Source organism: Streptomyces aureoversilis (assembly GCF_042657885.1).
GTDB lineage: Bacteria > Actinomycetota > Actinomycetes > Streptomycetales > Streptomycetaceae > Streptomyces > Streptomyces aureoversilis.
The window spans coordinates 170,521-283,548 of the sequence record NZ_JBHSKJ010000010.1 but is presented as its reverse complement, the minus strand read 5'-3'; the positions used below and the strand labels follow the sequence as shown (position 1 = coordinate 283,548).

Below are 113,028 nucleotides of genomic sequence, written 5' to 3'. Positions count from 1 at the left end.
ACGACTCTTCGGGGCTGCTCTCGGTGGTCACGTGGCTGCTGGGCGGCCTGGTGCACACGGTCGGCGGGGTCGTCGGCGGGCTGGTGGGCCTGGTCGGCGGGGTGCTGCAGGGCATCCTGAGCTGAGCGCCTGCGGAACCGGCACGGCGGTGCGGGCCCGGCGGGCCCGCACCGCCGTGATGCACCGGCCTGGCGCACCGCCCTGCCGCACCGGCCTCCTGAGCGCGCCTCAGCCGCACACCGGTCCGTCGCACCGGCCCCGTCCCGGGTTCCGCATCCCTTGACACCAGGGATTGTCATGGACATTCTCATTGCTTGGACCGGACCAACTACCGTGCCGCCGCCCCCGGCGGCACCGTGCTCCCACCCCCCACCGCACTCCCCTGCGCCCTGCCCGGAGGAGCCATGAAGAGATCCCCTTCCCGCCGCCCGCACACCCGCACCGCCGCGGCCCTGCTGTCCGTCCTGGCGGCGGTGGCCGCCCTCGGCAGCACGGCGCCCGCGGCCTCCCACCCCCGGCCGGCGGAGCCCGCGGCACGCGCCGCCCTCGCGCCCGCCCCCTCGCCCGACGCCCCGCACCGGGGCACGGTCACCGGCGCGCGCACCTCCGGCCACTCCGCCGCCCGCGAACGGGCCGCCCGCATCTTCGCGGAGGGCCGCCGGGCCGCCACCTCGGCCGGTTCGCTGAGCAACCACGCGCGCACGACCGGCGGCGGGACCGCGACACCCGAGGCCGGCCTCACGCACAACTGGTGGGGCGTCTTCCCGCAGCCCGGAACCCACGACGGCATCATGGCCACCCACAGCGTCGACGCCTCCTACCGGGTCTCGGACGGCGAGAACTTCACCTACTCCCCCACCACCAAGGCACAGAACTCGTGCATGGAAGTGGTCACGGCCTACTGGAGCAGCGGCAACGAGATCTGGGCCTGGGACTGGTGCTCCGACCCCGGAGGCCCCGCGAAGACCGTGGCCGTCGACGCCTCGTTCCTCGCCACGTACACGAACGGCGCGACCGGGCGGCCCGCCTACAGCGTGCAGATGGTCCAGGACGACGCCTCGGCCAACCGGTGGTCCGCGTACCTCTACAACTACCGCACGGCCGGCTGGGACCTGCTCTTCCGGAACGCGGGGCAGGACCGGAGCGGGCTCTCGCACGGCTGGGACATGTTCGAGATCTACGCAAGCGTCAACCCTGCGACCGGCACCGGCTACTACTGCAGCGAGGCGAGGAACACCGTCTTCGACTCCAGCTCCGTCGCGCTGCGCAGCCGCGGGGCGTGGAAGCCCGCCCGGCCGGCCGACTCGCCGTGGACCGAGACCGGCCCTCAGGGCCGTGACTTCCTCTGCCCGCCGCTGAAGTTCCTCCAGGCCGGCGCCAACGACCACTGGACGGTCCGTCAGTAGCCGCACGTGCCGCGGACCCCGCCGCCGGGCCCGCCGGGCGGCACGGCCCGCGACCGGTCCGCCTACGCACAGTAATCAGCCCGCCAGAACTCATGAGCGGACGGCGGCGAAATCCGAAGGTGTGCCAGGGGAAGAGGACTACCCGGCCCCGGCCGCCGTCACACGCTGCGTCACCGGAGCGGGGGAGAGATCCGCGGATCCGGCCTCCTCCGCCCGGTGGATCCCCCGAGAGTTGCACCCATGAGCCTCACCACTGCAGGCAAAACTCCCGGACCCGTCCGCTTCTACCTGGCGTGCGACCACCACGGCTGCACCACCCACACCACCTTCGACCTCGTCATCCCCGACCCCGGCCCCTCGCGCGACGACGACCTGTGGGGGCACCTCCTGCACCACACGCACACGGCCACGCCCCACATCAAGGAGCTCGGCTGGAGCTACATCCACGGCAACGGCTACACCTGCCCGACCCATCAAGTGCCGGCCCTGCCCAGCGCCTCCTGACGTCCCGTCGAGGCGCCTCCCGGCTCCGGCCCCTGTCAGGGGGCCGGGCCCGGGCCGGCGGACGACCACCCACGCCCCGGCCCGCCCGGCAGCCGCCACCCGGCACCCGGCAGCGCCCCCGCGAGTGGCATGCTGACGGCGTGAGCAGACCGGAAATCCATGTCACCGTCGCCCCTGAGCTGCAGCTCTTCGTCAACTCCGAGCTGCGGCGGAAGCGGGCGCCCGTCGCGATCGACGCGTCGTCGTCGCTGGGCCACGTCATCGAGTCACTGGGCGTCCCGCTCACCGAGGCCGGCCGGCTGCTCGTCGACAGACGGCCCGCGCCCGCGGCCCACGTCCCCGCGGCGGGGGAATCGGTGGAGGTGTGCGCGGTCGAGCGCCCGCAGCAGGTGCCCGGCGCGCCGCTGCGCTTCCTCCTCGACGTGCATCTCGGGACGCTCGCACGCCGGTTGCGCCTCCTGGGCGTGGACGCGGCCTACGAGAGCGAGGACATCGGCGACCCCGCCCTCGCGGCGCTCTCCGCTGCGGAACGCCGGGTGCTGCTCAGCCGCGACCGCGGGCTGCTGCGGCGGCGCGAGATATGGGCCGGCGCCTACGTCTACAGCGACCGGCCCGACGAGCAACTGCGCGACGTCCTGAGCCGCTTCATGCCGGTGCTGGCGCCGTGGACGCGGTGCACCGCCTGCAACGGGCGGCTCGCGGAGGCCGCGAAGGACACCGTGGCGGAGCGGCTGGAGCACGGGACGCGGCGCACGTACGACGTCTTCGCGCAGTGCACGGCCTGCGAGCGCGTGTACTGGCGCGGGGCGCACCACGAGCGGCTGGAGGCCATCGTCGGGGATGCCGTGCGGGAATTCGGCGGACCGGCGGTGTGAGCCGCCCGCCGGGGCGTGCCGTACCGCTGAGGGCGGTGTGACGGAATGTAGCGTGCTGTCCGGATTCCGCAAGCCGGTTCCGACTCCGGGAACCGGTCGTGCGCGGGAGCCGGTCGCGTCCGGAGGACGGTCATGCTCAAAGGTTTCAAGGGTTTCGTCATGCGCGGTGACATCGTCACCATCGCCGTGGGCCTGATCATCGCGCTGGCCCTCAGCACGCTCATCAAGGCGTTCACCGACTTCATCATCAACCCGATCATCGCCCGGGCCCAGGGCGGGCACTCGATGGGGCTGGGCTGGCAGCTCGGCCGGGCCGGCAACAAGAACACGTACCTGGACCTCGGCTCGTTCCTCTCCGCGGCCGTCTACTTCCTCATCTTCATGGCCGTGGTGTACTTCTTCATCGTCGTGCCGTACAAGCACGTGCAGGCGCGGCGCGGGGTCGTGGTCTTCGCGGACCCGGGCCCGCTCAAGACCTGCCCGGCCTGCCTGTCGGAGGACCTCCCCGCGGCGGCGCTCAAGTGCCGCTACTGCGGCAGCGAACAGCCCCCGTCGGCCGCGCCGGGCGGGAGGCCCGCGCCCGGGGCGCGCTGAGGCCACGGGCGCGCCGGGGCACGGGGTGCGTCGAGGTCCTGCGCCGTCCGGGGCGTCGTACGGGGCTCCGGCCGGCGGCGACCGGCCCCGCCCTCCGGGGTCAGGGCCAGGTGCGGTTGCGGGCTTCGGCCCGGGCACGCCGTTCCTCCGTCCGGATGCGGCGCTCCTCGGCGGCCCGCCGCACCCCCTCGGCCCGTCGCTCCGCGTAGCCGTTGGGCTCCACGACGTGGAAGCACTGGCCGCAGACGTAACCGCCCTCGGGGCCCTCGATGACCGGGTTCAGACAGTCCTTACACAGCATCACGACAGCATTCGGCCGGGAAACAAGACACCACCATTATTCCGCCCGCCTCCCGCAGCGGCAGCACAATCCGTTGCCATCAGCCACCCGGAGTAACCGACCCCGCGCGCGATATCACTCCCCTATATACGTCCTATAAGGCATTGTGAGGCCGCGCGGGCGCACCGGGAGCTGCTGGGCGATGAAAGATACGGCGAAGAGGGCCGCGGGCAGGCGTTGCGCGGTCACGGCAGGCGTAGTCGCCGCACTCGCGGGGGTGACGGGGTGTCCGGGACCGGACCACCCGGCCGGTCCGCTCCTGGAACGGGCGGCGGAAGGGAGCGGGAGGCACACCGGCCCGCGGCCCGGGGCGCGCACGGCACCGCCGCCCGGGCCCACCCGCACCGGATTCACCCTGGTGGCCTCCGGCGACGTCCTGCCGCACGACGAGATCATCCGGCAGGCGCAGCAGGACGGCGCCCGGTCCCGGCGGCAGGGCGGCAGGGGCGAAGGCGCCCGCAAGGAACCCGACTTCGGCCCCATGTTCGCCGGCGTCAAAGGGACGGTGTCCGCCGCGGACCTGGCGATCTGCCACATGGAGACGGTCTACGGCAAGGAGGAGGGGCCGTTCCGCGGCTATCCGTCGTTCGTCTCACCGCCGCAGGTCGCCCGCGCGCTGAAGGAGACCGGGTACGACTCGTGCTCGACGGCGTCCAACCACACGACGGACGCGGGGAGTGCGGGGGTCGCCCGTACGCTCGCGGCCATGGACAAGGCGGGCCTGCGGCACGCGGGTTCGGCGCGCTCGGAGGCCGAGGCGCGGCAGGTCACGCTCCTGCGGGCGGGGCCCGCCCGGGTGGCTCAGCTCGCCTACACCTACGCGACCAACGCTCCGGTGCCGAAGGAGCGCCCGTGGATGGTCAGCCTCACCGACCCGGCGCGGATCCTGTCCGACGCGCGGGCCGCCCGGGCGGCGGGGGCGGACGTCGTCGTGGTGAGCATGCACTGGGGCACCGAGTGGCAGAGCGAGCCGGACGAGGAGCAGCTGTCCCTGGCCCGCCAGCTGACGCGGGCGGGCGGCAGGCGTCGGCCGGACGTCGATCTGGTCCTCGGCACGCACAACCATGTGCCGCAGGCCTACGAGAAGGTCAACGGCACGTGGGTCGTCTACGGGATGGGCGATCAGCTCGCGGGGAGGATGATCAACCCGCAGGGCGAGCCGGACCTGCGGGGCAACGAGAGCAGCATCGCCCGCTTCACGTTCGCCCCGCCCGCCCGGGCGGGCTCGCGCTGGCGGGTCGTCAAGGCCGAGTTCATCCCGCAGGTCACGGACCACGGGCCGCCGTGGCGCGTCCTGGAGCTCCCTCCTTCGCTGCGCGCCCGGCCGGGCGGGCGGGCCGTCCTGGGCCGGGCGCGCAAGGAGATCACCGAGGCCGTGCTGTCCCGGGGCGCCGCCGAGGACGGTCTGACACCCGCACGCTGACGGGGGTCCGGCACCGTGCGGGCGGTTCGTGCGGGGGCTACGGCTCGTGACGGCGGCTCAGCCCATCGCGGCCCGGGTGGCGGGAGAGTCCTCCACGGTGCCGCGGTTGACGTCCTTGCACAGCGGGACGGCGCTGACGTTGCCGACGTAGGCCGCCGCGACCCAGGTGGGGCGGTTGCGCAGCATGTACCAGACGTCGTTCCCGCCGACGCTCTGGGCGTGGACCTTGCAGCGCAGCCCGACCTTGGCGCCGCGGCCGAAGGTTCCCCGTACGGCCGAGTCCGTGCTGGGGTACATCCGCTCGTTGACGCCCGTGGGGCTGGTGATGGTGCCTGCGGGGCGTTGCGGCACCGGCGGGACGCCGGGGCCCGAGGCCGCCTGGGCGGATCCGGCGGCCAGCAGCGAGCCGGCCAGGGCGGCCACCACGATGGCGTCCGTCGAGATCTTCTTGCTGCGGGCTGCGAGGGTCCTGGGCATGGGGGCTCCCTGTGTGAGGGGTTGATGAAGCAATGCCGACGTACCACGCCGCAATCTCGATTAAACCTGGACAAAGCACTCTCAGCCGGACGGGGGTGGGTCCTTGCGGGCCCGGCTGGGCTGCACGCGCTTGGGCTCGCCCTTCATCTTCGGGTGCTCCGGCGGATAGGGCAGGTCGCCCAGCCCGTGCTCGCGCTCGTCCCGGTCGGCCAGTTCCAGGGCCGCCTCCAGCCCGCACGGCCGGTCCTCCATGCCCGCGTGCAGATCGCCCACGGCCTCGAACCGGGCGGGCATGGTGGCCAGGTCGAAGTCCTCGGGCACCGCGTCGCCGGCCACCTCGTCCCACGTCAGCGGTGCGGAGACCGGAGCGTGCGGGCGGGGCCGCACCGAGTAGGCGCTGGCGATGGTGCGGTCGCGGGCGGTCTGGTTGTAGTCGACGAAGACCTTGGCCCCGCGCTCCTCCTTCCACCACGCCGTGGTGACCTCCTGCGGCGACCGCCGCTCCAGCTCCCGCGCGACGGCGATGGCCGCCCTGCGCACCTGGACGAACGTCCACCGCGGCGCGATGGGCACGAACACGTGCAGCCCGCGCCCGCCGGAGGTCTTGGGCCAGCCGGTCAGGCCCAGGCCGTCGAGGACCTCCCGGAGTCCGAGAGCGGCACGGACGGCGTCCGCATAGCCGGTGCCCGGCTGCGGGTCGAGGTCGATGCGCAGCTCGTCGGGGTGCTCGGTGTCCGTCCGGCGCACGGGCCAGGGGTGGAAGGTCAGGCAGCCCAGGTTCGCGGCCCACAGCACGGCCGCGGGCTCGTTGGGGCAGATCTCGTCGGCGTAGCGGCCGCTGGGGAAGGCGATCCGGCCGGTCGGGATCCACTCGGGCAGGTTCTTCGGCGCCCGCTTCTGGAAGAAGGACTCCCCCTCGACCCCGTCCGGGTAGCGCTCCATCGTGGTCGGGCGGTCCTTGAGCGCCCGGACGATGCCGTCGGCGACGGCGAGGTAGTAGCAGGCCAGGTCGTACTTGGTGAAGCCGCGCTCGGGAAAGTAGACCTTGTCCGGGTGCGACAGCCGTACGGTCCGCTCCCCGGCGGTGAGCTCCAGCGCCTCCTCTGCCATACCCCTCACGCTAGAGGCCCCCGCCGCACGGCGCCTGCGGGCGGCGCCGTGCGGGAGCGCGGGCGCGCGAAGAGGCGGCCGGGGCCCGGGGCCCGCACAATCGCGGTCATGGATCTCCCCGTGATGCCCCCGCTGCAGCCGATGCTCGCCAAGTCCGTGGCGAAGATCCCGCCCGGCATGCTGTACGAGGCGAAGTGGGACGGCTTCCGGGCCATCGTCTTCCGCGACGGCGACGACGTCGAGCTGGGCAGCCGCTCCAGCAAACCCCTCACCCGCTACTTCCCGGAGCTCGTCGAGGTCTTCCGCGAGCAGCTCCCGCCCCGCTGCGTGCTCGACGGGGAGATCGTCATCAGCCGCGGCGGGCGACTGGACTTCGACGCCCTGCTCGAACGCATCCACCCCGCCGACTCCCGCGTCCGCCATCTGGCCGAGGTCACCCCGGCGAGCTTCATCGCCTTCGACCTGCTCGCCCTCGGGGAGCAATCCCTGCTGACGACCCCGCAGCGGGACCGGCGGGACGCACTGACCTCGGCGCTGCAGGGCGTACGGGCCCCGGTCTACATCGCACCCGCCACCTACGACCTCGAGACGGCCCACGCGTGGTTCGAGCAGTTCGAAGGGGCCGGGCTCGACGGGGTCGTCGCGAAGCCGCCCGCCTCCCCCTACCGGCCCGGCGAGCGGGCCATGGCCAAGATCAAGCACGAGCGGACCGCCGACTGCGTCGTCGCCGGGCTGCGCCACCACAAGAGCGGGCCCGTCGTGGGCTCCCTGCTGCTCGGCCTCTACGACCCGGCCGGGCGGCTGCAGCACGTCGGGGTCTGCGCCTCCTTCCCCATGCGCCGCCGGCAGGAGCTGATGGAGGAGCTCGAACCTCTGCGGATGCCCACGGTGGAGGGGCACCCGTGGCAGGAGTGGGCCGCCGAGGAGGCGCAGGCAGCCGGCCGGATGCCCGGCGGGCCCAGCCGGTGGACCGGCACCAAGGACCTGTCCTGGGTGCCCCTGCGGCCCGAGCGGGTCTGCGAGGTCGCCTACGACCACCTCCAGGGCGACCGCTTCCGGCACACCACTCAGTTCCGCCGCTGGCGCCCCGACCGTGAGCCGCACCAGTGCACGTACGCCCAGCTGGAGGAACCGGCGGCCTACAAGCTGGCCGACATCCTCCAGTTGTGAGGGGTGCGGCGGGCGCCGCCCGCGGCGCGCACGCTCAGAGCGTGCGCAGGGCGGGGAGCAGCTCCCTCTTGGCCCAGTCCAGGTACGGGGCCTGCTGGTCGCCGCCGATCTGGACGAGGGCGACCTCGGTGAACCCCGCCTCCGTGTAGGCCCGCACCGCCTCGACGAAGCGGTCCGTATTGGATCCGCAGGGGATCGCCTTCGCGACGTCGTCCTTGGTGACGGAAGCGGACGCGGAGGCGAAGGCCGCGTCGTGCGGCAGCTCGGAGTTGACCGGCCAGCCGAGCCCGAACCAGCGGAACTGCTCGTGGGCCCGCTCGACCGCCGCGTCGTGGTCGGTGTCGTAGCAGACGGGCAGCTGTCCGATGCGGGGCTTGCCGGCGCCTCCGTGGCGGTCGAACGCCTCCAGCAGTTCCCTCCGGGGCTCGGTCGCGACGACCACATCGGCCAGATGGCCTGCCAGGCGGCAGGAGTGCTCCCCCGAGACGGCGATGCCGATGGGCGGGGCGGGCCGGGGAACGTCCCACAGCTTGGCGTGTTCGACGTCGTAGTGGGTGCCGTGGTGGGTGACGAGCTCCCCGTCCAGGAGCGCCCGGATGATGAAGACCGCCTCTTCGAGCATCTCGTGCCGGACGCTGATGCCCGGCCAGCCGCGTCCGACCACATGCTCGTTGAGGTTCTCGCCCGACCCCAGCCCGAGGCGGAAGCGCCCCTGCGAGAGCAGCTGCACCGTGGCCGCCTGCTGGGCGACGACAACGGGGTGGTAGCGCGTGGTGGGACAGGTCACGAACGTCATGAGCGGAATCCGCGAGGTCGCCTGCGCCGCGGCACCCAGGACGGCCCACGCGTTGGGCGAATGGCCCTGGGACGCGAGCCAGGGGAAGTAGTGGTCGGACGTGACGGAAAAGTCGAATCCCGCTTCCTCCGCACCCACCACGTGCGCGACGAGTTCACGGGGGCCTGCCTGCTCGGTCATCATCGTGTATCCGATGCGCACCATCGCGCCTCTCCTCCGATTTCCCCTTTTTTCAAACCCCGTCCGGCGTAATCCGACGTGTCTGACGGGTCGACACCTGTCACTCTGTCTGGAATGGACAGATCGGCCGATATGAAATATTGGGGGATCGATGTCACACAAGTCCCGGCGACACACGGCCCGGCCCCGCAAGGCCCGGGTGTCCACGACGAGAACGACGAGTACGACGAGACCGGCGGGAGCGAAGAAGAAGGCGAGGAACCGGGCCCTGCGCTGCGGTGCGGTCGTCCTGGTGTGCGCAGGGGCGCTGTCGCTGGCCGGACCGGCCAGCGAGGCACTGACGGAGGACGACGACAACCTCGATGCCACGTCCCCTTTCTGGGTCGAGCCGCGGGGCCCGGCGGCCCGTCAGGTGCGGGTCTGGCAGGAGCAGGGGCGCGAGGACGACGCCGTCGTCCTGCAGCGCATCGCGAAGGAACCCATGGCGGTCTGGCTGACCGGTGACGATCCGAAGGCGCAGGCCGAGAGCGTCACCCGGCAGGCCGAGCGCAGCGGGGTCATTCCCGTGCTGGTCGCCTACAACATCCCCCAGCGCGACTGCGGTCAGTACTCGTCGGGCGGCGCTCCCGACGCCGCCCACTACCGCGCCTGGGCCGCGCGGGCCGCGGCCGGCATCGGCGCGCGCCGGGCCTGGATCGTCCTCGAACCGGACGCGCTCGCCCAGTGGGCGTCGGGCTGCGTCCCCGCAGCGGCCGCCAAGCAGCGCCTGGCCCTTATCGCGCAGGCCGTGCGGACCTTCAAGTCCAAGCCCGGCGTCTCCGTCTACATCGACGCCGGGAACCCCGGCTGGATCCAGGACCACAACATGATGGTGACGGCGCTCACCGAAGCGGGGATCGCCGAGGCCGACGGGTTCGCGCTGAACGTCTCCAATTTCCACACGACGCCCGTCACCCGCGCTTACGGCGACCGTCTCTCCGCCCTGCTCGGCGGTGCCCATTACGTCATCGACACGAGCCGCAACGGCAACGGCCCGCTTCCGGCGCCGCCGGAGGGCGCGAAAAAGAAGGACGAACACAAGAAGGAGAAAGAAAAGGAGAAGGAGAAGCTGCCCGTGCCGGCGGCCACCGAGGCCAGGAGGGCCGTGGGCACGCGGGGCCCCGGGGAGGAAGCGGAACCGGAGGACGGGGAGGAGGAGCACGAGCCCGAGTCCTGGTGCAACCCGCCCGGGCGGGCCCTCGGTGCCCCGCCCAGCACCGCCACGGGGAACCCGCGCGTCGACGCATTCCTGTGGATCAAGCGGCCCGGCGAGTCCGACGGCGCCTGCCGCGGTGCGCCGCCCGCGGGCCGCTGGTGGGCCGAGTACGCGCTCGACCTCGCCCGCGCCACGCCGGCGCACCTCATGCCGCCCTCCCTGGAGCCCGGGCAACCGGAAGTCCCCCTCCTGCCGTCCGTGCTCCCCGCCCATCCGCCGGGCGGCGCGCCGGCCGGCGGCGCTCAGGCGCCCGCCGCTTCCGCCCCCGCGTCCGCTCCCGGGCACGCGCCCGTACCCGCGCCCGCCGCCCCGGTCCCCGCACCCGCCACGGCGCCGACGGCCGGATCGGCCCAGGGGCCCGCGCCCACCGCTCCGCCCGCGGCGCCGCCTGCCGGGCCGCCCACGGACCCGCCCGGCGACAAGCCGGTTCCGCACCTTCCCGGCACGGGCGCGGCGGAACCGGGGCATCATGGGTGAACGACCGACCGGGCGGGTCCGGCGCTGACGCGGAGGGCTGCGATGAACCCCGACGGACGGGTCAACCGAAGGGTGGCGTTCATCGCCGGCGCGGGGCACTCCGGTACGACGCTCCTCGGCTTGCTGCTGGGTGCGCACGCGTCCATCTTCTACGCAGGTGAGGCGTGGAACAGCACGCGCCTGGGTGCCGTGACGGACGACGGGTGGACGGTCCGGTGCACCTATTGCGGAGCCGGTTGCTCCGTGTGGGCCGGCCTGCGCCCGGGCAGCGACGGCCTGGGGCTCGCGGGCTCACCGGACCTGTACGAAACCCTGTCCGTGCGGTCCGGGCGCCCCGTCGTCGTCGAATCGACCAAGGCGGTCGGCTGGATCGAGATGCAGGCGGCAGCGGTGCGGGACGTCGTCCCGGCCCATCTCCTCCTCCTGGGCCGGGACGGACGGGCCGTCGTGAATTCGCAGCTGCGCAAGTACCCCCACATCCCGGCGCGTGAGCACGTCGGCAAGTGGGCGGCGCAGATCCGCGCCTCGGAAGAACTCGCCGCGCGCTGGCCGGGCCCGGTGTCCCGCCTCCACTACGAGGACCTGGCCACGAGCACCGAAAGCACGCTGCGCCGGCTGACCGCCTCGCTCGGTCTCGCCTACGAGCCCGCGATGCTCGATCCGTGGAACAGCGAGCAGCATCCGCTCGGCGGCAACAGCGGCACCCATTTCCTCCTCGCCCGTTCGCGGGGCTCCCGCGCGAACGGTACGGCGCCGGCGGACTTCCCCGTCGACGCGGCCAAGCGCGAGCACTACTCCCGGCATCCGCCCGCCGTGGTGCTCGATCTGCGGTGGCATCAGGAGATGCCGGAGGACGCCCTGGCGGTGTTCGAGGAGGTCGCAGGCGAGGTCAACGCCCCCTACGCGCGATAGTCCCGCGTACCGGCCGCTCTGCGGCGGCCGGTACGGAGGGCGGTACGGAGCGCGGTACGGAGGGACGGCGCGCGGCCTCTACGTCCCGGGGCCGTCAGTAGTGCCAGCGCGGCTTGCCGCTGTCGCTGCCGCAGATGATGACCCGGCCCTGGGCGTCGTGCGTGCGCGCCCCGGCGTCGGACGAACGGCAGAACTGGCCCGCCTTGTAGCAGTTGCCGGCGTTGGAGCGGATCTCGCACGTCGTACCGGCGTTGCCCGGCGCGGGCGTACGGGCCGCGGAGCCGGCTGCACCGGTCTGCTCGGCAGCGGGCGGGGTGGCTGTCCTGCGCGGCGGCTTCGGCAGGACCGGCGAGGGTGCTGCGCTGCGGGAAGGCGCGGTGGTCGGAGCGTCCGACGGCGGCGTCGAGGGCGAGGGGGACGGGGACGGGGTCGCGGACACCGAAGCGGAGACGGCGGGCGAGGGCTTCTTGCCCGGCGACGTGTCCTCGTCGCCCCCGGTGCAGCCGGCCAGCGTGAGCACGCCGGCCAGGGCTATGCCGCAGGCGGCAACCCAGCGACGGCGAAGGGCGGAGGAGGAAGGAGATTCCGGGGAAGCCGGGGAAGTTCTGAAGGAAGACATGGCCAGGGGACTCCACGAGCGGAACGGGCAGGGGAAAAGCCGCACTTCGAAATCCGCGATTCCGCTTTGCTGCGGACACGGGAAATCGCTGCCGACACGTGGGGGGAACCAACTTGGCTCACCCACATTAGCGGTATCGCGCCACGCAGGTGAACCAAGATCTCGGGGAAATGCGCGTTCGACCGGACCGGCGTTGTGCCGCGTGCGGGAGGGGAGTTGACCGGGCGGCTCCTGCCCGCACCCGGCCCGCTCGGCGCACTCGGCGATCCGCGCGGTCTGGAATGATGGCACCGTGGACGAAGAAGCCATCCCCGTGCTTTATGTCGAGAACGCGCGCACAGCGGTCGCGTGGTACGCCCGGCTCGGTTTCACCGAGCAGTGGGAACACCGCTTCGAGCCGGGCCTCCCGGCGTTCGTCGAGGTGGCGCGCGGGCCGGTGCGGCTGTTCCTGTCGGAGCATCAGGGGGACGCCCGGCCCGGCACGCTGATTTATCTGCGGGTCCGCGATATCGACGCCGTCGCCGCCGAGTTCGGCGTCCCACCCGTTTCCGCCCCCTGGGCACGCGAGATCGAGTTGCAGGACCCCGACGGAAACCGGCTGCGCGTGGGGACTCCGGTCAATTGACGGACGGGGCGCGGACCGGGCGGCCGAGTGGACGGCCGCCCGGCACCCTTGTCACCGCGCTCCTCCCCCCTGTTGACCGAATATCGACGTTTCGGTCGCGTGAAGCGCGGCTGCGGCGCCTGCCGACTTGGAGCTGTTGATCGCTGGCATTACCATCCAACTGGTTGCCTAAGTCAACTGCCGGCAATCGTACTGCCGCATCAGGAGGAATCACCCATGACCGCCACGGCGCAGCAGTTCCGCACATATGTGGAGCGGAACCTCGACGTCCTGGGAGCCGAACCCACCAGGACGGCCGTCGTTCACCACGACCGCCGCGTCACCGCCGGCGAACTGCGCGACCTCGTCCACCGCATGGCCCGCGCGCTGCTCGCCCAGGGCATCGGGCGAGGGGACACCGTCACGCTGCTCAGCGGAAACCTGCCGGAGACGATCGCCGCCCGCTACGCCGCCAACCTGATCGGCTGCTCGGTCAACCACCTCTACAACAAGCTGGCGGCCGACGTTCAGGCCAACATCATCCGCGACGTCGAGACGCGCGCCCTGATAGCCGACCCCGCCTACGCGTCGCGCGCCGCCGAACTGGCCGGGCTGACGGAGGTCCGCACCGTCCTCTCGCTGGGCCCGGCCGAGGTGGGCGCGGACCTGCTGGAGCTGTCCGCCGGCGAGTCCGCCGAACCGCTCGGCGGCCTCGCCCGCCCCGAGGACATCTGCATGATCCGCCACACCGGCGGCACCACGGGCCACCCCAAGGCCATCTGCACCGCCTTCGAGCGGCTGCCCGGCTTCCAGGACGACGTCGACGAGATCCTGGAGCCGGAGGGCACGAACGAGGACGGGATGCGGCAGCTGGTCTGCACGACGCTCGCCCACGCCGCCGGCCTGCTCGCCGACGTCACCCTCCGCACCAGCGGCGGCACGGTCGTCCTGCTCGACGACTTCGATCCCGTGGAGGCCCTGGCGGCGATCGAGCGCGAGCGCATCACCCACATGTTCCTGCTGCCGCCCCTGCTGTACCAGCTCATGGACCAGCCGGAGGTGGAGCGCACCGACACCTCCAGCCTCCGCAACATCACCTACGGCGGCTGCCAGTCCTCCCCCGCCCGGCTCGCCTCCGCCGTCCGGCGCTTCGGCTCCGTGCTGACGCAGTTCTACGGGCAGAACGAGGCGGGCGGCATCAGCGTCCTCGGCCCCGAGGACCACGACCCCGGGAACCCGGACCGGCTGCGCACCGCCGGCAAGGCCATGAAGGGCGTCGAGATCGCGATACGCGACGAGTCCGGCCGCGACCTGCCCACCGGTGAGCACGGCGAGGTCTGCGTGCGTTCCGAGCACATCATGCAGGGGTACTGGAAGCAGCCCGAGCTCACCGCCGAGGTCCTGCGGGACGGCTGGCTGCACACCGGCGACATCGGATTCCTGGACGACGAGGGCTACCTGACCATCGTCGACCGGATCAAGGACATGATCGTGGTGGTCGGCGGCCACGTGTACACCACCGAGCTCGAGGACCTGCTCAACACCCACCCGCAGGTCCTGCAGAGCGCCGTCTTCGGCGTCCCGGACGCCAACCGCATGGAGCAGGTGTACGCGGCGGTGGTGGCCGCCCCCGGCAGCGAGCTCGACGAGAAGGAGCTGCGCGAGATGGTGAACCGCGAGCGCGGCGCCATGTACGAGCCGGCCCGCATCTCCTTCATCGACGCCCTCCCGCTGACGGACGCGGGCAAGCCGGACAAGAAGCTCCTCCGGCGCGAGGCGGAAGCGAAGGCCGCAGCCTCCGTGTGACCCGCAGGGCCGGCCGCCGCCCCGCGGCCGGCCCTCGGCGAAACAATCCGGCCATCGCACGCCGGCCCCGGGCCCGCAGCGCAGGCCCGGGGCCGGTGCACGTCAGGGGGTGTCGAGCGCCCTCTGTTCCGTGGCCTGTTCGGCCCGGAGCTGGGCGGCCACCGTGTCCGTGCGGGCCCGCAGGGCGAGGACGCGTTCGCCGGTCTTGGTGCCGTGCAGCGGGGGTTCCGCGGGGAGCACGGGGATGCCCTTGGCCTGGGCCGTGAGCACCAGGCTGTGCATGACCTCGGCCTGCTGGGCCAGCAGGGCCGTGCTGAACATGTTGGCCCGCAGGGTCTTCTTCATTCCCAGCGCGCCGCGGTAGGTGATTTCACAGGCGACGTTCACCGTCTCCAGCCGCTGCTCGCCCGCCTGCTCGAGCGCGGCGAGCATGACCGAGGCGAGGCCCTCGACCACCTTGGTGACGACCCACTTCCGCCCGGGGAGCGGGGGCAGGAGGTCCCGGATCCGGTCGATCTCGGCGTCCAGCGCCTCCGTGGTCATGGCGCTGAAGGCGTCGTGCAGCTGGAGGTGGACGACCTTGTCCCAGGGGATGTCCTCGCCGTCGAAGCCGACCGACTCGGGTCCGAAGCGCAGCGCGCCGATGCCGTCCAGCGGGCGCAGAGCCTTGGCGGTGATGGCGGGGACCTTGGGGTGGCGGCAGATCAGGGCGCCGAGGGAGAACTCCCACTCCACGGGCGTGGGCGCGGCGGGGGCGGGCAGCGAGCGCAGGACGGAGAGGGCCCAGTCGCCGGAGGCGTTGGTGCCGGCGCGCCCGGCGTCGACGCCGCGCTGTACGGCGTTGGCGACGTCCTTGCCGAAGGAGGTGGCCGCCGTTCCCACCTGGTCGCCCAGGTTCTTCACCCGGTTGAGTATGCCCATGCCCTGACCCCGTTTCACCTGCGTTGTTCGTGTGGCGGCGACACTTTACCCAGTGATCGGGACGGGCGGTGCGGCGCTCACTCCGCGGCGGGGGGCGGGAGGGTCCGGTCCACGAGGCCGGCGATCAGGTCGTCGAGGGGGAACGGGGCGAGGACGTCGGGGACGGTGAGGTCGTCCACGATGAAGCCGCTCATGGCGAGGTAGAGCAGGAGCACGGTGGTCCGGTCGCCGGGCAGGCCGGCGCCGAGGTGGAAGCGGATGCCTTCCTGGACGTTGTTGCTGAAGACCTCGGTGAGCATGGCCTGCAGTTCGGGCCGCCGGGTGCCTTCCAGGCGGAGCTCCATCATGGCCAGGTAGCTGCTGCGGTCCTCGCGCATGCGCCCGACGAGGTCGTGGAGGAGGCGTACCACCAGGTCCCGCGAGGGGGGTGCCTCCATGGTGCCGGCGAGCGCCGAGGCGTCGGGCGACAGGCGTTCGCGGGTGCGGCGGGCCACCTGGTTCAGGAGGTCGTCGCGGTTCGTGAAGTAGTTGGAGGCGGTGCCGTTGGGGACGGCGGCCTCGGTGTCCACGGCGCGGAACGTGAGCCCGCGCGAGCCCTGGCGGGCCAGGACCTCGATGGCGGCGTCGACGAGCGCGGCACGGCGCTCCGGGTTCTGTCGCATCGGTCTTCTCTTCTTCCCTCTCGCGCTTCCTCTTCCGCTTCCCACATCAAACCACTCCAGGCGTAGTACTACGGATGGAGTCGAACCGAGGGAACGGACACCCGTATGCGCAAGCTGACCCACTACGTCGCCACCACCATCGACGGCTTCATCGCCGGCCCCGACGGCGGCTCCGACTCCTTCCCCCACTCCGAGGAGATGGCCACGTACCTGGACTCCCGGCACCCGAGACGATCCGGTCGCCTTCGTCCGCGAGCTCAAGCGGCAGGACGGCATGGGCATCTGGCTGTGCGGCGGCGGAGAGCTCGCGGGTACGCTCCTGCCCGAGATCGACGAACTGATCGTCAAGTGCTACCCGGTGGCCGTCGGCGCCGGCATCCCGCTCTTCAGCGCCGCGTTCCGGCCCCGCCGGTTCGGCCTCGTCGACAGCCGTTCGTTCGCCGGCGGAGCGGCCGTGCTCACCTACACCGCGGGTCTCGACTAGCCTGAGGGCACAATGAACCGTTTGATGACGCCATGGGGCGAGCTGGGCCTGACTCGTTTCCCCGAGGACCCCCGCGACCAGCTCCGAGCCTGGGACGCCGCCGATGAATACCTCCTCAGCCATCTGGCGGGGAGCGCGGAGACCGCGGACGGCCCCACGGACCTGTCCGGCACGGTGGTCGTGCTGGGCGACCGGTGGGGCGCGCTGACCACCGCCCTCGCCGGGCAGGGCCACAGCCCGGTGCAGATCACCGACTCGTTCCTCGCCCAGCAGGCCACCCGCCTGAACCTCGAGCGCAACGGCGTCGCACCCGGCGCCGCCACCCTGCTGTCGACGCAGGACGCCCCGCCGGACCGCATCGACGTCCTGCTGGTCCGCGTGCCCAAGAGCCTCGCGCTCCTGGAGGACCAGCTGCACCGGCTCGCCCCCCGGCTGCACGCGGGGACCGTCGTCGTCGGCACGGGCAAGGTGACCGAGATCCACACCTCGACGCTGAAGCTGTTCGAGCGGATCGCCGGCCCCACCCGGACCTCGCTGGCCGTGAAGAAGGCCCGGCTCATCTTCTGCTCGCCGGACCCCGCCCTCCCCCGGGCCGCGAGCCCCTGGCCCCACAGCTACTCGCTGCCGCTGGGCATCGGCCCGGCCTCCGGGCTGACGGTCACCAACCACGCCGGCATCTTCTGCGCCGAGCGGCTCGACATCGGCACCCGCTTCTTCCTGCGCAACCTTCCGCAGCGGCACGGCCGGGAGCGCATCGTGGACCTCGGCTGCGGCAACGGCATCGTCGGGACGGCCGCGGCCCTGGCCAACCCGCAGGCCGAGGTGGTGTTCGTCGACGAGTCGTACCAGGCGGTGGCGTCCGCGGAGGCCACGTTCCGGGAGAACGCGGGCGCGCGGGCCGCGGCCGAGTTCCGGGTGGGCGACGGGCTGTCGGGGATGCCCGCCGACTCCGTGGACCTGGTGCTCAACAACCCGCCCTTCCACTCCCACCAGTCGACCACCGACGCGACGGCCTGGCGCATGTTCACCGGCTCGCGTGCCGCGCTGCGGCCCGGCGGGGAGCTGTGGGTCATCGGCAACCGCCACCTCGGGTACCACGTGAAGCTGCGCCGCCTCTTCGGCAACTGCGAGATCGTGGCGAGCGACCCGAAGTTCGTCGTTCTGCGCTCGGTCAAAAACTGAACTTTCCACGCCGGGCGACCCCACTGGCGGGCAGTGATCCAGATCACTGCCCGCCAGTGGTTTAAGGCTTCTGAGGGCACGCGCGCCCATGGCATGATCATGCCGTTACCGGCGGGTAGCCGTCCGGTTCACCCGTCCATGCCGTGTGATGCGGGCCGGAGTGCGAACTCCTCCGACCTGCCCCCACCTCACGCTCCCGAGGATCGAATTTGCGCAAGCCCGCACGATTCATAGCTTTACCCGCCATCACCGCTGCCTCCCTGCTCGCCACCGGATGCTCCGCGGCCTCCGGGCCGTCCGGCAGTGACACCGGCGCCGGCACCGAGAAGGCCGCAGCGGCCCGTCCGCCCGCCGCGGAACCCCAGCTCGCCGTCCGGGCCGCGCCCGAGGGCGCGGGCGCCCCGACCGCCGTGGCCCGCCCGTCCGGCTCCGGCAAGGCGGCGCAGAAGTCCTCTCTGAAGGTCGCCTCGTTCGACCGCAAGAGCGGACGCGCCGTCATCTCCGGCGCGGCGAAGCCCCCGAAGGGCCTGGCCCCCGGCCGCACCCCCACGCCCTCCGGCTCGGCGAGCGCCGGAAGCAGCGCGGCCCCCGAGAAGAACAACCAGGTGGACGTCGGCGACATCATCGCCAGCGCCCCCGCCCCCGGCGCCCCCGACGGTGTCCTCGCCAAGGTCACCAAGGTGCTCGGCAAGACCGAGAAGGGCACCGAGGTCAACACCGCACCGGCGACGATGGGCGCCCTGCTGGGCGACGCCAAGGCCGGCGGATCGGTCCCCGTGGACCCGTCCACGGTCGGCGTGGAGCCGCTCGTCAAGGGCGTCAAGGTCTCCTGGGCGAAGACCGGCAACCTCCACTTCGGGCCCAAGGGCGCGAAGCTTCCGCTGGGCAACCTGCGGATCGACGTCGGCACGTCCATCGCCACCGCCAAGGACGCCCCCGCGTCCGCCTCCGCGTCGGCCTCGGGCTACGTCCAGCTGGCTCCGGAGGTGAACTTCGCCTACGACGGCGGCGGTTCCGGCTTCGGCGGGGCGCCCGCCGGCGCCTCGGTGTCCCTGTCGGGCGACTGGTCCTCCCAGTGGGAGCTCAAGGGCCAGGCCGCCGCCTCGACGGAGGGCAAGCCGCTGCGGCTGCCGTTCGCCAAGCTGCACGCCTCGCCGGTCATCCAGGTCGGCGCGGTGCCCGTCGTGGTCAACCTCGGCCTCACCTGCTACCTGCAGGTGGACGCCGACGGCCACGTCAACGTCGACGTCAAGGAGGACCTCAAGGGAGGCTTCCGCGTCGGCGGCGAGTACACCAAGGGCAAGGGCTGGTCGCCGGTCAACACCTCCGACATCACGGCCACTTCGCCGCAGGCGTCGGTGGCGGCGGCCGGCAAGGTGAAGGCCACGCTCGGCGCCGAGGCGTCCGTCGGCCTGTACGGCGCGGTCGGCGTCACGGCCGACGTCGCCCCGTACCTGCGGGCCGAGGTCGAGGGGCGGGCCGCCGCGGCCGCCGACGGCTCGGCTTCGGCCACCGGCAAGTGGGCCGCGTACGGCGGGCTGGACCTGGCCGGAGCCCTCCAGCTCCAGCTGAAGATCTTCGGCACGCCGATCTTCCAGAAGCCCATTCCGCTGGGCTCGCTCCACAAGGAGTGGAAGCTCGCGGGCGGAGAGGGAACCGTCTCGACGGCGGGCCGGCGCAAGTAGGCCCCGCACGGGCGGGCAAGGGCACCGGTACGCGCTCCCGCAGCGCGTACCGGTGCCCTTCCCTTTCTTCTCCCGTGCTCTAGTCCTTGGACGCGCGCAGCGAGTAGACCATCGGCACGCGCGGACGGCCCTCCGGGAGGCGGTAGACCGTGCCCCCGCCTCCCCGGCTGCCGCTGGTGTCCCGCCCCCGGACCATGTCGTCGAGGAACTCGAACAGCGTGAAGTCGTACTCGTGCAGGAACTCCAGCCGCAGCCCCGCGGCGCTCACCGCGCTCACCACGTCGCCCATCGTGTGCAGCCACTCCACCGAGCGGTTGTGCCGCGTCGGGGCGCTCATGTCGGCGTACGAGCCCGCCTCGTCGTAGGTGAGCGGTCCGCGGGCGAAGTAGTCCTCGGCGAAGGCCCTGCCGTCCTCGCCCAGGCACATGGCCACGGGGTGGAACTCCGCCAGGTACAGGAAGCCGCCCGGCGCGATCAGCGAGGCGGCCGTACGGGCCCAGCGCGCCAGGTCGGGCAGCCAGCACAGGGCCCCGAAGCCCGTGTAGACGATGTCGAAGGTCTCGCCCCGCAGCGCGGCGGGCGCGTCGTAGACGTCCGCCTCGACGAACCGGGCCCGCTCCTCCCCCACTTCCGCCGCCAGGTTCCGCGCCGCCTCCACCGCCGCGCCGGAGAAGTCCAGGCCGGTCACGTCCGCGCCCTTGCGGGCCCAGGACAGCGTATCGGTGCCGATGTGGCACTGCAGGTGCAGAAGGCGCTTGCCGGTGACGTCCCCGACCTCGTCCGGCTCGAACCCGCGCAGGTCGTTGCGGCCGGCCCTGAACCCCGCGAGGTCGTAGAAGGCGCTGCCCGTGTGGAGGGGAACCCGCTCGTCCCACATCGCGCGGTTGGTCTCGCGCCAGTCCTCCGCCCGGCCGGTCCGCCCGCTGTCCGTCTGCCCACTGGTCGTCGTCACCTGCGTGACGCTAGCGGGAGCGCTCGTGGACGGGCCAACGGTTTTCCCGACGGGCCGCCGGCCCCGGGCGCGGGCGCACCCCCAAGTGCGGGCGCCCGGAGGCCGTGCCGTGGCGCGGCCCCGGGCCCGGCTCCGTGTCCACGCCCGCGTGCGGATCAGGCGGGCGTGGACAGGCTCGCCGGGTGGTCGGGCCGGCGGCACCGTTCCCCCGTGAACCGGCGCGGTGCAGCGCCGGTGGGACCACGTTAGGTCCCGGCGGGTGGGCGCGGACACGTCATGGGTGCACGGTTGTGCGCCGGTTTCTGTCACGGGTGCACGGTGCGGAGGCCTGAACTTTCCTCCTGTGTGCCGCCTCACGCGGCGCACAGGACACAGCCCGGCCGGGAGCCGAGGTCCACTTCCTCCAGGGCCGCGCACGCGAGGACCACTTCGTAGAGGTCGCCGCCGCCCGGGACGAGCCGGCGGCCCAGCAGCTGCTCGGCGCCGCGCAGGTGGTCGCGCACGGTGCGGGGGTGTACGCCCAGGCGGGCCGCCGTCTCCTCGACCGCCGTGTTCCCGGCGATCCACGTCCGCAGGGTGCGGCGCAGGTCGCGGTCGGCGGCCGCGAGGCGCCCGAGAAGTTCCTGCGCCCAGTCGCGGACGGGGCCCGCCGCCAGCAGGCGTTCCAGGCCTGCCGGCCGGGAGCCGTCGTCCGCCGCCGTGCCGGGTGCGGTGGGGGGCATCTGCAGCGCCAGGTGGAGTGCGGCGCGGGCGCGTACGTCCGCGAGGTCGGCGCCGAGCAGCGCGGCCGCCCTGTCCATCCGGGCGCGGACGGTGTTGCGGCTGATACCGAGGATCTTGGCCGCGTTGACCGCCGTGAACTCCAGCCCCAGGCCGACGGTGGCGAGCAGGGGGCCGCGCCCGTGGTACGGCAGCGAGTCCAGCGGCTGCAGGACACGGGCGGCCCAGGCGCCCGAGGCGGCCGGGTCGAGGAGGGCGGTCAGCCGGGTCTGGGGCAGGTGTTCGGCCACCCTGGCGGGCCGGTACCGGGCCACGGCCAGGGCGCGGGCGGCCTCGCCGTACGCGTCGGCCACCTGCGCGAGCGGGTGGAGGCCGCCGGAGCCGAGGAGGACGCCGGGGCGCTCTTCGACGAAGCGGTGCAGTGCAGCGGCGACGTCGCGGTCGCCGGCGTCGTGCGCGGCACCGTCCTCCGGGCCGCCCCGCCGCGTCGTGGGGGCGACGACGATGAGCTGGCTGTCGTACGCGGCGCAGCGCACGGCCAGGGCGCGGTCCCCGGTGGCCTCTTCGCATGCGCGGACGAGGAGGTCGCGCCGGTGGCCGGGGAGTTCGAGGACGTGGACGCGGGCCGTGTCGGCGTCCAGCAGGCCCGGGCTGAGGCCGGCGGCGGTGCGCTGGGCCAGGGCGACTTCCCCGCCCATGAGCAGCTGGAAGACGGCGAGCCGCAGGCATTCCGTGGCCCGTTCCGCGTTCCGGCGGTGTTCCTCGGCCTCGCGGGCCTTGAGCAGCAGGGCCAGGACGGCGGCGGCCCGGCCGAGGAGGGCGGCGTCCTGTTCGTCGAACGGCCGGGGCAGGGCGGCGGCGAGGACGGGGTGCGGGGTGCGGCGTCCGAGGGCGACGAGCCGCAGCTGTCCGTGGTGGTCGTCCACGGCCGCCGCATGGAGCCGGCCGCCGGCGACCTGGCCGAGCAGTTCGCCGGCGCGTGCGGCGAGTTCCCGGTGGGCGGCGGCTTCGGCGCGGGAGGCCGGGCCGGTCAGGGGTGCTCCGTCCCCTCCGGTCAGCGTGACGGTGCCGCCGAGGGCTCCGGCGAGCCAGTGGACCAGGCGGCGTACGGACGCGTCGTCGCCGCTCTCCCCCGTCTGCGCGAAGTCCAGCAGCCGGGCCAGCCGGGCCGCGTGGTCATGTGGCTGCCCCCGGAGTTGTCCGCCGCCGCTTTCTGTGACCACCGGGCCACCCCTTTCCCACCCTTTTCACCCTTTCCCCCAGGCTACTTGAGGGGTGCCGGCGCGCTCGCCCCGTTGCGCGGAGGTGCGTTGGCGCGTGCACGCCGGGGGGCGCGTGCCGTGGCGCGGCAGGCCGGTCGCACTGCTGGTGGGGCGTACGCAGAGGCGGTTCGCGCGTTGTGCTGGGTAGGGAGGAGCCAGGCGTCACGGATGAGCACGTGCGTGACGGGACGAGACGCACGGGAGGAAGTCACCTTGATCCGTCTGGCGCGGGGGGCTACGGGTTTCCGGGGGCCGCACGAGGCCCCTCTGCCGCGGACCGAGGCGGCGCTGTTCCGGGCCGCCTGCTTCACCGCGGCCATGGAGGCCCGGGGGCGGGCCGGTGAGATGGTCCCCGGCGAGATGCACACGTTCCGCCATGCGACCCTCACCGACGGGTACGGCCGTGCGTTCACCGCCCTGGGCCACGTCCACCTGCCCGTGGTCGCCTTCACCACCGACGCGGTCAGCGAGGGCAAGCCGGTTCCCGGCTTCGCGGACCCGCCGCTGTGGGCGCAGGCCTTCGAGACGGCGGGGCTGCGGGTGATGGGCGTCAAGGAGCTGATGACGCCCTTGGAGGAGGTCGACGTCACGGACCTGTCTCCGGCCGAGCTCACCGAGATCCGCTACTGGAGGCCCGCGTGCCTGGGGGACGTCCTGTTCAACTGGTGGGACTGACCGGCGGGCGGGTCCGGATCCCCGCTCGTCCGGGCGCGGGCACGGCGGTGTACGGTCTGGTGTCCGTCGGCCGGAGGACGGTGAAGGCCGCAGAGCGAGAAAGGCGGAGGTGGCGTCGCGATGACCCCTCGCCGCAGTGCCGGTCCCGGCGCGCCGACCTTCACGGAGCGGGCGCGCCGGCAGCAGATCATCGAGAGCACCATCGACCTGATCTCCACCCGGGGCTATCCGGCGACGTCGCTGTCGGCGATCGCGGAGCGGGCCGGTATCTCCAAGGCCGCGGTCCTCTACCACTTCTCGTCGAAGGACAACCTCACGCGCGCGACGTTCGCGCAGGTGCTGGAGGAGTTCGGCGCGTACGTCACCGAGCGCGTGGAACGCGAGGCCGACCCGCTGGACGCGCTCGTCGCCTACGTCCGGGCGATGGTCGGCTACCAGCAGGCCAACCGGCGGCACGTGCGGGTCATCACCGAGATGCTCCTCGACGACGAGGGCGGCACGCAGCTGAAGACGCCGGGCCGTCACGACACCGGCGGCCGCTGGCAGGCCCTGGCGGAGCTGCTGGCGGCCGGGCAGGCGGCGGGCCGGCTGCGGGCGTTCGACACGCGGGCGGTGGCGCTCGCGATCGGCGGGGCGATCGACGGGGTGGTCGCGCACTGGCTCGCCGACCCGGACGTCGACCTCGGCGCGGCGGCCGAGGAGCTGGTGACGTTCACGCTCCACGCTGTCCGGTCCCCGGCCTCCTGAACCGGGTGCCCGGCGCGGTGCGCGCCTAGGCCCTCACGAAGGCGGCGCGCTAGACCCTCGCGAACGCGGGGGCGCGCTCGGGCCGGATCCCGACGCCGCCCAGGTAGGCGGTGACCGTGCGCAGGGGCGCCGCGCGGCGCAGCAGGCGCACCGGCAGGGGCAGGGCGGCGGCGTCGAGGGTGCCGTCGAGGGCGCTCCGGATCAGCTGGTGCTCGCCCAGCTGCGACTGCTGCACCAGGGCCGTCGGCAGCCGCCGGCGCTTCTGCACCCGGGCCAGGTCGTGCAGGCTCACCCTTCCCTCGCGCAGCGGGCCGGCGAGGATGCGGGCGGCCGCCACGGCGTCCTGGATCGCGAGGTTGACGCCGACGCCGCCGACGGGCGACATGGTGTGGGCCGCGTCGCCGATGCAGAGCAGGCCGCCCGCGTACCAGCGCGGCAGCCGGCCCATCGTCACGTCGAGCAGCTTCACGTCGTCCCAGGAGCGGATCGCGCCGGTGACGCCGGCGTCCCAGCCGAAGAGGCCGCCGAGCCGGTCGCGGAACCACTGGATGTCGCGCGTGCGCAGCTCGGCGTCGCGGCCCTTGGCGATGAGGTAGGAGGTCTGGAAGTACGCGCCCCGGTCCATGGTGACCGCGGCCTGGCCGCCGCCGAAGCGGGCGAAGACACGGCCGTCCTTGATGCCGCCGCGGGGCGCGTCCACGCGGACCTGCCAGACGTCCATGGGGACGTCGAATTCGTCCTGGACGAGGCCGGCTTCCCTGCGGACGACGGAACGGCGGCCGTCGCAGCCGACGGTCAGGGCGGCCGCGATCTCGCCGGGCGTGCCGTCCTCGGCGGTGTAGCGCACGCCGGTGACGCGGCCGCCCTCCTTGCGCAGGCCCGTGACCTCGGTGCACATGCGCAGGGTGAAGGAGGGTTCGGCGGCGGCCGCGCTCGCCAGCAGGTCGAGGAAGTCCCACTGCGGGACCATGGCGATGTACTTGTGGCGGCCGGGGATGCGGCGGAAGTCGGCCGCGACGACGGTGGTGCCGCCGATCTCCATCCGCATCTCCTCCAGCTTGGGGAAGGGCAGTTCCGCGAACCGCTCCCCCAGGCCGAGCTCGTCCAGCAGCCGCAGGGTGGAGGGGTGGACGGTGTCGCCGCGGAAGTCGCGCAGGAAGTCGCGGTGCTTCTCCAGAACGGTGACCCTGACCCCGGCCCTGGCCAGCAGCAGCCCCAGCATCATGCCCGCAGGTCCGCCGCCCACCACGCAGCACGTCGTGCTTTCCATGCTTCCCGCCTCTCGTCGCGCATGACTCCGCGCATGACTCTGACCGATCGGTCAGCAATCTAACCGATCGGTCAGTCGATGCTTGCGGGAGGGCCCGAGAAGCCGTCAGGAGCGGGGCCCGGCCCTCGCCTTCACGCCGTCAGCGCTTCCCCCTCCGCGGCGTCGGCGCCTGCCGCGGCGGCGGCCGCCAGCTGTTCCATGGACAGGTTCAGCACGGAGGCCAGCGCCACGATCGTGAAGAAGGCGGGCGTCGGCGCGCGGCCGGTCTCGATCTTGCGGAGCGTCTCCGCGGACAGCCCGGAGGCGGCAGCGATCTCCACCATGCTCCGCTCGCCGCGCGCCTCGCGGAGCAGGGCGCCGAGCATCTCGCCGCGGCGCCGCTCCCAGGGGGTCAAAGGGGTCCTCACCATGCCCCCGATACTAGACCGTGATACTAATACCGGTATAAGAATGCCGGTATAAAAATTGGCAGTACGTCGAGGGGGTTCGGAACCATGGTGGAGATCAAGACCGACGGTGAACTGGAGGCCATGCGCGCGGCGGGCCGGGTCGTCGCCCATGCGCTGGCTGCGGCACATGACGCCGCGAGGACCGGAGTGCGGCTGCGGGAGCTGGACGAGGCGGCGCGCGCCGTGCTGAGCGAGGCGGGGGCGAGCTCCCCCTTCCTGGGCTACCGGCCCTCCTTCGCCCCCACCCCCTTCCCGGCGGTGATCTGCGCCTCGGTCAACGACGCGGTCGTGCACGGCATCCCGGACGACTACGCGCTGCGCGACGGCGACCTGGTCAGCATCGACTGCGGCGCGCGGCTCGACGGGTGGACGGGCGACTCCGCGGTGAGCTTCATCGTCGGCGAGCCCCGGCCGGCCGACACGGCCCTCGTCGACGCCACCCAGCGGGCCCTGGACGCCGCCATCGCCGCGGCCGTCGTCGGCAACCGCATCGGGGACATCTCCCACGCCGTCACGGCGGTCGCCCGCGCCGGGCGCTACGGCATGCCCGAGGACTTCGGCGGCCACGGCATCGGGCGGCAGATGCACGAGGACCCGCACGTCCCCAACTGGGGCCGCCCGCGCAGGGGCCTGCCGCTGCGGCACGGCCTGGTCCTCGCGATAGAGCCGATGCTCATGGCGGGCGGGCGCAACGACTACCGCACGGACCCCGACGGGTGGACGCTGCGCACCGCCGACGGCAGCCGCGCCGCGCACATCGAGCACACGGTCGCCATCACGGACGACGGTCCGCGGGTCCTCACGCTGCCGTGAGGCTGCTGTGAGCCTGCCTCAGGCCCGCAGCCGACCGCTCAGGCGGAGAACTGCCGCATCAGCCGCACTCCTTGGGCCGGCGTCATGTGCGGCAGGTACGCCTTGCCGATGGCGCGGGTGATGGCGGGGAGGGCTGCCGGGTCCGGATAGGTCATGTACATGGGGTGGTACTGCGGCTGGAATTTCGCCTTGAAGTTCAGCAGCGACCGGAAGCCGTAGACCGGTTCGAGGACCTTGCCCCCGTAGTCGAGGATCCGCTGGAGCGCCGCCGGCGGATCCTCCGTGGCCTTGCGGGCGAGCGGGGCGCCCGAGAGGCTGAGGAAGCGGGCGCCCTCCTCCTGGAAGCCGAGCGCGGCCGAGGCGATGAGGAATTCCATCGAGCCGCGGAACCCGGCGGCCCGGCGCCGCATGAAGTCCAGCGTCCAGCCGACCGGCCGGCCCGCTTCGTAGACCGGCATCCAGCTGGTGATGCCGTGCACCGTGCGGTCGGCGTCCACGGCGATCAGGCAGCGCACGGCCGGGTCGTCGAGCTCGTCCAGGCCGCCCAGGGTGAAGCCCATCTCCGGCAGTCCCTTGTCGGCGACCCACTCCTCGGAGATCGAGCGCACCTGGTCGGTGATGGCGACCGGGGCATCGGGGTAGGACCACCACTCGGCGGTGATGCCCTCCTTCTTGGCCTTGTTGAGGGCGGTGCGCACGTCCTGCCACTTCTTGCCGGTGAAGGCCAGGCCGGGCAGGGGCACGACGGTGTCCTCGGCGACCTGCACCGAGCGCCAGCCCAGGGCCTCGGCCGCGGCGCGCGACTCCTCGCCGACGCTGTAGAAGCACGGCGTCCAGCCGCGCTCGTCGCAGTGGCGCGAGAAGCCCGCCACGGCGGCGGCCCGCGCGTCCGGCGCGCCGAAGGGCTCGCCGGTGGTCAGGGCCACGGTGGCGACCACCCGGTAGGCCACGGCGGCCCGGCCCTTCGCGTCGAACCAGTAGTAGTTGCCGTCCCACGTGGTGAGGTAGCTGAGCGTCGAGCCGCCGTGCGCGACGAGGATTCCGCGGGCGCGCACGGCGGCGTCGGCGTCGGTGTGCAGGCGCGGGCGACGGAAGGTGACCAGCAGCGCGATCAGGGTGGCGAGCCAGAAGACGAGCCCGCAGTAGTGGAAGAGGGCCTGCGCGGTCCCGCCGACGGGGACCGGCCAGTCGGTGAAGGTGGCGAGCAGCGTCGGCGGCAGGAACTCCGAGGCCAGCCCGGAGAAGAGCACCGACGGCGTGGCCTCGGGGTCGTACTGGTCGCGCACCGCGTAGCCGATCCCGACGTACGCGGCGCAGGCCAGGACGAGCGCGCCGCCGACGACGGCGGCGAGCCCGCGCGTGGCGGAGCGCGGCAGCCGCAGGTCGAAGCGGGCGCGGGTGACGATCAGGAGGACGACGATCAGGACGGGCAGCAGCATCTGCTCCGCGAAGGCCTGGGCGTACGTGGAGCGTTCGGCGGGCTCGGCCCATCCGGCGGGGTGGCTGAGGAAGTCGTGCAGCCACCAGGAGAAGAGGGCGACCCAGGCGAGGTGGACGAGCACGGCCAGCGCCCAGGCGAGCCGCAGCCCGCGGCGCAGCCCCTCGGCGAGGACGAGCATGAGGGCGGGGACGAGCACGGCCATGACGGTGGCCGGGGAGTCGTAGAAGTTCCGCAGGGCGTGGACGAAGTGGCAGTCCTCCTTCGAGGCGGCGCAGGCGTCGGCGACCTCCTCGGCCGTGGGCTGCACGGAGACGTAGATCTGAAAGGAGTCGAGGGGCCCGTAGGCGTCCCGGTAGAGGATCGCGACCATGGGACCGATGGCGGCGGCGACCACGACGAGCGCGACGAGGACGCGGGCCTCGGTGTGGGAGGAGTGCCGCAGGCGCCAGGGCCCGGTCCGGTGGTGGAGCAGGGCGCCGATGGCGAGGCCGACGACGGCTCCGCCGAGGCGCAGGACGCCCTGGAGGTGGCCGACGTAAAGGGCCATGACGAGGGCGAAGGCGACGATGCCGAGGCGGGTGCGGCGCCGCCACAGGGCGGTGAGCCGGTAGCTGAGGACGCCGCCGACGGCGAGGGCGCCGACGGTCGGGGTCACCGCGAGGTAGCCGGCGAGCTCTTCCAGCCACCACTCCCCCGCGACGTTGCCGAGCTGGACGGCGCCCAGGCCGAGGAGCGTGCCGAGGATCTGGCCGCCGAGGAGGACCGCTGCGGTGCGGGCCACGCCCAGGCGCCGCTCGGAGGGGGTGACCAGCAGCAGGATGACGACGGTGGCGCCGATGTAGCCGCCGAGTCCGGGGCACCACAGCAGGGAGCTGGCGGGGGTCCACCAGCGGCCTTCGGCGAGTGCGGGGACGCCGACGCCGACGTGTTCCATGCGGTGCGGGCCCGGTCCGCTGCCGAGGCTGCCGGTGGCCGCTCCGACGATCCACAGCACCGCGAGGAAGGCGAGGGTGAAGGGTGCGTGCCGGACGGGGGCGAGCAGCCGGTCGAGGGTGACGCGCCAGGGGTGGGTGCTGTCGCCGGTGGTGGGCGCGGGTGGCGGGGCGGTGGTCCCGCTCATCGGATGAGCCCCGTCTCGCGGGAGATCCAGGGCAGTTGCCTCTCCAGGCCGGGACGCCAGACCTGCCAGCTGTGGCCGCCGGGGAGCAGGACCCATTCGGCCCGCATCCCGGCCTTGACGGCCGCGTCGTACACCTTGCGCTGCTGGGGCCGGTAGGTGCTGTCGCCGCTGCCGGCGACGAAGGCGGCCTTGGTGCCGGGGAAGCGCTGCCGTGCCATGACGTCGAGGGGGTTGACCGCGGTGAAGGCCGCCTCGTCGCCGCCGAAGGCCTTGTCGACGGTCTTCTGACGGCTGCCGAGCGTGGGCGCCTCCTGGCCGGAGATGTCGTTGACGACCCCGTAGACCTGGGGGGCGTTGACGCCGAGCTGGATCGAGCAGGTGCCGCCGAAGGAGATGCCGGAGACGACCCAGGAGGTGCGGGCGGTGGCGACCTGGAGGTGGGTGCGGATCCAGTCGGGGACGTCGGTGGCGAGGTAGGTCTGGACGTTGCCGAGGCGGGAGTCGAGGCAGAGGGTGTTGGCGAACTGGGAGCCGAGCGGGTCCACGACGACGATGACGGGCGCGAGTCCGCGGTGTTCGCCGGCGAAGGCGTTCATCATGTCGACGAGCCGCCCGGAGTTGATCCAGTCGTCGGGGGAGCCGGGCTGGCCGGCCATGAGGACGACGACGGGGAGCAGGGGGCGCGGGGTGGCCCGGTAGGCGGGCGGCAGGTAGACGTAGGCGCTGCGGGCGTCGAAGCCGGACCGGGTGCCGGGGATGGACGACTTGGAGAGGGTGCCGTTCGCGGCCATGCCCGGGGGCGGCTGCCAGACCTCGGCGATGGTCCTGCCCGCGGGGACGCGCAGGGCGGGCTCGGTGCGGCCGGTGGCGTCGGTGATGCTCGTGGTCTTCGTGAGCCAGGAGTTGAGGGCGGAGCGCGCGGTGGGGTACTGGTCGAAGTGCCGGTTGATCTCGGAGGCTCCCAGGAGCACGGCCAGGAGGGCGGCGAGGGCAGCGCCGGCCCAGTGGCGGGGGCGCAGCAGCGGGATGCGGAAGGCGGCGAGACAGATGCCGAGGACGGCGATCCCGGCCCAGATCACGACGTTGAGGGGCAGGGGGTCGGGGAAGGGCTGCCACCAGTCGTCGACGGCGGTCCGCAGGAGCCAGGTGAGGACGGCGGCCAGCAGGACGGCGAGCGGGGCCCACCGGGTCCACCAGGTGCGGCGGCGGGAGACGAGGAGCACCGCCAGGGCGCACAGGCCCACGGCCAGCAGGGCGACCGGAATCCATCCGCTCACCAGGGACCAGTCCAGCGGTCCTGCCGCGATCCGCATCCGACGCACCTCCCTGAAAATGCTACATATCCCCATAAAGGCAGCAACTCGGGAACGCGCGTCGCAGCCCTTGCCAGTGGAGGGGTGCGGTGGGAGATTCTCGGTGGCCCCGTCCGGCCGTTCAGCCGAAAGCGTTCTCCCCCATAGGAGATGCCTCGTGCCCACGACGTCGACAGGGAGCGGCAGAGCCGGCGCACTCGCCCTGCCCCAGGCCCCCGACGGATTCCGCAAGGCCCTCAAGGCGCTGCGCGCCCGGGCGCCCCTGCGCAGTGCCCGGCTCCCCGCGGAGCCGCCCTGGCGGAGCCGGTTCGTGTCGCCGGACCCCGCCGGGCCGGTGACCTCCCTGCGGGAGTTCGGCTACCGCGAGGAAGAGCTGTGGCGCTGGAAGGGGCGGGTCGACGACGCGGCCCTCGCCGGGCCGTGGCGCATCCTGACGGAGGAGGGGCTGGACCACCTGGCCACGGTGTGCCGGCAGCTCGAAGCGGCGGCGCAGGACGCCGGGTTCACCGCGACGCGGCGGCTGCGCGCCGCCGACCTGCTCTCGCCGTTCATCGCGAACATGATCCGCGACCGCGGCTTCCTCCTCACCTGTTCCCGGCTGGTCGGCATCCCGCTGATCCCCCATCCGCTGCGGCTGCCCACGGCCCAGGTCAATTACGGCGAGGGCCGGGGCCGGCAGGGCGGCGTCCGCTGGCACCGCGACGGCATGGATTACGTCTTCACCATTCAGCTGAGCGGCTACGACGACTACGACGGCGGCCGTTTCACGTACTTCCAGGGACGCACGGACGAATTCCCCGGCCCGGGGCGGGAGGATTCCCGGTTCCGCGCGGCGGACTGCGGGGAGCGCGGTGCCACGCTGTTCCTGCACGGCAGCCGTATCTTCCACGCGGTCACCCCCGTGACGAAGGGCCACCGGGTGACTTTGGTGATCTCCCTCTTCTGCCCTTATTTCGCACGGCGGGATTCGAATACGTTCTGGCACCTGGCGGCCGACGACGGCATTCCCGCCACCGTCCCCGGCTGGCTGCGCCTGAAGTGGCCCGCGCGGAATCCCGCCGTGGATTACAGCCTGCGCGCCGGCAGCCCGGTCGTCACGTGGGACGACCTCCGCTAGGCCCGGGGCGCGCCGGGCGGCACGCGCAGCGTCCGCCCGGCGCACACGCGGAATCCGCCGTGCTCCCCCGCGTACGCGCACGGCCGCGATGGCGCGGGCAAGGAAGAGCGCCGGGCGGCGCAGGAAAAGAGCGGGCCACAGATCATTCCCCTTCCCGGCGCCGATTCCCTCCCGCTCCGTAACGGCCCGTAAGGCGCTGGCATTTGATCCATGCCATGCACATGCATACCCGGCACGGCGAGCAGAAGGACCGTTTTTCGCATGATGCCTGGTGAGCCCGGATCCTCGCCCTCAGCCTGCCGGCACCTTCGCCCTTCTCGAACAGGAATCCATGGCATTCGTATGGTCATCGCATCGCCCTCGATCAAGTAATACGCTCCGAAAAAAGTGGCCGGAACAAATATCCCCCGGCCCAACCCGGCCATGATTCGCTGACCGCGTATGTACGCATACCGCCCGACCACGGCGAGGAGAGACTGATGGCCGAAGTCAAGAAAATGATCACGCCGACGCCCACGGCGTCGTCGCGCCCCTGCGGGTTCGTCTCGCCCGACAAGGGCAACGCACCGACGATCACGCCGGTGCCGAAGGCGGAGTCCGTCACGGAGGCCTCCGGGGCGAAGGCGCCGGCCACGCCCGCCTGATCGTCCCGGCGCACCGGTTCCGACGGGCCCGCCGCCTCACGCCCGCGGCGGGCCCGTTCCACGAGCGCGCTCCCCCGGCCCGTCCCGGCCGGTCCCGGCCCGTCCTGGCCGTTCGATCTCGCACCGTTTCCAGGAGGAAGTCCACCGATGTCGGCTCCGGTTTACCAGTCCTCCCGCTACGTCCGTACGATGCGCACCGCCAAGGACCGTGACTTCGCCCGGTTCGGCGGCCGGCTCGACGCCTACGACGGCACCGAGCGCACGGTGGCCTTCCACTCCCTCTTCGGCAACGCCCGCCTGGTGGACCGCGACACGGTCGAACTGCTCCGCGAAGCCGCCGGCGGCATCCCCCTGGACCTGCTGCGGGAGCGGGCGGGCAGCGAGGCCGTCGACAGCCTGATCGAGGCGCAGTACCTCGTGGAGGCCGGACACGACGAGGCCTCGCAGATCGACGAACTCCTCGCCGCCCGGGGCGAGGCGCTCAGCAGCGGCGTCTTCCACTCCTCCATCCAGCTGGTGCTGACCAACGCGTGCAACTTCTCCTGTCAGGGCTGTTTCGCCTACAACTTCGACGGCGGCGTGGAGGAGCGCAACACGTCCGGGGAGTCCGTCAAGCCGGGCCCGGTCCTCGTCCAGCTGCGCACCGCGCGCGGCGACAGCGGCCCGACGCTCGCCCGCGGCGACTGGAACGAGGGCACCGACGGCGCCCGCAATCCCTCGATGCACATGTCCCCGCAGGTGGCGGAGAAGACGCTGCGGGAAGCGGTGGCGCTGCGCAAGGCCAACGGCGGCGGCGAGCTCACCGTGTCCTTCTTCGGCGGCGAGCCGACGCTCGCCCGCAATACGATCCTGCACATCCTGCGCACCTTCGGGCACTTCCACGACGGCGTCTCGCTGTCCTACGACATGACGAGCAACGGCTCGCGCATCGACGCCGAGCTGCTGCAGGCCCTGGCCGACCACCGGGTCTCCACCACCGTCTCGATCGACTACCTCGTCCCCGAGACCGGCGAGTTCCGCGGCGGGCAGCAGCAGCGCACGCCGTGGCCGGTGGTGCGCAAGGCCATCCTCGACATGAAGGCCGCGGGCGTGCCCGTCAGCATCACCACCGTCCTGTCGCAGTACACGTGGGACAAGTGGGGCACGCCGCTGATCGACTTCGTCGCCGAGGCCGGCCTGGACTCCCTGGACGTGATCGTCTCCTTCCAGGCCCGCGAGTTCTTCGAGCAGCACAGCCCGCACGACGTGGCGCAGAAGCTGCTGTCCGCCGTCGACTACGGGCGCGAGCGCGGGGTCCAGCTCAGCGGCTACTGGTACCAGACGTTCCAGATGATCGCCGACGAGGCGAAGTGGGCCGCGCAGGCGGACTACAAGACGTGCCCCGCCGTGGGCCGGCAGCTGTCCATCGAGCCCAACGGCAGCGTGTTCGCCTGCAAGGCGACGGCGCGCAGGCTCGGCACCATCGACGACTGGCGGGGCGTGTTCAACTCCTCTGCCTACCGGGACTACGGCATGCGCGCCTACACCAACGGGCCCGGCTGCCAGGGCTGCGAGCTCCAGGGCACGTGCTCGGGCGGCTCGGCGGGCGCCCTCGAGGAGGAGAACGGATCCATCCAGGTCATGTCCCCGGGCTACTGCGCGTACATGCGCGAAGTCGTCCAAGGGCTGCTGGAGCGCCACCACGCCCAGTTCTGCGCGGGCGTCTGAGGAGCCCGGCAGATGCCGACGATCGGACTCAACTTCGGGCACGACGGGGGCGCGGCACTGGTCCGGCCCGGCGGGCTCCACCTCATCGAGGGCGAGCGGCAGGTGGGGCTGCGGCACGTGTGCGGCGGCAACGCCCGGTTCGCCGGCGAGATCGGCGACTGGGTGAACCGGCTGCACGCGCTCGCCGGCGGCCCGGTCGGCGCGCTCGCCGTCGCCGACTGGTACACCCCCGCGTGCCGGATCCTGCCCGAGGGGCTCGTCGAGCTCGTCTGCGAGGACATCACCTGGAGCCGCCCGGGCGACGCCCTGGCCACGTCCGTGCTGCGCCCGGTCAAGTCCGTGGACTGGCCGCTCGCCGACGGCCCCGCGGGCCCCCTGCCCGTCGTGGCCGTCCGCCACCACTACGCGCACGCGGCCCTGGCCTACTACACCTCCGGGGCGGCCAAGGCCCTCACGCTCGTCCTCGACGGCACCGGCAACTACGCCGAGTGCGGCATGGTGTGCCTGGGCGACGGCCCGTCGCTCACCCCCGTCCTGTCCTTCAACAACCGCACCGGCCCCCGCTTCGGGCTGCTCTACGAGGCGCTGGCCCGCAGGGTGCACGGCGGGCAGTTCGACACGGGCAAGCTGCTGGGCCTGGCCGCCACCGGCGCCACCGACCCGGACCTGCTGCCCGTGCTGCGCACGATGCTCGCCGGGGAGCGCGCCCGGCGCACCACGCCCGACCTCCTCGCACCCCTGGGCGGCCGGGCGCCCGCCGGCAGCGCCCTGCGGTACGAGGACACCTGGTACCCGTACGACGAGGACGCGGGCGGCTACCTCGACGGGCTGCTGGCCGACGCCACCGACGACGACGTCGTGCACTCCTACGGCGGGGTGTTCCCCGACGAGATCCGCACCCCGCGCGGGCACCGCCACCTAGTGGGCCACAGCCCGGGCGACCCGGTCTGCCGCACCCTGGCGGCGACGCTCCAGACCGCCGTGGAGGAGGACCTCGCCCACCTCGTCACCGGGCTGCACGAGCGCTGGCCCGGCTATCCGGCGCTCTGCTACGCCGGGGGCTGCGCCCTGAACATCACGGCGAACACGCGCATCGCGGAGAGCCGTCTGTTCACCCGGGTCTCCATCCCCACCTGCTGCGACGACTCCGGGATCGCGCTGGGCGCGGCGCTGGCCGTGGCCGCGCCGGAGGACCGGCCGGCGCCGGCGGCCGGCGGGAGCCGCCCCGGGCCGGCGCTGGCCTACTGCGGCCCCCGGCTCACGGCGCGCGACCCCCTGCGCACCGGGCGGACCCGCCTGACCCTCGCGAGCGACACCGCCCTCGTCGACCACGTGGCCGCCCTGCTCGCCGGGCGCAAGTGCGTGGCCTGGCTCGGCGGCGGCATGGAGACCGGGCCGCGCGCCCTGGGGCACCGGTCGCTGCTCGTCTCGCCGCACTGGACCGGCGCCCGGCGCCACGTCTCGCAGACCATCAAGCGCCGCGAGTGGTTCCGCCCGGTGGCCCCGCTGTGCCCCGCCGAAGTGGCCGACGCGTACTTCACCGGCCCGCTCGACCACACCGGCACGATGCTGTTCGCCGTGCGCGTCCGCGAGGAGATGGCGGAGCGGCTCGCCGAGGTGCGGCACATCGACGGCACCGCGCGGCTGCAGACCGTGTACGCCGCGGAGCACCCGCTGCTGCACCGCCTGTGCCACGCGCTGGCCGGCCGCACCGGCCTGCCGATCCTCATCAACACCAGCGCCAACGGCGGCGGACGGCCCATCCTCAACGACCTCGGGGACGCGCTGGAGCTGCTGGACACCACGGCGCTCGACGCCGTCGTCCTGGCCGACGAGCGGGCCGTCATCACCTGAACGGGCCGGGTGACCGCCCGGCCCGCCCGCCCGTCCGTCCGTCCGTCCGTCCGCGGAGCACGAGTCACAAGGAGCACCGAACATGGCGAGGACCCAGCTCAGGGACATCCGCAAGGAGCTGCCCCTGCGTGTGCTGTCCCCCGAGGACTGGGAGCACTGGATCACCCGCGGCTACGTCGTCGTCCGCCAGGCCGTGCCCGCCGGCAACGTGGAGCGGCTGGAGAGGGCCCTGTGGGAATTCGAGGACATGACCCCCGGCGACCCCTCCACCTGGTACGCGGGCCGCACGGACAACCAGCGGCTGCCCGGCCACAGCGGGCTGGTGGAGATCTACAACCACCAGGCCATGTGGGACAACCGGCAGACGCAGCGGGTGTACGACGCGTTCGTCGACATCTGGGACACCACCGGCCTGTGGGTCGTGATCGACTTCGCCAACGTCAACCCGCCCAACCGCGGCAGCCGTGAGTTCGGCGGGTTCGTCCACTGGGACGTCGACACCTCCCGGCGGCCGCTGCCCATCAGCTGCCAGGGCGTGCTCTCGGTCAGCGAGGGCAACGAGGAGATCGGCGGCTTCCAGTGCGTGCCCGGCATCTTCGAGAAGCTGGACGGCTGGCTGGAGGAACAGCCACCGGACCGCGACCCGATGACGCCGGACATCACCGGCCACGAGATCGAGACGCTGCGGGTGGACCCGGGCGACCTGATCATCTTCAACAGCCTGCTGCCGCACGGAGTGCGCCCGAACCGCTCCGCGGACCGGGTGCGTATGGCACAGTACATCTCCATGGCGCCCGCCCTGGAGGACGACGCCGCGCTGCGGGACAGCCGCGTACGGTTCTGGCGGGACCGGATCCCGCCGCACGAGCACGAGCACCACGGAAGCCCTCGCAAGAAGGAGCGCGAGCTCTACGGGCGCGCCGAGCTCACTCCGCTGGGCGAGCGGCTCCTGGGGCTCACGAGTTGGTCGTGACCGCGCCGGGCGGCGGGGCCGCGGGGCACGGCCGGACGCGGAGTGAGATCCCTTGACCGAGACCGGTGCACCGGCCCGCAAGCCCGTGCTGGGCAGCCGCTTCCGCTGGCTGTGGTCGTCGTCCGTGGCGTCCAACGCCGGGGACGGAGTCACCCGCACCCTGCTCCCCCTGCTGGTGGTCGCGAGCCACCCGCAGCCGATGGTGGTGGCCGGGCTCACGGCCGTCAACATGCTGCCGTGGCTGCTGTTCGCGCTGCCCGCGGGTGTCCTGGCGGACCGTCACGACCGGCGGCGCATCCTGCTGGTCAGCAACGTCACGCGCGCGGCCGCGCTGCTGGCGGCCGTCGCGGCGTTCGCGGCGGGCACGTCGCTGGCCGTGCTGTACGTGCTGTCGTTCGTCCTCGGGATCGCCGAGACCCTGGCGGAGACCGCGGCGCCCGCGATGCTGCCCGACATCGTGGAACCGGAGCACCTGGAGCACGCCAACGGCAGGCTGTTCGCCCCGCAGATCATCCTCAACGAGATGGCGGGCCCGCCGCTGGCCGGTCTCCTGGTCGGGGTCGGCGCGACCCTGGCGCTGGCGACGGGCGGGGCGCTCTACGGGCTCGCCGCCGTCCTGCTGCTGGGCCTGGCCGGCGTCAAGGCGGCCCCGCGCACGGCGCCCCCGCCCGGCACGTCCGCGGCCCGGTCCCTGTGGCAGGACCTGCGCACGGGGGTCGCCTTCGTGCTCACGCGGGCGGCGCTCACCCGCACGCTGGCCGCCAGCGCCCTCTACGGCCTGGTGTACTCCGCGACGTTCTCGATGCTGGTGCTGCTCGCCCACCGCACCCTGCACCTGCACGCCACCGGCTACGGGCTGCTGCTGACCGTCGGCTCCGTCGGCTCGATCGCCGGGACGTGGCTCGCGCCCCGGCTGGCGCGGCGGCTGCCCACGCTCGTCCTGGCGCAGTGGTCGCTGATCCTGTCGGGCGCGGCCTACGTGGGCCTGGGGCTGGCGGGCAACACGGTCCTCGCGGGTGCCGCGATCTTCTGCAACGGTCTCTTCATGATGAGCTGGAACATCCCGGTCCTGTCCCTGCGCCAGCGGTTCGCGCCGCCGGAGCTGCAGGGCCGCGTGATGAGCGTGTCGCGGCTGTGCTCGTGGGGAACGATGCCGATCGGAGCGGCCCTCGGCGGCCTGCTCGCCCGCACCACGTCCGTGACCACCGTCTTCGTCTCGTCCGGGGCCGTCCTGATCCTGGGATCCGTCGCCCTGCTCGCGCCGCTGCGCCAGGACATGCTCACCGGAGAACAGCCGGAGTCCTCCCGCGTACCGCACCAGCACCAGCAGCAGCAGCACACCGACACCGAAAGAGGAGAGCATGACCGCGGAAGCGTATGACACCGTGATCGTCGGCGGCGGCCCGGCGGGCCTCAACGCGGCGCTGTACCTGGGCAGGTCGCGCAGGCGCGTCGCACTCGTCGACTCCGGCGACGCCCGGAACATGGCGGCGGGCGTCATGCACAACATGCTCACCAACGACGGGGTGACCATCGCGGACTTCCGCGCCCGCGCCCGCGCCGAGATCTCCCGCTACGGCGTGGAGTTCCTCGACGACGAGGTGATCACCGTGGCGCCCGAGGGCGACCGCCTGGTGACGACCGCCAAGGAGGCCGGGGCGCTCACGAGCCGCACGGTGCTCTACGCGGCCGGCGTGCGCTCGAAGCTCCCCGACGTGCCGGGCCTCGCCGCGCTGTGGGGCAAGGGCGTCTTCGAGTGCCCGTACTGCCACGCCTACGAAGTGCGCGACGGCTCCTTCGGCGTGTACGGCGGTGCGGTGCCCGGCGAGTGCCTCGCCGCGACCCTGACGGCCTGGACGTCCTCGCTGACCTATCTGTCGGACCGGCGGGAGCTGCCCGAGGAGGAGCGCGGATTCCTGGCCGCCTCGGGGGTGGAGACCGTGCCCGACGAGGTCACCGGCGTCTCGGCCCACCCCGACGGGGTGGCCGTCGAACTGGCCGGCGGGCGCTCGCTGTCCTTCACGGCCCTGTTCCTGCACATGGACACCGAGCCGCGCGTGGAGCCGCTGCGCCCCTGGCTGCAGGCCGCCGACCTCACCTCGGTGCAGACCGACGAGCGCGGCCGGACCTCGCTCCCCCGCCTGTACGTGGCCGGCGACCTCGGCAAGAACATGCAGCAGGCGGCCATGGCCGCGGCCAGCGGCGGTCTCGCCGCCATGGCCATCAACGCCGACCTGGTCCGCGAGGACCGGCCCGGCGCGCTCTACGACCTGCCGCCCGCCGCCCACTGACACCGCGGCCCCGCCGCCCGGACACCCGAGGAGAGCCCTGCCCCATGAAGTCCCCGCGCGCCGAACTCGTCCCCCACATGGAGCACTACACCTTCGTCCTGGAGGACCAGCCCTACATCGGCTTCTTCCAGTACGGCAACGAGCGGACCCCGGTGTACTCCACCGACTCCTGCGGATTCCGGGTCACCCACACGGCGGACGGCCCGGCGACCGTGGCCGACGGCCGCCCGCCGGGCCCCGTCCGGCTGCTGGCCGGCAGCTCCGCGGTCTTCGGCGTGGGGGCGAGCGGGGACCACGCGACCGTCTCCTCGCGGCTGGGCAGCCACTACGCGCCCGGCCTGCCCTGGCTCAACTTCGCGGGCCAGAGCCTGAATTCGGCGCAGGAGCTGATGCTGCTGACCCTCTTCCAGCACCTGCTGCTGCCCGAAGTGGCGGAGATCGTCCTCTTCTCCGGCGTCAACAACCTCGTGCTCAGCCGGCTGCCCGCGGCGCAGCACGGCCGGCATGGCGCCTTCTTCGAGTGCGGGCCCGCTCCGGACGCGGCCGCGGTGCCGGGTCCGGCCGAGCGGATCGCGCACGCCACCGCTCTGACGATCCGCCACCTCGGCGGGTGGAAGCTGCTGGCCGGGGCGCTCGGGGCGCGGCTGACGTTCGTCCTGCAGCCGCTCGCGCCCTGGGTGCGGGAGGAGCCCGCGGCCCAGGAGAAGGCGCTGTTCGACGAGCTGGACGACGTCTCCAACTGGCGCCGGCTGCACAACGACATCGCCTCGATGGACGTCGGCCGCGCCTACGCGGCGGCCCTGCGCGAGGGCTGCGCGGGGCTGGGGGTGCCGTTCCTCGACATGAACGAGGCCCTCGGGGCGGCGACGGGGCCCGCGGACTGGCTGTTCGTGGACCGGGTGCACTGCGTCGACGCGGGGTACGACGCGGTCGCCCGCGTCCTCGCCGACCGCCTCGGCACGTCGTCCTGAGGGGAGGGACAGCATGGCACTGCTCCGCAGGATCCTGGCGCGGCTGCTGCGCCGCAAGCGGGCGCTGAAGCCGCAGCCGGCGGACGACGCGTCCATCTATCCCATGTTCTGATCCGGGGTTCGGATTCGGGTTCGGGGTTCTGATGCGGGAAGGGACGCCGCGTGAGGCAGCTGGTTCTCGGCCTGTCGGCCTTCTATCACGACAGCGCGGCCGCGCTGGTCGCCGACGGCGTCCCGGTAGCGGCCGCGCAGGAGGAGCGGTTCAGCCGCAGGCGGCACGACCCGTCCTTCCCGCACGAGGCGGTCGGCTACTGCCTGCGGGAGGCGGGGGCGGAGCTCGGTGACGTCTCCGCGGTCGCCTACTACGAGGATCCGGCGCTGAAGTTCCGGCGGGTGCTCGCGACGTACGCGGGGGCCGCGCCGCACGGCCTCCCCTCGTTCCTGGACGGGATGCCGGCGTGGCTCGGCTGGAAGCGGCACGCCACGCGGGCGGTGCGCGACCACCTCGCCGGGCCGCGGGGCCGGGCGGTTCCGGAGGTCGTGGCGCGGCGCCACCACGAGTCCCACGCCGCGTCCGCGTTCTTCGCCAGCCCCTACCCCTCGGCCGCCGTGCTGTGCGTCGACGGGGTCGGCGAGTGGGCGACGACCACCGTGTGGCAGGGCGCGGGCACCCGGCTGCGGCACCTCGCCGAGCTGCGGTTCCCGCACTCGCTGGGGCTGCTGTACTCGGCGTTCACCTACTTCTGCGGGTTCAAGGTCGACTCGGGCGAGTACAAGCTGATGGGCCTCGCGCCGTACGGGACGCCGCGCTTCGCGCCGCTGATCCGGGAGCGGCTGATCGACGTCAAGCCGGACGGATCGTTCCGGCTGGACCTGCGCTGGTTCGAGTTCCTGCGGGGGCGGGTGATGACCGGCCCCGGCTTCGAGCAGCTCTTCGGCGGCCCGCGGCGCCGGGCGGAAGGGCCGCTGACCGAGCGGGAGTTCGACCTGGCGGCGTCGGTGCAGCAGGTGACGGAGGAGGTGGTGGTCCGGCTGGCCCGCACCGCGCGGCGGCTGACCGGTGAGCCGCGGCTGTGCCTGGCCGGCGGAGTCGCGCTCAACTGCGTGGCCAACGGCAGGCTGCTGGAGGACGCGGGCCTGACGGAGCTGTGGGTGCAGCCCGCGGCCGGGGACGCCGGGGGCTCGCTGGGGGCGGCGCTCGCGGAGGCCCACGAGCGGGGGGCGCCGCGGGCGCACCTCGGCTCCGGGCACGACGCGATGGCGGGCGCGCTGCTGGGCCCGGCGTATTCGGACGAGGAGATCGGCGCGTACCTGGACGCCCACGGCATCCCGTACGAGCGCCCGGGCTTCGACGGCGTGGCGCAGCAGGTGGCCGGTGCGCTGGCGGGCGGCGCGATCGTGGGCTGGTTCCAGGGCCGGATGGAGTTCGGGCCGCGGGCACTGGGCTCGCGCTCCATCCTGGCCGACCCTCGTGACCCGGGCATGCAGTCGGCGCTCAACCTGCGGACGAAGTTCCGCGAGTCGTTCCGGCCGTTCGCGCCGGCCGTGCTCGCCGAGGACGCGAAGGACTGGTTCGACCTGCGCCAGGAGAGCCCGTACATGCTGATCGTGGGCCGGGTGGCGGCCGCGCAGCGGCTGGCCGCCGAGGTGCCGGAGGGGGTGCGCGGCCTGGATCTGCTGCACGTGCCGAGGTCGACCGTCCCGGCGGTGACGCACGTGGACGGCTCGGCGCGGGTGCAGACCGTGGACGGGCGCCACCCGCGGCTGCGCAGGCTGCTGCTGGCGTTCAAGGAGCGCACCGGCTGTCCGGTGCTGGTGAACACGTCGTTCAACGTGCGCGGCGAGCCGATCGTCCGCACGCCGCGGGAGGCTTACGCGTGTTTCATGCGGACCAACATCGACCTGCTGGCGCTGGGCGGCTTCCTGCTGCGCAAGGAGGAGCAGCCGCCGTGGCAGGAGGAGCGGGACTGGCGTGACGGGATCCCGATGGACTGACTGCCGGGGAAGGAGGTGTGACGCCGTGCGGACGGTGCTGCTGACCGCGGTGTACTACCTGGTGGTCACCCCGTGGGGCTGGTGCCGGCGGAGGGTGCGCGACCCCTTGGCGCGGCGCCGGCGACCGCGGGCGCAGACGTACTGGCACTTCACCCCGGGGAGCGGCCCCGGGGAGCGCTGACGGCGGGGCGGGCGGGGCCGGGACGGGTTGCGGCCGGGGCGGGTGTGCCTAATGGTGGAAATCAATCATGACGCACGTCACCGGCCCGGACGGTCAGCCCCGGGCGCCGCGCCTGCCGCACCGCGCGCGCCTCCTCGTCGTGGCGGCGTACGTGCTGCTGGGCACGGCCGTCGTGATGGACCTCGCGTCGGACCCGCGGTGGACGGTCTCCCCCGTCCTGGCCACCGCGCCGGTCCTCGCCAGCATCGGCTCCCGGAAGGCCATGGTGCCGATGCTGGTCGGCCTGGGGGCGCTCGCCCTGGTCGCCCCGCTGGCGCTCGCCGACGACGAGGTGCCGATGCTCGTCCACCTGACGTCGGGCTTCACGGTGCTGGCCATCACGTGCGTCAGCACCGCGAACGTGCTGCTGGTGGCCACGCGGGAGCGGGAGCTGCTGCAGTCGCGGTCGGTGGCGGAGGCCGCGCAGCAGACGCTGCTGCGGCCGCCGCCCGAGCGGCTGGACGGGCTGCGGATGGCGGTGCGCTATCTGGCGGCCGCCGCGGAGGCCCGCGTCGGCGGCGACCTGTACGAGACGCTGGCGACGCCGTTCGGGACGCGGCTGCTGCTGGGGGACGTGCGCGGCAAGGGGCTCTCCGCGATCGACACGGCTGCGGCCGTGCTGGGGACGTTCCGGGAGGCCGCGCAGGTCGAGCCCTCCCTCGCGGCCGTGGCGGGGCGCCTGGACGCCGCGATGTGCCGTCGGCAGCCCGGCGAGGAGTTCGTGACCGCGGTCCTGGTGCAGGTCGCCGAGCCGGGCCGGGCGGAGCTGGTGAACTGCGGCCATCTGCCGCCGCTGCTGTGCCGGGCGGGCCGGGTCCGGGAGGTGCCGGTCCCGGTCCCCCAGCCGCCGCTGGCGCTGCTGGGCATGGCGGACGACACCTACCGCGGGCAGGCCTTCGTGTTCGAGCGGGGTGACCTGCTGCTGCTGTACACCGACGGGGTGACGGAGGCGCGGGACGCGGCGGGCCGCTTCTATCCGCTGGCGGAGCGCCTGGCCGGCATGCCGGAGTCGGCCCCGGCGGCGCTGCTGGACCGGGTCGTCGCGGATCTGCTGGCCTACGCGGGCGGCGAGCTGTCGGACGACGCGGCGCTCCTCGCGGTGCGGCGCGAACAGTAAAGCTGCTCAGCACAACGGTGATATCTGCCTCTTGGCGGTTCCGCCTGTGGTGCATAGCGTCGTTGGCATGCAGACGATCACCTTGGGTGGAGTGGACATCACCCGCATCGTGGAATGGCACTCGCCGGTCGCGCCCGTTCCCGCCATCTTTCCCTCCAGCACTCCGCGGATGTGGAAGGAGAACGAGTCGTGGCTGGCGCCGGACTTCTGGCGTCCGGCCACCGACCAGCTGGTGTGCAACGTGCAGACGTGGGTGCTGCGCAGCGAGGGCCGTACGGTGCTCGTGGACACGGGGCTGGGCGACGACAAGGACCGGCCGCACATGCCGGACTGGTCGCACCTGAAGACCGGCTACCTGGAGCGGCTGGCTGCCGCCGGGGTCCGTCCCGAGGACGTGGACGTCGTCGTCAACACCCATCTGCACTCGGACCACATCGGCTGGAACACCCGGTTGCAGGACGGCGTGTGGGTGCCGACGTTCCCCAACGCGACGTACCTCGTCGCCAGGGCGGACTTCGACTACTGGAACCCGGACGGCCCGCACACGCCCCGGGGCGTCCTCGGGGACCTGAGCCTCGCCGAGGGCGTCGCCGAGGTGTTCGAGGACAGTGTGCTCCCGGTGCAGCGGGCCGGGCAGATGGTGCTCTGGGAGGGTGACGGCCACCGCATCGACGCGGGGCTGAGCCTGGAGGCCGCTCCCGGGCACACGCCGGGTTCGGCCGTGGTGCGGCTGGAATCGGGCACGGAGCGCGCCCTGTTCATCGGCGACCTGGTGCACAGCCCGCTGCAGATAGGCGAGCCCGACTGCGACACGTGCCTGAGCGAGGACCAGGCGCAGGCCACCCGCTCGCGGCGGCGGTTCCTGGAGGAGGCCGCCGACACGCGGGCCCTGGTCTTCCCTGCGCACTTTCCGGGTCACGGGGCAGCCGAAGTGCGCCGGGAGGGCGGGAAGTTCGCGCTCGCCCGGTGGGCGGCGTTCGACCGGACGGAGGACGGGGACCCGGGCCCGGCCTGACGCCACGCCGGGCCGCGGAACGCCGACGGGCCGGCCCTTCCGGAAGGGCCGGCCCGCGGTGTCACTGCGCAGGTGCTGCTACTTGCCCGGGGCCTTGCCCGCCCGGACCGTGAAGGGCAGGTCCCGGTGGAAGAAGGACGAGTCGCCGTTGCCCACCGTCAGGCCCGCGTCGACCTTGGTCACGTCGCGCGGGGCGGACCCGGCGACGGCGACCCGCAGCCGGTAGGTGGCGGTGGCGCCCGGCACCAGCGGGCCCTTGGTGACCGGCAGCAGCGCGGCGCTCATGCCGGGGTCGCAGCCGCCGGCGACGAGCTGCACGCGCTCCCAGCCGTGGCCGGGCCGGTACTGCTGCAGGACGAGGTCCTTGGGGGCCAGGGCGTGGCCGGTGCCGGCGCCGTAGGCGAAGTAGGAGGCGTACAGGGAGGGGTAGGGGCGGTCGGTGGTGTTCTTCACCGTGAGGGTGAAGGGGGCGCTCGCCGCGCCGCCGCGGGTCAGCGCGGTGCCGCTCTTCCAGCCGCCGGCCGAGACGTCCGGCCGGGTGGCCTTGGCGGTGCGGGCCGGGGCGCGGTGGGTGCGGCCCTTGCCGTCCTCGACGGAGGTGGTGACGCTGACGGTGCCCGGGCGGTCGAGATCCTGGAGGCGCAGGGCCACGCTGTGCGGGCGGGACGCGCTCGCGTCCGCGGTGAGGGGGAAGGTGAAGACGCCGTGCGTGCCCGAGCCGGACGGACGGGTCTTCAGGTCCGTCCAGGTGTGGGTCCTGGGCACGTAGCGCTGGATCACGAGGGAGTCGGTGCTGAAGCCGCGGCTGCGGACGTCGAGCCGGACGGTGCCCTTGGAGACGGGTGTGCGCAGCGTGACGCCGGCACGCGACCACATGCCGATGGGCAGCTGGGAGGGCAGGCTGAAGGAGACCTTCTCCGCAGCGGTGCCGACCGCGGCCGCCGGCGGCTCCGCCGTGGCGGCGCCCGCCGCGGCGGCCCCGGCGGCGGAGGGCCGGCGCGTCTCCTGGTCGCCGCCGCAGTCCGGTGCCGTCCGCGAGCTGCCTGCGGCCGGTATGGCCGCGGCCGTCCCGGGCGTCCCCGCGACGAGGATCAGCCCGGCCGCGAGCGCGGCCACCGATCCCATGGCGCCCCGCACCGCCGACAACCGCCGCTGCGCGACTCTTCGTGACATGTACCGCCCCCTGCTTCCGGGTCGTACGCACACTCGTGCGTCTCTGACGTACGAGATTGTCTTCCGTACCTGATGGTTCCCTGTGCCACCGGAAATACCGCGGAATCTCGTAGTTGTGCCGCGCATCGGTCCGGCGCGACACCCCGGATGCCGCAAGCCCGGGGACGGCAGCGCGCCCCGGCGCGGTGTGCACCGGGGCGACTGCACGGCGGTTCGGGCCATGTGAGTGCGGGTCAGGTGGCGCCCTGCGCCTGGATCCGCATGAGCGCGGCGGCCAGCTGGTCCACCTCTTCGGCGGTGTTGTACAGGGCCAGCGAGGCCCGGGTCGCGGCCTCCAGCCCGTAGTGGCGCAGCGAGGGCTGGGCGCAGTGGTGGCCGGCGCGGACGGCGATGCCGTCCTGGTCCAGGCTGCGGGCCACCTCCATCGGGTCCCGGCCCGCGAGCGTGAAGGTCAGCACCGCGATCTTCTCGGGCGCGCTGCCCAGGACGGTGAGGCCCGGTACCGCGGCCAGGGCCTGCTGGGCGTGGCCGAGCAGCGCGGTCTCGTACGCGGCGACCGCGTCGCGGCCGAAGGAGGTCAGCCAGTCGATGGCGGCCTTGAGGCCGACGACGCCGGAGATGTGCCCGGTGCCGGCTTCGAAGCAGTGCGGCGCGGGGGCGTAGGTGACGCGGCCGAACTCCACCTGGTCGATCATGTTGCCGCCGCCCTGCCAGGGCGGCATGGCGGACAGGATCTCCGGCTTGGCGTACATCGCCCCGATGCCCGTGGGGGCGTACAGCTTGTGTCCGGAGAAGACGTAGAAGTCGCTGTCCAGGTCCTGGACGTCCACGGGGAAGTGGGCGACGGCCTGGGCGCCGTCCACGAGCACCTTGGCGCTGTAGCGGTGGGCCAGTGCCGTCATCTCCTTCACCGGCGGCACCGTGCCCAGCACGTTGGAGGCGTGGCTGATCGCGACGAGCTGGGTGCGGAAGGAGAGCAGGTCCGCGTAGGCGTCCTGGTCGATGCTGCCGTCGGGCAGCAGGGGGATCGGCACGACCCGGGCCCGCCGCTCCTTGGCGATCATCAGCCAGGGGACGATGTTGGAGTGGTGCTCCAGGGTGGAGACGAGGATCTCGTCGCCGGGGCCGAGGTTGGCGCGCCCCCAGCTCTGCGCGACGAGGTTGACGGCCTCGGTGGTGCCCCGGGTGAAGACGATGGTGTCGGGTGACGGGGCGCCCAGGAAGCCGGCGACCGCGGCCCGTCCGCCCTCGTACATCTCGGTGGCCTCGCGGGCCAGGGTGTGCGCACCGCGGTGGATGTTGGAGTTGGCGGTGGCGTAGTAGGCGGCCAGGGTCTCGATGACCTGGCGGGGCTTCTGGGTGGTCGCGCCGTTGTCGAGCCAGACGACGGGGCGCCCGTTGACGGGCCGCTGCAGGACGGGGACGTCCTGCCGGGCGGCCTCGGGGGTGAACCCGCCGCTGCGGGTGGCCGCGCTGCCCGCGGTGGGCCGCTGGGGCGCGGCCGGCGCCCACGGGAGGTTCGGGGCCATGCCCGGGGCGTGCGCGCCCCACGACATGTCAGGAGTAGTCATGGTACTTCGACACCTCGACGTTCCGGAGCACGGCGAGGGCGTCCTCGACCAGCACCGCGGCGTTGAAGTAGGCCGTCATCAGGTACTGGGTGATGCCCTTCCGGTCCATGCCCATGTTGCGCATCGACAGGCCCGGCTCGACCTCGTCGGGCACCTTCGCGGGGCGCAGGCCCACCACGCCCTGCTCGGCCTCGCCGACGCGCATCAGCAGGATCTCGGTGGTGCCGGCGCCGTTCGGGCCGGTGATGCGCACCTTGTCGGAGGGCAGCAGCGGGACGCCGCGCCAGGTGAGCAGGGGGCTGCCGAAGCGGTTCTCGATGACCGGGGGCACGCCGCGGCGCGTGCACTCGCGGCCGAAGGCGGCGATGGCGCGCGGGTGGGCGAGGAAGTAGGAGGGCTGCTTCCAGACCCTGCTGAGCAGCTCGTCCATGTCGTCGGGGGTCGGGGCGCCGGTGCGGGTCTGCACCCGCTGGCCCGGGGCGACGTTGTTGAACAGGCCGAACTCGGGGTGGTTGAGCATCGACCGCTCCTGGCGCTCGCGCAGCGCCTGGACGGTCAGGTCGGCCTGGGCCCGGGTCTGGTCGATGGGCTCGTTGTAGAGGTCGGCGACGCGGGAGTGGACGCGCAGCACGGTCTGGGCGAGCGTCATGTGGTACTCGCGGGGCACGTCCTCGTAGTCGACGAAGGTGCCCGGCAGGTCGGGCTCGCCGACGTGCCCGGCGGTGAGGTCCACCGGCACCTCGGAGCCGGGGGCGGTCCGCTCGCCGGCGTTGAAGGCGGCGAGGGCGGCGCTCAGCGCCTCGTCGCGCCCGGCGAGCCGGGCCAGCTGGTCGCGGTCGGCGCAGAGCGCGGTACCGGGGGTCAGGGCCTGGACGCGGTAGGGCGCGGGGCGGCCGTGGGACCAGGAGTCGAGGTCGAAGTACTGGCCGTCGCCGACGACTTCGAGGAGGGCGTCCTCGCCGTAGCGGCCGGTGGCCCGCTTCTCCGCCCGGCCCTGGACGAGGACCCACAGTCTGCCCGTGGTGCCGCCCTCCTCGATCAGGGTCTGCCCGGCCTCGAAGGTGACCTCGGTGAAGGAGGAGGCCAGTTCGCGCAGGAGGTCCTCGTCCGCTTCGCGCAGGTAGGGGATCTCCCGCAGGTCCTCCGGGACGATGTGGTGGGCGTCGTCGTTCCGGTACGTGGTGATCCGGTCGTCGCCGAGTACGAAGGTCCGCCGGCGGTTGACGCGGTAGGTGCCGGACTCGACGTCCACCCACGGCAGGGCGCGGAGCAGGTAGCGGGGCGTGATGCCGCGCATCTGCGGGGCGGTCTTGGTGGTGGTCGCGAGCTGCCGTGCCGCGTCCGGGCTGAGACTCAGCCGGTCGTTCATGATGACCTCCTCGTGTGGGCAACGAGGATGATCGTCTTGTTGGAAACATTGCGTTCACAAGACTGCAGCAATACGTCATGGCTTTAAAACACTGCCCGTTGACGAAGCGACAGATTCGTGCAGAAGTGAACTCGCCCTGTCCGGTGGGTTCCTGATCAGGTTCGATTTCCGGACGGACTCCGGAGCGTCCGAGCGGTCCGGACCTCCGGAGCCCTTCGCTCTCCTGCACAATCGACCAGATTCGATCGTCACGTACTCCTGTGACGACCGGTTCTCGCCACCCCTCCGAACGAGGCGGCCAGCAGGGCGAGCCACACCCCGACGAGCACCAGGTGCGCGCGCTGCGGGACGCCGTGCCAGCCCGGCCGGCCGAGGAGCGGTCCGACCGTGAGCAGCGCGGTCGTCAGGGCCGCGGCCAGGACCCACGGCCCCCAGCGGCGGACCAGCGGCCACCGGGTGCCGCCCGCCGCGGCCGCCGCCATCAGCGCCATCGAGGCGAACAGCGCCGCGTGGGCCAGCGCGCTGGTGGCCGTGTGCAAGGGGTTGACCACCTCGCAGGCGCTGTTGACCGAGGGGGCGCAGCGCATCGGCACGATGACGTCCGCCACGGAGGACGCCGCGAAGGCGACCAGCGACCAGCGGCTCGCGAGGACGCAGCGGCTGCTGCCGGGCCGGCGCGGAAGGGGAACGGCCCCCGCGGCCACGAGCAGGGCGGTGACGATCTCGATCGCGCCGAAGAGCCCGTGGAAGCGCTGGTCGGCGGCGTAGAGCTCGCTGACGTAGGAGTGCCGGGCGTCCAGGCCCGTGGGCAGGAGGAACTCCAGCAGCCAGGCGTTGTAGGCCACCGCCGCCGCGGCCAGCAGCCACGCCGGGCGCGGCTCGCGCGCGGCCGCCCGCGCCCCGGCGGCGGCCGGGGCCGGGCGGGTCCCGGCCTCCTGCGGCCGGGGCGCGAGCGGCGCGTCGGGCATCGGAGGCGGTCTCAGATCCGCCGCCGGGCGGTCCGGCTCACGGCGCTCCCCCGGATCCGGCGTTCCGGTTCTGCGGGCCGTACGCGGGCCCGGGCTCGGTCGGCGGCGGGGGCGGGGCCGTGGGGGGCGACGGCGGCGGGGACGAGTACGGCGTCGACGGCTCGATGCTGCTCGGCTCCTCCGACGACGGCGTGGCCGGGCCGGACGTCACGCCGCCCTTGGGCGGCGGGATGGGGCGGTCCTTGCTGCCGTCGGTGCCCACCGGCCGTTCGAACCACTGGCCGGTGCGCGGGTCGTAGATGATGATCACGACGATGACGGTGCGGGCCGGGGCGACGGCGACTGTCCGGTTCGGCTTGTACGTGCTCCAGCTCTGGCCCCGGGTCTTCTGGCTGCCCTTGATCGCGACGGGCGGGCCGAGCGGGTTGCCGCAGGCGCAGCGCACCCGGGGCACGCCCCGGTTGTCGGTCAGGACGGCGGTTCCGGCCTGCAGGACGGCCTGGTAGGGGGTGGCCGAGCCGTTCTTGTAGCCGTGGTTGGTGACGCGGGTGTCGGAGCGCAGCTGTACGGGGGTCAGGCCGCGCAAGTAGCTGGGAATCTCACCCTGCTGGATGCCCGCCGCGCTCGCGAAGGCCCGGCCCTTTGTCTGATTCTCCGTCAGGTATTTGATCTGGCGCTCCACGTCGCAGCTCGACTCGTTCTCGCTGCCGCCGTAGAGACCGGGGCTGGAGCCCTCGATGGTGCGGGTGCCGCCCGGGGCCGGGGAGACGGGGGCCGCGGTCGCCTCCTTCGTGCCCTTCTCCTTGGCCGTCGACGGGGTGAAGGGGTCCCTGCCCTCGGCCGAGGCGGCCTGCAGGAAGACCTCGCCGCCGCCCTCCGGCCGGAGGAAGTAGACCGCGAGCGCCGCCACGACCACCGCGAGGCCCCCGACGAGGGCCACCCTGGGACCGGACCGCCACCAGGGGCGCGGCGGTTCCCCGCCGGGCGGCGGCGCGGCGTGGTCGCCGGCCGGCGGTGCGGGAGGACCCGGCGGCCCGGGCGGCTCCGGGCCCGAGGGCACGCTCCGGTCGCCGCCGGACGAGGGCCAGTCCGCCCGGGTCGGCTCCGGCGGCTCGGCCGGGGTGGGCGGACCGGCCCGGCCGGATCCGCTTCCCCCACCGGAGAGGGGGCCGGACGGCGGGCCGGTGGGGCGGTCTTCTGACGGTGGTTCGGACGACACGGGCCCTGCTCCTCCGTTTGGTCCTCTGATGGGTCCTGCGCTGGGATGTCACCGCCCCCCGTGATCATTGTGTGCCGCAGACCGGCACGGGCCGCAAGCGGGGTTCGCCCGGGGAGGGGTGGCCCGGCAGGCGGATCCCCGACAGGTGGAGCGGGCCGCACGGGCGTACGTTGAGCGTGCGGGCTCCCCCTCCCGAGCCCGGGTACCCGACCGTCGACGAGGCATGCGGAGGCAGTGTGAGCCAGCCGCCCGGGGGCGCGCCCTCCTTCGTCCGCGTCTGGTGGGACGCCTTCGCGGCCGTGGCCGCCGCGGTGGTGGCCATGTTCGCCGTCGCCGCGCTCGGGCTGTGGGCCGCCGGCGCCGACGGCCTGCCGGGCGCGTTCCCGGCCGTGACCGCGGCCACGGTCGTCTCGGCCGTGGGCGGCACGGTGGAACTGTCCGGCGGCGCGGGCGTCCTGGGCCGTACGGGGGCCTCGCTCGACGTCGTGCCGCTCTCGGTGACCCTGGCCGGCGCGGTCGCCCTCGCCACCGTCTTCCTGCGCCCGCTGCGCCACCACGCGGTGGCGGGCGGGCGCGACCTGCTCGCCCGCGTCGCCCGTACGGCCGTACTGTGGCTGATCGCCCTGCTGCTCATCGCCCTCGGCGCGCGGCACACCTTCCGCATCGACCTGGGCGACTCCCTCCTCGGCGACATCGGGGAGGCCCTGGAAGTCTCCCCCAGCGTCGGGTTCCGCGCGGACGTCGGGCCCACCCTCGGCTACGGGCTGCTGTGGCTGCTCGTGCTGCTCGCCGTGGCGGTCGCGGCCTCCCGCAAGACGCCGCTGCCGTCGCGGCTGCTGCGCTTCCAGGACCCGGTGCGGCCCGCCGCGTTCGCCGTGGTGGCACTGCTGCTCGGCTACGTGCTGCTCTTCCTGCTCGTCGGGCTCGTCGCCGCCGTCACGCGCGGCAACCCGGCGGGGACCATGGCGGTGCTCCTGCTCGGCCTGCCCAACCTGGCCTGGATCTCCCTGGGCCTCGGCCTCGGAGGCTCCTGGGAGGGGCGCGTGCCGGGCCAGTCCCTCGGGCTGCCCCTGCCCAAGGCGCTCACGGCGGTGCTGCGCGGGGGCGGTGACGAGCCGTCCAGGGTGACCATCGCCTCGCTCGCCGAACACGACGGGCGGGCGTGGCTGCTGGTGGCCCTCGCCGTGGTCGCCCTGCTCGCGGCCGGTTTCCTGCTGGCCGTGCGGTCGCCCGCGACGATGCAGCACTGGGAGCACGCGCTGCAGCTGGGGGCGGCGCTGGCCGTCACGCTGTTCGCCATCGGCGCCCTCACCCGCATCTCCGCCCGCGTCGGGCTGTCGCTGCTGGGCATCGGCGACCTGTCGTCCTTCGGCGGCGAGGTCGCCCTGACCCCGCACCTGCTGACGCTGACCGGCGTCGGTCTGCTGTGGGGACTGGTGGCGGGCTACCTGGGCAGCCTGCTGTCCCGGAGAGCCGGGCGACGGGGGCTCGCGGAGGAGGCCGGGAAACCGTAGGCAGCCTCAGGCCGGGAGAGTTCGGGCGGGCCGGAGCCCTCTCCCGGCCTGAGACTCCCGCTCAGCGCCACCGTTCGGGGAACACCGCCGCCGCCCACGCCGGCGGCTCGGGGACCTCCGGCGGCTCGTCCGGCGGCGGTTCGATCCCCTCGCCGTTCCGCGTCCTGCCACCGTCCCCCGGGCCGCTGCCGGATGTGGCGGCCCGCAGGGCCGCCACGAACCCGCAGCAGCTCTCGAAGCGCTCGTCCGGCGTCTTCGCCAAGGCCTTGCCCAAGACGTCATCGGCCGCGTCCGGCAGCCCGGGCTGCCGTTCCGACAGCTTCGGCGGCGCGTCGTACTGGTGCGCCCACAGCAGCGCCATGTCGTCCTCGCGCCGGAACGGCGGCGCTCCCGTCAGCATCTCGAAGACCACGCACCCCAGGCTGTACACGTCGCACCGCCCGTCGACCGGCTTGCCCGCGATCTGCTCGGGGGCGACGTAGTCCAGCGTGCCGACGAACTGGCCCACCCGGGTGTACCCGGTCAGCGACAGGGACTTCTTCGTCAGCCCGAAGTCGGTGAGGTACACGTGCTCGGGGTGGTCGGCGTCGGTGCCCTCGGCGACGAGGATGTTCCCCGGCTTGACGTCCCGGTGCACGAGGTCGTTGGCGTGGGCGGCGTCGAGGGCGGAGGCGACCTGGCCGGCGATGCGGCACACGGCGTCCGGCGGCAGCGGCCCCTCGCGGTCGAGCAGGACGCGCAGGTCCTGCCCGGCCACGTACCGCATGGCGATGTAGAGCAGCCCGTCGGCCTCCCCGGCCTCGAACACCGGGACGATGTGCGGGTGGTCGATGGCCGCGGCGACCTGCGACTCGTGCCCGAAGCGCTTGCGGAAGGTGTCGTTGCGGGCCAGTTCGGGGGCGAGCAGCTTGAGCGCGACGATCCGGCCGAGCCGCAGGTCGCGGGCGCGGTAGACGACAGCCATGCCGCCGCGCCCGATTTCGCTCTCCACCTCGTAGCCGGCGATGCGGCGGCCGATCAGCTCGGACGGGCGTTCACCGGCCCCGGCCATCAGCTCTCACCGCCGGGCCCGGCCGGGGAGGCCAGGGCGGCCATGGCCGTGCCGTCGCAGTAGCACCACACGTCCCGTCCGGCGTCGTAGAGCCAGACGGCGTCGCCGTCCAGCACGGCCCCGATCCGCAGCCCCCGGGTCGTGCCGGCGAAGGTCTCCCCGTCGGTGCGCCCGGCGGCGAGGTCCTCCATCGCCGTGCGGTACTGCCCGAGGGCCTCCTGGACGCGGGCGAGGAGGGCGCGCGCGTCCTGCGTCCGCTCGGGCAGGCCTCCGGCCGCGGGCGGCCCCTGCGGCAGCGACACCAGGAGCCGGGCGTCGGTCCACGCGGCCCAGCCGTTGGAGCACAGCACCTGCCCCCATTCGCCGCGGCGCTCCACGAGCCGTACGGGCAGCAGCGGGTCCAGCGGCTGGGTGGGGACGGTCCCGTCGGGGGCGGTCCAGGTGGCGAGCCCGCCGGGGGGCACGACGTGGGTGGGCAGGAATCCGGGGATGCCGGACGCGCTGCCGGGCGAGAGGGGGACGGTGCTCATGAATGACTCCGACTCCGTCACTTCCGCATGACCGCGGGTTCGTGGCGGCGCAGGAGGCGGGCCACCAGGAAGGCGAACACGAGGGACAGGACCACCATCATGCCCATGTCGAGCAGCCAGGTGCCGACGGCGTGCCGGAAGAGCGGGTCGCCTCCCCCGGCCGACGGCGGGAGCTGCCCGGTGGCGGGCGGGATGTGGGTGAAGTCGATCGTGGAGCTCATGGCCGCGAGCGCCCAGCGCGAGGGGACCAGCCAGGAGAGCTGCTCCAGCACCAACTTGTTGTTGAGTTCGATCATTCCGCCGCAGAAGACGACCTGGACCAGGGTGATGAGCACCAGCAGCGGCATGGTGACCTCTTCGCGGCGGACGACCGCCGACACCAGGAGGCCCAGCAGCATGGAGGTGAACGACAGCACCGCCAGGGCCAGCGTCATCTCGATCAGGGGCGGCATGAGCACGCCCTTGCCACCGGGCGCGCGGGTGTCCACCCCGCCCAGGCCGACGATGGACAGGACGATCGCCTGCGCCACCGTGATCACGCCCAGAACGATGATCTTCGACATCACGTAGGCGGACCTGGACAGGCCCACGGCTCGTTCGCGACGGTAGATGACCCGTTCCTTGACGAGTTCGCGCACGGCGTTGGCGGCGCCCGTCAGCACGCCGCCGACGCACAGGATCAGCAGGACGGTGTTCGCCTTGTCGGCGGAGGCGAAGCGGGTGCCCGAGGACAGCCGGGCCATCGCGCCGGTGACGAACGGCAGCACGATCATGATGATCAGGAAGGTGCGGTCGGTGCTGAGCGCCATCACGTAGCGGCGCATCAGGGTCCACAGCTGGGCGCCCCAGCTCTGGGGCTTGGCGGGCGGCTCGGGCGGCGCCTCCGGGGCCGCCGCCGCGGCGAGGCGCGGCTGCTCGGCGGCGGCCTCGACGAACTGCCGGTGCTGGGACGAGGCGCGGAACTCCCCGGGCCAGTCCCGGTCCTTGTCGTTCTCGAAGGCTTCGAACGCCTCGGGCCACTCCTTGAACCCGAAGAACTCCGGCGTGTCGCCGGGCGGTCCGTAGAAGGCGGTCCGCCCGCCGGGGGCGAGGACCAGCAGCCGGTCGCAGACGTCCAGGCTGAGCACGCTGTGGGTGACGACGATGACCGTGCGGCCGTCGTCGGCGAGGCTGCGCAGCGTGTTCATCACCGAGCGGTCCATGCCCGGGTCGAGGCCGGAGGTCGGCTCGTCGAGGAAGAGCAGCGACGGCTTCGTCAGGAGCTCCAGGGCGACGCTGACGCGCTTGCGCTGGCCGCCGGAGAGGCTGTGGATGGGCTGGTCGGCGCGCTGTTCGAGGCCCAGTTCGCGGATGACCTCCTCGACGCGGGCCAGGCGTTCGGACTTGGCGGTGTCGCCGGGGAAGCGCAGTTCGGCGGCGTAGGACAGGGCGCGGCGCACGGTGAGCTGGACGTGCAGGATGTCGTCCTGGGGGACGAGCCCGATGCGGGCCCTGAGCTCGGCGTAGTCGCGGTACAGGTCGCGGCCGTCGTAGAGCACCGCGCCCTGGTCGGCGGGGCGCAGGCCGGTGAGGGCGTTGAGGAGGGTGGACTTGCCCGAGCCGCTGGGGCCGACGACGGCGAGCAGGGACTTCTCCTCGACGGGGAAGGAGACGTCGTCGAGGAGCCGCTTGCGGCCCCCGTCGGCCTCGACGTGGACGCACAGGTCCTGGACGTCGAGGGAGATCTCGCCGCTGTCGACGTACTCCTGGAGCTGGTCGCCGACGAGGCAGAAGGCGGAGTGGCCGATGCCGATGATGTCGCCGGGGAGGACCGGGGCGCGGCGCACGGGGTGGCCGTTCAGGAAGGTTCCGTTGTGGCTGCCGAGGTCGACGATCTCGTAGGCGCCTCCCGGCCCGGCGCGCAGTTCGGCGTGGCGGCGGGAGACCACCAGGTCGTCGACGGACACGTCGTTGTCGGGGCCGCGACCGATGCGCACGGTGCGGGGCGTCAGCGGGCGTACGGAGGTGGGCTGCCGGAACGTGCCGGTGGCGGCGGGCATGGCGACGGACGAGGGGCGCTCCGCCGGGGGTGCGGGACGCTCCGCCGGGGGCGGCGGGGGCGGCGGGGGCGGCGGGGCCGGGGGCGGTGCGTTCCTGAGGACGACGGCGGGCCCGTCGGTGGGGTTGCCGAAGCGCAGGACGGTGCCGGGCCCCACGTCGAGGACCTGCACCCGGCATCCTTCCGCCCAGGTGCCGTTGGTGCTGCCGGTGTCCTCGACGGTCCAGTGGCCGGCGCCCGGGCGCAGCACGGCGTGGTGCCAGGAGACCCGGTCGTCCTGCAGGACGACGTCGCTCCGGGGGTCGCGCCCCACGAGGTAGGAGCGGACCGGGGCCATCGTCTTCGAGCCGCCTTCGGACTCGATGACGAGTTCGGGGGCGGAGGGCGCGGCAGGCCGGTCTCCCATACCGGTAATTTTACGGCGGGCCGCCCGCCCCCGCCTTTCGGTGCCGGGCGCGCGCCCGTGGCGAGGGGTGGAGGGAGCGGGAGATGGCGGTGGAGCCGGAGCGGCTGCCCGTGTTCGTCTACGGGACGCTGCGTCCCGGGCAGGTCAACCACGGGTACCACCTGCGGGGCCGCACGGTGGCCGAGGAGCCGGCGCGGCTGCGGGGCGCGGTGCTGTACGAGGGGCCCGGCTATCCGTACGCCGTGGCAGAGCCGGGCGGGGAGGTCCGCGGGGAGCTGGTCTCCGTCGCGCCCGGGGAGTACGCGGCGGTGCTCGCCTCCCTGGACGAGCTGGAGGGCTGCGGTCCGGACGGGCGCGGGGAGATGTACGTACGGGTCGGGCTGCAGGTGCTGCCCGAGCGCGGGGGTGCGGTGCGCGCCTGGGTGTACCTCGCGGCGGACCGGACGGCGCGGCGGCTGCGGGCGGTGGGGACGCGGGTGGCGGGCGGCAGCTGGCCGCCCGGGCCGGCGTAGGCGCGAAACCTCCGCCATCTCACATAGCGAGACGGTGAAGGGTGCCCGCAACCCCTTCCCCCAACCTCGCCTCTTCACCCGTGGATTGACGTCGCGTCACGGTCCGGGCACCTTGCGTTGAGGCATTGTTAACAGTTGATCAACTGTCCGGACATCACGCCTATCTGCTCTTTTCATGCCCATGCCAGCACCGGCAGAGTCCTCCGCGGGACCACAGGTTCCCGCGGTGCGCGAGTGACGGCACCGCGTGCATGCAGGCGGCCGGGTGCACCCCGAACCGCCCTTGACGCAAAGGGCGCTGAACTTGCGTACGACCCCCACAACCCGCAGACGAATACTCATCGCCGCCGCGACGATCGTGGCCGCGGCCACCATGGCGGGCACGGCGTCCGCCGCCCCGTCTCAGCCCGTGGACACGGCGGACTCCCTCCGGGACCGGGCCCGCGCAGCGGCCGCGGACTCCTCGGTCAGCGCCGCCGCCCTCGCCGCCAACGCGGAGACCGTGAAGGCGGCCACCGCCGCCGCCCTCGCCCACGCGGACGCCACGGGCGTCGGCAAGAACGAGACGCTCCGCGTCAAGGACACCCTCATCGACCCCGAGGGCAAGCGCCACGTCCGTTTCGTCCGGGCCTACCAGGGCGTCCCCGTCGTCGGCGGCGACCTCGTCGTCCACCTCGACGCGAAGAAGAACTACCTCGGCGTCACCCGGGCGATCCGGCACGGCGTCTCCGTGCCGTCGGTCGCCCCGAAGCTCACCGCGCCGCAGGCCGCGGCGAAGGCCGCGAAGTCGGTGGACGGCAAGGCCGCCAAGACCGAGCTCGTGGTCGACGCGCGTAGCACCGAGCCGGTCCTCGCCTACCGCGTGACCGTCACGAGCAGCGGAAAGGCCGAGACCGGCGTCGGCCACAGCGTCGTCGTGGACGCCGGCAGCGGCAAGGTCATCAGCAGCACGCCGCTCAGCGACGGCATCATCTCCCCCGGTCTGAAGGCCAAGCTGCGCAGCGAGGGCAAGGAGGCCAAGCCGCGCACCGGCGCCAGGACGACCCCGCCGGCCAAGGCGCAGTCCGGCACGCAGTTCCCGGCCCAGGCCAACGGCACCGGCGCCTCGCTGTTCGCGGGCAGCATCCCGCTGACGACCACCCAGACGGCCAAGGACTCCTTCGTCCTCAAGGACCTCAGCCGCGGCGGCGGCGAGACCCGCGACGCCCAGTCCAAGGAGCTCGACTCCTTCGCGGCGGGCAAGGCGTTCACCGACGCCGACAACCGCTGGGGCAACGGCAGCGCCACCGACAACGCCACCGCCGCCGTCGACGCGCAGTTCGGCATCACGAGCACGTACGACTACTACAAGGCGACGTTCGGCCGGAACGGCATCAAGAACGACGGCTCCGGCCCGCGCGCCCTGGTGCACTTCGGCGACAAGGTCGGCAACGCCTTCTGGTCCCCCGAGTGCGGCTGCATGCTCTACGGCGACGGCGATGGAGAAACGTTCAAGCAGCCGCTGGTGGCCCTGGACGTCACCGGCCACGAGCTCAGCCACGGCGTGATCGAGGCGACCGCCGACTTCCAGCCCACGCGGGTGGATGCGCGCCAGAACCAGTTCGGCGAGGCGGGCGCGCTCAACGAGTCGCTCGCCGACATCTTCGGCGCGGGCGTGGAGTTCCGGACGAACAACGGCGGCAACCCGCCGAACTACCTCCTCGGCGAGAAGCTCGGCCTGGAGCAGAAGTTCCTGCGCCGGATGGACAAGCCGTCGCTGGACGTCCTCGAGGGCACCGTCGACTACTGGGACGCGGAGTCCTACGACCGCGAGGTGCACGCCGGCTCCGGCGTCTCCTCGCACGCCTTCTACCTGCTGGCCGAGGGCAGCGGCAAGAAGACCATCGGGGGCGTGGAGTACGACTCCCCCACGTACGACGGCAAGGCGGTCACCGGCATCGGCCGGGACAAGGCGCAGCAGATCTTCTACCGCGCCCTGACCCGTTACATGGTCTCGACGACCGACTTCCACGAGGCCCGCGTCGCCACGCTGCAGGCCGCCGCGGACACCCACGGCGAGAAGAGCGCCGAGTACAAGGCGGTCGACGCCGCCTGGGCCGCGGTGAACGTGACCGCGGCCAACACCCCCAAGGAGGGCCCGGCCGTCAAGCGCTGACGGTTCCGGTTCGCACCCGCCCGGCCCGTTCCCCCGCACCTCGCGCGGGGGAACGGGCCGGGTTCCGTGTGATCCACAACATCTGGTCCGGTGAAGTGGATGTTGTTATGGTCGTCGCCACCAGTGGGTTGGGCGTTCAAACCCACCCCGGACACCACTGGTCGACAGCCAAGCACAGGTCGACGACATAGGGGGAGCGCAGTGTCGGCAAACGCAGGGACGGTCACGGACGCCGAGGAGCTCAAGGCCCTCAACGCCGAGCTCGCGGCGTCCTTGGACGGCGAGTTCACCAGCGAGTACGCGGACGTCAACGGCGTCCGGCTGCACTACGTGACCGGCGGCCGGGGCGAGCCGCTGGTGCTGCTGCCCGGCTGGCCCGAGACGTGGTGGGAGTACCGGAAGGTGATGCCCGCGCTCGCGGCCCGCTTCCGCGTGATCACCGTCGACATCCGCGGCATGGGCGGGTCGAGCAAGCCGGAGTCGGGCTTCGACAAGAAGAACATGGCCCAGGACATCCGCGAGCTCGTGCGCCACCTCGGCCACGAGAAGGTGAACATCGCGGGGCACGGGATCGGCGCGATGGTCGCGTTCGCCTACGCGGCGAACCACCCGGACGCCACCGAGAAGGTGGCGATCCTCAACACCACGCACGCGGACCGGAGCTACTACAAGTTCCCCATGCTGCCGAACCCCGGCGACAAGGGCCCGCACCGCTGGTGGCTCGCCTTCAACCAGGTGGCCGACTTCCCGGAGCAGATCCTCACCGGCCGCTACCGCCACATCATCGACTACATGTTCGGCCTGAGCCTGGTGAACCCGGACGCGATCACCGACCGCGACCGGGACGTCTACGCCCGCGCGTACTCGACGACCGAGGCGATCCGCGCCGCCAAGGGCTGGTTCCAGTCGTACCAGAAGGACATCGCGGACTTCGAGTCGTACGACAAGATCTCCGTGCCGATGCTCGGCCTGGCCTACGGGACGTTCTTCGAGTACATGCGGGAGGTGTTCCCCCAGCAGGGCACCGACGTCCGCATGGCCGAGATCGAGGGAAGCCGCAACTACCTGGTCGAGGAGCAGCCGGAGGCCGTCACGCGCGCCCTCCTGGAGTTCCTGGGCTGAACCCGGCCCGCGGCGGACGCCGCACGCCGGGGCTTCGCGGCCCGGTGCAGCGCCCGCCGCTCCGCCTCGCTCGTCCCGCCCCACACGCCGCTCTCCTGCCCGGACTCCAGTGCCCAGCGCAGGCACTCCGCGCGCACCGGGCAGGTGCGGCACACCGATTTGGCGTCCTCGGTCTGTACGAGTGCGGGACCCGTCGTACCGACGGGGAAGAACAACTCGGGGTCCTCGTCGAGACAAGCACCGTACTGTCGCCAGTCCATGTGGCGATCCATGGAACGATCCCTCCGGTCGGGTCGTGGGGTGTGGGGTGAGTGGGTCCCTCTCTACACTCCGCGTTACCCGGGATCCGTGAGGTATCCGTGTGAACGTCACGCCATGTGGACGTCGATGCCCATCTCCTTGTCCCCGGGCCTGCCCTGGACCTCGATCGTGACGCCGGAGAACGTGCCGTCGGGGAGGTTGAGCGCCGGGGTGGTCGTCTCGCCGAGGACCGTGTTGTCCAGGGAGGGATACAGGTCGTCGGAGTCGCCGCGGTTGCCCTGACCGAAGATCGCGCCGAGGTCGCGCCGGCCGTCGGCCTGCATCAGCTCGATCGCCAGCCGCTCCTCCTCGTTGACGTCCTCGATGCTTTCGTCGACGACGTAGACGGCGATGCCCTGGTCGGGAAGGGCCGCGTCCTGGCCCCGGCGGCGCCGGTACTCGGCCAGGACGTACTGCAGGTCGGACATGGTGTCCGGGTTCCGGATGAACACGAGCTCGCCGGTCTCCGCGGCCGGCCGCATCACCACGTCCTTGGTGGTCTTGGTGATGTTCCGGGCGACTGCCCAGCCGTGGAACATGCGCAGCATGCCGTTGGGGAAGACCGGAGTGAGACCCTTGTTGCCCCAGTTCCCCGAGGCCATCAGACAGTAGTTGCCGAGGCCGCTCGACTGGGTGGCGCCCAGCTCACCCGTGTCGTAGTAATCGGCGTACCGCGCGGCCAGGTGCCCCCACTCATGGGCGCAGACACCCATGGAGCAGTCTTCCGGAACCGTCAGGAAGGTCTCGGCCTTCAGGCCGGGGGCGACCTCGACGCCGCCAGGGATGCCCCACTTCAGGCTCCAGAGGTCGTCGCGCGACTTGGTGTTCTCGGCTCCGCTGCCCGCGTGCACGACGAAGAGCGCAGTGACCATGTTCTCGCCGAGGACGTCGAAGGGGGCGAAGTCGATGCCCTCCTCCAGGGCGATCCGGACCGCGTCGCGAGCCATGCCCTGGGAGTTCCTGGGGAACCCCTCCTCGGTCGTGCCGGAGTTCCCGTCGGCGTAGAACGAGAGCGGCTGCGGCAGGCGGAACCAGCCGTGGACTTCGCCCTGGACGTCGATGCCGTTCTCGCTGAACGTCCCGAAGCCACTGACCGTGCGGTAGTAGTCGCGCATGCTGCCGGTCGGCACGGAGTCCTCGCTGAACAACAACTGCTGGTAGTGGCCGGGCCGGTGATTCGGGTCGTGCGGCCGGTCGGGGAAGTCCACCAGGAGCACGAGAGTGCGGATCACTCCCTTGAGCTTCGTGGAGGGCCGTTCGATGAGCTCCCGCCCGCCGGCCGCGGGCCCGACCCGGACGGCGCCGTCGTCGAGTCCGATGCGCTTCACCCCGCGCCTGCCGGAGCGCCAGACGTAGTAGTACTGCTCGAAGGTGGTGTCCTTCGGCAGGCCGCCCGACTCCAGCAGGTCGAGGTAGGTCACGTAGAGCCCGGCCAGTGCATCCGGCGCCAGGGGCACCGGGCAGGCCCGGGTCGTGCAGGTGTGTCGCATGGTGATCACTCACCAGGTCGAATCGATCACAGGATACGGTGCATATTTACCTTGTAAACATGCTGTCGCCGTTTATGCTGTATACGTACAGGCTCATCCCGCCTCACACCCTTTGTCAAGGGTGGACGTCGGAGGCGGGACTTCCTCGCGGAGGAGGTCGGTCGCGATGGCTGACCGCGCCCGGCTCACCCGGGACCGAGTCGTCGGAGCGGCGCTGCGCATCGTCGACGCCGAAGGGCTCGACGGGCTGAGCATGCGCCGGGTGGCCGAGGAGCTCGGCGTCGAGACGATGGCCCTCTACCGGTACACCCCCAGCAAGGACGACCTGCTCGACGGCCTCGTCGAGCGGCTCTTCATAGAGCTGGAGGAGAGCCTCAGCGGCACCCCGTTCGGCCCCGAGGCCGTCGCCGGCGGGGGCGACGAGGCCGCTCCCCCGTGGCGGGAGGCCCTCGTCGCCGTCGCGCGGGCGATGTACCGCGTCGCGCTCGCCCACCCGAACGTCGCCCCCCTGCTGGCGCTCCGCCCCTTCACGGTGCCGCTGACGCGGCGCCCGCCCGCGGTGCTCCGCGCCCACGAGCGCCTGCTGACCCGGCTGGAACGGGCGGGGCTGGGCGAGCGGGCCACGCTGGAGCTGTACCGGGCCGTCATCTCCTGGGTGCTGGGTTACATCCTCTTCGAGCTGCGGGAGGTCGTGGACAACCCGGACGAGCCCGAGCCCGCCTTCCGCATGGGCCTGCACCGGCTGCCGGTCAAGGACTTCCCCCGCCTGCGGGCCCTGGGCCCCGGCCTGGCCGTGCGCGGCGGCGAGGAGCAGCTCGCCGCCGGCGTCACCGCCCTCATCGACCGCTTCGCTCCCCCGACCTGACAGAGCGGCCGGCGCAGAAGGGTGCCGCGCCCGGCTGATCGGTAGGTAGTGGTTCCACGCCCACGCCTCCCTTCAGCCCCAGGACGGTCAGCATGCTCGCGCCACCTCCCGCCGGCACCGGCACCCGCAAGAGCCCGGCCGCGCCCGCCGCCGCCACGGAGGCGGGCGCCGGGCTGCCGCGCGGGCTCAAGCAGCGTCACCTGTCCATGATCGCGCTGGGCGGTGCCATCGGAGCGGGCCTGTTCGTCGGCTCCGGGGTGGGGATCAGGGCGGCGGGACCCGCGATCGTCGTCGCGTACGTCCTGGCCGGCGGCCTGGTGCTGCTGGTCATGCGGATGCTGGCGGAGATGTCCGCCGCCGACCCGGCCACCGGGTCCTTCTCCGTGCACGCCGCCAAGGCGCTCGGCCCCTGGGCCGGTCTGACGGCGGGCTGGCTGTACTGGTCGCTGCTGGTCGTCAGCGTCGCCGCGGAGGCCATCGGGGCGGCGGACATCATGACGGGATGGCTCCCCGGCGTTCCGGGGTGGGTGTGGATGACGCTCTTCATGGCCGTGTTCACGGGCAGCAACCTCGCCGCCGTCCGGCGCTTCGGCGACCTCGAATTCTGGTTCGCCGGCCTGAAGGTCACCGCCATCTGCGTCTTCCTCCTGCTGGGGGCGCTCGCCGTCTGCGGCCTCCTGCCCGGCTCCGCCGCGCCGGGCGCCGCCCACCTCACCGGCCACGGCGGCTTCCTGCCGCACGGCTGGCACGGGCTCGCCCTCGGCCTCGTCGCGGCGGTCTTCGCCTACGGAGGGCTGGAGACCGTCACGATCGCGGCCGCCGAATCCGCCGACCCGGTCAGGGCGGTGGGCCGCGCCGCCAGGACCGTCGTCTGGCGCATCTGCCTCTTCTACATCGGCTCCATGGCCGTCATCGTCACCCTGCTGCCCTGGGACAGCAGCACCGCGCACACCAGCCCCTACAGCGGCACCCTCGAGCGCATGGGCGTCCCCGGCGCCGGGCACCTCATGAACGCCGTGGTGCTCGTCGCCCTGCTGTCGGCCATGAACGCCAACATCTACGGCTCCTCCCGCATGCTCTACTCCCTCGTGCACCGCGGCGACGCGCCCCGCGCCCTCGGCCGTGTCACGCCGGGCGGCGTCCCGCGCAACACGGTCCTCGCCTCCGCCGCCTTCGGCTTCGCGGCGGTCGTCCTCAGCGTCGTCTGGCCGGACACCGTCTTCCGCTTCCTGCTCAACGCCGTGGGGGCCACCATCCTGATCGTCTGGTTCCTCATCGGCCTCTCGCAGCTGCGCCTGCGCCGCCGCCGCGCCCGGTGCGGGGATGCCGAACCGCCGGTGCGCATGTGGCTGTTCCCCCACCTGACCCGGCTGACCCTGCTCGCGATCGGCGCGGTCCTGGTGGTCATGGTCCTCGAACCGGACTCCCGGACGCAGGTCCTGTGCACGGGAGCCTGGGCGGCGCTGCTGATCGTGTGCGGTCTGGTGAACGGGCGCCGGGGCAGGGCGCGGCGGGCCGCACACGCCGGGGCCCGGCACCGGGCAGGGTGACGGGCCCCGGCCCCCGGCGCCGGTGTCGGTGTCGGTGTCGGCACCGACCCCGGCGCCGGCGTCGTCCGGTCACGCCGAGAGGTCGGCCCCCTGCTTGCGGTACCGGCCCGGCGCCACCCCGTACTCGCGCTTGAAGGCCTTGGCGAAGGCGAACTCCGAGGTGTACCCCGCCCGTTCGGCGACGGTGCGCAGCGGGGCGTCGCCCTCGCGCAGCAGCCGGCCCGCCGTCGTCATGCGCCACCAGGTCAGATAGGCGAGCGGCGGCTGGCCGACGAGCGCGGCGAAGCGCCGGGCGAAGGCGGCACGCGACAGCGCGGCCCGGGCGGCGAGCTCCTCGACCGTCCAAGGATGCGCCGGGTCGTCGTGGATGGCGTGCAGGGCGGCCGTGACGGCCGGGTCTCCCAGGGCCGCCGCCCATCCGGACGGCTCCTCGGGGCGCTCGGTCAGCCACCAGGTGCGCAGCAAGTAGAGCAGCAGGGTGTCGAGGAGCGCGGGCACGACGGCGTCGGATCCGGGCTGCGGGTCGGCCAGTTCGGCGCCGAGCAGCTCGATGGCGGCGCGCAGCCGGTCGGGGGCCCCGATGCGGGCCGGAAGGTGGATGAAGGGCGGCAGGTCCGTGAGGAGGGGGTGGGCCCGCACCTTGTTCAGCTGGTAGGCGCCGCAGAGCACGAGGGTGTCGTCGCCGTGGACGGGCCCTCGGTCACGGAGCGACGGCCAGGAGCCGTCCGGCTTCAACCGGGCGTCCTCCAGCGGCGTGCCGGGGTCGTCGGCGAGGCCGTGCCCGTACCCGTGGGCCAGGAAGACGACGTCGCCCGGGCCGAGGCGGACGGGCTCGGCTCCGTCGGGCGGCAGGAGCCAGGCCGAGCCCTGGAGGACCACGTGGAAGCCGGCGCCGTCGGAGGCCGGGAAGCGGACGCCCCAGGGCGCGCGCTTGACGGAACGGGAGGAGTGGGGGCGCCCGGTGCGCATGGCGGCGATCGCGTCGCTCAGTACGTCCATGGCCGCACCCTACCGCCGCGATCGGACCCCGCACCCGTGATCGAAAGACGCTGGGACATAACCAGGAGGTTTTCGGATATGGATCGTCTTCCGCCCCCTCCGTACGGTCGTTCCCATGACAACTTCTTCTGCACACACGGCAGTCAACGGGACGGCAGTCAACGGAACGGCAGTCACCAGGGCGGTCCTCTTCCATGAGCTCGGCGGCCCCGAGGTCCTGAAGGTCGAGGAGGTGCCGCTGGCGCAGCCCGGGCCCGGCGAGGTCCTCTTCCGCGTCGAGGCGATCGGACTCAACCGGGCCGAGGCCCTCTTCCGCGCGGGCGGCTACTACTACCGACCGACGCTGCCCGGCTCCCGGCTCGGCTACGAGGCGGCGGGCGTGGTCGAGTCGGTCGGCGAGGGCGTGACGGCGTTCGCCCCCGGCGACGCGGTGATGGCCGCGGCCAACTTCGACTTCGGCGTCCACGGGGTGTACGGCGAGCACGCCGTCCTGCCCGGGACGTCGCTGGTGCCCCGGCCCGAGGGCGTGGACGCGGTCACGTCCGCGGCGGCGTGGCTGTCGTACTCGACGGCGTACGGCGGCATGGTGGAGACCGGCGGGCTGGCCCCGGGCGACCACGTGGTCATCACGGCCGCCTCCAGCGGTACGGGGACGGCCGCGATCCAGACGGCCCTGCGGATGGGCGCGGTTCCGATCGCCACCACGCGCGGCGAGTCCAAGCGGGAGCGGCTGCTGGAGCTCGGCGCGGCCCACGTGATCAGCACCGGCTCCGAGGACCTGGTCGAGGAGGTCAAGCGGATCACCGGTGGCCGGGGTGCGCGCATGGCTTTCGACGGGGTGGGCGGCCCGGGCTTCGCGACCCTCGGCGACGCGCTCGCCCCCGGCGGCACGCTGGTGCTCTACGGCTTCCTGGACCCGCGCCCCGCCCAGCTGTCGATGAACTGGCCGCTGACCGTCCACGCGTACGGCAACGGAGTCCTCTGCCGCGACGAGGCCTACCGCCGCCGTGCCGCCGCCTTCATCGGGTCGGGCCTGGCGAGCGGCACGCTGGCGCCGGTGATCGCCGAGACCTTCGACGGCCTGGAGCGCATCACGGACGCGCACCGCCTGATGGACTCCAGCACGTTCACCGGCAAGATCGTGGTGAAGGTGTGACCAGTGGGCCGGCAACGAGCCGGGCCCGCCCGTGAACAGCCGCCGCGCGGTGCTGCAGGCCCCTCTGCAAAGAGGGGCCTGCGGCCGCCCCGCAGCCACGGGTCCAGGGGCGGCAGGTGATCGTTTCCGGCCGCAACGCAACCCCCGGATCGGGTGACCGGCCACGGTGGAGTGAATCGCACAAACGGCGACCGGCTCCCGACCCAGAGCCCGCGGGCCGGTTGACGCCTCCTCGAATTCCTGAGCGACGAAACGCCCTTGGAGGGCCGTGACGCCCCCGATCAGGGGTCGTTTTCCCGATCGCTCGTCCGATCCGTACGTCAACGAGGAGGCGTAGTGCATCACCATCACGAGGGCCCCGCGCACACCGGCGGGGTGCATCCGGTATTCGAACACCGCCGGCCGGCAAGGCCCGTGGGATCCGGCGCGGCCACCGCCGGGAGGTGGCCGTCATGAGGCAGCGGGCGCGCTACACGTGCGTGATCGACGTGATGGTCCTGCTGCACCGCGACGACGGCCGCGTCCTGCTGCTGCGGCGGGCCGGGGACGTGTACGCCGCCGGTCTCCTCGCCCCGCCCGGCGGGCACCTCGAGGACGGCGAGACCCTGGCCGACGGCGCGCTGCGCGAGGTCGCCGAGGAGGTCGGAGTCGCCGTCGACCCGGCCGACCTGGAGTTCTGCCACCTGATCCACCACCGCAACCCCGAGGGGCAGGCCCGGGTCGGGGTCGTCTTCACCGCGCAGCGGTGGTCGGGCGAGCCGCGCAACCTGGAGCCGGAGAAGTGCTCCACGCTCGTCTGGGCCGACCCGGCGCACCCGCCCGCGGACTGCGTGCCCTGCACCGCCGCCGTCCTCGGCAGGTTCGTCTCGGGGGCGCTGCTGTCCACCCACGGCTGGGACGGAAAGCCGGGAGGCGCGGCATGAGGCAGGAGAACACGAAGACGGGTGAGCAGAAGGACCGGAGCGAGGGCGCCTCTGTGGGAGGCGCGGCGCCCGGGAGCCGGCCGGATTCGGAGCAGCTGCTGTTCGGCGGCCCGCTGCTGTACGACAACGGGTGGGCCCAGCACGAGGCGGCGTACTTCGAGATGTCGCTGTGGGCAATGGCCCTGCGCCTGCCCCGCCTCGTCCGCTCCACCGTGCGCCTGGCCCGGCAGGCCGACCGCCGGTCCCTGGCCGTGGTCGGCGCCGCCGAGCTGATCCGGGGTGCCGGGCAGGCCGTGGGGCTGGTCGCGGTCAACGGCGTCCTGACCGCCGTCCTGGCCTCCGGGACCATCGCGCAGCGTCTGCTGGCAGCCGTCCCGGCGATGGTGGTGGTGACGCTGGCCGGGACGGTGAGCGCGCTGGCCGCGTCGGCTTCGACGTCGGGCACGGGCCGGCTGGAGCCGAAGGTCGAGCGGGTGGCGACCGAGCGGTACCTGGAGCGCGTGGTCCGGGTCGAGCTGGCGGCGATCGAGGACGCGGACTTCCACCGGCTGCTGGATTCGGCCCAGTACGGGGCCGCCTCGGCGCGCCGCATGATCAGCTACTGCACCGGCGTCATCGGCTCCCTGGTGTCCTTCGCGGCCGCCGCCGGCGTGCTGACCGTGCTGCATCCGGTGCTGCTGCCGCTCCTCGTCCTGATGACCGTCCCCCGCTCCTGGGCGGCCCTCCGGAACTCGCGGACGCGGTACGCGAGTTACCTGCGGTGGGTGCAGCACTCGCGGGCCGGGAGGCTGCTGAGCCAGACGCTGATGCGGACGGGGCCCGCCCCGGAGATCCGCGTCCACGGCGTCGGGCCCTTCCTGGTGGATCACTTCCGCAGCATGTCGCAGGACTCCGAGGCCGAGCAGTCGCGGCTGGCCGACAGCGCCGCCCGGGTCCGGCTGGTCGCGTCCGCGCTCACCGGCGCCGCCACGGCCCTGACGTACCTGGCGCTGATCGGGCTGCTGGCGGCGGGGGCGATGGACCTGTCGGTGGCGGGCACGGCCGTGCTGGCCACGCGGACGGGCGGGCAGAGCCTGTCCACCCTCGTCCTGCAGGTCAACAACCTCTACGAGGAGGCCTGTTACGTACAGGACCTGGAGCGTCTGTGCCGGGAGGCGGCGGAGCGGGCCATCCCCGACGGCGGGCTGCCCGTGCCCGAGCGGCCGGCGCTGATCCGCTTCGAGAACGTCACCTTCCGCTATCCCGCCGACGGCTCCGAGGGCTCCGGAGGGTCCCGGAACCGTGAGCGGCCGGCGCTCAGGAACGTGTCCCTGGACATCCCCGCCGGACGGATCGTGGCGCTCGTCGGTGTGAACGGCTCGGGCAAGACCACCGTCGCCAAGCTCGTGGCCGGTCTGTACCGGCCCGATGCGGGGAGCATCCTGTGGGACGGCGTGGACGCCTGTGCCCTGGACCGGGCGCAGCTGTTCTCGCGGATCGCGATGGTCGGCCAGGACTTCCACCGGTGGCCGTTCACGTGCCGCATGAACGTGGCCATCGGCCGCACCGACCGGCCGCTGGACCAGCGGGCGCTGGAGGAGGCCGCCGTCCGCACGGGCGCCGACAAGGTCGTGGCGGAGCTGCCGAAAGGCTGGGACACGCTGCTGTCCAAGGGCTACAAGGGAGGCCATCAGATCTCCGGGGGCCAGTGGCAGCGGCTGGGCATCGCCCGCGCCCGCTACCGCGACGCCCGCATCCTCATCGTCGACGAACCCACCTCGGCCCTGGACGCCCGGGCCGAGCTGGAGGTGTTCGAGCAGATCCGCACACTCGCCGACGGCGGGCAGACCGTCGTCCTGATCACCCACCGCCTGGCGTCCGTGCGGCACGCCGACGTCATCCACGTGCTGGAGCAGGGCGAGCTCCGGGAGAGCGGCACGTTCGAGGAGCTGCTGAAGACGCCCGGAGGGGTCTTCCGCGGCCTGTACGAGCTCCAGCGGGGGCAGTTCCAGGACGTGCCCGTGCCGGAGCAGCGGCGGATGACGTAGGTGCGGGCGGTGCAGGTACGGACGATGTAGACGCGTAGACGCTCGGATGCGTAGACGCGGCCCCCGTGCGGTTTCCCGCCCGGGGGCCGCGTGGCGTTGCGATCGAGCCGTCAACGCGCGTAGAAGCGGTGTCACCGAAATGCCCGCCCGCGGATCGCCCGCATCCGGCGGCCGACGGCTCATCATTCAGCACCATGGACATGGGCTTCCCGACCGATGCGCCGGCTCCCCCGCCGGACGGCGCCCGCAACGGGCCGGCCGTCTCCCGCGGGGAGTTCGACGCGCTCTTCGAGAGGGTCCGCACATGGGGCCGCTGGACGCCCGCCGACCGCGGGGCCTGGAACCGGGTGACCGCGGACCACGTCCGGCGGGCCGGCGCCCTGGTGCGGACGGGGACCGTCGTGCCGATGGGGCGGCCGTGGGACACCGCGCCCGGCCCGGACAACCCCAGGCCCGCCCTGCACTACATGTCCGACCTCGGTGACGTCGAGGCGCCCGAGCCCGCCGCCCACAAGGACTTCATCGGCGCCGACTACCACGGCAAGGCCGTCAGCCATCTGGACGCGCTCTCCCACATGGCCTATCGCGGGCGGTTCTACGGCGGCGGCACGGCGCGCGACCTCGTCGGCGCCGCAGGGGCCCGCTTCGGCGAGGTCGCGGCGCTCGGCCCCCTGGTGACCAGGGGGGTGCTCCTCGACCTGCCGGCCGTCCTGGGCAGGGCGTGGCTGGAACCGGGGCAGGCCGTGCACGCCGGGGACCTCACCGCCGCGGAGGAGGCGCTCGGCGTGACGATCGGCGAGGGCGACGCGGTCCTGCTGCGGACCGGCCGCTTCCGGCGCCGCCGCGACCTGGGCGCCTGGGACCCCGGCGCCGCCTCCGCGGGCCTCCACGTGAACGCCGTGCCCCTGCTGGCCGAGCGCGGCGTCGCCCTGCTCGGCGGCGACGGCGACAGCGACGTCCGGCCGTCCCCCGTCGAGGGCCTGCACTCCCCCGTCCACACGCTCGCCATCGCCGCGATGGGGGTGCCGCTGCTGGACAACCTCGACCTCGAAGAGCTCTCCGCCGCCTGCGCCGGCACGGGCCGCTACGCGTTCCTGCTCCTCGTGGCGCCTCTGAACATCCCCGGTGGTACGGGCTCCCCGGTCAACCCCGTGGCAGTGCTCTGACGGCCGGGCGCCGACAGCCGGGCCCTGGCGGCCGGGCGCACCCACCCGGACCCGCCGCCGTCACCGGCGGTGACCGGCCGACCGCGCACGCCTGACCCGTTCCGTTATGTCGGCAAAGTTCTAAAATGGAACAACAGTGCAGCCGCCCCGGTACGGGTGGCCATCGGCGCACGTACCGATGAGGAAGTGATCCGGATGGGGCTCGTGGCGGACGAGATCGGTCCCGTACGCGCCCGTGAGCAGTTCCTTCGCGGCGGTGCGGTCGAGGACGCCGTGCGCAGCCCGATCCTGGACTCGTGGCGGCGCAGCCGGGCGCTCGGACTCTCGCCGGACGGCTGCGAGCTTCCCTACACGCAGGACCTCGACCTCGACGGCCGCCTCATCCGTGCGGCCGCGCCCGTGATGAGCCGGCTGCAGGCCATGTTCGACGGCAGGAGCATGAACATCTCCCTCGCCGACGCGCGCGGGGCGGTGCTGCAACGCCGGTTCGGCCAGGCCGCCATGGTCAGGCACCTGGCCGCGATCCAGAGCGTCCCGGGCTTCGTGTTCGCCGAGAAGTACGGCGGGACCAACGGCATCGGCCTGGCCCTCGCGGAGCGGCAACTGGTCAACATCTACGGCGCCGAGCACTTCGCCGAACGGTCGCAGGCGAACGCGTGCGTGGCGATCCCCGTACGGGACCTGCTCAACGGGCGCATCGAGGGGGTCCTCTGCCTCGGCTACCCCTACACCGACGCGGACATGGCGCTGGACGTCGTGATCCGCAGGGCGGCCGGCGCCATCGAACGGCGGCTGCTGGAACAGAGCTCGGCGCGGGAGCGCGCCCTGCTGCAGGCCTACCTCGACGCCAGGCGCCACGCGCCGGCCGACGGCACGTCCGTCAACGGGCAGCCGGGCGAGCTCACCGCGAGCGGCCTCGACTGGCGCGACCAGATGATCCTCAAGGAGAAGGCCGGCGAGCTGCTCGCCTCGGCCCAGCGGGCGGCCGTCGAGGTGATCCTGCCCGGCGACCGGCGGGTCACCCTGCTGAGCCGGCCGGTGACGAGCCCCTCCGGTGTGGAGGGGCTCGCCGTCGAAGCGGTCATCCCCTCGCGGCACCAGCGCCTCGCCGTCCCCACGGAGGCCGGGCCGCCCCTCGGCGCTGCGCCCGGTCTCCTGGCGCAGCAGGCCCTCACCGACGTCGTCCCGCCGCCCGGGCGCCTTCCCGGCCGCCCGCCGCCGGGCCGGGACGCCGCGACGGCCCGCAGGCCCGGCGCGGCCGGCACCCCCGTCGCAGGCGGTGCACCCGGCGGCGCGGGCCGGCCCGCCGACGGCGGCGCGACCAGCGGGCTGGTGCTGGTGGGCGAGCCGGGGGTGGGGAAGTACGCCGTCGCGGCCCGCCGCCGCCTGGAGCTGCTGTCCGAGGCCAGCACCCGCATCGGCACCACCCTGGACGTGAGCCGCACCGCTCTGGAACTCGCCGAGATGGCCGTACCGCGCCTGGCCGACTACGTCACCATCGACCTTCCCTCGGCGGTGCTGCGCGGCGACGAGCCGTCCGACCCCCGCAAGGACCTCCACCGCACGGTGGTCCACGGCATCCGCGACGACTGCCCCTTCTACCCCGCCGGCGAGCGGGTCGACCTCAAGGAGACCACGCCGCAGCTCCGCTGCCTGACCAGCGGGGAGGCCATCCTGGAGCCCGAGCTGCGGACCGCCCCGGGCTGGATCTCCCAGAACCCCGCACGTGCCCAGCGCCTCCTGGCCCACGGCGTCCACTCCCTCATCACCGTCCCGCTCCTCGCCCGCGGCATCGTCCTGGGCACAGCGAGCTTCTACCGCTCCCAGGACCCCTCGCCCTTCGGCGACGACGACTCCTCGCTGGCGCAGGAGCTCGCCACGCGCGCCGCCATCTGCATCGACAACGCCCGCCGCTACACGCGCGAGCACAGCATGGTCCTCGCCCTGCAGCACAGCCTGCTGCCGCACGGCTTCCCCGAGCAGAACGCCGTCGAGGTCGCGCACCGCTACATGCCGGCCGAGTCCGGCGTCGGCGGGGACTGGTTCGACGTCATCCCCCTCTCCAGCGCCCGCGTCGCCCTCGTCGTCGGGGACGTCGTCGGCCACGGGCTGCACGCCGCCGCGACCATGGGCAGGCTGCGCACCGCCGCGCGCACCTTCGCCGAGCTGGACCTGCCTCCCGACGAGGTCCTCACCCACCTCGACAACCTCGTCGGGCGCCTGGACCGGGAGGAGTGCGGCGAGGACCCGTCCAACGGCAACACCGGCATCATCGGCGCCACCTGCCTGTACGTCATCTACGACCCCACCACGCAGGAGTGCACGATGGCCCGGGCCGGGCACCCTCCGCCCGCGCTGGTCCGCCCCGACGGCGCCGTGACCTTCCCCGAGCTGCCGGCGGGCCCGCCCCTGGGGCTGGGCGGCCTCCCCTTCGAGAGCGCCGGGTTCCTCCTCCCCGAGGGCAGCCAGCTCGTCCTCTACACCGACGGGCTCATCGAGGACCGCCACCGCGACTTCGACGTGGCCCTGGAGCAGCTGCGCCGGGCCCTGTCCCACCCGAACCGCCCGCCCGAGGAAACGTGCCGGGAGGTCGTCCGCACCGTCGTCCCCGAGCACCCCGCCGACGACATCGCCCTGCTGGTCGCCCGCACCCACGCCCTGGACCCGCACCGGATCGCCGTCTGGGACCTGCCCGCCGACCCGTCCCTCGTCTCCTCCGTCCGCGCCGCCGTCACCGCCCGCCTGACCGAGTGGGGACTGGAAGAGATCGCCTTCACCACCGAACTGCTGCTCAGCGAGCTGGTCACCAACGCGATCCGGTACGGCACCGGCCCCATCCAGGTGCGCCTGCTCTACGACCGCGCGCTGACCTGCGAGGTCGCCGACACGAGCAGCACCGCCCCGCACCTGCGCCACGCGGCCACCACCGACGAGGGCGGCCGCGGCCTGTTCCTCGTCGCCCAGCTCTCCCAGTGCTGGGGGACGCGTTACACCGCCGGGGGCAAGGTCATCTGGGCGGAGTGCGCCCTGGAGGTCGGCGGCAAGCCCTTCGGCGCCGAGGCGTTCCTCGACGACATTCCGGCGATCTGACGGCCCATCCGGCGCCGGGCCCGCGGTGGCCGTAGCATGACGAAAGCTGCGAAACGACCAAATGGCGAAATGGCGAAACAGGAGAATCACGAAAATGACGGCATTGCGGTAGCTGGTCCTGACAGGTCCCGGAGAAGTCCGTGCACGACACTCCCGACACCCGCCCTCCCCCGGGCTCCGGCCCCGAGCCCCTCGTCCGCATCCGCGGCCTGAGCAAACGGCTCGGCGGCACCCTCGCGCTGGACGCGGTCGACCTCGACATCCGCGCCGGCAGCGTCCTGGCCCTGCTCGGTGCCAACGGCGCCGGGAAGTCCACCCTCATCAAGGTGCTGGCGGGCATCCACCACGCGGACGAGGGCGAGGTGAGCGTCGCCGGGCACCCGCTGGGCACCGAGTCGGCCTCCCGGGCCATGTCCTTCATCCACCAGGACCTGGGACTGGTCGGGTGGATGACCGTCGCCGAGAACATCGCCCTGGGCACCGGATACCCGCGCCGCGCGGGGCTGGTGTCCTGGCGGCGGACCCGCCGGCAGTGCACCGAGGCCCTGGGCACCGTCGCCGCGCACCTCGACCCGGACGCCGTGGTCGCCGACCTCACCCGGGCCGAACGCTCCCTGGTCGCCATCGCCCGCGCCCTGCGCACCCGGGCCGCACTGATCGTCCTGGACGAGCCGACCGCCAGCCTCCCGGCGGCCGACTGCGCGCGGCTCTTCGGCGTCCTGCACACCCTGCGCGACCACGGCCGCGCCGTCGTCTTCGTCACCCACCGGCTCGACGAGGTCTACAAGGTCGCGGACGCGTTCGCCGTGCTGCGCGACGGCCGGCTCGTCAGCCACGGCCCGCTCGCCGGCCACGGCCCCGCCCGGCTGGTGCACGACATCGTCGGCCACGACGCCGTGGGCCACGGGCCGGGCGCCCACGGCATCACCGACCCCGCCCCCGGCCCCGCCGTCCTGAGCCTCGACGGCGTGCGCACCGAGAACACCGGCCCGGTCAGCCTGCGGCTGCGCCCCGGCGAGATCCTCGGCATGGTGGGCCTCACCGGCGCCGGGCACATGGAGCTGGGCCGCGCCCTCGCCGGCTCCCGGCCGGTCCTCGGCGGGCGGATCCTGCTCGGCGGGCGCCCGTACCACCCCGGCACGGTCGCGGCCGCCGTCGGCGACGGCGTCGGCTTCGTGACCAGCAACCGCCAGGAGGAGGGCTGCGCGCCCGAGCTGACCGTACGGGAGAACTTCCTGGCCAACCCCCGGGCGGCCGGGCTGCAGGGCGCGCACTGGATCAGCCCCGGGCGCGAGCGCGCCGAGGCCGGCGCCCTGATCGAGCGGTTCGCGGTGCACCCCCGCGACAGCGAGGCGCCGATCGCCACCCTCTCCGGAGGCAACCAGCAGAAGGTCATGATCGGGCGCTGGCTGGGGACGAGCCGGAACCTGCTGATCCTGGAGGAACCGACCGCCGGCGTCGACGTCGGTGCCAAGGCGGCGATCTACCGGCTGCTCCGGGACGCGCTGGCCGGAGGCCTGGCCGTCCTGCTCATCTCCACCGACTTCGAGGAGGTCGCCGACGTGTGTCACCGCGCCCTGGTGTTCGTCCGCGGCACCGTGACGGCGGAGCTGAGCGGCGAAGCGCTCACGGTCACCGCGCTCACCCACGCCGCGTCGGACATCGCCGCCCTCACCGGAACACCGGGACGATGACGCCGCCCTCCCCTTCCTCTTCCTCTCCCCCGCCACCGTCCTCTCCGGAGCCTCCGCCCGCCCCGTCGCCCCGGCACCCGCCGGGCCACCGGTTCGGGCACCTCGTCGGCGCCTACGGCCTCCTCGCCCTCACGGCCCTGCTGTTCGTGGCCTTCTCCCTCGCCCTGCCCGGCACTTTCCCCACCCTGGACAACATCTCCGCCGTCCTGTCCAGCCAGTCGATCCCCGCCATGCTCGCGCTCGGTGCCACGATCCCCATCGCCGCCGGCAAGTTCGACCTGTCCATCGGCTACGGCCTCGGCCTCGCGCACGTCATGACGATGCACCTCGTCGTCGCCGAGGGGTGGCCCTGGCCGCTCGCCTGCCTCGTGGTGATCCTGGGCGGGGCGGCCGTCGGCGCCGTCAACGGCACCGTCGTCGAATTCGCCAGGATCGACTCCTTCATCGCCACCCTCGGCACCGGCAGCATCATGTACGCCTTCACCGGCTGGATCACCGACGGGGCCCGGATCGTCCCCGGCCCGCACGGCCTGCCGGCCGCCTTCACCGCCCTCCACGACTCCCGGTTCCTCGGCCTGCCGGTCTCCGCCTTCTACGTCCTCGCCCTCACCGCCGCGCTGTGGCTGCTCCTGGAGCGGCTGCCCCTCGGCCGCTACTTCTACGTCATCGGCTCCAACGCCCGCGCCGCCGACCTCGTGGGCATCCCCTCCCGGCGTTACGTGATCTACGCCTTCATCGGATCGGGCCTGGTCGTCGGCGTCGCCGGCGTCCTGCTCGCCGCGCAGCAGCAGATCGGCAACCCCAGCGTCGGCATGGACTACCTGCTGCCCGCCTTCGTCGGCGCGCTGCTCGGCTCCACCGCGATCCGGCCCGGCCGCGCCAACGCACTGGGCACCCTCGTCGCCGTCACCGTCCTGGCCGTCGGCCTCGCCGGGATCGGCCAGCTGGGCGCCCGCTTCTGGGTCACGCCGCTGTTCAACGGCAGCACCCTGCTCCTCGCGGTCGGCCTGGCCGGCTACGCCGCGCGCCGGCAGCTGCGCCGACGGCGGACGGAACCCTCCCGGACGCCCCGTCACCCGCCCGGAGCCACGCCGTGACCACGGCCCGCGCCGTCGGTTTGGCGGGCGCGGTCGCGCTGGCAGTGGCGGCATGCGTCGTCACCACCGGCTGCGAACGCGGCGCGTCGACGGGCGCGGCCTCCCCGCCCGCGGAGCCGGCGACGCCCGGGTGCCCCGCGGTCCTGGCGAAGGCCCGGGCCGCCACCCGGCAGGCCGAGAAGACCGACACGGCGTGGGACGGCCCCACCACCGGCCCCCGGGCCGTGCCCGGCAAGAAGATCGTCTACGTCGCACAGACCATGACCAACCCGGGCGTCGCCGGCACCGTCCGCGGCGTGCGGGAAGCCGCGAGGACCATCGGCTGGGACGCCCGGGTGATCGACGGCCAGGGCACCCCCGCCGGGATCCAGGCGGCGTTCGGCCAGGCCCTCGCCCTCCGGCCGGCGGGCATCGTCATCGGCGGCTTCGACCCCCGGCTGACGTCCCAGCAGGTCGCGAAGGCCCGCGCGGACCGCATCCCGCTCATCGGCTGGCACGCGGTCGGCTCCCCCGGCCCGAGCAGGGACCCCGAGCTGTTCACCAACGTCACCACCCGGGTCGAGGACGTTGCGAGGATCAGCGCGGACTGGGTCATCGCACACTCCCACGGCACCGCCGGGACCGTGGTGTTCACCGACGCCTCGATCCCGTTCGCCAGGAACAAATCCGAGCTGATCAAGAAAGAACTCGCCACCTGCTCCGGCGTGAAGCTCCTGGCGGAGGAGAACATCCCGCTCTCGGACACGAGCAGCCGCACGCCTCAGGACGTCTCTTCGATGCTCGCCCGCTTCGGGAAGAAGTGGACCCACTCCGTCGCCATCAACGACGTCTACTTCGCCGACGCCGCCCCTGCCCTGCGCGCCGCCCGCAGAGAGGGCGGCGGCCCCCCGTACAACATCGGCGCGGGCGACGGCGACCCCTCCGCCTTCCAACGCATCAACAGCCGCCAATTCCAGGCAGCCACCGTCCCCGAAGCCCTCACCGAACAAGGCTGGCAAATCATCGACGAATTCAACCGCGCCTTCTCGGGCAGGCCCCCCAGTGGCTACGTCGCCCCCGTCCACATCGCCACGGCCACCAACAGCACCGGCACCACGTCCTGGGACCCACCCGGCTACCGCACGGCCTACCGGAGCATCTGGGGCAAGTGATCAAGGGCCCTGACAAAGCCCTCGGTGTCGCAGGCGGGGCAGGGCCGGGCCAGCCGCCGGCCTTCCGGCCCCGGGGCGACGGACAGCCGGCTCCCGTAGAACGACTCCGGGTAGGGAGCGTAGGAGCTGTCCACACCGGCGTCGACTGCCTGCCACCTGCTCCAGTCTCCCAGCTGCTCTCGCAGCTCCTCGCTCAGCTCCATGGGGCTGGGGTACTCGGTGACCTGCTCCGGCGCGAGCAGACACGGCTCCGGCACGTATTCCTCGCGCTCCACCGCGGGGGGGTCCGGGGGTGAGGTGAGGATGTCGGTGACCGTGGCTGCGGACCGCCAGAACAGGGCGGTCCTGGGAATGCAGGTCTCCGGAGGGTGGTCGAAGGGGCACCGCAGCACCTGGAGCAGATCGGCCCCGGACCGCCCGGGCGGGCGCAGCAGGGGGACGTCGCGCACGTACAACTGGGCCAAGGGCAGCATGGGGACCGGGCCACCGTCGGGCCACTGGAGGTCCCAGTCGATCTGCGACAGGACCGCTTCGTCCTCCGGCGTGTACTCGGAGACGCCGGGAGCGTCGTCCGGTGACGTTCATACCGGCGATGCTGCCAGCAGCCTCCGACAATGGGCCTACCGGTCCGCGTACAGCCCGGCGGGGCTCCGCGCCTCACCCGCTCTCACGCGCGCGTCTCACAAAGGCACCGGGGCGGTGTCCGCGACGACCCCGTACGTCCGGCCCTCCTCGGCGGAGGCCACCGGGCCGCCGAACCCGCCTGACGCCCGGCGCACGGCGTCCTCGGCGGCGAGCCCCGTCGCGAGGTGGGTGAGGAGCAAGGACCGGGCGCCGGTGCGCCGCGCGAGCCGGCCGGCCTCCTCCGGGGTGAGGTGTCTCCTCACCCCCTCGGGCGCGGTCCTGCCGTCGCCCGCCTCGCTCAGCAGCAGGTCCGCACCGGCGCCGAGCTCCTCCAGGGCAGGGCAGGGTCCGCTGTCGCCCGTGTAGGCGAGGACGCTCCCGCCGTATTCGACGCGCAGGCCGAAGGCCTCAACGTCGTGCTCGACGGCCCTGGTGACGAGCCGGAGCCCGTCGGCGTCGTCCTCCCGGCCGTCCGCGAGCTCGTGGAAGCGGAAGGCCTTGTCCAGGAAGGCGGTGCCCGGTTCGGCGAAGTAGCCGGCCAGTCGCTCGGCGCACCCGCGGGGCGCGTGGACGGGCAGCGGGGCCGTGCGGGTGACGCCGCACAGGCCCAGGGCGTACCAGGCGCCCAGCAGGTCGGCCGCGTGGTCGGCGTGCAGGTGGGAGATCCACACGGCCGACAGCGTCTCCAGGGCGGTGAACCGCTGCAGCGGGGCCAGGGTGCCCGGCCCGGTGTCGACCCAGACGGCCGCCCGGCCACCCCGCACCAGGTAGCCCGAGCAGGCCCGGTCGGGCACGGCGTACGGGGCTCCCGCGCCCAGGACGGTCAGCCGCAGTCCGGCGTCCTCCGGTCTCAGGGCCACAGCAGGGTCTTGGTCCATCGTTCCTCCTCGCGCCGGTAGGCGAGCCGCGTGTGCTTGCGCTGCCGGTCTCCTTGCCAGAACTCGGCGGTCGTCGGCCGCAGCGTGTACAGGACCCAGGCGGGGTCGACCAGTTCCGGGTCCTGCGCGACGCGCTCGGCGGAGCGCTTGGCCGCCAGGTTCAGCTCCTCCAGGCTCTCCAGCGGCTGACTCTGACAACCCATCAGGGCCTCGGCGCGCGAGCCGGGCGACCGGGCGAGGAAGTCGGCGGCGCTGCGCTCGGGCGACTCGGCGACGACCGGGCCGCGCAGCCGCACCTGGCGCGCCAGCCGCACCCAGTGGAAGGTGAGCGCCGCGGCGGGGCGCTCCACCAGCTCCCGCCCCTTGGGGCTCGCGCCGTGCACGGCGAACTGCCAGCCGCCGTCCGCGACGTCCTTGAGCAGCAGGACGCGTGCGGAGGGGTTGCCGTCCGCGGCCGTGGTCGACACGGTCATCGCGTGCGGTTCCGGGATGCCCGCGTCGATCGCCGCGCGGAGCCACTCCACGAACAGCGCCGTGGGATCGCCGGGTGCGGCCGCGGGGTCGAAGTCCGGCAAGTCTCCTGCGAAGACGTCGAGTTGCCGGAGCAGTTCGCGCATCCCACCGGGGGCCGTCGTGTTCTCCATGTCGGGTGTCCTCCCTCGCCGTGGGGCCGTCAGGGCGCCGCGTCCCCGTCGCCGGGGCCGGCGTCCGGGACGAACAGGCGCGCCGGGAAGGCGACGCTCCAGCGTCGCTCGCGCCCCTCCGTGCTCATGTACTCCTCAAGGTAGTCCACGTCGCCGGGACGCAGCGCGCGCAGCACCTCGGCGGGAACGGCGGTCGGGTAGAGCACGCTCGTGAAGTGCAGGGCGTGGTAGGCGACATGGGAGGCGCCGGCGTCCTGTACGAGGTCGGTGAACTCCCGCCAGGCGGTCGCGGTGAAGCGCCCGGCGACGAGGGCGGCGTCCAGGATCTTGCCGATCGGGAGGCCGAGGGGCGCACCGGTGCGGCGGGGTGCGGTCGCCTTCTCGTACAGCAGGGTGCAGAGGTCGAGGAGGCCGTCCGCACGGCCGAGGACGGAGGTCTCCGTCCCGCACACGGATTCCGGTGTGCGGCGGGCGAGGACGGTCGCGGCGGGCAGCGAGAGTCCGGTGCGGCGTTCGAAGACGTCGTGATAGACGTCGACGTGGAATTCCGGCACGCTCGGCCGGCTGCCGGGCTTGAGGAACGTCAGCTGGAGAGGCCCGGCGGAATCCGCAGAATGCTCCCCGGATTCCGTGTGGTTCGCCCCGTCCGTGCTCTCGGGATTTCCTTCCCGGGCGTATCCCAGGCGCTCCAGGACGCGCTGGGCCCCGGGGACGTCGGCGGGGGCGAGGAAGAGGTCGAGATCGCCGATGACCCGCACGCCGGGGTCGTGGTAGACGGAATTCACCAGTGCGAATCCTCGGCGTACGGCGTGCGGTACGCCGTCGCTCGCCAGTTCCCGCAGGACGCGCCCGAATTCGTCGGAGAGCACCAGGTTCCGGCTGCGGTTGCCGAGCAGGGAATTGGTGAAGAGCCAGGGTTCGAAGACGGCCGTGCCGTCGTCGCCGTCCCGTTCCCAGCCGTAGCGGTCGACGTGCCGCCCGAGCAGGGGCATCAGCCGGTGGCGGGCGGCTTCACGGAGCAGGGCGCCCCGGTCCAGGTCGGGCCGGCCCAGGAGGGCGCGGGCCTCGGCCCGCCGCGCGGGGTCGGGGGCGGGCACCGCGAGGAGCAGCAGCAGGCGGGCGTGCGGGGGGAGGTCCGCGGCCGCGGCGGCGAGGCCGCCTCCGGGGTGCGCGGGGTCGTTCGTGGTGCTCTTCATACGTGTTCTCGCGTCGCCGTTCCGTGAGGCGGGGTGGGGTGTGCGCCGGCCGGGGTCCTCCGGGGGCATCGGTTTTCCGGAGGACCCCGGACGGCGTGGCGGTCCGGGAACGGGCCCCGGACCGCCGGCCGGGAGGGGAGGTCAGGCCGTCCGGTGCAGGCCCAGCTCCGGCTCGAGCGTCATGTAGAGACCGCCGATGGCGCTCTCCGGCGACTCGGGGAGCTTCTCCTTGTGGGTGTTGTGGTTGGAGATCGGGGCGGGCGAGCCGCCCTCGTCGCCGCGGAGCCTCGCGGCGAGCCGCTCGTAGGCGCCCTCGGTGGTGACGTCGACGAGGTCCTCGGTGCCGGCGATGATGTTGAGGAACGCGTCGTGCAGGCGCAGGCCCTTGCGGTCCTCGCGGGTGAGCGTCTGGGCCTTGTAGAAGTGGCTCTCCTTGCCCCGGTAGCTCTCGTAGAAGACGGAGACCAGGAGCAGGAGGCGCTCGTAGGCCTGGCGGTAGGCGGTCTGGAAGAACGCCTGGCACTCCTCCTCGGGGATCTCGCCCTGCAGGATCGCGGAGACGGTGGCGGCGGCCAGCATGCCGCTGAAGGTGGCCAGGTGCACGCCGGTGGACAGCAGCGGGTCGAGGAAGCAGGCCGCGTCGCCGATGAGGAAGTAGCCGGGGCCCGTGAAGGAGTCGGCGACGTAGGAGTAGTCGGTCTCGCTCTTGACCTCGGAGACGAGCTCGGCCGGCTTGACGAGCGCGGCGAGCTGCGGGCACGACTCGATGGCGTCCATGTAGACGGCCTCGCGGCCGCCGAGGCGCTTGTGGTCGGCCTGGTAGCCGTCCTTGCCGGTGACCAGGCCGATGCTCAGGGTGCCGTCGTGCAGCGGGATGGCCCACAGCCAGCCGTTCTCCCGGCTGAAGACGGCGATGGCGCCCTCGGGGCCGAGGTCGAGGGGCGGGGTGTCCTTCCAGTAGCCCCACACGGCGATGTTGCGGAAGACGTCGTGGAAGCGGCGGTCCTTGATCTGGCGGTTGCCGAGGACGCCGTTGCGCCCGGAGGCGTCCACGACGATGTCGAAGGAGACGGTGCCGGTCTCGGAATCGTCACCGGTGCGGAACCAGGTCGCCGAAGAGGCGCGGCCGTTCTCGAAGTGCACCTCCTTGACGCTGACGCCCTCGTGCACCTCGACGCCCTCGGACTTGGCGTGCTCCAGGAGGATCTGGTCGAACTCGGAGCGGATGACCTGCCAGCTGTGGTTGTCCTCGCCCGGGAGGTGGCTGAAGGGGAGGTCCCACTCCTCGTCGCCCCAGGCGTAGTAGGAACCGTTCTTGCGCATGAAGCCGTGGGCCTCGACCTTGTCCTTGACGCCGAGGACCTCCATGGCCCGGAAGCAGGATATGGACAGGGACTCGCCGATGTGGTAGCGCGGGAAGTGCTCGCGCTCCAGCAGCGTGACCTTGTACCCGCGCTTGCTCAGCAGGGTGGAGACCGTCGCGCCCGCGGGGCCGCCGCCGATGACGAGGACCTGGCAGTCCGCGATTTCGCCCGCCTTCTTGGCCATGAGGATGCAGCCTTCCTTAAGGGTTGTGCGCAGAAGAGATGTGCAGAAGAGATGTGGAGAAGAGCTGTGCAGTGGACGCCGGATGCCGTGGAGGGGCACCCGGCCGGTAGCAGCGGCAATCACCGTGGCGTCGGCGCGGGTCCCGCCGCAGAAGGCGGGCCACGTGTGCCGCAAGTGCCTCACCCAGGGGGCGGGCATCGGCGTCGTCCGCGGACGACGCGGGCCGTTCGGGGGTGTCCACGACCCCGGACCGCATTCCTCGCTGCTGCTCGCCGGGCCGGACCGGGCAGCGCCGGTCAATTCCGGAAAGTGCCGGTCCGACCGGGCCGGTAAGAAGAACTTGCCCCAGCGAGAGGATCACGTCAAGAGACGATGATCACGATCGGCCGGGCGCCCGGTAACTCCGGGAACGATACACGGGGTTCAGCCGGGGACACGACTCACGGAATTCCCGGGGACGAACAAGTTTCATACGCCATCTGCATAAATGCAAAGGGTGCGTGCCGGAGCTTGCCAGGCACCCGGGCACGCTCTCCGCGGCCACCGCCGGCTCTTGATCATCACGGGCTGCTGACCTAGGGTTACTGATCTACCGATAAGCCGGGACCACGACGAACGAGAGGGAGAACTTCGACGTGTCCGCGCCCAATCGTCCGAACTGAACTCCGCATCAGCACTGCTGACCGGAACGCGTCTCACCGCAGGACACCGCCCGCCACCGCGGGCGGGGCATCGCACGGCCTCCTGTCCTTCCGGCGACCGCTCGACCGGTCCCGCAGTCACCACTTTTCCTCGCCGGCCCCTTGCCCGGGCCGCGTCGCCGTCCACACGCCGCCGCAGCGCGACCCGCATCCGTGGAGCACCACGGGAGAGCCCTCATGGCCCGGGCGCACGAGCAGCGCCCCGCCTTCCGGCACTGCCCCGCGTGCACCCCACCCGCACCCTTCACAGGCCTGCCCTTTCCTGATGAAGCATCAATAAGACGCATTCACAGAGCTGTTGACGCACACGCGTGACGGACCCATCAGCCGTGCCCACGGTGCGGCGGCGGCCGGCTGCCCGCGCAGCTACCAGGAGCACTACATGATCTTCACTCTCGCCGGCGCCGACGGAGCCGGGAAATCCACCGTCTCGCGGACGGTCACCGAGCGCCTGCGGGCCTCGGGCCTGCCCGTCGACCGCGTCGACCGGTGGGACATCGTCGACAACCCCGCCTACCCCGCCGCCCGCTTCATGCGCCCCGACGTCCCCGACGCACGCCAGTGCGTCGCCGAGATGCCCAAGGGCCCGCGCTTCCTCTTCCTCATGTGGTCCATCGGCATGGCTCTGGAAGGCCGTGTCCCGGACCCCGGTGACACCGGCGGGCCCACCCCCGCCGACCGCGTGACCCTGCTCGACGGCTACTGGATGAAGCACGCCGCGAGCGAGATCGTCTACGGCCTCGACCGGACGTGGGTGGAGGCCGTCGCGGCCGGGCTCCCGCCCGCCGGGACCGTGGCCTACCTCCGGGCGGACCCCGAAGCCACCTGGGAGCGCAAGGCCGGCCGGGACGTCCTGCCCTACGAGTGCGGCATGGACCCGTCCTGCTCCCGGGAGAGCTTCCTCGCCCACCAGCGGAGTGTGCTCGCCCTCCTCGACACCTGGGCCGACCGCTTCGGATGGCTCACGCTCGACGCGTCCGCGCCCCTTGAGGACGTCACCGCCCGCGTCTCCTCGCTCGTCCTCGGCACCACCGGCAGCACCCTCGAAAGCACCCTCGAAGGCACCCCCGCCACGCCCGGGACGGTGGCCCGGTGACGCCCGCCGCGCAGGAGATCGCGCCGGGCGAGCCGCGCACCGTCGTGATCAAGGTGGGCGGGAGCCTCGTCTCCGACAAACGCAGCGACGACCACATCGACCACGACGCCCTGCGCGACTACGCGGCCCTCGTCGCCGCCCTCGCCACGGCCCGCCCGGGCCGCGTCGTCTTCGTCGCCGGCGGCGGGGCCCTCGGGCACGGCGCCGTGCGGACCACGGACGCACCGGGCCCCCACGCGCTCCTGCCGCTCACACAGGCCACGTTCCGCGTCAAGTGGGCCTGGACGCAGGCCCTGTGCGCGGCCGGCGTCAGGGCGATGCCCCTGCAGGTCGCCGCCCTGGCCCGCGAGGACGCCGGCGGCGTCCGCACCCAGACGGCGGTCCCGGCCCAGCTGCTCCGCTCCGGCATCCTCCCCGTGCTCTCCGGCGACTGCATCGTCACCGCCGACGGATCGCTGCGCATCATGGGCAGCGACGAGGTCCCGGGCGTCATGGTCGCCGAAGACTTCGCCCCGGTGCGGGTCGTGACGCTCACCGACGTACCGGGCATCCTCACCGGCACCGGCCACGACAGCCCGGTGCTGCGCCACGTGGACCCCGACGAGGCCGACCCGGCCGGCGCGCTCTTCTGGCCGACCGCCTCCTGGGACACCAGCGACGCGATGCGCGGCAAGGTGCAGGCGCTCGCCGGACACGCCCGCCGCGGCGCGGAATGCGTGATTACGCAAGGAGATCGCCGGGCCCGTAGCCTGCTGCACCTGTTCAGCCCGATGGAGCGCTGGCCGGACGACGTGCCGCACACCCTCATATCCCGCACTCCCGCGGCGATCTGAGGCGCGCGGCACTCCGGTCCCGGGCCGACGGCCCGTCACGAGGCCGCCCCACGCGGTGCTGCCGACCACCGAAGGAGAACGACGAAGATGAGCGAGAACGTGCAGACCCTCAGCGGGGACGCCTCCCTGCACCTGCGTGAGTTCGACGCCCCGCCCGCCGACCCTATGGCCCTGCTGCGCGAATGGCTGGACGAGGCCCTGCGCCGCGAGGTGCGGGAGCCCTTCGCCGCGGTGCTGGCCACCGCCGACGAGGAGGGCCGGCCGTCGACGCGGGTCCTGCTCGTGAAGGACCTCGACGACCGCGGCCTGGTCTTCACCAGCTTCAAGGGCAGCCGCAAGGGCCGGGACCTCGCGGCCCGCCCGGCGGCGTCCATGACGTTCTACTGGCGCGAGACGCTCCAGCAGATCACCCTGTCCGGAACGGTCGAGGAGCTCACCGCCGAGGAGTCCGACGACCTGTTCGCGCGGCGCCCGCTCTCCGCTCAGGCGACCACCGCCGTGTCGCGGCAGAGCCGCCCGCTCCACGACGAGGCGGAGCTGCGCGCCCGCGCCCGGGCGCTCGTGGAGTCCGGCGGCCCCGTGCCGCGGCCCACCGAGTGGACCGGCTACCGGCTCGTCCCGGAGACCGTCGAGTTCTGGTACGGCAGCCCCGACCGCCTGCACCGCCGTCTCGCCTACGAGCGCCCGGACCAGCAGGCGCAGGCCTGGACGCACCGTCGCCTGCAGCCCTGACCGGGCCGGGGGCGGCGGTGTTCCGCGGGATCCGCCGCCCCCTCCCCCGCGGCCGGGCGTCGCCGGCCCGCCGCCCCGCCGACGGGGACGCCAACGCGCGTCCCCGTCCCCACATCCCCCAGGGAGCACCGTGTTCTACGAGATCCGCCGCTACCAGACCCGGCCCGGCCGCCGCGACGCGTGGGTGCGGTACATGGAAGAGGTCAACATTCCGTTCCAGCAGTCCCTGGGCATGGACATCACCGCCTCGTTCACCGACGAGGAGGACCCCGACGGGTACGTGTGGATCCGGCGCTTCGCGAGCGAGGAACAGCGCCGGGAGCTCTACGCCGCGGTGTACGACAGCGACCGCTGGCAGCACGAGATGCGTCCGGTCGTCGAGCAACTGCTGCTCATGGACCGCACCGTGGTGACGCGCGTCCGGCCCACCCCGGCCTCCGGCCTGGGCTGACTCCGGCCCGCGCGCCTGCGCGCCCACCCTCCGGCCTGCGCTGACTCCGGCCGCGCCTGCGCGCCCACCCTCCTGCCCGCCGACCCGCACCATGGAGACGTCTCCGTGTCTGGCACCACCCTCACCGCCTTCTTCCTCCTCGTCGCGGCCGCGATGGGAGCGGCCAGGCTCCTCGGGGCCGTGGCCCGCAGGCTGGGACAGCCCCCGCTCGTCGGGGAGATCGTCGCCGGCCTGCTCGCGAGCCCCACCCTGCTGGCGCCCCTGGGCGCCGGCACCCTCATACCCGCCGGGGTCCGGCCCCCGCTGACCGCACTCGCCGACGTGGGCCTGGCCGCCCTCATGTTCGTCATCGGCTACGAGCTGGACGCCTCGTCCCTGCGCGGGCAGCAGAGATCCGTGCTCGGCCTGACCGCCGGCTCCATCCTGCTGCCGCTCGCCGGGGGCGCCGCCCTGGCCGTCCCGCTGGCCGGGAACCACGCGGCCGGCGACCGGACGGTCTTCGTCGTCTTCGTGGGCGTCGCCCTCTCGATAACGGCCTTCCCCGTCCTCGCGCGCATCCTCGCCGACCGGGGGCTCACCTCGAAGCCGCTCGGCACCCTCACCCTGACGTCGGCGTCGATCGGCGACCTGATCGCCTGGCTGTGCCTGGCCGCCGTGGCCGCCTGGGCGGGTTCGTCGGGCCAGTGGCGCATCGTGCTGCTCCCCGGCTACCTGCTGCTGCTCCAGTTCGCCGTCCGGCCCCTGCTGGCCGCGGCGGTTCGCCGGGCCGCCCGCCGCGACCTGTCCGGCGCGCACCTCCTGCCCGTGTTCCTCGTGGGCCTCATGTGCTCCTGCGCGGCCACCGAATGGCTCGGCGTCCACTTCGTCTTCGGAGCCTTCGCCCTGGGCGCGGTGGCGCCGCGCAAGGGGCCCGGCGGGCTCCTCACCCAGGTCGAACAGGGCATGGGCCAGGTCGGCCACCTGCTGCTGCCGCTCTACTTCTTCCTCGCCGGGACCGCCGTCGACCTCTCCGGCTTCGGCACGGGCGACGTGCTGGCCCTGGCCGCGGTCGTGGGCACGGCGGTGGTCACCAAGGTGTCCGGTGCGTACGCCGGTGCGCGCTGCTCCGGGCTGCCCCACGGCACGGCGCTCCCCGCGGCCGTGCTGATGAACACCCGCGGGCTCACGGAGATCGTCATCGCGGCGGCCGCCCTCGACCTGCACATCATCGACCGGGACTTCTACTCCATCATGGTGGTCATGGCCCTGGTCACGACGGCCATGACGGGGCCGCTGCTCACCCTGCTCGGCGTGCCGGCGCGCACCGGGGCGGAGGACGCCGCGGCCCCCGCGCGGCCGCCGGCGGGCACGGCCGGAAGGCCGGGGCTCGTGCTCGACAAGAGCTGAGACCCGCGTGCGGGGGCGGCGCCGGCCCGATCGGGGCCGCCCCGGCACGACGTGCGGCCCCCGGGAGGCTCCCGGGGGCCGCACGGGGCGTGAACCCGCCCCGGAGCGCCTGCCGCCCCGCCCTTGCCCGGCGGGGTGGCTGCGCGTGCACCACGACCGTCACGACGTACGAAGGACAGACCAGTTCCCATGAGCCGTTTGTTCAACCCCGGTGAAGTCATCGTCCGGCGAGAGATCCTCGACGGGCGCGAGTGGATCGTCTATCCCGTGCAGGTGGCCGCGGACGACGGCGTCACCCTGGCCACGTACCTGCACCGCGGGACCCGGCTCACGTTCGGCGGCGGGGACTTCCGCTGGGGCGTCCACCCGTGGGCGGCCTTCGACCCCCACTGGCAGTCGGACGGCGTGCTGCAACTGCAGCGCGCGGGTGACGCCTACTCCGTCTGGGCCCGCTGGTCGGACGGGGAGTTCGAGGGCTGGTACGTCAACTTCCAGGAGCCGCTGCGGCGCACCGGGCGGGGCTACGACACCCTCGACCAGGAGCTGGACCTCTGGATACCCGGGGACGGCTCCCCGTACCGCTGGAAGGACGTCGACGAGTTCGAGGAGCGCGAGCGCGGCGGCGGGTTCACGGCGGAGGAGGCCGCGGGGGTGCGGGCGGCTGCCCGGGAGGTCGAGGCGCTGATCGCGTCCGGCGACTGCTGGTGGGAGGCGTGGCGGGACTGGACGCCGCCCGTGGAATGGGACGTGCCGGCCCCCGTGGCCCTGGAGGGCGCGCAGGCCGGCACGGCGGCCTAGGAATCCGCGGATTCCGTGCTGTTGCCGATGGCATGACGGCCGATGGCATGACGACGGCCCCGGGTTGCTCCCCCGGGGCCGTCGTCATGCCTGGTGCGGCCCGTTGCGCGCGGGCCGCACCCCGGCGGGCTCAGCGGGACGCGGGCACGACAGCCTCCGTGAGCCGGGCGATCGCGTCGGCGCAGGCGCCGGCGAGGGCCTCCGCGGTGCCGGGCGCGAAGGCGGGCTCGGCGATCCGCCAGTCGAAGGCGACCTTCCCGTCCTCGAGGGTGACGCGCAGCTCGATGGGCCGGAACGGTTCCTTCAGCGGCGATTTGGGGCAGCCCTGGCGCGTGGTGACCTGGGTGAAGGAGTCCATGGGCGGCAGGTCCTTCAGGCCGCGCCCCAGGTAGTGCAGGAAGACCTGGGGGCGGGGCAGCGCGGCCATCCGCGCGCGGACCTCCGGGTCGGGGCTGCTGTGGCGCAGGGGCCCCCAGGTCTCCTCGAAGGAGCGCAGCCGGTGGATCTGCGCGCGCAGGGAGGCGAGCCGGCCGAGGGGCCCGGCGCCGGGCGTGGTGGTCAGGACGTGCGGGACGACCTCGGCGAGCCAGCCCACCGTGGAGCTGGGGTCGCCCGCGGTGCCGCGCGGCCAGCGGCCGTGGCGGAAGACGTCGACGGCGACGGTCGGGCTGCCGCCGCGGGCCGCGAGCCCCTCGGCGATGCCGGCGAGGATCAGTTCCTCGGTGGTGACGGGCGCGTGATGGGCCACGGACAGGACCCGCTCGGCCAGGTCCGGGTCCAGGGAGAGGCCGGCGCGGCGCAGGTCGGCCTGGACGAGCCCGGTGACCGGTCCCGTGGTGGGCACCTCGCCGATCTCGGACCAGGGCAGCGCGAGCCACTCCCGCTCCGCCTGCCGGGCGGCCGCGGTCCGGGAGAACGCGGTCAGCCCGGCGGAGTGCCGCAGGGCGGACACCGGCGGCCGGTCGAGGGCGTCCGGGCCGTGGGTGTAGAGCCGGTCCAGGTCCTGGGTGATGATCTGCATGCTCAGGCCGTCCACGACCAGGTGGTGGAAGGCGAGCAGCAGTACGTCGCGGGGGCCGCCGCGGAACAGGGCTGCGAGGGAGACGGGCCCCTCGGCGAGGTCCACGCGCGCGTAGAGGCCGTCGAGGGCCGCGACGAACCCCTCGTCCTCCGGGCCGAGGCCGAAGTCGAGGAGCGGGAACGCCGTGTGCACGGCGCGCACGGTCTCACCGTCGAAGCGGGACATCAGGCCGGGGTGACGGCGGGCCAGGGCGTCCAGGGCCCTCTGGAGCCGGTCCCGGTCGACGCGCTCCGCGGCCTCCAGGGTGAGCGGCTCGACGAAGTGCGCCCGGTGGGGCAGGTCGACCGCGAGGAACCAGCCCTGGGAGGGGAGGATCCGCACCTCCTCCGGCTCGTCCGGCGCGGCCTCCTCCGGGGCGGCCGCGGCGAGGTGCCCGGCGAGCGCGGCGACGGTCGGCCGTTCGGTGAGGTCGCGCACGGTCAGGGCAAGGCCCGCCGACCGCGCGCGGGTGACGATCCGGAGGGCCGAGAGGCTGTCACCGCCCATGTCGAAGAAGGCGTCGGTGTCGCGGAGGTCGCTGCGCCCGAGCACGTCGCCGAAGACCTCGCGGAGCAGCGCGGCGGTGCCGGAGGCCGCGGACGCGGGGACGGGCGCGGGCTCGTGGGCGCCCGGCAGGGGCCGTTCGCGCAGGGCGGCGCGGTCCACCTTGCCGTGGGGGCTGCGGGGCAGCGCGTCGGCGGGGAGCAGGTGGTGGGGCACCTCATGGGCGGGCAGCCGCCGGCGGAGGCTCTCGCGCAGCGCCTGCACGTCGCCGTCTCCGCCTCCGCCTCCGCCTCCGGTGAAGACGACGTGGGCGGCCAGGACCGGGGAATCGGCGGGGCCGGCGAGGACGACCGCGGCCTCGTGGACGCCCGGCTCGGCGCGGATCGCCTCCTCGATGCCGCCGAGTTCGACGCGGAACCCGCGGATCTTCACCTGGTCGTCGATGCGGCCGAGGTAGTCGACGCGGCCGTCGGGGCGGATGCGGACGAGGTCGCCGGTGCGGTAGCAGGGGGTGTCCGGGGCGCCGGGCAGGGGGGCGAAGCGCTCGCGCGTGAGGTCCGGGCGCCGGTGGTAGCCGAGGGCCACGCCGATGCCCTGGACGCAGAGTTCGCCGGCCTCGCCGGGGCCCGCGGGCCGGTCGCCGTCGAGGACGGTGAGCGTGACGCCGCGGGCGGGGCGGCCGATGGTGATGTCGTCCGGGTCGACCTTCTCGCAGGTGGCGTAGATGGTGGTCTCGGTGGGCCCGTAGATGTTCCACAGGGTGCAGTCGGCGGTGAGGCTGCGCGCGGTGGCGGGCGGCAGGACCTCGCCGCCGGCGATCAGGGTCATGCCGGGGCGGGGCCGCCAGCCGGCGCCGAGCATCGCCCCGAACATCGAGGGGGTGCCCATCAGGAAGGTGACGCCGCGCTCCTTGATCCACTGGGTGAGCAGCTCGGGGTCGCGGGCCACGGTGCGGGGCGGCAGGTGGAGCGTCCCGCCGGCGGTGAGCGGCAGGAACATCTCCAGGACGGCGAAGTCGAAGGCGACGGAGGCGATGGCGAGGACGGAGTCCGCGGGGCCGAATCCGAAGCTGTCGGCGGCGTGCCCGAGGAGATTGGCGACGCTGCGGTGGGCCAGCACCGCGCCCTTGGGGCGGCCCGTGGAACCCGAGGTGTAGATGACGTAGGCGGCCCCGCCGGGGGTGGTCCCCGGCCGCTCGAACGGTCCCTGGGCCCCGGCGCCGGCGTCCGCGTCGGCGGGGATCACGGGCGCTCCCCAGGCGGTGGCCGTGGCGGGGTCGTCGCTGACGACCGCTGCCGGTCCGGCGTCCTCGGCCACGAAGCGCAGCCGGTCCGCGGGGTACTCGGGGTCGAGCGGCACGTAGACCGCCCCGCTGCGCAGCACGGCGAGCGCGGCGGCGACGAGGTCGCACCGGCGGCCGACGTGCACGGCGACCCGGTCCCCCGGCCGCACGTGGGGGGCGAGGGCCGCGGCGAGGGCGTCGGCGCGGTCGGACAGCTGCCGGTAGGTCCACGAGCGTTCCTCGTCGCTGACGGCGACGGCGTCGGGGGTGGCGGCGACGTGCCGGTCCACGAGTTCGTGCACCGGCGGGGGCGCACTGCGGGAGGAATCCATCCACGTGTTCTTTCTTCAGGGGGTGTGGCTCTTCAGCGGGTACGGGGGGGGACGGGGGTGCGCGCGTACGGGGTTCAGGCGGGCGGGGCGTCCTCGCGGGCGGCGGCGCTCAGGGTCACGAGGCGGCCGCCGAGCAGGCCGAGGACGGCGAAGCAACCGCCGAGCACCAGCCAGCCCGTGGCCCCGTGCCCGACGACCAGCCAGGTCAGCAGGGCGGGCCCGACGGCCTGCCGCAGTCCCTTGCGGAAGGCGAAGACGCCCTGGTACTCGGCCTGCCGGCCGGGGGGCGGCAGGTCGTAGGAGAGCTGCAGGGCGCTGGCCACCTGGCACAGTTCGCCGACGGCGAGGACCAGTGCCGAGACCACCAGGGCGGTCACGGGCAGCGCGACGCCGGGAACGGCGGAGAGCGCGGCCGCGCAGCAGGAGACGCCGAGGAGGATCCCTCCGCGCACCTGCATCGCGCCCGCGCTCGCCAGGGTGTCGATGCGCCGGCCGACCCGTACCTGGGTGGCGATGATGACGACGGTGTTGAGGACGAGCAGGACGGCGTTGAGCCAGGCCGGGGCCCGGGTGGACGTCACGATCCACAGGGGCACGATGACGGTGACGACGACCTGGTGCATCTCCAGGGCCCCGTTCACCAGCGTCAGCAGCAGGAAGCGCACGTCGGTGAAGGCCCGTCCCGAACGCCGGGAGCCGGGCCGCGCCGGGGGTGGCGCGTCGTCCTGCGGGGGGCGCAGCCGCAGCGTCAGCAGGGCGCAGCACACGTGCGCGCAGGCGTTGCCGAGGAAGACGCCGAGGAACGCCTCGCGGGTGCCGGCGAGGAGGGCCAGGGTGGCGAGGCCGGAGCCCGCGATGAAGCCGATGTTGAGCACGCTGCGCATCTGTGCGCGCAGCAGGCTCGCCCGGGTGCCCCGCGACAGTGCGTGGACCAGTGTGGCGCGCAGCGGCTCCGCGGCGCCCTCGCCGATGGAGATGCCGCAGGCCAGCAGGAGGAAGCCGGGGTAGGAGCCGACGGTGCCGTAGAGGACGAAGAGCACCGCGGTGGCGGCGTAGGTGAGGGCGAGCGGCACACGGGTGCCGAACCGGCCGGCGGCGGCGCCCGCCAGGGTGCTGGCGAGCGCGCTGCAGACGCCGGCGATGCTCAGGCCGGTGCCGACCTGCCCGCTGCTCAGGCCGGCGACGCCCGTGAGGAACAGGGCGCTGGAGCTGAGGAAGGCGCCCAGGCCCACGGACTGGACGAGGGTCAGCAGGGCGAGCTGCCGGCCGGGCCCCGGGCCGGGGATCTGCTCCCCGGCCCAGGTGCGCACGCCGCCGTACAGGCTCTGCGCGGAGAGCGTCACGCGGCTCAGGCCTCCAGCTTCTGCCAGGCCGCGAGCTGCTGCAGTTCGAAGATGTCGCCGACCGGGGCGATCGCGTCCTCCAGCTCCACGGAGCTGCCGGTCTCGTAGATGGTGCGGTAGGCGTCCCGCAGGGAGGTGATCGTCGCGCGCAGCCCCTGGTTGGCGTAGATGACGGTCGAGACGCCGGCGCGCTCGGCCTCGTCGACGTGCCAGTCGGGGTACGTGGTGGGGACGACGACCACGGGGCGCCGGTTCTCCCAGCCGCGGAGGAACTCCTCGATCTGGTCCCGGCTCTTCATCTTGGAGTGGATGAGCACGGCGTCGGCGCCGGCGTCCGCGTAGGCGTGGCAGCGGCGCAGCGCCTCGTCCACGCCGAGGCCGCTGATGAGGGCCTCGGTGCGGGCGATGACGAAGAATTCGCCGGTGCTCTGGACGCTCTTGGCGGTGCGGATCTTGGAGGCGAAGGCCTCGGTGTCCAGGAGGGTGTGGTCGTGCGCGGCGAAGCTGTTCATCTTCGGGAACAGCTTGTCCTCCATGGCCACGGCGGTGATGCCGGCGGCCTCGTACTCGAGCACCATGTGGGCCACGTTGAGGTTGCCGCCGTAGCCGGTGTCGCAGTCGGCGACGACGGGGACGTGCAGCGCCTTCTGCATGTTGGCGGCGCTCTCCAGGTACTCCGTCATCGTGAGGACGCTCGCGTCGGGCAGGCAGCGGGCGGCGGAGACCTCCAGGCTGGAGGCCCACACGGCGTCGAATCCGGCGTTCTGGGCGAGGACGGCACCGATGGCGTCGTGGGCGCCCGCCACGCGGACGATGCTGCCGCGCTCGACGAGGCTGCGGAAGGAGGGGCTTTGGGTCCGAAGCATGGTGATTCCTAGGGTTGCGCAGGTGCGGGGTCAGGCGGACGGGGCGGCCGCCCCGGCGGGCGGAGCGGCGGCCGAGCGCTCCAGGACGTGCTCCCAGAAGGGCGCGAGCCAGGTGAGGATGTCCTGCATGACGTGGTGGTCCTGCTGCGGGCGGAGGGCGCCCAGCTGGAAGAACATGACGCCCTCGCTGGGCGGGCCGAGGAAGGTGAGGCGGTGGTCGGCCGTCCCGTCGGCGGCCAGCGGGTGGAAGGCCGCGTCGAGGTCGAGGCCGCCCGGCTCGAACGGCGGCTCGGTGCCGTCGCCCGGGTTGCTCCACTTGCGGACGAGGCCGCGGCGCAGCAGGTTCGGGTAGAGCGGGGCGGTGTCCGCGGCGGGGTCGAAGGCGTGCACCTTCGCCTCGACGAGGACGTCGAAGGAGCGTTCCGTGCCGGTGTGCGGGCCGGTGACGTGCCACTGGTCGCCCTCGCCGCGGACGCGGGCGTCGGGTCCGGCGTCGATGTCGACGAGGCCGCACCGGATCAGGGCGAGCATCTTCTCCATGACCTCGAGCGCGGCGCCGTTGGCCAGGCGGTTGTGGTGCCGCATGAAGACGTCGAGGAAGGCGCGGTGCGACGAGGGGGTCAGGCCGCCGAAGTCGACGGCGTGGCCGAGCACCGGGCGCAGGTCGCGCCAGACGCCGTCGGCCGCGGCCTTGGCCGGGTTGGTGAGGTTGTCCTGGGCGGCCTGGAGGTGGTCCTTCTCCATGAAGGCGACCATGGCGGCGCGGTAGGCCTCGGGGGACGTCCACTCGGCGGCCGGGATCGGGCGGATGCTCTCGTGCCAGGAGAAGCGGTGGCCCGCGACGCGCTTGGCGTGCCGCCAGGGCGAGGGCTCGCCGGCGACGGCCGCGGCGAGCTCGGCCGGGGCGGCGGCGAGGTCGGTCATGCGCTCGGCCTGCTCCGGCCCGAACACCACGGTGAGGAAGCGGTGCAGGGCGCCGGTCACGGACCAGTTCAGGTCCTCGGCGGGGGCGTCCGCGGTCCCGGAGAGCAGCCCGTCGAGGACGGTCTCCATCGCGGTCACCGCGGTGCGCAGGGGTGCCACGAGGATCTCCGTGGCCTCCTCGGCGCCGAGCCCGGCGCTCTCCCCGTCGAGGAACGACGCGTAGGCGGCCTCGCTGACGCGGGCCAGTTCGTCGGCGACGTCGGCGCCGAGCAGCGTCTTGTAGTAGAGGTGGTGCATCTCCAGGACGACGAGCGGGAACACGTGGCGTTCGAAGTCGAGCTGGCGCTGCTCGCGGGTGCCGACGGTCACCGGGACGCCCACGGTCTTGCGCAGCCGGTCGACGGCCTCCTCGGTGAGGAAGCGGCCGCGGTGCTCGTACGTGGCGAGGTCCACCTCCTTGGCGTTGTAGGGGCGGGCGAAGGTGAACAGTCCCGAGCCGCTGAAGCACACGATGGAGCGCGGTTCGCGCCCGGACGGCACGTAGTCGAGCCCTCCGCCGCCGGCCGGGACGAACTGCCCGCCGCGGCCCTCCGTCAGGTAGAGGATGACGTCGAACGTGGTGAGGCCCATGCCCACGCAGCCGACGGTCTCCTCGGAGGCCACGTCGTCCTCGGACAGGTGGCGCTCGAGGGGGTAGGCGCTGGGGATGAACCGGGCGGCGCTGCGCTCCGCGAAGTCCTGCCAGGGGCGCTGGCGCGGGGTGCGGGCGGGGTCGTTGGTGGAGTGGCCGGTGACCATGAGGACGTGGTCGACGTCCAGGGGCTCGGCGCCGTCGCTCACCAGCCGCAGGTGGGTGCCCTCGTCCACGACGTCGGTGACCTCGGCCCGCCACAGGTGCACGGTCACGCCGGGGTGGGCCTCCAGCATGCTCCGGTAGCGGGTGAAGAGGTCCTTCAGGGCGAGGCCGTGGACGTAGCGCTTGGGCCAGTCCTCGGCGGCGAGGTCGAAGGCCGGGTCTCCGGTCTCCTCGAACTTGCGCCGGCACCACTCCAGCAGGGTGGGCCGCTCCGCGGGGGACAGCAGGGGGCCGGCGCCGGTCACGGTCTCGTCGGCGGCGAAGGCGACCTGGCCGACGATGCGGTTGAGGAAGCTGACCCTGGGCTGCTCGGCGCTGTGCACCTCGCCGTCGCCGAACCGGCCGGTGCGGTCGAAGACGTGGATGTCGAGGGCGAGGGGGCCGTCGTGGGCGGACACCATCGCGGCGAGCCGCTCCATGGTGTAGGTGCAGCTGGGGCCGCCGCCGACGAAGGCGAGGCGCAGCGGGGCCGGGGAGGCGGTGGTCACGCGGCCACCCCCGCCGCGCCGAGCTTGCCGAGCACGCGGTCGAGCGCGGCCAGGAAGACGTCGGGCACGTCGGTGGCGAGCTGGCCCATGTTGGCGACGCGGAAGACGTTGCCGACCTGCTCCTGCACGCCGTAGATGACGAAGCCCTCGTCCTTCAGGAGGTCGTGCAGGTCGGCGTAGCGGACGCCGTCGGGTACGTGGACGTTGGTGACGCTGGTGCTCATCTGCTCCTGCGCGAGAAGGAACTTGAGGCCACGCTCGGCGAAGCCGGCCCGCAGGCGCCGGGCGAAGTCGGTGTAGCGCGCGATGCGCTCGCCGACGCCTTCGGCGAGCATGAGGTCCAGGGCCTCCTCGAAGGCGTACATCACCTGGACGGCGGGGGTGAACAGCGGGGCGCCGACCTTGTCCTGGGCGACGTAGTGGCCGTGCAGGTCGAGGTAGAACGTCCGGGAGGGGACGTCGGCGAGGGCCTCCAGGCGGTCCCGGCGGGCGCACACGAAGCTGACGCCCGGCAGGCCCTCCAGGCACTTGTTGGCCGTGCCCACGAGCCAGTCGACGTGGTCGGCGGCCATGTCGAACTCCTCGGCGCCGACGCTGCTGATGCCGTCGACGAGGAGGGACCGGCCGTGGCGGGCCACGACCTCGCCGATCTCCCGGAGCGGGTTGAGCATGCCGGTGCTGGTCTCGTGGTGCACCATGCCGACGTGGGTGATCTGCGGGTCGGCGGCGAGGACGGCGTCGACCGCGGCCGGGTCCATCGGGTTCATCCAGCCGAACTCCAGGTGGTGTTCGGGGATTCCGTGGACGGTGACGATGCGGTGGATCCGCTCGCCGTAGTTGCCGTTGTCCAGGACGAGGATCTTGCCGTCGCGCGGGACGACGGAGGAGACGGCCGCCTCCAGGGCGGCGGTGCCGGAGCCGGCCAGCAGCACGCTGGTGTGGTTCTCGTCGCCGCCGCAGACCGCGGTGGCCTTGGCGCGGGTGCGCCGCATCAGGGCGGCGGCCTCGGGCTCGCGGTGGCACACGTCGGGGTACGTCATTGCGGCGCGGACGCGCTCGTGCACATTGACGGGACCGGGATTGAGCAGGACGGCGGCCGGAGGCGGACAGGCGGATTCCTGCCCGTTGACGGGCGTGGTGGCTTCCATGAATTCTCCTAAAGGAAAAGCAAAAAGCTTTCCAAAACGTTCGGAGGAAATACCGGGACCGTTCGGTTGTGGACGTGAAGGGGCGTCGGCCGGACGCGAAGAGGCGTCGGATTCGCAGGTCGTGACGGGCAGGCGACGTCGGCGTCGCGGCAGGCCCGGACCATCGGGCGGCGGACGGGTCGCACCCCGTCCCCTCGCTCCCGCTGGAGACTATGCGCCCAAGATCGCAAGCGTCAAGGAAGTGAATTCGTCATGCATTTACCGCCAACTCGACCGAGCGGATTGCCACATGCACGCCCATGTGTCCGCATTTGAGCCCACACGCACCGCCCTTGATCGCAGCAGCAGGTCACACCTAGGCTCCAATCCGTGAGCACCCCGGACGGTGGGGTGCACCACTCCCGCCCCGGCACCTCCCTCGCCCGGACCCGCCCGGACCCGCCCGGACCCAGGCTCTCCGGCACCCCCGGACGTCTCCGGACACCTCCGCGACGCCCTCGCGGACCACATCTCCGTGGCCCATGCAATCAATACCGTTGACGGATTACGATCCGATTTGATCTACTCGGCAACGGGCGGAGCCACCCGGGATAAACACGTCCCGGGCAGGGGGGTTGGTCAGGGATCGGTAAGAACTTCCGGCCGGTGCGGGAATCCTGTGTCAAAGGGACCGCGGCCGTGAATACGCCAGCGCACGAAGGAAGATCTCTGCACGTGATATCACCATCCCCGACGGCCCCCGCAGCGGTGCGCGTCGTCGTGCTCGACCCCGTCGACCGGGGCGCCCTGGAGCGGCTGTCCGCGGCCCACGACGTCCAACTCGCCTACGGCACACCGCAGGAGGAGGTCGCGGACCGCGTCCGCGACGCCCAGATCGTCATCGTGCGCAGCGGGGTGAAGCTCACCGCCGACGTCATCGAGGCCGCCCCCGGGCTGCGCGGCATCGTCCGCGCCGGCGCCGGGACGGACAACATCGACCTCGGCGCGGCCCGCCGGGCCGGCGTCACGGTGTGCAACGTGCCGGGCGGCTCCGCCAACGCCGTCGCCGAACTCGCCCTCGGCCTCTGCCTCGCCGCCGCCCGCAACATCGCCCTCGCCGACCGCCAGATACGCCGCGACGAGTGGCACAAACACGCCCTCGCGGGCGTCGAACTCGCCGGCAAGACCCTGGGCGTCGTGGGGTTCGGGCACATCGGCAGCCGCATCGCCGGGATCGGCAAGGCCCTGGGCATGTCCGTGCTCGTCTCCGTCGGCCGCCCGGACGAGGAGCGGCGGGCCGGACTCGCCGCCGACGGCTACCGGATGGCCGGCCTGCCGGAGCTGCTGGGCGCCGCGGACTTCCTCTGCCTGGCCGTCCCCCTGAACGACCGCACCCGTCACCTCATCGGGCCCGACGAGCTGCGCGCCATGCGGCCGACCGCGTTCCTGGTCAACGTCTCCCGCGGTGGCGTCGTCGACGAGGACGCCCTGTACACCGCTCTCTCCGAGGGCGTCATCTCCGGTGCCGGCGTGGACGTCCACGCGGCCGAGGGCGTCCGCTCACCCCTCACCGGCCTGGACAACGTCGTGCTCACCCCCCACATCGGCGCCATGTCCGCCGATGCCCAGCGCCGGATCGGCGAGCGCGTCACCGATGCCGTCGAGGCGATGCTCTCCGGCGCCCCCGTCATGAACAGGATGTGTTAATGGGGCCTGCTGTCCACCCCACGATGAACGCGGCGGTCCTCACCGCCGACCGCACCATGGAGCACCGGCAGGTGCCCGTGCCCGAACCGGGCCCCGGTGAACTCCTCGTCCGCGTGGCCGTGTCGGGGATCTGCGGCTCCGACCTGTCCGCCTACCGCGGGCTGCACCCCTACAAGAAGGCGCCGGTCGTCCTCGGCCACGAGTTCTGCGGCAAGGTCGTCGGCACCGGCCCCGGCGTGACCCGCTTCGCCGCCGGCGACCTCGTCTGCTCGTCCGCGTACGCCTCCTGCGACGCCTGCCCGCCGTGCCGCACCGGGGCGACCCACCTGTGCCGCCACCGCACCAACCTCAGCCACCTCGGCTGGGAGGGCTCCTTCGCCGACTTCGTGCTGCTGCGCGAGAACATGACGTACCGGCTGCCCGCCGGGCTCGACCACGAGGCCGGAGCCATGGTGGAGCCGCTCTCCATCGGCCTGCACGCCATGCGCCTGGCCGACCCCTCCGGCGGCCCGGTCGTGACCGTCCTGGGCACCGGCACGATCGGCCTGGCGTGCGTCGCCGCCGCCCGGCGCCTGGGCTTCGGGCCCGTGCACTGCGCCGACCTCGGCCCCGCCAAGGGGGAGCTCGCCCGCTCCGTCGGCGCCGAGGGCTACGTGGACGTCGCCCGGGAGGAACTCCGTTCCGGCACCGCCGCGTTGGCGCCCGGCGGGTCCGACGTCACGGTCATCGCCTCCGGCCACCCCGGCGTCGTCGCCGACGCGGCAGCCGTCACCCGGCCCGGCGGCCAGGTGATCGTCGTCAGCTACTTCGGCGGGCCGCAGGACGTCGACTGGAACGCCCTCGTCTCGGCCGAACTCACCGTGCGGTTCTCCGCCCTGTCGACGGCCGCCGACTTCGAAGAGGTGATCGGCTGGCTGGACCGCGGAGAGATCGACCCCGTGCCGCTGGTCACCCACCGTTTCCCCCTGCGGGACGCCGCGACCGCCCTGCGCCTCATGGACCGGGCGGACGGCACCGTGGGCAAGATTCTGCTGCAGGTCAACCGGGAGAGCGGATGAACACCCAGAACAACCAGGACCTGACCGTCGGCGTCATCGGCGGCACCGGCTACGCGGGCGGTGAGCTCTGCCGGCTGCTCCTGGGCCACCCGAACGTGGCACGGATCCTGCCGACCTCCCGCGAGGAGAAGGACTTCGAGGAGATCCACCCGAACCTCCTGGGCTCCGGGCTCTCCTTCCTGACCGCCGACCGGCTCGCGGAGCGGGCGGACGAGCTGGACGTCGTCCTCTTCTCCACGCCCACCGGCGAGGCCATGCGCACGGCCCGGCACTACCTCGACCGCGGCGCCCGCGTGATCGACCTCAGCGCCGACTTCCGCTTCGCGGACCCCGCGGCCTACGAGCGGGCCCACGGCCCCCACCACGAATCCCCCGACCTGCTGCGCGAGGCCGTCTACGGCGTCACGGAGCTGTACCGCGAGGACATCGCGAAGGCCCGTCTGGTGGCCAACCCCGGCTGCTACGCGATCACCGCGATTCTCGGCCTGACGCCGCTGCTGCAGGGCCCCGCCACCGGCCGGCGCGTCTCCGTCCACGCGGTCAACGGCACCACCGGCGCCGGCGTCACCCCCAAGCGCGCCCTCATGCACGCCGAGGTCGCCGGGTCCATGCTCGCCTACAGCCTCGGCGGGCACCGGCACGGGCCCGAGCTGGAGGAGGTCCTCGGCGGCCTCGCGGGCCGCCCCGTCGAGGTCGACCTCAACACGACGCACGGCGACTTCGCCCGCGGCATCCACCTGCAGGCCAACGTGGACGTGCCCGCCGGCACCACCCGGGACGACCTCATCGCGCTGTACCAGGAGTTCTACGGCGCGGGCGCCACCGGCGAGTACTTCGTCCGTGTCAACGCCCGCTCCCCGCACGGTGGTCTGAACGTCAAGGACTACTCCCTCTACCCCTCGATCGCCGCGGTGAACGGCTCCAACTTCTGTCACCTGGGCCTGGACGTCGACACCGAGCGCAACATCGCCAAGGTCGTCGCGGTCACGGACAACCTCGTCAAGGGCGCGGCGGGATCCGCGATCCAGAACATGAACGTCATGCTGGGCATCGACGAGACCGCCGGGCTCCGCCACCATGCGCTCTGAGCCCACGAGCCCGCCCGCCGTTCCCTCCGCGCCCTCCATACCCTCCATGTCCTCGGCGCCCACCATGGCGGGACTCCCGCTCCTGCGGGAACGGCCGGTCCGGGCCGGCGAGCGGTGGGTCTTCTCCGCCGGCTTCAACGTCGGCCCGGCCCTGGCGGACACCACCCGCATCGACTGCGAGGTCCCCGACCTGCTGCGCCTCGCGCGGGCCGGGGCCCGCGTCGCCGTCCTCGCCCACCAGGGCAGCCATCGGGACGGCACCGCGCGGTCCCTGGAGTACGTGGCCGGTCACCTGGGCCGGGTGCTCGGCCGCGAGGTCGGCTACCACCCCGGGTCCACCGGGGACGGGGCCGTCGAACGGGCCCTCGCGCTGCGGGACGGCGAGGTCGTGCTCTTCGGCAACACCCGCCACCACGCCGGGGAGGAGGCGGGCGACCCGGAGCTCGCCCGGCGGTTCGCGCTCCTCGGCGACCTCGTCGCCGTCGGCGGCTTCTCCAAGGCCCACCGCGCCCACGCCTCGAACACCGGCATCCTGCACCACCGGCCCGGCTGGGCCGCCGACAGCCTGCTCGCCGAGACCGCGGCCCTGGCCCCCTGGGCCGGCCGCGCACCCGGCACCCGCTCCGTCGCCGTCCTCGGCGGCGTCAAACCGGAGAAGACCCTCATCGGCCTCCGGCGGCTCGCCGAGACCTACGACGTCGTCGTGCCCGGCGGCGTCGTGCTGACCACCCTGCTGCGCGTCCTCGGCCACAAGGTCGGACGCTCGGAGCTCGGGAGCAGCCCCGGGAAGTGCGCCGAGGCAGCCTCCCGCGTCCTGGCCGGCTCCCGCGCGGAGATCCACCTCCCCGAGCGGGTCGTCGTCCGCGGCCCCGGAGGCGACGCCCGCACGGTGGACCTCGCCGACGGCGTCCCCGCCGACCACGCGATCGTGGACTTCGAACTGCCCGCGCGCACCCGGGAGACGCTGCGGCAGTTGCGCGAGCACGGCGGCCGGGCCCTCATGGCGGGGACCCCGAGCCGCTGGACCGACGGCTTCGGCGCCGCGGCCCGCCCCCTGCTCGACGCGTTCGCCGGACCAGGTGTGCGCGCCCTGCTCCTCGGCGGCGACACCGTGGCCGAACTCCCCTGGAACGGCCCGGTGTCCGGGGGCGGCGGGTCCGCCCTCCAGTACCTCGCGGACGGCACGTGCGCCGTGTTCGACGCCCTGCGGTCCCAGCACTCCACCGGAAGGACGGCCACACCGTGATCATCGACCTGAGCACCCCCACCACCGTGCGCTTCGGGCGGGGCCGCCTGGCCGAACTGGGCGCCGTCACCGCGGAGCGGGGCCGGGACGCCCTCCTCGTCTGCGGGCGCACCTCGGCCCGCCGGCACGGGCACCTGGCCGCGGCCCTGTCCTCCCTCACCGACGCCGGGGTGCGCGTCACCGTCTTCGACGACGTCTCGCCCGACCCCCGGGCGCACGAGATCGACGCCGCGGTCGCGCAGGCCCGGGCCGCGGGCTGCGACATCGTGATCGGCCTCGGCGGCGGCAGCGCCCTCGACGCGGCCAAGGCCGTCGCCGTGAGCCTGCGCCACGGTCCGTGCGGCCCGCTCGTGGGCCGCACGCTGGAGCGGATCGCCGACCCGGTCCCCGTCATCGCGGTCCCGACCACGGCGGGGAGCGGCGCCGAGGTCACCAAGGGCGCGATCGTCACCGACACGGACCGCAGCCTCAAGGCCGGGATCCGCGGCGACGACCTGTTCCCGGCCGTCGCCCTGATCGACCCCGCCCTGCTGCGCAGCGTCCCCGCACGGGTCGCGGCCGAGAGCGGGTTCGATGCCCTGGCCCATGCGGTCGAGGGCTACGTCGCCCGGCGCGCCAACGCGGTGACCCGCCACCACGCGGAGTGGGCGCTCGGCCTGCTCGGCCACCGCCTCCCGCAGGCCGTCGCCGGCGAACTCTCCGACGAGGTGCTCGACGACATGGCGCTGGCCGCCCTCCTCGGCGGCCTGAACGTCGCGAACGCCAGCACGTGCCTCCCGCACCGCGTGCAGCAGGCCATGGGGGCGGTGCCGCGCGTGCGCATCTCCCACGGCCGCGGGCTCGCCGCCGTCTACCCCGCCTGGCTGGAACTGACCTACGCCCACGCCCCCAAGGCCTTCGACCGGATCGGCGAACTGCTGGGCGGCCCCGACGCCGGCCTCGCCCTCGGCCGCGTCATGGAGGACACGGGCGTCCGCGAGGGCCTGGCCTCGCACGGCTTCGCACCGGGCGACCTGGAAACGGTCGCGGAGTCGGTCGTCGGCAACACGGCCAACGACCCGAACCCGTCGGTGGACGACACCACCGTCAAGGCGGTCCTGGAGCACTCGATGACCTGACCGGCACTCCGTCGGAGGGTAACCCTCGGACGGCCAGGGGGACGTCCGGCATCAGGTAGCGGTCGGTGCCGACCTGCAGGGCACACATGGCGGCGTCGTCGTCCTTGGGCCGGCTCACCAGGACGGTCACGGGCTGCGGCGGCTCCCCGGGCAGCTCGGCCTCCAAGGAGACGACACCCGCGCCGCGTCCGGCACGCCGGCAAGCGACGACCTTGCCGTCCACCAGTACCTCGATCGGCGCCGTCCGCCGGCCGACGAGCACCGAGACCGAATGCCCGGCGAGGTCGAGGTGGAAACGGTGGCTGACCATGGCTCGTCTCACCTCACCGGACGCGGTGCTCCTCGAAGGGTGCCGCCCTGACCTCCCCGTGCACCGGGGGCAGGTGGGGCGTGTGGTTGACCAGGCGGGCGGAGTTGGCGACGACGGCGATGCTGCTGGTGTTGTGGAGCAGCGCCGCGAGGACGGGGTTCAGGGTGCCGCCGGCGCCGGCGAGGAGGCCGGCGAGGTTGACGCCGATGGCGAGCCCGTAGTTCTGCCGTACGACGCGCAGGGTGTGGCGGCTGAGTTCGACGACTGCGGCGACCTGACGCAGGTCGTTGCCCGCCAGGGCGATGTCGGCGGTCTCCAGGGCGACGTGGGAGGAGTGCTCGCCCATGGCGATGCCGACGTCGGCGAGGGCGAGGGCGGGGGCGTCGTTGGTGCCGTCTCCGACCATCGCCACGGTGTGGCCCTCGGACCGCAGGTCGCGGATCAGCTGGAGCTTGCCTTCCGGCAGGGCGTGGGCGTGGACTTCGGTGATGCCGAGGGCGTCGGCGACGACCTGCGCGGTCTCCGGCGCGTCGCCGGTGAGCAGGATCAGACGCTCCACGCCGAGTTCGCGCAGCTGGCGGACGACGGTCTCGGCGCCGGTGCGCACGGCGTCGGAGACGCCGAGCATGCCGATGAGATCGTCGTCCTGGGCCAGGCAGATGACGGTCTCGCCGCCGGTGCGCAGCCGCCCGGTCCAGTCCCGGGCGGTCTCGGTGAGTTCGAGGCCGTGCCGGCGCAGCAGAGCCGGGCTGCCGACCAGCAGGCGTGTGCCGTCGAGTTCGGCCCGCATGCCCATGCCCAGGACGACCTCGCACGCCTGGTGGATGGGGATGTGGAGGCGTTCGGCCTCGGTGCGGGCGACGATGGCCTGGGCGAGAGGGTGCAGTGCGTGCAGTTCCCCGGAGGCGGCCAGGCTGAGGACCTGGTCGGCGGTGTACCGCTCGCTGAGGGTGACGACGCTGGTGACCAGCGGGCGGCCGAAGGTGAGGGTGCCGGTCTTGTCGAAGACGACGGCGGTGACACGGCCGACGCCTTCCAGGTGGGTGCCGCCCTTGATGAGGGTGCCGTGGCGGGCACCGTTGCCGATGGCGGCGCTGATGGCGGTCGGGGTGGCGAGGCCGGCGGCGCACGGGCAGGCGATGAGCAGCATCGTCATCGCGCGGCGGGCGTCGCGGGTGACGGCGTAGGTCGCTGCGGACAGGGCGAAGGAGACGGGGACGAACCGGCGGGTGAAGCGGGTGGCGACGGTCTGGATGGGGGCTCGGTCGGTCTGGGCCTCCTCGACCCGGCTGATGATCCGCCCGACGGTGGTGTCCCGTCCCACCGAGGTGGCCCGGACGACGAGCGAGCCGGAGGTGACGATGGTGCCGGCGTAGACCTGGGAGCCGGCGCGGGCGTAGACGGGCAGGGCCTCGCCGGTGATGGCCGCCTGATCCACCAGGGCCTCCCCCGAGACGGTGTCCCCGTCGACAGGGATGCGGTGGTGTTCGTACACGGCCACCTCGTCGCCGGCCTCGACGCGTTCGAGCGCCACTTCGACCTCGGCGCCGTCCTTCACCAGCCAGACGCGCTCCTCACCGATGGTCAGCAGTTCCTCGATGGCGCGCCGGGTGCGGCGCAGCGTGAGGGTCTGGAGGAATTCGCCGATGTTCAGCAGCCACAGCACGGTGAGCGCGACGACGTTCTCGCGGAGAACGAGCGAAATCACCGTCGCCGCGGTGACCAGCGTGTCGGTGCCCGGCGAGCTGCGGCCGCGCAGCGAGCGCAGTGCGCCGCGGAAGAAGGGCAGGCCGGTGAAGAGCGTGATCGCGGCGGCGAACCCGGAGGAGCCGAACGACAGGCGGGGGCGCCGCAGGAGGCGGCGCAGTCCGATGAGGGCGAGGACCGCCCCGCCGACGACCAGCCGGGCGACCTCGCCGGTGGAGGAGTCGGGCAGGGAGCGGGCGGCCTTCACCGGCGCGGTGGCGGGCGGCGCCTCTTCCAGGGCGGCGGCGATGCGGTCCACGTCCAGCTGATCCGGTGCCATCCAGATGACGACGTTCCCGGTCCGGGGGAAGACCCGCAGCGCGCGGAAACCCGTGAGGCCGACCAGTCGTTCATCGACCTCACCGGCGCTGCCCGGGCGGGTGCGCAGCCAGGACACGGTGAGCCGGGCGCGGCCCGCGGCCACTGATCGCACGACCACGGCGGTCATGATCAGTGCTCGTGTCCGTGATCCTGCTCGGCGGCGACCGCGGACGGCGGCGGGGCTTCTTCGCCGAGCGTGGTACGGGCTTCGGCCAGCATGTCCCCGGCCTTGAGCCGGGCGTCCTCGGCGGCCGAGGCCAGCCACCGGCCTGCGACGATGCCGCCAGCGATGCTGCCGACCAGAGCTTTCCGCGCGGCGGGCTTCGCCTCGGGAAGTCGTTTGGCGGCCTCTTGAATGATCAGACCGCCCACCACGCCCGAGACCGCGTAGTGCGCGAGACGGCCGGCTGCGGCGCCGACCAGAGCGACCGGGTGCATGAAGCCTCCCTCCGTCGTGCAGGGCGGGCTCGAAAGGGCTCCCCCTCAAGTGTGCGCCTGACCGGCGTATGCCGACGAGTCGAGGTCCCGGTTGGCATGGCGCATGCCTTTGATCCGGCAGCCGAGGTAGATCGCGAAGGAGATCGTCGTGACGTAGGGGCTGACGGGCAGGGTGCCCCCGAGTGCGAGGAGGAGCCCGCCTTCCATGGACACCAGCGCGAAGGCGACGCTGAGCAGGGGAAGCCGCACCGGGGACGCCGTGACGCGGGCCGCGGCGGCGGCCGGCGTCACCAGGAGCGAGAGTACGAGCAGCGCTCCGACCATCTGGACGCACAGGGCCACCGCCAGGCCGAGGACGAGCATGAAGGCCGTGGACAGGGCCCGCACGGGTACGCCCCGGGCCGCCGCCACCTCCGGGTCGGCGCTGGCGAAGGTCAGCGGTCGCCACATGACCGCCAGCGCGGCCAGCACCACCACGGACGTGCCCAGGAGCCATGCCGTCTGCGGTGAGGCGACGGCGACGATCTGGCCGGTGAGGATGCCGAACTTGTTCGCCGCCCGGCCCTTGTAGAGGGAAAGGAACAGCACGCCCAGGCCGAGGCCGAAGGGCATGATGATGCCGATGACCGAATTCCGGTCCCGGGCCCGCACCCCCAGCAGGCCGATCGCCACCGCGGCGAGCAGAGAACCGGCGATGGAACCGGCAACGATGTTCAGCCCCAGGAACAGCGCCACGGAAGCCCCGGCGAACGACAGTTCACTGATGCCGTGCACGGCGAACGGCAGGTCCCGCATGACGACGAAGACTCCGGCCAGCCCACCGACCAGGCCGAGCAGCGCCCCGGCCACCAGGGAACTCTGCGCGAGCGCCAGCAACTCGCCGTAGTGGTCGAAGCCGAAGATCTGGTCGAGCACGCCGTCGTCCTGCCCGCTGCCGGCAAGCACCCGTGCGGCGGCGCCCGGGCAGGCGCGGGGGTGCCCGCTCATGGCGGCGGGCCCCCGTTCGGAGCTGTCGTGTCGCCGCTCTCGTGGTTGTGCCCGGGACCGTCGTCCGGGGCGCCCACCACGACGATCCGGTCCCGTACCCGCACCACGTCGACCCGTGTCCCGTACAGCCGGGACAGGGTGGCCGAGGTCATCACCTCGTCCGTCGCGCCGACCCGGTGCCCGCCCGGGGCCAGGTACAGGACGCGGTCCGCCAGGCCGAGGACGGGGTTGATCTCGTGGGTGACGAAGACGACGGCGGTGCCCGCCGAGCGCCTCCGCGCGTCCACGAGTGCGGTGACCGTCCGCTGGTGGTGCAGGTCCAGGGAGAGCAGCGGCTCGTCGCAGAGCAGGAGCTGCGGGTCGGGCGCCAGGGCCTGGGCGATACGGATGCTCTGCAGCTCACCGCCGGACAGCAGGCCCAGGGGTACGTCCGCGTACGGGCCGGCGCCGACCATGGCCAGCAGCTCCTCCACCCGTTGCCGGGCCGCGGCCGCCCGGCGCGGCAGCCCCCAGCGGTGACCGTCCAGTCCGAGCCGTACGAGGTCCCGGGCCCGCAGCGGCGTGGGGGCGGTCAAGGCCTTGTGCTGCGGGACGTAGCCGATGTGCCCGCTGCCGTTGCGGGGCGGCATGCCGAGGACCGCCACCGATCCGGCGGTCGGCTGCCGGCGGCCGAGCAGGACCCGCAGCAGGCTGGTCTTGCCGGAACCGTTGGGGCCCAGCACCGCCAGGAACTCTCCGGGCCGCACGTCGAGGTCCAGGTCGCGCCACAGCACCCGGTCGCCGTAGGCGAGCGCGGCACCGCGGAGACTGACCACGGGCGAGGCCGGAGCGGCCTGCTCCGCTGCTGCTGCTGCTGCGGCGGCGGCGGGGACGGCATGGCCCCTGATGCGGCCGGTCATGCGTTCAGCGCCTTCCCGAGCTCCTCGATGGTGGACTTCATCCAGCCGACGTAGTCCCGGCCGGGCGGCAGCGTCTCGTTCACCGGCACCACGGGGATGCCGTTGTCCTTCGCGGCCTGCCTGACCTTCTCCGTCTGGGGCCCGGAGGTCTGCTGGTTGTACACCAGCGCCTCGACGGTCTTGCCGGAGAACAGGTCGAGCATCTGCCGCATGCTGCCGGGAGAGACCTCCGTGCCCTCCTCGACGGCCTCGGCGAAGTCCGGAGGCGTACGGTCACGCAAACCGCACGCCTCGATGAGGTACAGGGGCACCGGCTCGGTGACAGCGACCGCGGCGCCCGCGTGGGCGCTCCTGATCCGTGTTTCCTCGGCCTCCAGGGCCTTGAGCCGGCCCTGGAACGCCTGGGCGTTCCGCCGGAACAGGTCTCCGTCGCCCGGTGCGGCCTTCGCCAACGAGTCGGCGATGCGGGCGGCCAGCCGGCCGACCGTGGGCAGGTCGTACCAGACGTGCTCGTTGATCTCCCCGCCCGCGGGCGGGGTCCTGCCCGAGACCCGCACGGCATTGATCACGTCGGCCGACGGGTTGTCCGCCGCCCGCAGCATCCTGCCCACGAAGTCGTCGTAGCCGCCACCGTTCTCGACGACCACACGAGCCCGGGACAGCGCCAGCTGGTTGCGGGTACCGGCCTCGTACGAATGCGGGTCCTGGGCCGGATCGCTGATGAGCGAGACGACGTCGACCTTGTCGCCCCCGACCTGACGCACGATGTCCCCGTACACATTGGTGGACGCCACGACCGGTACGGCCGCGACGGCCGAAGCCGGTGCGCCGCCTCGCTCCGTACCGCCCGTTCCCGGTGCCGATGCGCCGTCGCACCCTGAGAGCGAGAGCGCGAGCGCGGCGACAAGGGCCATGGGCAGGGGCAATGCAGAAACCCGCATGCGCATCTCCACGGAGAAAGGAAAGCGAAACGGTTTTCACCTCATTATCGCCCGAGGACGACATTGCTTCCAGCCGGAGAATCACCCTGTGACTTCGCTCCTGCGGGCTGCGGTGGCGGAGGGGAGTTCGGCGAAGCGGTTGCGATACTGGCTCGCGAAACGGCCCAGGTGGCGGATGCCCCACCGGTAGGCGATCGTGCCGACGGGGTCGGTGGAGGCGAGGATGTCCTCACGGATCCGGTCGAGCCGCAGATTGCGGACGTAGGACAGGGGGGAGAGGCCGAGCCGGTCGTGGAATGCCGAGCTGATGGTCCGCGGGCTGCAGTGGGCGGCCTGGGCAATGAGGCTGAGGCTGATGTGCTCGGTGAGGTTCGCTTCGATGAACGCGAGAGCCGCGCGCAAGGAACGCGGGTGGCTGGGTGGCGGACCGTCGCGCAGCTCGGCAGTGTGCGAGTGCGGCTGGGCCAGCAGCAGAGCGGTGACGATGGACCGCAGCTGGCTGCGCTGCAGCTCCGTGCGCCGGAACAGCGGGTCTCCCGAGTCGAGTTGCTCAAGGAGGGAACGGACCAGGAGCCGCACCGCCCGGCCCTTGGTCTCGGCCAGGTCGAGAGCGAAGTCGAAGCGTACGGTGGACACCGGCGGGTGCCCTGTCAGCGCGGTGAACTCCTGCTCGACCAGGGCGGTATCGATGCGCAGCACCAGGAACCGGGTCCTGTGAGCGCGCAGGGGCCGTAGTTCCTGGGTGTCTCCGGGGTTGACGACTCCCGCCGTCGCCTTGTCGAGGGTCGCCCGCAGGCTGCTGCGCGTTGCCGATATCGTGCCGGAGACGCCGATGTTGACGAAGTAGGAGCCGCGGCCCTCGGCCGAGGCTACGCGTACATCGAGCGGCGAGGCGAAGTAGCCCAGAGCGAAGTCGTGAGCGGCCACGCCGCGCAGTTCGTGATCCCCACTGCACAGGCCGGTCAGCGGCGACGTGGTGATGGATCCGCCGAAGAGCCGGGTGGCGGCGTTGAGCAGGTCGACGGGGTTCCGGGACTTCGTGATGAGATGGTTCCGCAACGGCTCCGGCACGGTGTGCATTCTCCCTCGGAGGCGCCCGCCGCCGTGCCGTGAAGCGTACGTGGCGGGCGGCCCGAATCCGGTGTCAGTGTGGGTGTGTGGTGCGGGTGTGAGCGACGGCATGGTGCGGGCTCACATCGGTGGGGCGACGAACAGTCCGGGGTCGGGGTCGTTGTGGGATTTGGCGGCGATGAACTCGTCCATCTCGTCGGCCGTGCCCCACTGATCCGCGTTGGCGGGGTCGCGCAGGTCGTAGAGGTGGGGGTGCCACGTGTCCTCGTCCAGGATCTCCAGCCTGGTGGTGTACTCGACGGTATTGCCGGCCCGGTCGAGGAAATAGCTGAAGGTGTTGTCACCGGCACGGTGCCGCCCCGGCCCCCACAGCCGCTCGACGCCCAGGCGCCGCATCCTGCCCGTGCCGCGCATGAACTCGTCGATTCCGCGCATTTCGAAGGAGGCGTGGTGGAAGGCCGCGTGCGGCCCGCGCACGATGCCGAAGCTGTGGTGGAAGGAATTGCACCGCAGGAACCACATGATTTCGCCGCGGCTGCCGAGGCACATGGTGTCCGAGTGGCGGAAACCCAGGTGGTTCTCGTACCAGGCGACGGTGGCCTCGGGGGTGGGAGAGTTCATCAGCACGTGGGAGAGGCGCACGGGGACCGGCTCGCGAGCCTCGATCCTGCGGTGCCGGCGCGCAGCGACGTCGGCGGAGACCTCCACCACGCGGCCTTCGTTGTCGAAGAAGCGGACCGCGTAGCCGCCCCCGGGAGTGTCCAGCGATTCCGGCTCGTGGACCAACCGCACTCCCTGAGCCGTCAGTTGTGTGGCCAGGGTGTCGACGTCGGCGGCATCGGCGGCGCCGAAGGCGATGAGGTCGGTGCGCTTGCGGGCGTCCTCGCGCAGCCGCACCACGTACTGCTCCGGGGAGCCTTCGGCTGCCAGGAAGGAGACACCGGTGTCCGCGGCGGTCTCCGTCAGCCCCCAGAGCTCGGTGTAGAACCGGCGCTGCTCGGTGAAGTCGGGCATGGCGACATCGATGTGCCGCAGGTGGGTGATCAGACTGCTGTTGCTCATGGTGCACTCCCTTGAGGTGCGCTGGTCAGCTCAGTCGTTCAGTTACACGGGCTCGGCCATGAGCCGGTGACAGGCATCGACGAGCGGATACACGTCGCGGTGGCGCTGTGCACGCTCCAGGCCGGCGATCGCGACCGAGGTCTCCACGAGCGTTCGGCACCGCTGTCCGCGGCGGCTCACGAATGCGTGGAGACCCTCTCGGACCGACTGATGCCGCCCGAGCTCCCGGGCCAGCACCAGGCCGTCCTCGATGGCCAGGGTGGCGCCACAGGCCGTCTGGGGTGCGGGCGCGTGCGCGGCGTCACCGATGACGACGCCGTTGCCCCGGTTCCAGGCGCCCTCCAGGAGCACCGTCAGGACCGGGCGGCGCACCACCGACTCCGGCACGGACACCAAAGGGAGGATCTCCTCCACCCGGCCCGGGAACGCCCCGAGCAACTGCCGCAAGCGCGGGGCGAGGTCGGCATCGGGCAGGACACTCTGCTCCGCTCCGTTCTCCGTCAAGAACACATACGCCTGACCGTCCGAGATGGGCACCAGGCCCGCCGTGTCGGCCTTCCCGGCGAACCGGTGGACCCCGGTGGCCCATGACGGGCGGGGCACCAGAGCCCGCCAGACCATCTGCCCCTGATAGACGGGCGAGGTCTCCAGGCCCAGCAGACGCCGTGCCGACGAACGGATCCCGTCCGCGCCCACCATAAGCGCGACCCGCCGGAGCGTCCCGTCCGACAACCGCACGCGGACCAGCTCCCCCTGCTGGTCGACCGCCGTGACGGTCAGTCCCCGGCGCACCACCACACCGCACCGCTCGGCCGCCACACGCAGGATGCGGTGCAGTACGGGACGCGCGATGCCGGCCATCGCCGGCCGCCGCGCACCGATCAGGCGTGGCAACGGAACCTCGCCCGCGGGTTCGCCCTCCACGTCCGTGTGCGTGATCCCGCTCGTGCCGAATCCCTCGGCCAGACATGCGTCCGCAAGGCCCAGCTCGTCCAGCGCGCGCAGGGCAGGACCGGTCAGGCACAACCCCCAGCCGGACATCGCTGTTGACGCGTCGACCTCGGCGATCTCGACCTGCCATCCCTCCCGCGCCAGGGCGGTGCCCGCTGCCAGACCAGCGACACCCGCGCCCACGATCACGGCCGTCCGGGCACCGCAATAGCTGTCCATGTACGCCTCCGGAGTGCTGACTTCTGGCTTCTGGCCTCTGCCTTCTGACTTCTTCGAAACCGTAGGCTTCGTCGGCACTCCGCCTTGTCCGATTCCGGCAGCGACCATCCGCCGTCAGCAAACGGAGAGGGGCGCTGCGACTCTGCATCTGCTTCCGCTTCTGCTTCTGCATCTGCTTCTGCATCTGCTTCTGCGGGCGGACGGGGGAACTGGCCTTCACGGTCAGCCGCTCTCGCTGCGCCTCCGGCCGCCGCAGTGCCTACCCCGTCACGCCACTGTTGCCGCTGCATCACGGCGAGCCGCTGCGCGCCATTCACGTGGGGAAACGCCGTACGCGGCTCGGAAGGTGCGGCTGAAATGGGAGGCGCTCGTGAAGCCGAAGCGGTGCGCGATGGCCGTCACCGCTGGAGCGTTTCGGCCGGGACGGTCGAGCTCGCGGCGGCACGACTCGAGTCGGCGGTGCTGGATCCACCGGCTGACGGTGGTGTCTTCGGCCTGGAAGATCCGGTGTACGTGGCGCACGGAGACGTGGTGCGCGGCGGCGATCGTCTGCGGGGACAGGTCCGGGTCGGAGAGGTGGCCTTCGATGAAGGCCTTGATGCGCAGTCGCAGCGTGGTGTTGGCGGCGTCGGTGCCCGTGTCCGGGGTGCCATGGTCCAGGAGTTCGGCGGCCAGGGTGGCCAGCAGGTCTCCTGTGTTGCGGGCGAGCAGGGTGCGGATGTGCGGCCGATGGGTGCCGGCCTGGGCAGCGAGCCGGGACAGGAAGGGGATGATCAGCGCGGCTGTTCCGTCGTCGGCCTGGACGGGTGCCCTGGCGACCCGCCGGAGGTCGGTGTCGCGCAAGCCCAGCATGTGCCGCGGTATGCGGAAGACGTGCGTGCGGAAGTGGTCGGGAAAGTTGAGCGTGAAGGGC

Annotated in this window: 96 protein-coding genes and 2 pseudogenes (2 of these 98 cut by a window edge); 54 read left to right on the top strand and 44 right to left on the bottom strand. The window is 73.1% G+C overall.

Annotated features, from left to right (window positions below; all coding sequences use genetic code 11):
• From ACFPP6_RS19825 to ACFPP6_RS19805, 5 genes are all read left to right on the top strand, one after another.
• Nucleotides 1–125 carry the 3' portion of a hypothetical protein gene (locus ACFPP6_RS19825; RefSeq protein WP_382043954.1) on the top strand. The gene continues 556 nt to the left of window position 1, outside the view, so 125 of the gene's 681 nt are visible here — the last part of the coding sequence; its start codon lies beyond the left edge, outside the window; its stop codon occupies nt 123–125.
• A 279-nt stretch (nt 126–404) separates the two neighbouring features.
• The gene (locus ACFPP6_RS19820; protein WP_382043952.1) at nt 405–1,406 is read left to right on the top strand and encodes a carbohydrate-binding protein; all 1,002 of its coding nucleotides are present in this window, start codon (nt 405–407) and stop codon (nt 1,404–1,406) included.
• Nucleotides 1,407–1,646: 240 nt separating this feature from the next.
• Complete coding sequence (locus ACFPP6_RS19815; RefSeq protein WP_058043386.1) at nt 1,647–1,910, top strand: hypothetical protein; 264 nt, start codon at nt 1,647–1,649, stop codon at nt 1,908–1,910.
• A 140-nt stretch (nt 1,911–2,050) separates the two neighbouring features.
• On the top strand, nt 2,051–2,785 hold the full coding sequence (locus tag ACFPP6_RS19810) for a Mut7-C RNAse domain-containing protein (RefSeq protein WP_382043949.1): 735 nt from the start codon (nt 2,051–2,053) through the stop codon (nt 2,783–2,785).
• Between the two features lie 132 nt (nt 2,786–2,917).
• Nucleotides 2,918–3,379: a large conductance mechanosensitive channel protein MscL gene (locus tag ACFPP6_RS19805; RefSeq protein ID WP_382043946.1), complete on the top strand. Its 462-nt coding sequence runs from the start codon at nt 2,918–2,920 to the stop codon at nt 3,377–3,379.
• A 100-nt stretch (nt 3,380–3,479) separates the two neighbouring features.
• Here the strand turns inward: ACFPP6_RS19805 and ACFPP6_RS19800 are convergent, their stop codons facing one another.
• Nucleotides 3,480–3,680, bottom strand: coding sequence for a hypothetical protein (locus ACFPP6_RS19800; protein ID WP_058043383.1), 201 nt, complete (start codon nt 3,678–3,680; stop codon nt 3,480–3,482).
• A 181-nt stretch (nt 3,681–3,861) separates the two neighbouring features.
• On the opposite strand from ACFPP6_RS19800, the gene ACFPP6_RS19795 reads away from it, so the two are divergent.
• A complete protein-coding gene (locus ACFPP6_RS19795) occupies nt 3,862–5,142 on the top strand; it encodes a CapA family protein (protein WP_382043942.1) in 1,281 nt (426 codons plus the stop codon).
• 57 nt (nt 5,143–5,199) lie between these two features.
• Here ACFPP6_RS19795 and ACFPP6_RS19790 read toward each other — a convergent pair whose 3' ends face one another.
• Nucleotides 5,200–5,619 carry an SH3 domain-containing protein gene (locus tag ACFPP6_RS19790; protein ID WP_382043940.1) on the bottom strand — a complete coding sequence of 140 codons (420 nt, stop codon included), beginning with the start codon at nt 5,617–5,619 and terminating at the stop codon, nt 5,200–5,202.
• A gap of 81 nt (nt 5,620–5,700) precedes the next feature.
• Nucleotides 5,701–6,729 (bottom strand): non-homologous end-joining DNA ligase, encoded by a 1,029-nt coding sequence (ligD, locus tag ACFPP6_RS19785; protein ID WP_382043938.1) that lies wholly within the window; start codon nt 6,727–6,729, stop codon nt 5,701–5,703.
• Between the two features lie 108 nt (nt 6,730–6,837).
• Here ligD and ACFPP6_RS19780 point away from each other — a divergent pair, with 108 nt between their 5' ends.
• The gene (locus tag ACFPP6_RS19780; protein ID WP_382043935.1) at nt 6,838–7,899 is read left to right on the top strand and encodes an ATP-dependent DNA ligase; all 1,062 of its coding nucleotides are present in this window, start codon (nt 6,838–6,840) and stop codon (nt 7,897–7,899) included.
• A gap of 34 nt (nt 7,900–7,933) precedes the next feature.
• Here the strand turns inward: ACFPP6_RS19780 and ACFPP6_RS19775 are convergent, their stop codons facing one another.
• Nucleotides 7,934–8,899 carry a TIGR03557 family F420-dependent LLM class oxidoreductase gene (locus tag ACFPP6_RS19775; protein WP_382043932.1) on the bottom strand — a complete coding sequence of 322 codons (966 nt, stop codon included), beginning with the start codon at nt 8,897–8,899 and terminating at the stop codon, nt 7,934–7,936.
• Nucleotides 8,900–9,074: 175 nt separating this feature from the next.
• On the opposite strand from ACFPP6_RS19775, the pseudogene ACFPP6_RS19770 reads away from it, so the two are divergent.
• Together ACFPP6_RS19770 and ACFPP6_RS19765 are read left to right on the top strand one after the other, a co-directional pair.
• Nucleotides 9,075–10,268: pseudogene (locus ACFPP6_RS19770) on the top strand (glycoside hydrolase family 6 protein); the annotation flags it as partial.
• A 381-nt stretch (nt 10,269–10,649) separates the two neighbouring features.
• Entirely contained in the window at nt 10,650–11,519 is an 870-nt protein-coding gene (locus ACFPP6_RS19765; RefSeq protein ID WP_382043929.1) for a hypothetical protein, read from the top strand.
• Between the two features lie 94 nt (nt 11,520–11,613).
• Here ACFPP6_RS19765 and ACFPP6_RS19760 read toward each other — a convergent pair whose 3' ends face one another.
• A complete protein-coding gene (locus ACFPP6_RS19760; protein WP_382043927.1) occupies nt 11,614–12,138 on the bottom strand; it encodes a hypothetical protein in 525 nt (174 codons plus the stop codon).
• A gap of 292 nt (nt 12,139–12,430) precedes the next feature.
• On the opposite strand from ACFPP6_RS19760, the gene ACFPP6_RS19755 reads away from it, so the two are divergent.
• Together ACFPP6_RS19755 and ACFPP6_RS19750 are read left to right on the top strand one after the other, a co-directional pair.
• Nucleotides 12,431–12,763, top strand: coding sequence for a glyoxalase superfamily protein (locus tag ACFPP6_RS19755; RefSeq protein ID WP_382043924.1), 333 nt, complete (start codon nt 12,431–12,433; stop codon nt 12,761–12,763).
• Nucleotides 12,764–12,979: 216 nt separating this feature from the next.
• Complete coding sequence (locus ACFPP6_RS19750; RefSeq protein ID WP_382043921.1) at nt 12,980–14,548, top strand: AMP-binding protein; 1,569 nt, start codon at nt 12,980–12,982, stop codon at nt 14,546–14,548.
• Between the two features lie 102 nt (nt 14,549–14,650).
• On the opposite strand, the gene ACFPP6_RS19745 is transcribed toward ACFPP6_RS19750, so the two are convergent.
• Together ACFPP6_RS19745 and ACFPP6_RS19740 are read right to left on the bottom strand one after the other, a co-directional pair.
• On the bottom strand, nt 14,651–15,469 hold the full coding sequence (locus tag ACFPP6_RS19745; protein WP_382043918.1) for a hypothetical protein: 819 nt from the start codon (nt 15,467–15,469) through the stop codon (nt 14,651–14,653).
• Between the two features lie 77 nt (nt 15,470–15,546).
• Entirely contained in the window at nt 15,547–16,131 is a 585-nt protein-coding gene (locus ACFPP6_RS19740; RefSeq protein ID WP_382043915.1) for a TetR/AcrR family transcriptional regulator, read from the bottom strand.
• A 274-nt stretch (nt 16,132–16,405) separates the two neighbouring features.
• Between ACFPP6_RS19740 and ACFPP6_RS19735 the strand changes: the two genes are divergently transcribed.
• From ACFPP6_RS19735 to ACFPP6_RS19725, 3 genes are all read left to right on the top strand, one after another.
• Nucleotides 16,406–16,615, top strand: a complete 210-nt coding sequence (locus ACFPP6_RS19735; RefSeq protein WP_382043912.1) for a dihydrofolate reductase family protein — start codon at nt 16,406–16,408, stop codon at nt 16,613–16,615.
• A 21-nt stretch (nt 16,616–16,636) separates the two neighbouring features.
• Nucleotides 16,637–17,797: a methyltransferase gene (locus ACFPP6_RS19730; protein WP_382043910.1), complete on the top strand. Its 1,161-nt coding sequence runs from the start codon at nt 16,637–16,639 to the stop codon at nt 17,795–17,797.
• 209 nt (nt 17,798–18,006) lie between these two features.
• Entirely contained in the window at nt 18,007–19,482 is a 1,476-nt protein-coding gene (locus ACFPP6_RS19725; protein ID WP_382043907.1) for a hypothetical protein, read from the top strand.
• A 79-nt stretch (nt 19,483–19,561) separates the two neighbouring features.
• Here the strand turns inward: ACFPP6_RS19725 and ACFPP6_RS19720 are convergent, their stop codons facing one another.
• Both ACFPP6_RS19720 and ACFPP6_RS19715 read right to left on the bottom strand, forming a co-directional pair.
• Complete coding sequence (locus ACFPP6_RS19720) at nt 19,562–20,434, bottom strand: class I SAM-dependent methyltransferase (RefSeq protein ID WP_382043904.1); 873 nt, start codon at nt 20,432–20,434, stop codon at nt 19,562–19,564.
• Nucleotides 20,435–20,787: 353 nt separating this feature from the next.
• Complete coding sequence (locus ACFPP6_RS19715; RefSeq protein ID WP_382043901.1) at nt 20,788–22,377, bottom strand: helix-turn-helix domain-containing protein; 1,590 nt, start codon at nt 22,375–22,377, stop codon at nt 20,788–20,790.
• Between the two features lie 252 nt (nt 22,378–22,629).
• Here ACFPP6_RS19715 and ACFPP6_RS19710 point away from each other — a divergent pair, with 252 nt between their 5' ends.
• Both ACFPP6_RS19710 and ACFPP6_RS19705 read left to right on the top strand, forming a co-directional pair.
• Nucleotides 22,630–23,091 (top strand): hypothetical protein, encoded by a 462-nt coding sequence (locus ACFPP6_RS19710; protein WP_382043898.1) that lies wholly within the window; start codon nt 22,630–22,632, stop codon nt 23,089–23,091.
• Nucleotides 23,092–23,211: 120 nt separating this feature from the next.
• Nucleotides 23,212–23,838, top strand: a complete 627-nt coding sequence (locus ACFPP6_RS19705) for a TetR/AcrR family transcriptional regulator (RefSeq protein WP_382043895.1) — start codon at nt 23,212–23,214, stop codon at nt 23,836–23,838.
• 49 nt (nt 23,839–23,887) lie between these two features.
• Here ACFPP6_RS19705 and ACFPP6_RS19700 read toward each other — a convergent pair whose 3' ends face one another.
• Together ACFPP6_RS19700 and ACFPP6_RS19695 are read right to left on the bottom strand one after the other, a co-directional pair.
• Complete coding sequence (locus ACFPP6_RS19700; protein ID WP_382043893.1) at nt 23,888–25,108, bottom strand: FAD-dependent oxidoreductase; 1,221 nt, start codon at nt 25,106–25,108, stop codon at nt 23,888–23,890.
• Between the two features lie 131 nt (nt 25,109–25,239).
• The gene (locus ACFPP6_RS19695) at nt 25,240–25,518 is read right to left on the bottom strand and encodes a helix-turn-helix domain-containing protein (RefSeq protein WP_382043890.1); all 279 of its coding nucleotides are present in this window, start codon (nt 25,516–25,518) and stop codon (nt 25,240–25,242) included.
• A gap of 84 nt (nt 25,519–25,602) precedes the next feature.
• Between ACFPP6_RS19695 and map the strand changes: the two genes are divergently transcribed.
• Complete coding sequence (gene map / locus ACFPP6_RS19690) at nt 25,603–26,370, top strand: type I methionyl aminopeptidase (protein ID WP_382043887.1); 768 nt, start codon at nt 25,603–25,605, stop codon at nt 26,368–26,370.
• 38 nt (nt 26,371–26,408) lie between these two features.
• Here the strand turns inward: map and ACFPP6_RS19685 are convergent, their stop codons facing one another.
• A complete protein-coding gene (locus ACFPP6_RS19685; protein ID WP_382043884.1) occupies nt 26,409–28,931 on the bottom strand; it encodes a bifunctional lysylphosphatidylglycerol flippase/synthetase MprF in 2,523 nt (840 codons plus the stop codon).
• On the bottom strand, nt 28,928–30,244 hold the full coding sequence (locus ACFPP6_RS19680) for an alpha/beta hydrolase (RefSeq protein WP_382043882.1): 1,317 nt from the start codon (nt 30,242–30,244) through the stop codon (nt 28,928–28,930). The genes ACFPP6_RS19685 and ACFPP6_RS19680 overlap by 4 nt, the downstream gene beginning before the upstream one ends.
• A 157-nt stretch (nt 30,245–30,401) precedes the next feature.
• On the opposite strand from ACFPP6_RS19680, the gene ACFPP6_RS19675 reads away from it, so the two are divergent.
• The 12 genes from ACFPP6_RS19675 to ACFPP6_RS19620 all read left to right on the top strand — a co-directional run bounded on the left by ACFPP6_RS19675 (nt 30,402) and on the right by ACFPP6_RS19620 (nt 44,148).
• Nucleotides 30,402–31,361 (top strand): 2OG-Fe(II) oxygenase, encoded by a 960-nt coding sequence (locus ACFPP6_RS19675; RefSeq protein ID WP_382043879.1) that lies wholly within the window; start codon nt 30,402–30,404, stop codon nt 31,359–31,361.
• Nucleotides 31,362–31,840: 479 nt separating this feature from the next.
• Nucleotides 31,841–32,005 carry a hypothetical protein gene (locus tag ACFPP6_RS19670; protein ID WP_382043877.1) on the top strand — a complete coding sequence of 55 codons (165 nt, stop codon included), beginning with the start codon at nt 31,841–31,843 and terminating at the stop codon, nt 32,003–32,005.
• A 147-nt stretch (nt 32,006–32,152) separates the two neighbouring features.
• A complete protein-coding gene (locus ACFPP6_RS19665) occupies nt 32,153–33,712 on the top strand; it encodes a radical SAM protein (RefSeq protein ID WP_382043874.1) in 1,560 nt (519 codons plus the stop codon).
• A gap of 12 nt (nt 33,713–33,724) precedes the next feature.
• On the top strand, nt 33,725–35,566 hold the full coding sequence (locus ACFPP6_RS19660; protein WP_382043871.1) for a carbamoyltransferase C-terminal domain-containing protein: 1,842 nt from the start codon (nt 33,725–33,727) through the stop codon (nt 35,564–35,566).
• Between the two features lie 82 nt (nt 35,567–35,648).
• Entirely contained in the window at nt 35,649–36,539 is an 891-nt protein-coding gene (locus ACFPP6_RS19655; RefSeq protein ID WP_382043868.1) for a phytanoyl-CoA dioxygenase family protein, read from the top strand.
• Between the two features lie 52 nt (nt 36,540–36,591).
• Nucleotides 36,592–37,920 (top strand): MFS transporter, encoded by a 1,329-nt coding sequence (locus ACFPP6_RS19650; protein WP_382043865.1) that lies wholly within the window; start codon nt 36,592–36,594, stop codon nt 37,918–37,920.
• On the top strand, nt 37,901–38,830 hold the full coding sequence (locus ACFPP6_RS19645) for an NAD(P)/FAD-dependent oxidoreductase (protein WP_382043862.1): 930 nt from the start codon (nt 37,901–37,903) through the stop codon (nt 38,828–38,830). Before ACFPP6_RS19650 ends, ACFPP6_RS19645 begins: the two co-directional genes overlap by 20 nt.
• 44 nt (nt 38,831–38,874) lie before the next feature.
• Entirely contained in the window at nt 38,875–39,801 is a 927-nt protein-coding gene (locus tag ACFPP6_RS19640) for an SGNH/GDSL hydrolase family protein (protein ID WP_382043859.1), read from the top strand.
• A gap of 162 nt (nt 39,802–39,963) precedes the next feature.
• Nucleotides 39,964–41,796, top strand: coding sequence for a carbamoyltransferase family protein (locus tag ACFPP6_RS19635; RefSeq protein ID WP_382043856.1), 1,833 nt, complete (start codon nt 39,964–39,966; stop codon nt 41,794–41,796).
• A gap of 25 nt (nt 41,797–41,821) precedes the next feature.
• Complete coding sequence (locus ACFPP6_RS19630) at nt 41,822–41,977, top strand: hypothetical protein (protein WP_382043854.1); 156 nt, start codon at nt 41,822–41,824, stop codon at nt 41,975–41,977.
• A 67-nt stretch (nt 41,978–42,044) separates the two neighbouring features.
• A complete protein-coding gene (locus tag ACFPP6_RS19625) occupies nt 42,045–43,133 on the top strand; it encodes a PP2C family protein-serine/threonine phosphatase (protein WP_382043852.1) in 1,089 nt (362 codons plus the stop codon).
• A 67-nt stretch (nt 43,134–43,200) separates the two neighbouring features.
• Nucleotides 43,201–44,148: an MBL fold metallo-hydrolase gene (locus tag ACFPP6_RS19620; protein ID WP_382043849.1), complete on the top strand. Its 948-nt coding sequence runs from the start codon at nt 43,201–43,203 to the stop codon at nt 44,146–44,148.
• A 78-nt stretch (nt 44,149–44,226) separates the two neighbouring features.
• Here ACFPP6_RS19620 and ACFPP6_RS19615 read toward each other — a convergent pair whose 3' ends face one another.
• From ACFPP6_RS19615 to ACFPP6_RS19595, 5 genes are all read right to left on the bottom strand, one after another.
• Entirely contained in the window at nt 44,227–45,321 is a 1,095-nt protein-coding gene (locus ACFPP6_RS19615; RefSeq protein ID WP_382043846.1) for a hypothetical protein, read from the bottom strand.
• A gap of 233 nt (nt 45,322–45,554) precedes the next feature.
• A complete protein-coding gene (locus ACFPP6_RS19610) occupies nt 45,555–46,892 on the bottom strand; it encodes a SufS family cysteine desulfurase (RefSeq protein WP_382043843.1) in 1,338 nt (445 codons plus the stop codon).
• Nucleotides 46,879–48,261 carry a family 2B encapsulin nanocompartment shell protein gene (locus ACFPP6_RS19605; RefSeq protein ID WP_382043840.1) on the bottom strand — a complete coding sequence of 461 codons (1,383 nt, stop codon included), beginning with the start codon at nt 48,259–48,261 and terminating at the stop codon, nt 46,879–46,881. The genes ACFPP6_RS19610 and ACFPP6_RS19605 overlap by 14 nt, the downstream gene beginning before the upstream one ends.
• Before the next feature lie 248 nt (nt 48,262–48,509).
• A complete protein-coding gene (locus ACFPP6_RS19600) occupies nt 48,510–49,229 on the bottom strand; it encodes a DUF998 domain-containing protein (RefSeq protein ID WP_382043837.1) in 720 nt (239 codons plus the stop codon).
• Between the two features lie 37 nt (nt 49,230–49,266).
• Nucleotides 49,267–50,448 (bottom strand): DUF6777 domain-containing protein, encoded by a 1,182-nt coding sequence (locus tag ACFPP6_RS19595; RefSeq protein WP_382043835.1) that lies wholly within the window; start codon nt 50,446–50,448, stop codon nt 49,267–49,269.
• A 236-nt stretch (nt 50,449–50,684) separates the two neighbouring features.
• On the opposite strand from ACFPP6_RS19595, the gene ACFPP6_RS19590 reads away from it, so the two are divergent.
• Nucleotides 50,685–51,962, top strand: a complete 1,278-nt coding sequence (locus tag ACFPP6_RS19590) for a streptophobe family protein (protein ID WP_382043833.1) — start codon at nt 50,685–50,687, stop codon at nt 51,960–51,962.
• A 61-nt stretch (nt 51,963–52,023) separates the two neighbouring features.
• On the opposite strand, the gene ACFPP6_RS19585 is transcribed toward ACFPP6_RS19590, so the two are convergent.
• The 3 genes from ACFPP6_RS19585 to ACFPP6_RS19575 are packed head-to-tail and all read right to left on the bottom strand — an operon-like array spanning nt 52,024 to nt 55,987.
• Complete coding sequence (locus ACFPP6_RS19585) at nt 52,024–53,013, bottom strand: serine/threonine-protein kinase (RefSeq protein WP_382043830.1); 990 nt, start codon at nt 53,011–53,013, stop codon at nt 52,024–52,026.
• Nucleotides 53,013–53,543 (bottom strand): hypothetical protein, encoded by a 531-nt coding sequence (locus ACFPP6_RS19580; protein ID WP_382043827.1) that lies wholly within the window; start codon nt 53,541–53,543, stop codon nt 53,013–53,015. The genes ACFPP6_RS19585 and ACFPP6_RS19580 overlap by 1 nt, the downstream gene beginning before the upstream one ends.
• Nucleotides 53,544–53,560: 17 nt before the next feature.
• Nucleotides 53,561–55,987 (bottom strand): FHA domain-containing protein, encoded by a 2,427-nt coding sequence (locus ACFPP6_RS19575; RefSeq protein WP_382043824.1) that lies wholly within the window; start codon nt 55,985–55,987, stop codon nt 53,561–53,563.
• 83 nt (nt 55,988–56,070) lie between these two features.
• Between ACFPP6_RS19575 and ACFPP6_RS19570 the strand changes: the two genes are divergently transcribed.
• The 3 genes from ACFPP6_RS19570 to ACFPP6_RS19560 all read left to right on the top strand — a co-directional run bounded on the left by ACFPP6_RS19570 (nt 56,071) and on the right by ACFPP6_RS19560 (nt 59,776).
• On the top strand, nt 56,071–56,499 hold the full coding sequence (locus ACFPP6_RS19570; protein ID WP_382043821.1) for a gamma-glutamylcyclotransferase family protein: 429 nt from the start codon (nt 56,071–56,073) through the stop codon (nt 56,497–56,499).
• A 373-nt stretch (nt 56,500–56,872) separates the two neighbouring features.
• The gene (locus ACFPP6_RS19565) at nt 56,873–58,654 is read left to right on the top strand and encodes a M4 family metallopeptidase (protein WP_382044019.1); all 1,782 of its coding nucleotides are present in this window, start codon (nt 56,873–56,875) and stop codon (nt 58,652–58,654) included.
• 201 nt (nt 58,655–58,855) lie between these two features.
• The gene (locus tag ACFPP6_RS19560; RefSeq protein ID WP_382043819.1) at nt 58,856–59,776 is read left to right on the top strand and encodes an alpha/beta fold hydrolase; all 921 of its coding nucleotides are present in this window, start codon (nt 58,856–58,858) and stop codon (nt 59,774–59,776) included.
• On the opposite strand, the gene ACFPP6_RS19555 is transcribed toward ACFPP6_RS19560, so the two are convergent.
• Both ACFPP6_RS19555 and ACFPP6_RS19550 read right to left on the bottom strand, forming a co-directional pair.
• Complete coding sequence (locus ACFPP6_RS19555) at nt 59,716–60,036, bottom strand: WhiB family transcriptional regulator (protein WP_179084116.1); 321 nt, start codon at nt 60,034–60,036, stop codon at nt 59,716–59,718. The genes ACFPP6_RS19560 and ACFPP6_RS19555 overlap by 61 nt on opposite strands.
• 108 nt (nt 60,037–60,144) lie before the next feature.
• Nucleotides 60,145–61,566, bottom strand: a complete 1,422-nt coding sequence (locus tag ACFPP6_RS19550) for a M6 family metalloprotease domain-containing protein (RefSeq protein ID WP_382043815.1) — start codon at nt 61,564–61,566, stop codon at nt 60,145–60,147.
• A gap of 166 nt (nt 61,567–61,732) precedes the next feature.
• On the opposite strand from ACFPP6_RS19550, the gene ACFPP6_RS19545 reads away from it, so the two are divergent.
• Nucleotides 61,733–62,431 (top strand): TetR/AcrR family transcriptional regulator, encoded by a 699-nt coding sequence (locus ACFPP6_RS19545; protein WP_382043812.1) that lies wholly within the window; start codon nt 61,733–61,735, stop codon nt 62,429–62,431.
• Nucleotides 62,432–62,523: 92 nt separating this feature from the next.
• Nucleotides 62,524–63,981 carry an amino acid permease gene (locus ACFPP6_RS19540; RefSeq protein ID WP_382043809.1) on the top strand — a complete coding sequence of 486 codons (1,458 nt, stop codon included), beginning with the start codon at nt 62,524–62,526 and terminating at the stop codon, nt 63,979–63,981.
• A gap of 69 nt (nt 63,982–64,050) precedes the next feature.
• On the opposite strand, the gene ACFPP6_RS19535 is transcribed toward ACFPP6_RS19540, so the two are convergent.
• Nucleotides 64,051–64,980, bottom strand: coding sequence for an AraC family transcriptional regulator (locus ACFPP6_RS19535; protein WP_382043807.1), 930 nt, complete (start codon nt 64,978–64,980; stop codon nt 64,051–64,053).
• Between the two features lie 115 nt (nt 64,981–65,095).
• Here ACFPP6_RS19535 and ACFPP6_RS19530 point away from each other — a divergent pair, with 115 nt between their 5' ends.
• The 8 genes from ACFPP6_RS19530 to ACFPP6_RS19495 all read left to right on the top strand — a co-directional run bounded on the left by ACFPP6_RS19530 (nt 65,096) and on the right by ACFPP6_RS19495 (nt 77,284).
• The gene (locus ACFPP6_RS19530) at nt 65,096–66,136 is read left to right on the top strand and encodes a zinc-dependent alcohol dehydrogenase family protein (RefSeq protein ID WP_382043805.1); all 1,041 of its coding nucleotides are present in this window, start codon (nt 65,096–65,098) and stop codon (nt 66,134–66,136) included.
• 452 nt (nt 66,137–66,588) lie between these two features.
• The gene (locus tag ACFPP6_RS19525; protein ID WP_382043802.1) at nt 66,589–67,059 is read left to right on the top strand and encodes an NUDIX hydrolase; all 471 of its coding nucleotides are present in this window, start codon (nt 66,589–66,591) and stop codon (nt 67,057–67,059) included.
• Nucleotides 67,056–69,086, top strand: a complete 2,031-nt coding sequence (locus ACFPP6_RS19520) for an ABC transporter ATP-binding protein (protein WP_382043799.1) — start codon at nt 67,056–67,058, stop codon at nt 69,084–69,086. Before ACFPP6_RS19525 ends, ACFPP6_RS19520 begins: the two co-directional genes overlap by 4 nt.
• Before the next feature lie 200 nt (nt 69,087–69,286).
• A complete protein-coding gene (locus ACFPP6_RS19515; RefSeq protein WP_382044016.1) occupies nt 69,287–70,252 on the top strand; it encodes a cyclase family protein in 966 nt (321 codons plus the stop codon).
• A 195-nt stretch (nt 70,253–70,447) separates the two neighbouring features.
• Nucleotides 70,448–73,342, top strand: coding sequence for a SpoIIE family protein phosphatase (locus ACFPP6_RS19510; protein ID WP_382043796.1), 2,895 nt, complete (start codon nt 70,448–70,450; stop codon nt 73,340–73,342).
• A gap of 140 nt (nt 73,343–73,482) precedes the next feature.
• Nucleotides 73,483–75,036, top strand: a complete 1,554-nt coding sequence (locus ACFPP6_RS19505) for a sugar ABC transporter ATP-binding protein (protein ID WP_382043793.1) — start codon at nt 73,483–73,485, stop codon at nt 75,034–75,036.
• Nucleotides 75,033–76,133, top strand: coding sequence for an ABC transporter permease (locus ACFPP6_RS19500; RefSeq protein ID WP_382043790.1), 1,101 nt, complete (start codon nt 75,033–75,035; stop codon nt 76,131–76,133). Before ACFPP6_RS19505 ends, ACFPP6_RS19500 begins: the two co-directional genes overlap by 4 nt.
• Nucleotides 76,130–77,284: a substrate-binding domain-containing protein gene (locus tag ACFPP6_RS19495; protein WP_382043787.1), complete on the top strand. Its 1,155-nt coding sequence runs from the start codon at nt 76,130–76,132 to the stop codon at nt 77,282–77,284. Before ACFPP6_RS19500 ends, ACFPP6_RS19495 begins: the two co-directional genes overlap by 4 nt.
• Here ACFPP6_RS19495 and ACFPP6_RS19490 read toward each other — a convergent pair.
• The 5 genes from ACFPP6_RS19490 to ACFPP6_RS19470 form a co-directional block, all read right to left on the bottom strand.
• Entirely contained in the window at nt 77,260–77,757 is a 498-nt protein-coding gene (locus tag ACFPP6_RS19490) for a hypothetical protein (protein ID WP_382043785.1), read from the bottom strand. The two genes, ACFPP6_RS19495 and ACFPP6_RS19490, sit on opposite strands and share 25 nt — an antisense overlap.
• A 207-nt stretch (nt 77,758–77,964) precedes the next feature.
• Complete coding sequence (locus ACFPP6_RS19485) at nt 77,965–78,786, bottom strand: MBL fold metallo-hydrolase (RefSeq protein ID WP_382043782.1); 822 nt, start codon at nt 78,784–78,786, stop codon at nt 77,965–77,967.
• A complete protein-coding gene (locus ACFPP6_RS19480; protein ID WP_382043779.1) occupies nt 78,759–79,430 on the bottom strand; it encodes a pyridoxine/pyridoxamine 5'-phosphate oxidase in 672 nt (223 codons plus the stop codon). Before ACFPP6_RS19480 ends, ACFPP6_RS19485 begins: the two co-directional genes overlap by 28 nt.
• A 29-nt stretch (nt 79,431–79,459) precedes the next feature.
• Nucleotides 79,460–80,626: a nucleotidyltransferase family protein gene (locus tag ACFPP6_RS19475; RefSeq protein ID WP_382043777.1), complete on the bottom strand. Its 1,167-nt coding sequence runs from the start codon at nt 80,624–80,626 to the stop codon at nt 79,460–79,462.
• A 141-nt stretch (nt 80,627–80,767) separates the two neighbouring features.
• On the bottom strand, nt 80,768–82,174 hold the full coding sequence (locus ACFPP6_RS19470) for an NAD(P)/FAD-dependent oxidoreductase (protein ID WP_382043774.1): 1,407 nt from the start codon (nt 82,172–82,174) through the stop codon (nt 80,768–80,770).
• Nucleotides 82,175–83,257: 1,083 nt separating this feature from the next.
• Between ACFPP6_RS19470 and ACFPP6_RS19465 the strand changes: the two genes are divergently transcribed.
• From ACFPP6_RS19465 to ACFPP6_RS19440, 6 genes are all read left to right on the top strand, one after another.
• Complete coding sequence (locus ACFPP6_RS19465) at nt 83,258–83,971, top strand: thymidylate kinase (RefSeq protein ID WP_382043771.1); 714 nt, start codon at nt 83,258–83,260, stop codon at nt 83,969–83,971.
• A complete protein-coding gene (locus ACFPP6_RS19460) occupies nt 83,968–84,804 on the top strand; it encodes an amino acid kinase family protein (protein WP_382043764.1) in 837 nt (278 codons plus the stop codon). The genes ACFPP6_RS19465 and ACFPP6_RS19460 overlap by 4 nt, the downstream gene beginning before the upstream one ends.
• 87 nt (nt 84,805–84,891) lie before the next feature.
• Nucleotides 84,892–85,536, top strand: a complete 645-nt coding sequence (phzG, locus tag ACFPP6_RS19455; RefSeq protein WP_382043761.1) for a phenazine biosynthesis FMN-dependent oxidase PhzG — start codon at nt 84,892–84,894, stop codon at nt 85,534–85,536.
• 130 nt (nt 85,537–85,666) lie between these two features.
• Nucleotides 85,667–85,987, top strand: a complete 321-nt coding sequence (locus ACFPP6_RS19450; protein ID WP_382043758.1) for an NIPSNAP family protein — start codon at nt 85,667–85,669, stop codon at nt 85,985–85,987.
• A 105-nt stretch (nt 85,988–86,092) separates the two neighbouring features.
• The gene (locus ACFPP6_RS19445; RefSeq protein WP_382043755.1) at nt 86,093–87,373 is read left to right on the top strand and encodes a cation:proton antiporter; all 1,281 of its coding nucleotides are present in this window, start codon (nt 86,093–86,095) and stop codon (nt 87,371–87,373) included.
• Nucleotides 87,374–87,562: 189 nt separating this feature from the next.
• Nucleotides 87,563–88,171, top strand: coding sequence for a ribonuclease FAU-1 family protein (locus tag ACFPP6_RS19440; protein ID WP_382043752.1), 609 nt, complete (start codon nt 87,563–87,565; stop codon nt 88,169–88,171).
• A 130-nt stretch (nt 88,172–88,301) separates the two neighbouring features.
• Here ACFPP6_RS19440 and ACFPP6_RS19435 read toward each other — a convergent pair whose 3' ends face one another.
• The 5 genes from ACFPP6_RS19435 to ACFPP6_RS19415 all read right to left on the bottom strand — a co-directional run bounded on the left by ACFPP6_RS19435 (nt 88,302) and on the right by ACFPP6_RS19415 (nt 96,974).
• The gene (locus ACFPP6_RS19435; protein WP_382043749.1) at nt 88,302–91,349 is read right to left on the bottom strand and encodes an amino acid adenylation domain-containing protein; all 3,048 of its coding nucleotides are present in this window, start codon (nt 91,347–91,349) and stop codon (nt 88,302–88,304) included.
• A gap of 74 nt (nt 91,350–91,423) precedes the next feature.
• A complete protein-coding gene (locus ACFPP6_RS19430) occupies nt 91,424–92,692 on the bottom strand; it encodes an MFS transporter (protein WP_382043746.1) in 1,269 nt (422 codons plus the stop codon).
• 5 nt (nt 92,693–92,697) lie between these two features.
• Entirely contained in the window at nt 92,698–93,558 is an 861-nt protein-coding gene (locus ACFPP6_RS19425; RefSeq protein WP_382043743.1) for an isocitrate lyase/phosphoenolpyruvate mutase family protein, read from the bottom strand.
• 30 nt (nt 93,559–93,588) lie between these two features.
• The gene (locus ACFPP6_RS19420; protein ID WP_382043740.1) at nt 93,589–95,826 is read right to left on the bottom strand and encodes an FAD/NAD(P)-binding protein; all 2,238 of its coding nucleotides are present in this window, start codon (nt 95,824–95,826) and stop codon (nt 93,589–93,591) included.
• Nucleotides 95,823–96,974, bottom strand: coding sequence for a 2-aminoethylphosphonate aminotransferase (locus ACFPP6_RS19415; protein ID WP_382043737.1), 1,152 nt, complete (start codon nt 96,972–96,974; stop codon nt 95,823–95,825). The genes ACFPP6_RS19420 and ACFPP6_RS19415 overlap by 4 nt, the downstream gene beginning before the upstream one ends.
• Nucleotides 96,975–97,688: 714 nt before the next feature.
• On the opposite strand from ACFPP6_RS19415, the gene ACFPP6_RS19410 reads away from it, so the two are divergent.
• Genes ACFPP6_RS19410 through ACFPP6_RS19390 form a run of 5 tightly spaced genes read left to right on the top strand, consistent with a single transcriptional unit; the run spans nt 97,689 to nt 103,170 of the window.
• Nucleotides 97,689–98,660, top strand: a complete 972-nt coding sequence (locus tag ACFPP6_RS19410; RefSeq protein ID WP_382043735.1) for an NAD(P)-dependent oxidoreductase — start codon at nt 97,689–97,691, stop codon at nt 98,658–98,660.
• Nucleotides 98,660–99,718, top strand: coding sequence for a zinc-dependent alcohol dehydrogenase (locus ACFPP6_RS19405; RefSeq protein WP_382043732.1), 1,059 nt, complete (start codon nt 98,660–98,662; stop codon nt 99,716–99,718). The genes ACFPP6_RS19410 and ACFPP6_RS19405 overlap by 1 nt, the downstream gene beginning before the upstream one ends.
• Complete coding sequence (gene argC, locus ACFPP6_RS19400) at nt 99,715–100,806, top strand: N-acetyl-gamma-glutamyl-phosphate reductase (RefSeq protein ID WP_382043729.1); 1,092 nt, start codon at nt 99,715–99,717, stop codon at nt 100,804–100,806. Before ACFPP6_RS19405 ends, argC begins: the two co-directional genes overlap by 4 nt.
• Before the next feature lie 46 nt (nt 100,807–100,852).
• A complete protein-coding gene (pgk, locus tag ACFPP6_RS19395) occupies nt 100,853–102,052 on the top strand; it encodes a phosphoglycerate kinase (RefSeq protein ID WP_382043726.1) in 1,200 nt (399 codons plus the stop codon).
• Nucleotides 102,049–103,170, top strand: a complete 1,122-nt coding sequence (locus ACFPP6_RS19390; protein WP_382043723.1) for an iron-containing alcohol dehydrogenase — start codon at nt 102,049–102,051, stop codon at nt 103,168–103,170. Before pgk ends, ACFPP6_RS19390 begins: the two co-directional genes overlap by 4 nt.
• Here ACFPP6_RS19390 and ACFPP6_RS19385 read toward each other — a convergent pair.
• The 10 genes and pseudogenes from ACFPP6_RS19385 to ACFPP6_RS19340 form a co-directional block, all read right to left on the bottom strand.
• Nucleotides 103,139–103,480: a hypothetical protein gene (locus tag ACFPP6_RS19385; protein ID WP_382043721.1), complete on the bottom strand. Its 342-nt coding sequence runs from the start codon at nt 103,478–103,480 to the stop codon at nt 103,139–103,141. The genes ACFPP6_RS19390 and ACFPP6_RS19385 overlap by 32 nt on opposite strands.
• Nucleotides 103,481–103,493: 13 nt before the next feature.
• Complete coding sequence (locus ACFPP6_RS19380) at nt 103,494–105,674, bottom strand: heavy metal translocating P-type ATPase (protein ID WP_382043720.1); 2,181 nt, start codon at nt 105,672–105,674, stop codon at nt 103,494–103,496.
• A 2-nt stretch (nt 105,675–105,676) separates the two neighbouring features.
• On the bottom strand, nt 105,677–105,985 hold the full coding sequence (locus tag ACFPP6_RS19375; RefSeq protein WP_382043717.1) for a DUF1490 family protein: 309 nt from the start codon (nt 105,983–105,985) through the stop codon (nt 105,677–105,679).
• A 45-nt stretch (nt 105,986–106,030) separates the two neighbouring features.
• Nucleotides 106,031–106,972, bottom strand: a complete 942-nt coding sequence (locus ACFPP6_RS19370) for a metal ABC transporter permease (RefSeq protein ID WP_382043715.1) — start codon at nt 106,970–106,972, stop codon at nt 106,031–106,033.
• Nucleotides 106,969–107,724: pseudogene (locus ACFPP6_RS19365) on the bottom strand (metal ABC transporter ATP-binding protein); the annotation flags it as partial. The pseudogene ACFPP6_RS19365 and the gene ACFPP6_RS19370, both read right to left, overlap by 4 nt.
• Nucleotides 107,725–107,867: 143 nt before the next feature.
• Complete coding sequence (locus tag ACFPP6_RS19360; RefSeq protein WP_382043710.1) at nt 107,868–108,812, bottom strand: metal ABC transporter solute-binding protein, Zn/Mn family; 945 nt, start codon at nt 108,810–108,812, stop codon at nt 107,868–107,870.
• A gap of 81 nt (nt 108,813–108,893) precedes the next feature.
• Nucleotides 108,894–109,892, bottom strand: coding sequence for a helix-turn-helix transcriptional regulator (locus ACFPP6_RS19355; RefSeq protein WP_382043707.1), 999 nt, complete (start codon nt 109,890–109,892; stop codon nt 108,894–108,896).
• A 111-nt stretch (nt 109,893–110,003) separates the two neighbouring features.
• Complete coding sequence (locus tag ACFPP6_RS19350) at nt 110,004–110,945, bottom strand: VOC family protein (RefSeq protein ID WP_382043704.1); 942 nt, start codon at nt 110,943–110,945, stop codon at nt 110,004–110,006.
• Between the two features lie 42 nt (nt 110,946–110,987).
• Entirely contained in the window at nt 110,988–112,115 is a 1,128-nt protein-coding gene (locus tag ACFPP6_RS19345) for an FAD-dependent monooxygenase (protein WP_382043702.1), read from the bottom strand.
• Between the two features lie 267 nt (nt 112,116–112,382).
• Nucleotides 112,383–113,028 carry the 3' portion of a helix-turn-helix domain-containing protein gene (locus ACFPP6_RS19340; protein WP_382043699.1) on the bottom strand. Its footprint extends 332 nt past the window's final position, so only the last 646 of its 978 coding nucleotides appear in the window; the start codon falls outside the window, past its right edge; it ends in the stop codon at nt 112,383–112,385.

Excerpts from the sequence above, each read along its gene's own strand:
- ACFPP6_RS19475 (WP_382043777.1), bottom strand. The coding sequence starts at position 80,626 with ATGAAGAGCACCACGAACGACCCCGCGCACCCCGGAGGCGGCCTCGCC.
- ACFPP6_RS19535 (WP_382043807.1), bottom strand. The coding sequence starts at position 64,980 with ATGGACGTACTGAGCGACGCGATCGCCGCCATGCGCACCGGGCGCCCC.
- ACFPP6_RS19775 (WP_382043932.1), bottom strand. The coding sequence starts at position 8,899 with ATGGTGCGCATCGGATACACGATGATGACCGAGCAGGCAGGCCCCCGT.
- ACFPP6_RS19815 (WP_058043386.1), top strand. The coding sequence starts at position 1,647 with ATGAGCCTCACCACTGCAGGCAAAACTCCCGGACCCGTCCGCTTCTAC.
- ACFPP6_RS19800 (WP_058043383.1), bottom strand. The coding sequence starts at position 3,680 with ATGCTGTGTAAGGACTGTCTGAACCCGGTCATCGAGGGCCCCGAGGGC.
- ACFPP6_RS19625 (WP_382043852.1), top strand. The coding sequence starts at position 42,045 with ATGACGCACGTCACCGGCCCGGACGGTCAGCCCCGGGCGCCGCGCCTG.
- ACFPP6_RS19685 (WP_382043884.1), bottom strand. The coding sequence starts at position 28,931 with ATGAGCGGGACCACCGCCCCGCCACCCGCGCCCACCACCGGCGACAGC.
- ACFPP6_RS19615 (WP_382043846.1), bottom strand. The coding sequence starts at position 45,321 with ATGTCACGAAGAGTCGCGCAGCGGCGGTTGTCGGCGGTGCGGGGCGCC.
- ACFPP6_RS19585 (WP_382043830.1), bottom strand. The coding sequence starts at position 53,013 with ATGGCCGGGGCCGGTGAACGCCCGTCCGAGCTGATCGGCCGCCGCATC.
- ACFPP6_RS19530 (WP_382043805.1), top strand. The coding sequence starts at position 65,096 with ATGACAACTTCTTCTGCACACACGGCAGTCAACGGGACGGCAGTCAAC.
- ACFPP6_RS19565 (WP_382044019.1), top strand. The coding sequence starts at position 56,873 with ATGGCGGGCACGGCGTCCGCCGCCCCGTCTCAGCCCGTGGACACGGCG.
- ACFPP6_RS19490 (WP_382043785.1), bottom strand. The coding sequence starts at position 77,757 with ATGCTGCCCTTGGCCCAGTTGTACGTGCGCGACGTCCCCCTGCTGCGC.
- ACFPP6_RS19700 (WP_382043893.1), bottom strand. The coding sequence starts at position 25,108 with ATGGAAAGCACGACGTGCTGCGTGGTGGGCGGCGGACCTGCGGGCATG.
- ACFPP6_RS19820 (WP_382043952.1), top strand. The coding sequence starts at position 405 with ATGAAGAGATCCCCTTCCCGCCGCCCGCACACCCGCACCGCCGCGGCC.
- ACFPP6_RS19620 (WP_382043849.1), top strand. The coding sequence starts at position 43,201 with ATGCAGACGATCACCTTGGGTGGAGTGGACATCACCCGCATCGTGGAA.
- ACFPP6_RS19795 (WP_382043942.1), top strand. The coding sequence starts at position 3,862 with ATGAAAGATACGGCGAAGAGGGCCGCGGGCAGGCGTTGCGCGGTCACG.
- pgk (WP_382043726.1), top strand. The coding sequence starts at position 100,853 with ATGTCCTCGGCGCCCACCATGGCGGGACTCCCGCTCCTGCGGGAACGG.
- ACFPP6_RS19705 (WP_382043895.1), top strand. The coding sequence starts at position 23,212 with ATGACCCCTCGCCGCAGTGCCGGTCCCGGCGCGCCGACCTTCACGGAG.
- ACFPP6_RS19345 (WP_382043702.1), bottom strand. The coding sequence starts at position 112,115 with ATGGACAGCTATTGCGGTGCCCGGACGGCCGTGATCGTGGGCGCGGGT.
- ACFPP6_RS19555 (WP_179084116.1), bottom strand. The coding sequence starts at position 60,036 with ATGGACTGGCGACAGTACGGTGCTTGTCTCGACGAGGACCCCGAGTTG.
- ligD (WP_382043938.1), bottom strand. The coding sequence starts at position 6,729 with ATGGCAGAGGAGGCGCTGGAGCTCACCGCCGGGGAGCGGACCGTACGG.
- ACFPP6_RS19735 (WP_382043912.1), top strand. The coding sequence starts at position 16,406 with ATGGGCATCTGGCTGTGCGGCGGCGGAGAGCTCGCGGGTACGCTCCTG.
- ACFPP6_RS19380 (WP_382043720.1), bottom strand. The coding sequence starts at position 105,674 with ATGACCGCCGTGGTCGTGCGATCAGTGGCCGCGGGCCGCGCCCGGCTC.
- ACFPP6_RS19780 (WP_382043935.1), top strand. The coding sequence starts at position 6,838 with ATGGATCTCCCCGTGATGCCCCCGCTGCAGCCGATGCTCGCCAAGTCC.
- ACFPP6_RS19510 (WP_382043796.1), top strand. The coding sequence starts at position 70,448 with ATGGGGCTCGTGGCGGACGAGATCGGTCCCGTACGCGCCCGTGAGCAG.
- ACFPP6_RS19695 (WP_382043890.1), bottom strand. The coding sequence starts at position 25,518 with ATGGTGAGGACCCCTTTGACCCCCTGGGAGCGGCGCCGCGGCGAGATG.
- ACFPP6_RS19570 (WP_382043821.1), top strand. The coding sequence starts at position 56,071 with ATGGCGGTGGAGCCGGAGCGGCTGCCCGTGTTCGTCTACGGGACGCTG.
- ACFPP6_RS19670 (WP_382043877.1), top strand. The coding sequence starts at position 31,841 with ATGGCCGAAGTCAAGAAAATGATCACGCCGACGCCCACGGCGTCGTCG.
- ACFPP6_RS19375 (WP_382043717.1), bottom strand. The coding sequence starts at position 105,985 with ATGCACCCGGTCGCTCTGGTCGGCGCCGCAGCCGGCCGTCTCGCGCAC.
- ACFPP6_RS19745 (WP_382043918.1), bottom strand. The coding sequence starts at position 15,469 with ATGGGCATACTCAACCGGGTGAAGAACCTGGGCGACCAGGTGGGAACG.
- ACFPP6_RS19415 (WP_382043737.1), bottom strand. The coding sequence starts at position 96,974 with ATGGAAGCCACCACGCCCGTCAACGGGCAGGAATCCGCCTGTCCGCCT.
- ACFPP6_RS19645 (WP_382043862.1), top strand. The coding sequence starts at position 37,901 with ATGACCGCGGAAGCGTATGACACCGTGATCGTCGGCGGCGGCCCGGCG.
- ACFPP6_RS19605 (WP_382043840.1), bottom strand. The coding sequence starts at position 48,261 with ATGAACGACCGGCTGAGTCTCAGCCCGGACGCGGCACGGCAGCTCGCG.
- ACFPP6_RS19470 (WP_382043774.1), bottom strand. The coding sequence starts at position 82,174 with ATGGCCAAGAAGGCGGGCGAAATCGCGGACTGCCAGGTCCTCGTCATC.
- ACFPP6_RS19435 (WP_382043749.1), bottom strand. The coding sequence starts at position 91,349 with ATGGATTCCTCCCGCAGTGCGCCCCCGCCGGTGCACGAACTCGTGGAC.
- ACFPP6_RS19350 (WP_382043704.1), bottom strand. The coding sequence starts at position 110,945 with ATGAGCAACAGCAGTCTGATCACCCACCTGCGGCACATCGATGTCGCC.
- ACFPP6_RS19660 (WP_382043871.1), top strand. The coding sequence starts at position 33,725 with ATGCCGACGATCGGACTCAACTTCGGGCACGACGGGGGCGCGGCACTG.
- ACFPP6_RS19515 (WP_382044016.1), top strand. The coding sequence starts at position 69,287 with ATGGGCTTCCCGACCGATGCGCCGGCTCCCCCGCCGGACGGCGCCCGC.
- ACFPP6_RS19640 (WP_382043859.1), top strand. The coding sequence starts at position 38,875 with ATGAAGTCCCCGCGCGCCGAACTCGTCCCCCACATGGAGCACTACACC.
- phzG (WP_382043761.1), top strand. The coding sequence starts at position 84,892 with ATGAGCGAGAACGTGCAGACCCTCAGCGGGGACGCCTCCCTGCACCTG.
- ACFPP6_RS19600 (WP_382043837.1), bottom strand. The coding sequence starts at position 49,229 with ATGCCCGACGCGCCGCTCGCGCCCCGGCCGCAGGAGGCCGGGACCCGC.
- ACFPP6_RS19750 (WP_382043921.1), top strand. The coding sequence starts at position 12,980 with ATGACCGCCACGGCGCAGCAGTTCCGCACATATGTGGAGCGGAACCTC.
- ACFPP6_RS19355 (WP_382043707.1), bottom strand. The coding sequence starts at position 109,892 with ATGCACACCGTGCCGGAGCCGTTGCGGAACCATCTCATCACGAAGTCC.
- ACFPP6_RS19550 (WP_382043815.1), bottom strand. The coding sequence starts at position 61,566 with ATGCGACACACCTGCACGACCCGGGCCTGCCCGGTGCCCCTGGCGCCG.
- ACFPP6_RS19425 (WP_382043743.1), bottom strand. The coding sequence starts at position 93,558 with ATGCTTCGGACCCAAAGCCCCTCCTTCCGCAGCCTCGTCGAGCGCGGC.
- ACFPP6_RS19680 (WP_382043882.1), bottom strand. The coding sequence starts at position 30,244 with ATGCGGATCGCGGCAGGACCGCTGGACTGGTCCCTGGTGAGCGGATGG.
- ACFPP6_RS19655 (WP_382043868.1), top strand. The coding sequence starts at position 35,649 with ATGGCGAGGACCCAGCTCAGGGACATCCGCAAGGAGCTGCCCCTGCGT.
- ACFPP6_RS19385 (WP_382043721.1), bottom strand. The coding sequence starts at position 103,480 with ATGGTCAGCCACCGTTTCCACCTCGACCTCGCCGGGCATTCGGTCTCG.
- ACFPP6_RS19665 (WP_382043874.1), top strand. The coding sequence starts at position 32,153 with ATGTCGGCTCCGGTTTACCAGTCCTCCCGCTACGTCCGTACGATGCGC.
- ACFPP6_RS19740 (WP_382043915.1), bottom strand. The coding sequence starts at position 16,131 with ATGCGACAGAACCCGGAGCGCCGTGCCGCGCTCGTCGACGCCGCCATC.
- ACFPP6_RS19520 (WP_382043799.1), top strand. The coding sequence starts at position 67,056 with ATGAGGCAGGAGAACACGAAGACGGGTGAGCAGAAGGACCGGAGCGAG.
- ACFPP6_RS19540 (WP_382043809.1), top strand. The coding sequence starts at position 62,524 with ATGCTCGCGCCACCTCCCGCCGGCACCGGCACCCGCAAGAGCCCGGCC.
- ACFPP6_RS19485 (WP_382043782.1), bottom strand. The coding sequence starts at position 78,786 with ATGGACCAAGACCCTGCTGTGGCCCTGAGACCGGAGGACGCCGGACTG.
- ACFPP6_RS19525 (WP_382043802.1), top strand. The coding sequence starts at position 66,589 with ATGAGGCAGCGGGCGCGCTACACGTGCGTGATCGACGTGATGGTCCTG.
- ACFPP6_RS19405 (WP_382043732.1), top strand. The coding sequence starts at position 98,660 with ATGGGGCCTGCTGTCCACCCCACGATGAACGCGGCGGTCCTCACCGCC.
- ACFPP6_RS19580 (WP_382043827.1), bottom strand. The coding sequence starts at position 53,543 with ATGAGCACCGTCCCCCTCTCGCCCGGCAGCGCGTCCGGCATCCCCGGA.
- ACFPP6_RS19610 (WP_382043843.1), bottom strand. The coding sequence starts at position 46,892 with ATGACTACTCCTGACATGTCGTGGGGCGCGCACGCCCCGGGCATGGCC.
- ACFPP6_RS19805 (WP_382043946.1), top strand. The coding sequence starts at position 2,918 with ATGCTCAAAGGTTTCAAGGGTTTCGTCATGCGCGGTGACATCGTCACC.
- ACFPP6_RS19465 (WP_382043771.1), top strand. The coding sequence starts at position 83,258 with ATGATCTTCACTCTCGCCGGCGCCGACGGAGCCGGGAAATCCACCGTC.
- ACFPP6_RS19545 (WP_382043812.1), top strand. The coding sequence starts at position 61,733 with ATGGCTGACCGCGCCCGGCTCACCCGGGACCGAGTCGTCGGAGCGGCG.
- ACFPP6_RS19480 (WP_382043779.1), bottom strand. The coding sequence starts at position 79,430 with ATGGAGAACACGACGGCCCCCGGTGGGATGCGCGAACTGCTCCGGCAA.
- ACFPP6_RS19765 (WP_382043929.1), top strand. The coding sequence starts at position 10,650 with ATGAACCCCGACGGACGGGTCAACCGAAGGGTGGCGTTCATCGCCGGC.
- ACFPP6_RS19360 (WP_382043710.1), bottom strand. The coding sequence starts at position 108,812 with ATGCGGGTTTCTGCATTGCCCCTGCCCATGGCCCTTGTCGCCGCGCTC.
- ACFPP6_RS19440 (WP_382043752.1), top strand. The coding sequence starts at position 87,563 with ATGAGCCGTTTGTTCAACCCCGGTGAAGTCATCGTCCGGCGAGAGATC.
- ACFPP6_RS19370 (WP_382043715.1), bottom strand. The coding sequence starts at position 106,972 with ATGAGCGGGCACCCCCGCGCCTGCCCGGGCGCCGCCGCACGGGTGCTT.
- ACFPP6_RS19760 (WP_382043927.1), bottom strand. The coding sequence starts at position 12,138 with ATGTCTTCCTTCAGAACTTCCCCGGCTTCCCCGGAATCTCCTTCCTCC.
- map (WP_382043887.1), top strand. The coding sequence starts at position 25,603 with ATGGTGGAGATCAAGACCGACGGTGAACTGGAGGCCATGCGCGCGGCG.
- ACFPP6_RS19500 (WP_382043790.1), top strand. The coding sequence starts at position 75,033 with ATGACGCCGCCCTCCCCTTCCTCTTCCTCTCCCCCGCCACCGTCCTCT.
- argC (WP_382043729.1), top strand. The coding sequence starts at position 99,715 with ATGAACACCCAGAACAACCAGGACCTGACCGTCGGCGTCATCGGCGGC.
- ACFPP6_RS19575 (WP_382043824.1), bottom strand. The coding sequence starts at position 55,987 with ATGGGAGACCGGCCTGCCGCGCCCTCCGCCCCCGAACTCGTCATCGAG.
- ACFPP6_RS19790 (WP_382043940.1), bottom strand. The coding sequence starts at position 5,619 with ATGCCCAGGACCCTCGCAGCCCGCAGCAAGAAGATCTCGACGGACGCC.